The organism is Cryobacterium inferilacus (assembly GCF_019599185.1).
GTDB classification, from domain to species: domain Bacteria; phylum Actinomycetota; class Actinomycetes; order Actinomycetales; family Microbacteriaceae; genus Cryobacterium; species Cryobacterium inferilacus.
In genome coordinates this window covers 1-112,302 of the sequence record NZ_JAIEUL010000003.1, presented here as the reverse complement: position 1 = coordinate 112,302, position 112,302 = coordinate 1, and the positions used below count along the sequence as shown (strand labels likewise).

Sequence of the window (112,302 nt, the reverse complement as noted above, 5' to 3'; positions counted from 1 at the left end):
CGGCGGCGAGGGGCTCGGTGGCGAACACGTCGAGCGCGGCGAAACCGACCTGGCCGTTCTGCAGGGCAAGGGTGAGGGCAGCCTCGTCGATGACGGTGCCGCGGCCCACGTTCACGACCGTGACACCGGGCCGGGCGGCGGCGAAGACCGCCGCGCCCACGATGCCCTCGGTGGCGGCGGTGCCGGGCAGCGAGACGACGATCGCGTCGGCCCGGCCGACGTGCTCGGTGAGGTCGTCGATCGACACGTACTCGTCGACGTGGTCAACGGTGCTGCTGCTGCCCGCGCGGCGGGCGCCGATCACGTGCATGCCGAGGGCGTGGGTGAGCCGGGCGATCTCGCGGCCGATGCCGCCCAGGCCCACGAGGAGCACGGTCTGGTCGCGCACCTGGCCGAGCGGCCGGCGGGCCGGCCACTCGTGCTCGCGTTGCTGCTGCTGCAGCCGGGGCAGCTGCTTGGCACCGGCCAGGATGCCGAACAGGGCGAACTCCGCCAGCGGGCCGCCGTGCACCCCCGCCGAGGTGGTGAAGGTCACCCGCGCCAGGTCGTCGCCGCCGAGACCGGCCGCCTTCACCTGGGCGCCACCGCCGGCGGCCATGAGCTGCACCCAGCGCAGCCTGGGGTTGGCCTGCGTCGTGCGCCGGAGCGCGTCAGGGTCCACGTCGGGGATGCCGTAGAGCACGTCGGCGGAGTCGACGAGCGCCTCGAACGCCGTCTGCTGGGCGGGGGTGCGCGTGAAGGCCGGGTCGCCGCGGTAGTCGGCGGGGTGCCGCATGGGCGGGAGCAGGGTCTGGTCCCGGACCAGGTCGAGGCGCGGTTCGGTGCGCTCGATGAGGCGGCAGAGCTCCTCCGAGAGCGGGGAGGCCACGACGACGCGGAGCGTGGACGGGCGGAGCGTGGACGGGCGGGTGGTGGTGGTCATGCGAAGGCCCTTTCTGCGGGCGTGGAGGCGTGGTCAAGAGTCTGGTGTGTCGCGGCCTCGAGGAAGGCCTCGAGACCGGCGCGGTCGGGCAGGCCCTCCTGGTCGCCGTGGCTGGTGGTGGCGATGGCGCCCACCGCGGCGGCTCGGCTGAGCCACTCGTGCACGGGGCGGCCGTCGAGGGCGGCGCTGATGAACCCGGCCGCGAAGCCGTCGCCGGCGCCGACGGTGTCGACCGGGGACACCCGGAACGGCGGGCAGACGACGTGCAGGCCGTCGCGGGTGAAGAGTTCGGCGCCCGCCGAACCGGTCTTGACGGCGACGACCTTCACGCCGCGGTCGAGGTACCAGCCGGCGACGCCCTCCGGGGTGCCGTGCCCGGTGAGGATGCGCCCCTCGGGCAGACCGGGCAGCACCCAGTCGGCCTGCACGGCCAGATCGTTGACCGTGCGAACCATGGTCGCGGTGTCCGGCCAGAGCGCGGGCCGCAGATTGGGGTCGACGCTCACCGTGGCGCCGCTTCGCCGGGCGGCGGCCATCGCCTGGGCGGCGAGGGCGCGCGGGCCCTCGCCGAGGGCGAGCGGGATGCCGGTGAGGTGCAGGTGCCTGGCGCGGCGCAGGTAGGCATCCGTCGCCGCGGTCGGTGCCAGCCGGCGGGCGGCGGAATGCGCCCTGAAGTACACCACGGTGGGGTCGTCGCCGGGGTCGGTCCGGTTCTTCAACTGGAATCCGGTCGGGGCGTCCGGGTCGATGCTGACCTCCCCGGCGTCGATGCCGAGGTCGGCCAGCCGGGCGAGCGCGAACTCGCCGAACGGGTCGGCGCCCAGCCGGGTGAGGTAGCCCACCCGGTGGCCGAGCCGGGTCAGGCCCACCGCCACGTTGAATTCGGCCCCGGCCAGCCGGCGGGTGAAGTGATCGACGCCCGCCAGGATGCCGGCGTCGTCGGCCACGAACATCGCCATGATCTCGCCGAGGGTGACGACGTCCAGACGGGCGCTCTGGCGGGTGGTGGGGGTCATGCGATGGCCTTCCGATAGTGCTCGAGCAGGCCGTCGGGTGCCGCGGCGCCGACGACGGGGTTCACCAGGGTGAGCCCGCCAACGGTGACGGCCACCCGGCCGCCGGGCAGCAGCTCGGCGTCGGCGCCCGGGGCGCCGGTGAGGATGACGTCCCCCGGCTGCAGGGTGGTGATGCTGCTGAGGTAGACGATGATCTCGGCGAACCCGCGGGCCAGCCCGGTGGTCGCCGAGTGCGAGACCGTCGTGCCGTCCACGGCCAGGTGGATGTCGGCCTCGATGGGCAGCTCGGTGTTGATCACCGGGCCGAGCGGGGTGAACCCGTCGAAGCCCTTGCCGGCCAGCCACAGCGAATCCTGGGCCTGCAGCGCGCGGGCGGTGACATCGTTCGCGGCGGTGTAGCCGAGCACCACCTCGAGAGCGTCGGCCAGGCTGCGGTGCCGGGCCGGGCTGCCGATCACCAGGGCCAGCTCGGCCTCGGCGACGACAGGGCCGATGCCGTGCGGCACCGGGATGGGGTCGCCGGGGCCGATGGCGCCGTGCCGCGGTTTGAGGAACGCCTGCGGCGCCAGCGCCCGGTCGGCGGGACCGGTGTTGTGGGCCATCCCGTAGATGGTGCCCGGCTGGATGGGCGCAAGCAGGGTGTGCGGCGTGAACGGCACCCGCTCGCCCGTGCGGCGCAGATCGGCCAGGCTGCACACCAGTCGCACCTGGTCGCCGTCCACGATGCCGTGCCGGGGTCCGCTGTCGGTGGCCACCCGCGCGATCAGCACGGTGCGCCCGTCCGAGCGGATGCCGGTACGATCGACGCGTGAGAACCGGGGACACCGAAACGGTGGGCAAGGACATGGTGGGCAAGGCGCTGAGCCTGCTGACCGTGCTCGGCCCGCATCCCGACGGGGCCACTCTGTCGGACCTGGCGCGTTGGACCGGGTACCCGGTGACCACGACGCACCGGCTGCTCGGTTCGCTGGTGCGTGACGACTTCGTGAGCTTCAATCCGGAGACCAAGCTCTACAGCCTGGGGTTGCGCCTGTTCCAGCTCGGCGCCGCCGTGTCCAGCGCGCACGGCTTCCAGGGTGTGGCCCTGCCCGTGCTGCGCACGCTGTCGCGCGCCACCGGTGAGGCCAGCCTGATGTCGGTCCTCGACGGCGAGCATCAGCTCTACATCCACCACATCGAGGCGCGCCACCACGTGGGCGTGCGCGGCGAGACCGGCAAGCTCGGCCCGCTGCACTGCACGTCGATGGGCAAGGTGCTCGTGGCCTTCGCCGACTGGGAGACCCGCGATCACCTGGTGACGACGCTGCCGCTGGAGCGGTTCACGAGCCGCACGATCACCGACCGGGCCGCGTTCGCGGCCGAGATCGCCCGGGTGCGCTCGCAGGGCTTCGCGGTCTCGAACGAGGAGCACGAGGAGGGCATCGTCACCGTCGGCGTTCCCGTGCTGGACGCCATGGGCATCGCGGTGGCCGCCCTCTCTGTTCCGTCGCCGGCCTACCGCACCACGGTGGAGCAGGCCCTGCAATTCCTCGGTCCGTTGCGCGAGGCCGCCGCCGAGCTGGCCGTGCTGCTGCCCCGGCGCTGAGGTCGGCGCTCCGGCCGCAGCCAGGTCAGGCACGGGGGGTTCCCACCGCGACGGCGACCGGAGCGGTTGCGGGTGCCGCCGCCGGCACGGGGACGTCGTCGAGCGCATCCGTCTCGAGATCGAGGTCGCGGCCCCTGGTCTCCGGTGTGATGAAGGTGACGGCGATCGTGATGCCGGTCAGCAGGAGCAGGTAGAGCGCCAGCGGCACCCAGCTGTCGGCGAACCAGGCCAGCAGCAGCGCGCCGACCAGCGGCACCAGGCCGCCGGCGATGACGGCGGAGAATTCGCGGGCCACCGACACGCCGGTGTAGCGGTGCCGGGAGCCGAACAGCTCGGGCATCAGGGCGCCCTGGGCGCCGAACATGCCCCAGGTGCCGATGCCGAGAGCCACCGAGATGGCCGCGACGGTCGCCACGACGTTGCCGGTGCTGAGGATCCACCAGACCGGCACGGCGATGACGAACTGGAAGATCGCGAACCCGCGGTAGACCCGCACCCGACCGAACCTGTCGCTGAGCAGCCCGGCGACGGGCACCGTGATGGCGCCGACGGCGGCCGCGAAGACCAGGGAGATCGCGCCGATCGGGCCGGCGGTGACCGACGAGCCCAGCGCGACGGTGACGACGTAGCTGATGGCCAGCACCTGGTAGATCGAGGAGCCGCCGTTTTCGGCCATGCGCAGGCCCATGCCGATCAGCACGGTCTTGCGCGAGGTGCGCAGGAGGCTGCGCAGCGGCTTCTCCTGCACCTGCTCGTGGGCCTCGAGCTTCACGAACGAGGGCGATTCCTTGAGCTTGAGCCGAATGTACACGGCCACGCCGATGAGCACGGCGCTGGCCAGGAACGGGATGCGCCACAGGCCGTCCAGGACGACCTGCTGGCTCGGGATGAGCAGCAGGAAGAAGACCAGGGCCGCGATCACGGTGCCGATCTGGATGCCCATGAACGGCAGCGACGCGAAGAACCCGCGGCGGTGGCGGGGCGCGTACTCGGTCATCAGGGTGGCGGCGCCCGCCTGCTCGGCGCCGGCGCCGAAGCCCTGCAGGATGCGGAGCACGATGAGCAGGATCGGTGCCAGGATGCCGACCTGGTCGTAGGTGGGCAGCAGGCCCATCGCGGTGCTGGCGCCGCCCATCAGGAGCACGGTGAGCAGCAGCACCGACTTGCGGCCGATGCGGTCGCCGAGCGACCCGAAGAACAGGCCGCCGAGGGGGCGCACCGCGAATCCGATGAAGTAGGTGGCGAAGGCCAGGATGCGCCCGGTGGTGGGGTCGCTGTCGGTGAAGAACAGTTCGCTGAAGATGAGCGCCGACGCCAGGCTGTAGAGCGCGAAGTCGTAGTACTCCAGTGCGCTGCCGAGCGAGCTGGCCCAGCCGGCCCGGCGCAGGTCCGCCTCGGAGATGCTCGAGTCTGCGGTGCGGGGCGGCGCGGCCGGTGCGGGGGTTGACGATGACATGGAGACCTCTCTGTCTTTTGTCTGTATCCAGTGTGCGTGAGCGTGCGACCGGTAACGGCGCGGGATCAGAATTCCACAGTGTTTCCACTATGTGGGTGCCCTTTCCGCGATGCGGAAAGCAACATCTCGCGAACCGTGAGATAAGCCCCAGATACCTCGGGTTTTGGGTGCTTTACTCACGGTTCGCGGAAGGTCGGTAGCCTGGGAAAATGGCGAGCGTGGGCAAGTACCCGAAGGGCGTCGCGAAGCGCGCCGAGATCCTCGAGACCGCGCTGGCGCTCGTGGCTCGGCAGGGCTTCCACCAGACCTCGGTGCGGGACATCGCCGTCGCGGTGGGACTCACCCAGGCCGGCCTGTTGCACTACTTCGAGTCCAAGGACGACCTCTGGGTGGCGATCCTGCGCACCCGGGACGAGATCGACGCGGCGAAGGATCCCGAGGACCCGGACCCGGCAGCCACCTTCGCGGCGTTGATCCGGCACAATGCCGAGGTGCCCGGCCTCGTGCAGATGTTCGCGAACCTGTCCGCCGCCGCGGCGACCGACCCCGAGCATCCCGCGCACGACTACTTCCGGGAACGCTATGCGCACTCGCGGAGCACCATCGCGGCTGGGGTGGCCCGGATGCAGGCATCCGGCCGGCTGGACGCCTCGGTCGACCCGGAGATGCTGGCGTCGATCCTGATGGCGGTCAGCGACGGCATGCAGGTGCAGTGGATGTTCGACGGCAGCCGAGACATGGCCGCCCACGTCGAGGCCGTGATAGCCCTGGCCCGCCCGCGAACTGTGAGGTAAGCCCGAAAACCCAGCGTTTCTGGGGCTTAGGTCACAGTTCGCGGGCCGGAGCGCGCTAGAGGGTGGGCGCCGCGGGATCCCAGTCCTCGGCCAGCGGCGTCGGCTGGGCGATGCTCGACGCCACATCGACCGTGGTGCCGGTCTCGGCGGCCTCGGCCACGGCCAGCAGCACATCGAGCACGTGCGCCGCGACCGCGCCGCTGGCGCGCTCGGGCACCCCGGCCCGGATCGACCTGGCCAGGTCGAGCACGCCGGAGCCGCGACCATAAGTGGACCCGGCCGCGGCGATCGTGGTCGGCTCCTCGTGGCCGAACCGCCACAGCGTGGAATCACCCTCGAAGGTGTTCGGGTCCGGCAGCACCAGGGTGCCCTCGGTGCCGCTGATCTCCACGAAGCCCATCCGGGGCAGGGCGTTCTGGAAGCTGAACGTGGACTGCGCCGACGCTCCGCCCTCGAACGCGATGACGGCGGCGTGGTGGGTGGGCACCTGCACCGGGAACTCGGTGCCCGCCCGGGGCCCGCTGCCGATGGTGCGCACCGCGCTGGAGGTGGACGACACCGCGCCGACCCGGCTGGCGGAGCCGAAGGCGTGCACCAGCGTCGTGACGTAGTACGGCCCCATGTCGAAGAGCGGGCCGGCGCCGAGCGCGAACAGGAACTCGGGGTTCGGGTGCCAGGCATCGGGGCCCGGAACGTGGAACATCGTGGTGGCCGTGAGCGGTTCGCCGATCTCGCCGCGCGCTATCGCCCGCATGGCCGTCTGGATGCCTGCGCCCAGCACGGTGTCGGGTGCGCAGGCGACCCGCAGGCCCGCATCCTGTGCCGCGGCGAGCAGCGCCGCGCCGGAGTCGTGATCCAGGGCCAGCGGCTTTTCGCTCCAGACGTGTTTGCCTGCGGCGATGATGCGCTCACCCACCGCGGTGTGCACGGCGGGGATGGTGAGGTTCACGACGATCTCGATGTCGTCCCTGGCCAGCAGATCCTCGACGGAGCCGTGGCCGGGAACCCCGTAGGCCTCGGCCTGTGCCCGGGCGCGATCGAGGTCGAGATCCGCGACGAAGAGCACGTCGAGGTCGGCGAAGGCCGTCATGTTCTCCAGGTAGGTGCCGCTGATGACGCCGGCGCCGATGACGCCGACGCCGACACGTCCGGTACGGCTCACTTGTCGTTCTCCAGAAGCCAGGCGAACGACGCCGCGATGCCCTCGAAGACGTCGCCGGCGTAGCCGTCGAACTCCACCACCCGCAGGGCATGCGGGGCGGCCGCCAGGATGGCGGCGACACCGACCTCACCGCTGCCGGCCGGCAGCTGGTTCTTGAACGCCTGGGTGAGTTCCTCCGGAACCTCCAGTGCGCTCTCGTTGCTGGGCAGCGTCGTGGCGATGGCGCCGGCGATCGGGCCGTCCTTCACGTGCAGGAACTGCACGCGGTCGCCCAGGCGGCGCAGCAGCTCTGGGGTGTCCGCGCCGCCGACGGTCGACCAGTAGGTGTCGAGTTCGAGCGCGACGTCGGGGGAGAGTCGCTCGACGAACAGCTCGTAGATGCTGCGGCCGTCCACGTGGTTCGCGAACTCCCACTGGTGGTTGTGGTAGCCGAAACGCAGGCCCTGGGCGGCGGCGATCGTCTGGAGTTCGTTCACCCGGTCGGCGATGCGCGCGGCGTCGTCGGCCGTCTGCCAGCGGTCGCTCGGGATGAACGGGTCGATGACGGTGCCGATGCCCAGCTGCGCAGCGGCGTCAAAGGTGCGGCCGGGGTCGGCGGAGTCGATGACCGGGGCGTGCCCGGACGGCGCCGTGACGCCGGATGCCGCGAACGCCTTCGCGAACTCGTCGGCGCGCTCGACGAACGCGTAGGGCTCGACCTGGGTGAAGCCGATGTCGGCGATGCGGGCGATGGCGCCCTGAAGGTCTGCGGAGACCGCATCCCTCACGGTGTACAGCTGGACCGAGGGTGTGCTGGGCATACTTGCTCCTTTGGAAGTGATGGCGGACAGGATTCTGCCGCGCAACAAACCTAACGGTGCAAGGTTTTATCCGCCACACCCGACCGGCGAGTCCGGGCTTCCGCACACTCGAATCGAGAACTCGATAGCGTCGCAGATGTGACCCAGACCTACGAGGTGCCCGCGGATTGGCTGACCGGCTCCGCATCCCGCAAGCCGTTGCAACTCGTCAACGCGTTCGCGTTCGCCTCATCGTCGACCCCGCCGCCGGACCAGTGGAGCTACTTCGCCAAGCTCCGGCCCGTGCCGTGGCGGCCGGTGGCCGGCTGCGCCGCCATCACCCTGGTCTGCATCTGGGGGTTCTTCGGCACCCTCGAACTGGCCGGGGGCGAGATCGTGCATGTCCTCATCCCGCTGGCGGGGTTGCTTCTGGGCGCACTGTACTTCGGCTGGATCGCCATCATGTCGGTTCTCTCCTACAGCAAACGAACCGGCTGGCCGCACCTGCACGGGGCGGGCATCGGGGAGTCCGGCATCGCGTTCCGCTTCGCCGGGGGTGATGCCGATGTGCCGTGGGAATCGGTCACGTCGATCGGGGCCGTGTTCACGAACGCGGACCATCCCCGCAAGGTACACATCCCGGTTCTGCGGGTCACCTTCGCCGATTCCACGGTCGATCTGAACACCCAGATCCTCGGCGCCTCACCGCGCCTGCTCTACTCCGCGCTGACCTACTACTGGAAGAACCCCGCGAGCCGAAGCGAATTGGGCACGACCCTGGCGCAGAAGCGGATGGAGGGCTGGCGGTGACCTGACCCTGTGCGTTCGTACAGGAAGCGCCGCTAAGCTCGACCCACAATGGATGACCCTCCCACGCATAAACCCACGCTCCCTGCCCGCCCCGAACGAATCCGGGCGCACCGCCTCCGGGCACAGGGAGCCACCTCGTGAACGAATGGATCATGCTGGGCCTCGGGCTGATTCTGACCTTCGGTACCGGCGTGTTCGTCGCCGCCGAGTTCGCCCTCGTCACGCTCGACCGCAACGAGCTCGAGGCCCGGCAGGCCCGCGGTGAAAAACGCCTCGGCCCCACCATCAAGGCGCTGCGGATCACCTCCACGCACCTCTCCAGCGCGCAGCTGGGCATCACGCTGACGACCCTGCTCACCGGATACACCTTCGAGCCGGCCATCAGCTCGCTGCTGCGCGGCCCGATGCTCGACCTCGGCGTGCCCGCGGGTGTCGTGCCGGTGCTCGGCACCGTGATCGGTATCTTGCTGGCCACCCTGTTCTCCATGGTGATCGGCGAGCTCGTTCCCAAAAACTTCGCGCTGGCGGTTCCGCTGGCCACCGCGAAATTCGTGGTGCCGATGCAGGCCGCGTTCACCGCCGTGTTCAAGCCCGTGATCCTGCTCTTCAACAACACCGCCAACGCCCTCATCCGCCTGGTCGGCATCGAACCCAAGGAAGAGCTCTCCGGCGCGCGCAGCGCCGAGGAACTCGGTTTCCTGGTGCGCCGCTCGGCCATGGAAGGCCTGCTCGACGCCGACCACGCCGAGATGCTCAACCGCACCCTGCGGTTCTCCGACCACTCGGCCGCCGACGTGATGACCCCTCGGGTGCAGATGGCGTCGGTGCACGCCGCCGACACCGCCGAGAGCATCGTCACCCTGGCCAGCGCCACCGGCTACTCCCGGTTCCCGGTGATCGGCCGGGACACCGACGACATCCTGGGCGTGCTGCACGTCAAGCAGGCCTTCGCGGTGGCGCTCGGCCGCCGCACCCTGGTGCGCGCCGACGAGCTGATGCTGCCCGCCCTGCGGGTGCCGGAGTCAATGGGCGTCGACCGATTGCTGGGGACCCTCCGCCAACAGGGGCTGCAGATCGCCGTGGTCTCCGACGAGTACGGCGGCACCGCCGGCATCGTCACCCTCGAGGACCTCGTGGAGGAACTCGTCGGTGAACTCGAGGACGAGCACGACAGGGCCAAGGCCGGCATCGTGCGCACCGGCCGCTCCATCGTCTTCGACGCGGGCCTCCGCCCCGACGAACTGCTCGAGCGGATCGGCGTCACCGTGCCAGACGACGGCGACTACGACACCATCGCCGGCTTCGTGACCGACCGGCTCGACCGGATGCCCGAGCTGGGCGACACCGTGCCCATCGACGTGGGCACCCTGCGGGTCGAGCGGATGGACGGCGCGCGCGTCACGCGCATCCGGCTCACCCCCACCGCAACCGAGGCCGACCTCGACCCGGTCACGGCCGTCATTGAAGGGAGGCTGACCCATGAGTGAGTACCTACCCGGGCTGCTCTGGCTCGTTGTGCTGCTGGCCGTGAACGCCTTCTTCGTCGGCGCCGAATTCGCCGTGATCTCGGCCCGCCGCTCGCAGATCGAGCCCCTGGCCGCTCAGGGCAACAAAGCCGCCAAGACCACCCTGTGGGCGATGGAACACGCCACCCTGATGCTGGCCACCTCACAGCTGGGCATCACGGTGTGTTCCCTGGTGATCCTGAACGTGTCCGAACCCGCGATCCACCACCTGCTCGAGATCCCGCTGGGCCTCACGGCGCTCTCCGCGGAGGCCATCAGCGTGATCGCGTTCGCGGTCGCGCTGGGCCTGGTCACCTTCCTGCACGTGGTGCTCGGCGAGATGGTGCCCAAGAACATCTCGTTCTCGGTGCCCGACCGGGCCGCGCTGATTCTCGCGCCGCCGCTGGTGTTCGTGGCCACCGTCTTCAAACCGGTGATCTTCAGCCTCAACTGGCTGGCGAACGGCGTGCTGCGGCTGTTCAGGGTGACGCCCAAGGACGAAGCCACCAGCGCGTTCACCCTCGACGAGGTCGCCGGCATCGTGCGGCAGTCCACCAGGGAAGGCATGCTGCTGGATGCCTCCGGCACCCTGTCGGCGGCGTTCGAGTTCACCACCAAACGGGTCTCCGATGTGGAGGTGCCGCTGTCGGGCATCGTATTCCTGCCCGAGCATGCGTCGCCGGCCGACCTGCAGCGTGCGGTGGCCGAGCACGGCTTCTCCCGGTACATCCTCACCGATGACGCCGGAATGCCCGCCGGGTACCTGCACCTCAAGGACGTGATGGACCTCACCGGACCGGCGGCCTTCGCGCAGCCGGTGCCCGCCAAGCGGGTGCGTAAGCTCGCGACGGTGCTGCGCGACAGCGACCTCGAAGACGCCCTCGCGGCCATGCGCCGCACCGGCTCGCACGTGGCCACGTCGTTCGATTCGAGCGGGGTCGCCACCGGGGTGCTGTTCCTCGAGGACATCATCGAGGAGCTCGTGGGTGAGGTCGAGGACGTCACCAGCGTGTAGGGCCCGTCGCTCAGCCCGCGGGCGAGGTGGTCGGGCGGCGCAGCAGTGACCAGGCCACGACCACCGCGACGAGGGCCATCGCCGCGACGCCGAGGCCCGAGTAGCCCACCAGCAGCAGGACCGGGCCGGCCAGGGCCCCGCCAAGGGCGCCCGCGGCGTTCATCGACAGGTCGGAGAAGCCCTGCAGCGCCGACCTGTCGTGCACCCCGACGGCGTCCGTGATCAGCGTCGAGGCGGCCACGACGGATGCCGACCAGCCGAGCCCGAGCAGGATCAGCCCCACGGTCATGGCCGTGGCGTTGTCGCCGGCGACCCAGAACAGCACCAGCGCGGCCAGCAGCAGCGCCTGCCCGGCCAGGATCACCGGCATCCGCCCCACCCTGTCGGCCAGGGCGCCGAACACCGGCGAGAGCGCGTACATGCCGGCCACGTGCAGGCTGATGGTCAGGCCCACGATGGTGAGCGAGGCGCCGTGCTCGGTGAGGTGCACCGGCGCCATCGACATGAGCGCGACCATGGTGGCGTGGCTGAGGGCGATGACTGCGACGGCGTAGCGGGCCAGCCGGTTGCTGCGCACGATGGCCAGCCCGCCGTGCTGGCGGGTGTTGGCCGGCCGGGCCTCGCGCGCCGACAGGGCCGTGAGCAGCGGGTCGGGCCGCAGCCCGATCGTGTAGACCAGGGCGGCGCCCACCTGCGCGGCCAGGGAGAAGGCGAACGCCCCGGTGAGCGGCGGCAGGCCGAGTTGAGCGCCGACGACCTCGCCGGGGCCGAACAGGTTGGGGCCGAGGACCGCACCGATGGTGGTCGACCACACGACGATCGACAGGTCGCGGGCACGGGTGGTGGGGCCGGCCAGGTCGGTGGCGGCGAACCGGGCCTGCAGGTTGGTGGCCGAGCCGGCGCCGAGCAGCATCAGGGCGAGCAGCAGCAGCGGGAAGGTGTCGAGCGCGACCGAGGTGATGGCCAGGATGGCGCCGACCCCGGCGATGCCGGCTCCGGTGGCGAGGGACCGGCGCCGGCCGTTGGCCTGAGCCAGGCGGGCCAGCGGCACGGCCACCAGGGCAGCGCCCAGGGTGCTCATGGTGGCGGCCATGCCCGACCAGGCGTTCGACCCGGAGAGCTGGGCGGCGAGCAGCGCGCCCAGCGAGAGCGTGGCGCCCATGCCGATGCCGCCGAGGATCTGGCCCAGGATCAGCACCCGCACCACCCTGCGTTGCAGGCGTGGGTGCAGGCTGGTGTCCGTGCCGGAGGCGGGACGGCGGGGTGCGGTCATCGGGATCCCTGGGTCTCTGTGCGGACGGATGTGGGCGGTATCGATCAGCCTACGGCGCGGTTGTTCGTACAGGGTCCGACCAGCGGGGCACGCTCGCCCGGCGAGGGTGGGAGTATCTTCGCGCCAAGGGCGACGGCGGGAGAGGCGCGGATGACGTTCGAGGAAGTGGTCGAGGCGGCCGTGCGGGTGGTCGAGGTGGTCGGCGCGGCCATCATGGTGTTCGGCGGGCTGGCGGCGCTGGTGGCCGGCATCCCGCGGATGCTCCGCCCGGACACCAGGACGATGGCGTACCAGAGCATGCGGCGGGAGCTGGGCCGGGCCATCCTGCTGGGCCTTGAGGTGCTGATCGTGGCCGACATCATCCGCACGATCGTGGTGGAACCGACGGTCGAGAGCGTGCTGGTGCTCGGCGCGATCGTGATCATCAGGGTGCTGCTGAGCTTCTCGCTCGAGGTGGAGATGGACGGCGTGTGGCCGTGGGCGCGGTGGCGGATGACGGGCACGACCGGGGCCTCGCAGCCCCCGGAGTGAATGCTCCACGTGCCACCCAGGCCGGCGACCGTCCAACTCCCCGGGCACCGTCTCTGGTCAGGCCCGGCGCAACCGCCAGAGCGAGGTGACCTCGGCCGCCCGCGCCGCATGCAGCGGGTCGGACGTGTCGGCGACCTTGCGGTGGGTGGGCCGGGTGTCGAGGCGCGCGACCACCGTGAGGCCCGCGTCGTCGATGAGGTCGAGCAGCGTACCGCGAGAGCGCAGCCCGAGCAGCTCGGCCAGGTTGGAAAGGATCAGCCAGCCCTCGCCGGCGTCGGTGAGGTGCCCGGCGAGCCCGGCCAGGAAGCCGCGGAGCATGCGGCTGTCGGGGTCGTAGACGGCCGCGTCGGTGCTCGTCGCGGCCGGGGCCGGCAGCCAGGGCGGGTTGCAGACCACGAGGTCGGCGCGCTCCGGCGGGAACAGGTCGGTCAGGGCGACGTCGACCCTGTCGGCAAGGCCCAGACGCGCCAGGTTCTCGCGGGCGCAGGCCAACGCGCGCGGCGAGGTGTCGGTGGCCACCACACGGGCGATGCCGCGGCGGGCCAGGATCGCGGCGATCACACCGGAGCCGGTGCCGATGTCGTACGCCAGCCCGGTCGCGGGCAGGGGAGCGGTGGCGACGAGGTCGAGGTACTCGCCGCGCACCGGCGAGAAGACGCCGTAGTGCGGGTGGATGTTGTCGCCGAGCGCCGCGACCGGCACGCCCTTGACACGCCACTCATGGGCGCCGATCACGCCGAGCAGCTCGCGGAGGGACAGAACCGTCGCGTCGGTGCCCGGGCCGTATGCCTCGTCGCAGGCCTGCCGCACGTCGGGGGCGCGGCGGAGGCCCAGGGTGTGGTCGGCGTCGAGCTGCACGAGCACCAGGCCCAGCAGCCGGGCGCGGCGCAGGGCGTCGGTGCGGCTCACCTCGAACGCGGCCGACAACCCGGTGGCGGGGGCGCGCCGGCGCCGGTCCACGCGCCGGGCCATCGCCGTGAGCAACTGCCGGGCGTTCTGGAAGTCGCCCTGCCAGAGCAGGCCGGTGCCGGACTTCGCCAGCCGGTACGCGGCATCCGCGGTGAGGGTGTCGTCGACGACCACCACCCGCTTGGGTGCCGGCCAGCCGCCCTCTGAATGCCAGCGGGCGGTGTGCTCGGTGTCGCCGTCACGCCAGTGGATGTCGGCGGCCGCGTCCGGCTCGGGCGCGACGGTGATGCCCGATTCGGGGGCGTCGGCGTGGCCGGGGGTGTTCGTGCTGGACATGGTGTCCGATCTTGTGCCGCTGGGGTTCGGTCCGCCCGGGTTCATGCACGCGGGCCGCTCGGTCGGAACCGCAGGGGCTGTCCGACCTGTTCGATTATCGCATCCGGCGCCGCCCCTGCCGCGGCCCCGTCGACCGTGACTGTTCCCGAAGCGGACAGGTGCGCCCGGTGCGCCGGGCGCAGATGTCCGGACGGGGAACAGTTGGGCGAGCTGCCGGCGCTACAGCAGCGCCGGCATGACCTCGCGCTCGAACAGCTCGAGGCCCGACCTGTCGTAGGCGGCCTCGGGGAAGTAGTGGATCGCGTAGCCGAGGCCGCGCGCCTTCATGCCGTTCAGCCGTTCCACGACCTGCTCCGGCGTGCCGACGCCCTGCGCCTCGCCGCTGCGGTACTCGGCCATGAAGCTCGCCGCGCCCTCCACACCGAGGTACGGGGTGACCCGCGCCTCAATGGCGTCCAGCCGCTCGGCGACCTCGGCCTCGTCACGGCCGATCACGGTGTTGTAGTTGGCCGAGCGCACGATGGCGTCGAAGTCGGTGCCGAGGGTGGTGCAGTGTTCACGCAGCAGGTCGCTCTTGTGCGTGAAGCCCTCTGGCGTGCCGTCGAAGTTGGTGTAGTTCGCGTACTGCGCGGCGATCCGCAGGGTGACCTTCTCGCCGCCGCCGGCGATCCAGATCGGGATGCCGCCCTCCTGCAGCGGCAACGGCCGCACGATGGCGCCATCCACCTGGTAGTGCTCGCCGGCCAGGGTGGCGGTGCCGGTGGTCCAGGCCTGCTGCATGATCTGCACACCCTCGTCGAGGCGGGCGAGGCGCTCGCCGGCGCGCGGAAAGCCGTAGCCGTAGGCCCGCCACTCGTTTTCGTACCAGCCGGCGCCGATGCCCATCTCGACGCGGCCGCCCGAGATGATGTCGATCGTGGAGGCCACCTTGGCCAGGTAGGCGGGGTTGCGGTAGCTCATGCAGGTGCACATCTGGCCGAGCCGCACCCTGCTGGTGGTGGCGGCGAAGGCGCTCATCAGGGTCCACGCCTCATGCGTGGCTTGCTCGCTGGGCACCGGAACCGTGTGGAAGTGGTCGTACACCCAGATCGATTCCCAGGCGCCGGCATCCGCGTGCGCGGCGAGGCCGCTCATGGTGGCCCACTGCCGGGCGGGGTCGATGCCGACGAGGTCGTGACGCCAGCCCTGGGGAATGAAGAGTCCGAATCGCATGAGGCCCAGCCTAGGGCCGGGCGACGGCGGGCTCCGGGGAGCTCAGCTCGGAGTGTCGGCGGAGCCGCGGGGGTGGGCGGGCGGCAGGGTGTCGGCCTGGTCCGTCGTGTCGGCGGATGCATCCGCGGCGGCGGGCAGGTCGTCGGCCGGATCGGGGCGGCGCAGGTGCACACCCATCACGGTGAGCACGGCGAGCATGATCGCACCGGCGAAGATGGCGATGTCGGCGATATTGCCCACGAAGAGGTTGCCGTAGCCGATGAAGTCCACCACGTGGCCGCGGGCGAAGCCGGGGTCGCGGAAGAGCCGGTCGCCGAGGTGGGTGGTGGCGCCGCCGAGCAGCAGGCCGAGCGCGACCATCCAGCCGCGCGATTCGACCCGCCAGGTGAGCACGGTGATCCAGACGACCGCGGCGGCGGCGGCGACCGCGAAGATCCAGGTGAAGTCGGAGCCGATCGAGAACGCGGCACCCGGGTTGTAGACCAGCACGAACCGGATGAGGTCGCCGATCACCGGAATGACCTGGCCGTCGCCGAGTTCGGCCTCTGCCCACCACTTGCTGGCCTGGTCGAGCAGGATCACCACCGCGGCGATTCCGAAGGCGGGCCAGGCCAGCCGGGAGACCCGGAAAGAACGGGCGGGCGTCGGCTGTGGGGTCTTTCCGGCAGAAGTCACCTGAATATCGTCTCAGGGTTTGGCCGGTCCACGCACCGGATTGGGTGTGGGTGACCTGGGAATGGAGTTGGGAAAGCCCGGGTTACTCGCGGCCCAGCCGTGTAGCGTGGGTGCACCCGTACGCTGCCGGCCGCAGCGGGATCAATCGAGCGGACCATCCGCTGACCTGCCTGAGGAGACCGTGCATGACGTCACCGACTGACGCCGCCACCAGCCCCACCGACAACGCCGCGGCCACCGATGTGGCCGCCGTGGTCTACAACCCGATCAAGGTGGACCTCGACGCCATCAAGAAGGTTGTCGCCGCCGCGGAAGCGAAGGCGGGCTGGGGCGAGACGCTCTGGTTCGAAACCTCGAAGGAAGACCCTGGCCAGGGTGCCGCGCAGGATGCACTCGACGCCGGCGCCAGCGTGGTGATCGCGGCCGGCGGCGACGGTACCGTTCGGGCCGTGGCCGAGGTGGTGCACGGCAGCGATGCCGCGCTGGCCCTGCTGCCCTCCGGCACCGGCAACCTGCTGGCCCGCAACCTCAACCTCTCCCTGGACAACCTGGACCACTCGATCAACACGGCCTTCACCGGAACCGAGCGCAAGGTCGACATCGGCCGGATCGAGATTCGGCACGACGACGAGAGCATCACCAAGCACGCCTTCCTGGTGATGGCCGGCCTGGGCCTGGACGCCAAGATGCTCGCCAGCACCAACGACGAACTCAAGGCGAAGATCGGCTGGCTCGCCTACGTGGGCGCGATCATCACGGCCCTGCGCGACCGCAACCAGCTGCGCCTGAAGTACAGCCTCGACGGCGGCCCCACCAAGTCGGTGCGCGCGCACACCGTGATCGTGGGCAATACCGGCACACTCACCGCGAACGTGCTGCTGCTGCCGGACGCGGTCATCGACGACGGCCAGTTCCAGATGCTCATGCTGCGCCCCGAGGGGTTTGTGCACTGGCTGCAGATCATCGTCAAGGTGTTCTGGGAGAACGGCGTGCTGCGCCGCACCCCGCTCGGCCGGCGCATGATGACCAAGGAGGTCGAGGCGCTCAACTACGTCAAGGGCAGCCAGATCACGGTCAAGCTCAGCCGGCCCGAGGAGATCGAGCTCGACGGCGACGGCTTCGGCACCGCCACCGCGTTCAAGGCCCGGGTGCTGCCAGGCGGCCTGCGCGTGCGGGTTCCGCAGGAGTGACGGCTGTGAGTGCCGGTGGGCGGATGCACCGCGGTGCGTGAGCTGCGGCTGCCACTGACCGGGGTCACGGTCACCGTGCGATCCACGGCCGGCCCCGGTACGACGGATGCGCCGGTGTTCGTGCTCGTGCACGGCATCGGCATGTCGCACCGCTACCTCGACCGGCTGCACGAGGAGCTCGCGGCCACGGGCGCCGTGCACTCGGTGGACCTGCCCGGGTTCGGCCGGTCGCCGAAGCCGCCGCACGGGGTGTCGATCGCCCAGTACGCCGACTACCTCGGCGAGTTGCTCCCGATGCTCAGCCCGTCCCCGGTCGTGCTGGTCGGTCATTCCATGGGCGCCCAGTTCGTGACAGAGACGGCCGTGCGGCATCCGGCGGTCGTGGCGCGCCTCGTGCTCATCGGCGGGGTCACCGACCCCGCCCGCGCCTCGGTGCTGCGTCAGGCCCTCGACCTGGGCCGGGACACGGTGAAGGAACCGTTCGCCGGCATGATGATCGTGCTGCGTGACTACCTGCGCTGCGGCCCGCGCTGGTACGTCGCCACGCTGCGGCCGATGCTGGCCTACCGCACCGACCTCGGGCTGCGGGACGTCGTGGCGCCCACCCTGGTGATCCGTGGGCAGGACGACCCGGTGTCACGGCACGACTGGGGGGTGCACCTCGCCGCGCAGGCGCCGCTGGGCCGGTTGCTCGAACTGCCCGGCCGGCATCTGGTGCAGTTCAGCGCCGCCACCGCGACGGCGGCGGGCATCCGCGAACACGCCGGAAGACCGGCGACCCCGCTGGACGAGGCTGTCGCGACGTGATCCGGCTCGGCGCTGATTCGGTGTGGCGGCGGCCGCGGCAGGCGCTGCGGAACGCCGGCTCCTGGCTGCTCGACTACCGGTACGCCGTGCTCGCGCAGCTACGCGGAGCCCTCGCCCGCGATGACCCAGACGACTTCGCCACGGGCGAGGCGGCTCCGGTGCTGATCATCCCGGGGATCTACGAAAGCTGGCACTTCATGCGCCCGCTGATCCGGGTGTTGCACGAGGCGGGGCATCCGGTGCACGTGGTGACGCCGCTGCACACCAACCGGCGGCCGGTGGTGCCGTCGGCCGAGATCGTGGCCGAGTACCTGCGCGACCGTGAGCTGCATGATCTGGTGATCGTGGCGCACAGCAAGGGCGGCCTGATCGGCAAATACCTGATGACCCAGCTGGATCCCGAGCACAGGGTGGCGCGTCTGATCGCGATCAGCACCCCGTTCTCCGGCTCGCGGTACGCCCGGTACATGCTCGTGCCCAGCCTGCGCGCGTTCGCCGGCACCAACCCGCAGCTGGCCGCGCTCGGGGCGGATGCCCGCCTCAACGACAGGGTCGTGTCGGTGTTCGGCCGCTTCGACCCGCACATCCCCGAGGGCAGCGTGTTGCCCGGCGCCGAGAACGTGCTGATCAACACCGGCGGACACTTCCGCATCCTCAGCCACCCCGAGACGCACCGCCGGGTGCTGGCCGCGGCCGCCCGGCACTAACCTGCCCCAACTGTTGCCCGTGCGGACATTTGCGTCCGGCGCACCGGGCGCACTTGTCCGCTTCGGGAACAGTTCGACCGTGGGTGCGGGCGGCGGGTCAGGGGCGGGCGGCGCGCACGAGTGACTGGATGCGGGCGGGCACGGTGTCGTCCTGCAGCGAGGTGACGTCGCCCAATGGGCGGCCGTCGACGATGTCGCCGAGCAAGCGGCGCATGATCTTGCCCGAGCGGGTCTTGGGCAGGTCGGGCACCAGGAACACGTCGCGGGGCTTGGCCACCGCGCCGATCTCGTGGGTGATGTGCGCCCGCAGTTGCGGGGCCAGCTCGGCCGACAGCGCCAGCCAGGCGGCCGGGTCATCCGTGTGCGGGGCCACCGCGGGGATCACGAAAGCCGCGATGCCCTCGCCGGTGGTGGCGTCGGCGACGCCGACCACGCCGGACTCGCCGACGGCCGGGTGTGACACCAGCGCCGACTCGATCTCGATGGTGGAGAGCCGGTGGCCGGACACGTTGATGACGTCGTCGACCCGGCCGAGCAGCCAGATGTCGCCGTCGTCGTCGTACTTGGCGCCGTCGCCGCTGAAGAAGTAGCCCTGCTCACTGAATCGTGCCCAGTAGGAGTCGCGGTAGCGCTCGGGGTTGCCCCAGACCGTGCGGGCCATGCCCGGCCAGGTGCCGGCCAGCACCAGGTAGCCGCCGGTGCCGTGCGGAACCGGCTCACCCGCGTCATCCACCACCAGGGTGGTCAGCCCCGGCAGGGCGCGCAGGGCCGAGCCGGGCTTGAGCGTGCTCACCCCGGGCAGCGGCGCCATCACGGCCGCGCCGGTCTCGGACTGCCACCAGGTGTCCACGATCGGGGCGGTGCCGGCGCCGATGTTCTCCCGGAACCACACCCAGGCCTCGGGGTTGATCGCCTCGCCGACCGAGCCGAGCAGGCGGATGCTGGACAGGTCGTGTTCGGCGGGCAGTCCAGCGGGGAACCAGGTCATGAACGTGCGGATCAGGGTGGGCGCCGTGTAGTACGTGGTGACGCCGTAGCGCTGGATGATCTCGAAGTGCCTGCCGGGGTGCGGGGTGTTCGGGGTGCCCTCGTAGATCACCGAGGTGGTGCCGTTGGAGAGCGGCCCGTAGTGCACGTAGCTGTGCGCGGTGACCCAGGCGAGGTCGGCGGTGCACCAGTGCACGTCGTCCTCCTTGACGTCGAACACGGCCCAGTGGCTCCACGACGCGTGGGTGAGGTAGCCACCGCTGGTGTGTACCAGGCCCTTGGGCTTACCGGTGGTGCCCGAGGTGTAGATGATGAACAGCGGCGTCTCGGCGTCGAAGAACTCCGGCTCATGCGTGTCGGATGCCGTGTCGACGCTGTCGTGCCACCACACGTCGCGCCCGGCGGTCCAGGGGATGTCCGGGGTCAGGTCGCCGGTGCGGCGCACCACGAGCACGTGCTCGATCGAGTCCACGCCGGCCACGGCCTCGTCGGCGGCGGACTTCACCGGCACGGCCTTGCCGCGGCGGAACTGGCCGTCGGTGGTGACGAGCAGCTTGGCACCGGTGTCCTCCACCCGGAAGCGCAGCGCCTCGGCGGAGAAACCGCCGAACACCAGCGAGTGGATGGCGCCGAGGCGGGCGACCGCGAGGGTGATGATGATCGTCTCGGGGATCACCGGCAGGTAGATGACGACCCGGTCGCCCTGCACGATGCCGAGCTCGGTGAGCGCGTTCGCGGCGCGGGCCACCTCTTTCTCGAGCTCGGCGTAGGTGAGGGTACGCCGGTCGCCTGGCTCGCCCTCGAAGTGGAAGGCGACCTTGTCGCCGCGGCCGGCGGCCACGTGGCGGTCGACGCAGTTCACCGCCACGTTGAGCTTGCCGCCGGCGAACCACTCCGCTCGCGGCACGCTCAGCACGCCGTCGGCATCCGGTGCGGCGGGCTGCCAGCTGTGGTCGGTGTGCCAGGGTTCGGCCCAGTGCAGGCGCCTGGCCTGCTCGGTCCAGAACGCGACGGGGTCGGCGGCGGCTCTCTCGTACCAGGAGGCGTCGACGTTGGCCTGGGCGGCGAAGGCGGCCGGCGCCGGGTAGCGGCGGTGCTCGGTGGAGAGATTGCGGATGGTGGCGCTGGTGTCGGTCCAGTCAGCGGTGGCGGCGCGGGTGGCCGGCGTGTGCGTGGTGCTGGTGTCGGTGCTGGTGTCGGTGTTCGGCATGGGCACACTCCGCGGCTGGTTCTGGTGGTGGGACTGACTGGCACGTTCGACGCTACGCAGGGCGGGCATCCGGTGCAGGGAGCCGCGCAACGCGGCGTAACGTGCGCCCCGCCGGTGTCACGGCACGAGTTGTGCCCGGCGGCACGTGTACGAACGCGTGCCGCCGGGACGAACGCGTGCCGCGGGGACGAACGCGTGCCGCGGGGATGAACTCGTGCCGCGGGGATGAACTCGTGCCGCGGGGACTACCGCGAGCAGCGGGTCAGGCCCACTTGGCGATGGCCCACTTCTCGAACACACCCAGGATGGCGTCGGTGAGCTTGCCGAGCAGGGCGAGCAGGATGATGGCGAGCAGGATGCGGTCGACCCGGCCGTTGTTCCCCGAGTCGGACAACAGGAAGCCGAGGCCCATCGACGCGGCGATCAGCTCAGCGGCGACGAGGAACAGCCAGGCCTGGGCGAGGGCCAGACGCAGCCCGGAGATGACCGACGGGATGACCGCCGGCAGCTGCACGGCACCGAAGAGCGGCACGCCGCGCAGTCCGAAGGCGCGTCCGGCCTCCACCAGTTGCTTGTCCACGTGCCGGAGGGCCTGCGCGACGGTCGTGTACACCGGGAAGAACGCGCCGATGGCGATCAGGGTGATCTTCGACTCCTCGCCGATCTTCAGCCAGATGATCAGCAGCGGCACCCAGGCCAGCGACGGCACCGCGCGGATTGCGCCGAGCGTGGGGGCGAAGAAGATGTCGGCGGCGCGCGAGAGACCCACGAGAGCACCGGTCGCCAGGCCCAGGGCGGCGCCGATGGCGAAGCCGATGAGCACCCGCTGGGTGGAGATGGCCACGTAGAGGGTGAGCTGGCCGCGCTCGAACAGGTCGACGGCGGCGATCCAGACGGATGCCGGCGGCGGCAGCTGGGCGATCGTCACGAGGCCAAGCGTGCTGCTCAGCTGCCACGCCACGAGGATCAGCAGCGGCAACAGCAGCCCGCCGGCGACCCGCACGCCGGGACGGGAGGTGAGCGGGCGCCGCACGGCGGGCGCCGTCTTCGATGAGAGGGTGTCGGTCATCGGTGGTCCTTCCGTTCGGTGCGGGTGCGGGTCGGTCGAGCCTGTCGAGTCTTGGCGACGGATGTGGGTGTCGCGTCGGCGAGATCGGCCTGCGGGGTCTACTTCGACAAGCTCAGCACGGCGTCGACAGGCTCGACCAACGGGTGGTGGGGCTACTCGACGATCGAGGGGTCGGCGTTCGTCGCGAAGGTGTCGTTGATGATGGTGTCGAGGGCGTCGTCGACCTGGCTCTGGTCGAGTACGTCGCCGGTTTCGACGAAGACCGGGCCGATGGTGGTGAGCACGTCGAGCTGCGCGTCGCCAGGCACGTTGTCGACGTCGAGGTTGGAGCGCTCGGTGATGACCGTGGCGGCAACGGCGGGGTCGAGGGCGGCGACCTCGGCGAGGATCGCGACGGTCTCCTCCTCGTTCTCGAGCGCCCAGGCGCGGGCGTGCTCGTAGACGTCGACGACGGTCTGGGCCACATCGGGCTTCTCGGCGATGAACGACTCGGTGGCGTTGAGGAAGCCGTAGCTGTTGAAGTCGACGTTGCGGTAGACGAGTTCGGCGCCGGCCGCTTCCGCGCCGCCCATGATCGGGTCCAGGCCCGCCCAGGCGTCGACGGAGCCGTTCTGCAGGGCGGCCCAGCCGTCGGCGTGCTGCAGGTTCTGCACGGTGATATCCGTCTCGCTGAGGCCGGCCTCCTCGAGCGCCTGCAGCAGGAAGAAGTAGGGGTCGGTGCCCTTGGTGGCGGCGACCTGCTTGCCCTTGAGGTCCTCGACCGAGCCGATTGCCGAGCCCTCAGGCACGACCAGCGCTGACCATTCTGGCTGCGAGTAGATGTCGATCACCTGGATGGGTGAGCCGTTCGAGCGGGCGAGCAGGGCGGCCGATCCGGCGGTGGAACCCACGTCGATGGCATCGGCCAGGAGGGCCTGGTTGGCCTTGTTCGATCCGGCGGACTGGACCCAGTTCACGGTGATGTCCTGGTCGGCGAGGGCGTCTTCGAGCCAGCCCTGGTCCTTGATCACCAGGCTGAGCGGGTTGTAGGTGGCGAAGTCGATGTTGAGTTCGCCGCCCTGGGTGAGCGCGGCGGTGTCGCCGGAGTCGGTGGTGTCTGCGGCGGCCTCGGCGGCCGGCTGGTTCTCGCCGGCGACGCAGCCCGTGAGCAGCAGGGCGGCGGCCGCGGCGGACGCGATGAGGGCGGAGGCGGTGAAGCGATTCGTCATGACGGTCTCTCGTTGGGTGCGGGTGCGGGGAGGGGGCATCCGTGCTGTGGATGTGGTGCGGTGGAACGGCGTGGGGGGCCAGGTCGGCCGGGAGATGGGTCAGTAGGGGAAATGCGGGATGCTGGCGCTCGTGGCCACGCCGCGGGCGTCGCCGTGCCGGTCGATTCCGAGGCCCGCGAGCAGGCGCCCGCGCAACTCGGCCAGCTCCGCCGACCCGCGGTCGCGGGGGCGGTTGCCCGGCACGGTGAGCTCCTGCACGATCGTGGCGCCTGGCGTCGTGCCTGGCGTCGTACCCGCCCCGGTGGCCGTGGCCGGCTCCTGACCGAGCAGGATGATGCGGTCGGCCAACTGCAGCGCCTCGTCGACGTCGTGGGTGACGAGCAGCACCGTGGTGGGCGCGGCCGCGTGCACGTCGAGCAGCAGATCCTGCATCTTCAGCCGGGTGAGGGCATCCAGGGCACCGAAGGGTTCGTCGAGCAGCAGCACGCCGGGGTTGCGGGCGAGTGCCCTGGCCAGCGATGCTCGCTGCGCCATGCCGCCGGAGATCGCTGCCGGGCGGTGGTCGGCGAAGGCGGTGAGGCCGACCAGGTCGAGCAGCTCGGCGACGCGGGCTCTGCCGGTGTCGCGGGCGGTGCCGCGCGGCAGCCCGAGGGCCACGTTGGCGGCGACGGTGCGCCAGGGCAGCAGCCGGGGTTCCTGAAAACCGACGGCGCAGCGGGTGTCGAAGTCGGTGACCGGGGAGCCGTCGATCTGCACCGAGCCGGCGCTGGGGGAGTCGAGGCCGCCGGCGATGCGCAGCAGGGTGGATTTGCCGCAACCGCTGGTGCCGAGGATGGCCAGGACCTCGCCGGGGCGAACGGTGAGTGACACGTCGCGCAGCACGGGGCGCACGACATCCACGCTGGCGGTGGTGGGGGCTGCGCTTGCGGCGCGGCCCTGGCGGCGACCGGGAGCCCGGCCGAAGGTGCGGCCGAGGCCGGCGAATTCCACGGCATAGGCCGCGTCGGTGCCGGACGGTCCGTCGGCGCGCGCGGCCCGGGCAGCGCTGCCACCGGCCGCGGACGGGCGGGCCGTGGTGCGCGATGCGGTGCTGGCGGACATGGGTGCCGATCGGGTAGCCGGGTGATGTGTTCTCGACGCTACCCAGCGGGCCCCGAGGGCGCACCCCGCCGTGAAACGTAACGTAGCAATTGGCCGGCGGCGCTCGCGGGCGGGCGCGGGCCAGCGGTGCGCGCGCCGCGGCATCCGCCCGTGCCGGTGCCGCGAGCACAACCTGCCCACAGTTGCGATGATTGACCCATGACTCGAACCGTTTCCGGAGCCCGCGTGCTGATTACCGGCGCCGCCATGGGCATGGGCCGCCTGTACGCCGAGCGTGCCGTCGCCGAGGGTGCGGCGGCCGTGATTCTCTGGGATCGCGACGCCGCGAGCCTCTCCTCCACAGCCGCCATTCTCACCGAGCGTGCACAGGGAGCCACCCAGATCGCGCCGTATGTGCTGGACATCGCCGACCTGGGCGCCATCGCCCAGACCGCCCAGCGGGTGCGCACCGAGGTGGGCAACCCCGACATCGTGATCAACAACGCCGGCATCGTGCGCGGGTCGTTCTTCTGGGAGCACGACAACGGCGACGACACCCGGTCGACCATGCAGGTGAACGCGCTCGCGCCGATGTACATCACCAGGGAGTTCCTGCCCGCCATGATGCGCAACCCCGACCGGGAGTCGCGCATCGTGAACATCGCGTCTGCGGCCGGCATGCTCTCCAACCCACGGATGAGCGTCTACGCCGCGTCGAAGGCCGCCCTGATCACCTGGAGCGATTCGCTGCGGCTCGAACTCGAGCAGCAGGGTTTCGACCAGGTGCGGGTGAGCACCATCGCCCCCAGCTACATCTCCACCGGCATGTTCGACGGCGCCCGTGGCCCGTTACTCACCCCGGTGATGACCCCGGAATACGTGGTGAAGAAGGTCTGGCGGGCCATGCTCGCCGGATCGCCCCAGCTGCTGATGCCGTGGACCGTCGGGTTCTCGAAGAAGCTGCGCGGCGTGCTGCCGCTGGCCGCGTGGGACGTCGTGGCCGGCCGGGTGTTCGGGGTCTACCGGTCGATGGACACCTTCGTCGGGCGTCGCTGAGCGGCTCGATCTCCCGCGTCACCCCGGCGCAAACTCAGCAGTTTAGGTTAGCCTTTCCATGCCCTGATCAGGCAGATTAGGCAAGGCTGTCCACGCTGGCGGGGTCGGCGAGAGCTGCCTAGGGTGGCTCTATGGCCATCCTCTCGCCCCCGCTCTTCCGGCCCTTCCACGCCTCCCCGGATGCCGCGCCGCGCGCCGAGACGACCAGCACGACCCAGGGCGGCAGCCTGGCCAGCCGGCTCAACTGGCTGCGCGCCGGGGTGCTCGGCGCCAACGACGGCATCGTCTCCGTGGCCGCGATCGTGGTGGGCGTTGCCGGTGCCGGTGGCAGCACGCCCGCAATCGTCGCCGCCGGAGCGGCCGGCCTCGTCGGCGGCGCCATCTCGATGGCGCTCGGCGAGTACGTCTCGGTGAGCAGCCAGAGCGACAGTCAGCGCGCGATGATCGAGAAGCAGAAGCGTGAGCTGCGGGACGACCCCGCCGGTGAGCTCGAGGTGCTCACCGGTCTCTACGAGGAGCGCGGGCTCGCCCCCGCCACGGCTCGGCAGGTGGCCATCGAACTGACCGAGAAGGATGCGCTCAAGGCACACCTCTCCGTCGAGCTCAACATCGTCGAAGAGGACGTCGCCAGCGCCTGGCACGCCGCCGGCGCCTCCGCCCTGGCGTTCACGCTCGGGGCCATCCTGCCGCTGCTGGCGATTCTGCTGCCGCCTGAGGGCATCCGGGTACCGGTGACCTTCTTCGCCGTGCTGGTGGCGCTCGCCCTCACCGGTGCGCTCGGGGCCAGGCTGGGCGGCAGCCGCCTCGCCCGCGCCACCGTGCGCGTGGTCACCGGCGGTGCCGCAGCGCTCTTCGTGACCTGGCTGGTGGGCACCCTGCTCGGCGTCACGGTCTTCTAGCCCGCCGAGGTGCGAGGCGGCGCAGCCGGCAGCTAGAGCGGGGCGAGCAGCCCGGCCGCGAACACCAGGCAGGCGCCGGCGACGGCGAAGAACACCAGCACCCAGAACAGGCCGGGCAGATGGCTGAGTCTGGCCAGCTGGTCGGCGTCGGAGGCGGTGCCGCCGCGACGCGACCGGGTGGCCTGCAGCTCCACCACGGTGCGCACCGCCCCGAGCAGCAGGAACGCGGTGACCAGCAGCGCGAACACGCTCTGCACGGTGGCGGAACCGAACCAGGTGACGCCGAAGACCAGCGCGGCCGTCACGGCCACCGACCAGAGCCCGAACCAGTTGCGGATCTGCACCAGCAGCAGAGCCAGCGCCGCGAGCAGCGCCCAGAGCAGGCCGGTGGCAAGCCCGAGGCTGAGCATCCACGCCGCGCCGAGCCCGAGCAGCGCCGGCGCGGTGTACCCGGCGAGCAGGGTGAACACCATGCCCAGGCCGCGCGGTTTGCCGCGGCTGACGGTGAGGCCCGACGTGTCCGAGTGCAACCGGATGCCCTGCAACCGGCGCCCGCCGAGCGCCGCGACGAGTCCGTGCCCACCCTCGTGCACGATCGTGATCCCGTGCCGGGTGAGCTTCCAGGCCTGCGGCACCAGCACCAGCACGGCGGCGACGGCCACGGTCAGCCACACGGTGAGCGCAGGCAGCGGAGCGTTGACCGCCGACACCGTGGCCCAGAATTCGAGCAGCAGGTCCATCTCAGCGGGCCGTGGCGAGGGCCATCTCGCGGTGGCGCTCCGAGGGCCGGCGCGGGTCGCTGATGTATTCTCCGGTGCTCACGGCGCCGTTCTTCTCGTAGAAGCGGATGGCGCGGTGATTGCTCTCGTGCACGTGCAGGTAGAGGGCGTCGAGCTGGTGCTCGCTGCGTGCCCAGGCGCAGACGGCATCCACCAGCCGGGCCGCTACCCCGGTGCGGCCGCGAAAGGAGGGGTCGACCCAGACGCCCACCAGGTTGGCGCGGGGCGGGCCGGCCGGTGCCGGCTGGTCCGGCTCGTAGCTGGGCGGTCCGGCGGAGATGAACGAGGCCATGGTGCCCACCCACTGTTCTTCGTGCGGGGTGCGCGCGACCACCTGGAAACTGGTCGGTTCGGTGTTGCGGCTGCCGCGCAGGCGCCAGTCGGTTTCGGTGAGGGCGAGTGCGGCGGCGAAGGATTCGAAGAAGCCGAGGGGGAAGTTGGCGATGGATCGCAGGCGGATGTCGCGGAGGCCGGCCCAGTCGTCGGCGAACGGACGATAGAGCTCCACAGCGCGGGGTGCGGCGGGTGTTCGTATTTCGACCATCCCTGGAGGCTAGTCGTGTTGCCTGACCAACGGGTGCGTTTTCGGGTCGACGCTGCTCTCGCGCCCGAGCAGCCGGGCGGCGCTCACCTCCGGCCGCAGGTCGAGGCGGCGCAGCAGCTGGGCGTTCACGGCCACCACCACGGTCGACGCGCTCATCAGCAGGGCGCCGAGCTCCATCGGCAACACGAAGCCGATCGGGGCGAGCACCCCGGCGGCCAGCGGCACGGCGAGCAGGTTGTACCCGGCCGCCCACCACAGGTTCTGCGTCATCTTGCGGTAGCTGGCGCGGGAGAGCTCGATCACGGAGAGCACCGAACGCGGGTCGTCGCTGGCCAGGATCACGCCGGCGGACGCGATCGCGACATCCGTGCCGGCCCCGATCGCGATGCCCACGTCGGCCTGGGCCAGCGCCGGGGCATCGTTGACGCCGTCGCCCACCATGGCCACCCGGTGGCCCTCCTGCTGCAGCGTCAGCACCGTCGCCGCCTTGCGGTCGGGGTGCACGCCGGCGAAGACCCGGTCGATGCCGAGCTCGGCGGCCACCGTGTGCGCCACGGCTGCGGCGTCCCCGGTGATCATCACTACCTGGATGTTCAGGGCGTGCAGGGCGTCCACGGCCTCTCTCGATTCGGGGCGCACCTCGTCGGCGAGGCCGATGGCGCCGACCGTTCGGTCGCCCTGCAACACGTGCAGCACGATGGCGCCCTCGGCGGCCCACGCTGCGGCGGTGTCGAGTGGCTCGGCCCGGTGGCGCGTCAGCAGGCTCGGGCCGCCGACGGAGACCTCGTGGCCGGCGACCGTGGCGGTCACGCCGACGGCGGTGGACGCCTCGAACGCGGTGGCCGCGGGCACGGCAAGGTCGCGGCCGCGGGCGGCGGTGATGATGGCCCTGGCCAGCGGATGCTCGCTGTCGCCCTCGACCGCGGCCGCCTGCGCGAGCACCTCGTTTTCGGTCACACCGGCGACGGCGTGCAGATGGGTGACGACGGGCTCACCCCGCGTGAGGGTGCCGGTCTTGTCGAACAGCACGGTATCGACGGTGCGCATGCTCTCGAGCGCGAGCCGGTCGGTCACCAGCACCCCACCGCGGGCGGCCCGCTCGGTGGCGATCGAGACCACCAGCGGAATCGCCAGGCCCAGCGCGTGCGGGCAGGCGATCACGAGAACGGTGATGGTGCGCATCACGGCGTCCTCCGGGCTGCCGAGCAGGGTCCAGGCCAGCGCGGTGAGCACGCCAGTGCCGAGCGCGAACCAGAACAGCCAGCCGGCGGCCCGGTCGGCCAGACGTTGCGCCCGTGACGACGAGGCCTGCGCGTCGGCGACGAGACGACGGATGCCCGCGAGTGCGGTGTCGTCACCGACCGCGGTCACCCGTAGCCGCAGGGCGGTATCGGTGGCGACGGTGCCGGCCACCACGGGGTCGCCAGGTCCGCGGCTGACCGGCCGGGACTCGCCCGTGATCATGGACTCGTCCACCTCGGCGGTGCCCTCGGCGACCTGCCCGTCGGCGGGGATCCGGCCGCCGGGCCGCACGATCACCAGGTCACCCATCACGAGGTCGGCTGGCGCGACGAGGGTGATCTCGCCGGCATCCACCCGCTCGGCCGTGTCGGGCAGCAGCGCCGCGAGGGATTCGAGGGCCGACGAGGACTGTGCCAGCGAGCGCATCTCGATCCAGTGGCCGAGCAGCATGATCACGATGAGCAGGGCGAGCTCCCACCAGAAATCGAGCTCCATCGCCAGGATGCCCAGGCTCGCGCCCCAGGACGAGAGGAACGCCACGGAGATCGCCAGGGCGATCAGCAGCATCATGCCGGGGGAGCGTTGCCGTAGCTCGGCCAGGGCTCCGGTGAGGAACGGGCGGCCTCCCCAGACGTACATCACGGTGCCGAGCAGCGGGGAGATCCAGGAGACCCAGGCGGAGTCGGGCAGCTGATAACCGAGCAGCATGGCGAACATGCCGCTGAAGACCACTACCGGCACGGCCAGCACCAGCATCAGCCAGAACAGTCGGCGGAACTGGGCGACGTGACCGGAGTGATCGGAGTGGCTGTTGTGGCCGGAGTTGCTCGCGTGGGTCGTGTGATCGGTGTGACCGGCCGTCGTGGCGTCGTGGCTGTCCAGGTCGTGTGCGGACTGCGGGGCGTGCTGCTCCTGGGGGTCTGATGGGGAAGCCATGCCCCCAACGTTATACCCCCTAGGGGTACCTTGCAACGGTCAGGGACTAGCGTGGACTGTGCGGCGCGACGGCCGTGCCGCGAGAAGGAGGACCGATGACGATGTGGGGCGACGGAATGAATCCGGCGTGGTTCTGGGTGTACGGACTGGTGTCGATGTTCGCTCTCGTGCTGGTCATCGTGTGGAGCGTTCGGGCCTTCAGAGACGACTCCGAGAGCCCGGTCGGCCCACGGCGCAGCGCCGCCCGCCGAGCCCTCGACGAGAGGTTCGAACGCGGCGAGATCAGCAGCGAGCAGTACAACCGTGAGGTGCGGGACCTCGACGAGAAGTCCTGAGCCAGACCCGGCTCAACCGAGACGGATGATGGCGGCCAGCAGGTCTGGGGCGAGCGGGCGGTCGGCGAAGACAACCCGGTCCAGTGCCGTGCTGGCCGGCCCGCTCCCGCTCCACAGCCGGGTGAGGCCGATGCGGTCGAGTACCCGCACCGACGCCGGGTTCGCGGCCAGGGCGCGGGCGGTCACGGGAAACGCCGACGGCGTGGCGGCGGCGAGAACCGCGGCGGCGGCCTCGCTGGCGAACCCCACACCCCAGCTGGCCGGGGTGAGACGGTAACCAAGGTTGCGGGCGCTCGGACTGTTCGAGCGTGTCGTGCCGGCCGGCGGGCAGGTGCCGCCAGGTGGCCGGATCGGCGTAGACGGCATGCAGCGCCGACAGGTCGGCGCGCGCGAGCGGCTCCAGGCGGAGACGGGCGGTTTCGAGGACCTCGGGGGCGGTGGTGGCGGGCACCCTGCCATGTTTCCATGCCCGGCCGGCTACCTCAGTGCGGAGATCCGCAGCGCCACGGTCTTCAGGTTCTGGATGCGCTGCTCGTAGCGAGCGGCGAGCGCGATCAGCAGCACGCCGCCGATGCCGAGCCACAGCCACCAGGGCACGGCGCCGTAGGCCAAGGAGATCCACGGCCACAGCTGAGCCAGCGCGTGCACGAGCAGCACCGTGGCCCCGATCAGGAAGGGGGCCTGCAGCCTCTGCACGGTGCCCAGCACCAGCACCGCGATCGCCAGCACACCCAGGCCCACCACCCGCCAGAGCGGGCTGAAGGTGAGGTCGAGCACCAGCGACGGCAGCAGCAGCACGAGCAGCCCGGGTGACAGGGTGCCCCAACTGCGGGCGGCGGGGGTGCGGTCCAGGTGCAGCAGTCCGCTCGCGATCAGGGCTAGGGCCAATGGAATCGTGACGATCTCGACGGGGTCGGGCACCTCGCGCGCCCAGCCGCCGACGATCATGGCGGCGGCACCGGAGACGCTCACCCAGGCGACCAGCCGGCCGGGCCGGCTGTCATCGGCCCAGAACACGCCCAGGTACAGCGCCGCGAACAACCACACCACCAACACCACCCGGATGGTGGCCAGCGGCGCGTAGGTCAGGGCCGCCAGTTCGACGGCGACGATGCCGGCCAGTGCCAGCAGGATCAGGCCGTAGCCGAGCATCCGGGCCGAGAGGGTGGCGGCGGAACCGACCGGCCCCTTGGGTGCGGAGGACGCGGCTGCGTCGACGCCGGGCAGTTCGCCCCGCGCCGGGGAGCCGACGATCAGAATGGCGCCGGCGGCGATGAGGAGCAGAGCGGTGGGCATCAGCCAGGCCTCCAGCCGCCCGTCCGGACCAGCCGCGACCGGGTCGAACAGAGGCTGGATGCGTCCGGCCGCGGTGAGCAGCACGGCCAGGGTGCCCACGAAGAGTCCCGGTCGGGCCAGCGCGCTCCAGACGGCGCGATCCGGCCCGGTCAGGGCCCACGCGCCGCCGAGAAGCAGCAGGCAGCCGGCGACGAGGGTGAGCACAGGCCGGAGCAGGTCGCCGTTGAAACCCGCGATGACGCTGGGCAGCAGGGCGAGAGCCAGGCCCACGCCGAGCCAGAGCTGCAGGGCGGCCGGGCGCGCCGGCGTCGGGGCGCCGATGCCCGGCGTGCCGAGGCGTCGGGCGACGAGAAGCTGGCCGACCACCAGGGAGAGTCCCAGCGGCACCGTGCCCCACTCGATCGGGCTGATCAGGTCGCGGCCGAGGCCGGCGGTCAGCGCGAGCACGCCGGCGGCCAGGCTGAACCAGGCCAGCAGGCTGCCCGCGCGGCTCCGGTCGGTCCAGCGCAGCACGATGTGCAGCGTGGCGAAGAGCCCGATCAGGGCCAGCGCCCGGCCGGCGGCGTACGGCGGATACGCCAGCGAGGCGGTTTCCGCCGCGAGAATGCCCAGCAGCGCCGCGGAGACCAGGGCGTAACCGAATACACGGGGCAGGGCGGTGACGGCATCCGTCGGCGTGGGCGGGGCGCCCGCAGCAGCGCCGGCCTGGTGGGCCCGAATGATCAGGGCACCCGTGACGACCAGCAGCAGGGCGGCCGGGAGCAGCCAGGCCTCAAGAAGCCCGTCCGGGCCGGTCGGGCCGGTGCCGAGCAACGACCGGATGCGTCCGGTCGCGGTGACCACGATCGTGACGCACCCGACCAGCACGCCGGGCCAGGCCACGAGGCTCCACCGCGGTCGGCCGACGACGGCCGCGCCCCCGAGCGCGAGCACACCGCCGAGGGCGAGCGTGAGGAGTTGGCGGAGGGCGTCGTCGGTGAGCCCTGCGGAGCCCAGGGTCGTGGCGCCGGCAGCGGCAGCGGCACCGACGGCGGCGCTGGGCAGCAGCGTGAGGGCCAGTCCACCGCCGACCCCGACGGGCGCGGCGCCTGCGGCCCGGCCCGTCCACGGCCGGTTGGACAGCAGCTGCCCGGCCACCAGGGCCAGGCCAACGGGCACCAGCACAACCTCGAACGGGTCCACGGCGTCCACGATCAGGGCGGCGCTCGCCGCGAGGCCGGCCAGGCCCAGGCTCGTCCATGCCGTGAGGGCGCCGAACGGAGGCCGGGGCCGGCTGAGCGCGAGCACATGCAGCAGGCTGAGCAGCAGCACCAGAGCCGTGGCGCGGCCGGCGCCCAGCCGCGACGTATCGAAGGCGCTGGTCTCCAGGGCGGTGAGGGTGACCAGGGCCACGAGCACCAGCACCAGGCTGCCGCGCCGCCGGAGCGAGGCGACGTCGGTGTGCTGCCGCCGCACCAGGAGCAGAGCCGCGACGATGAGGATCACGGTGGTGGGCAGCAGCCATGCCTCCAGCAGTGGGCCGGCATCGGTGCCGATGACCCGCACCGACCGGGCGACGGCGGTGACGAGCAGGCCCAGAGCGCCGGCGAGGCCGGCGGCGGCGAGGAACGCCCACCGTGGGGCGGTCCAGCGCGGCACGGTCGCCCCGAGCAGGAGCGCCGCCGAGACGGCGCCCACGATGATCGGTCGGAGCACCGAGCCGGTCTGCCCGGTGAGGGCGAGGGGCAGTAGGGCCAGGCTGAGCCCGGCCAGGGTGAGCAGGGCGGCGCCCGGGCTGGCGGCGACGGCGCGGTCGACCCGGCCGTACCGCCAGAGCAGTGCGGCCAGGGCCAGCACCGTGCCGGCGACGGGCAGCACGTAGGCCTCCACCGGGGTGGTGCCGCTGTCGCCCAGGCCCCACCACAGTGCGGCGGTGGCCAGCACGAGCGAGAGCCAGCCGAGGTGGCGTCGCCAGGAGGTGGAGGCGAACAGGCCGTCGGCGTCGACGGCCGTGATCAGCACGGCGACGGCGGTGTACAGCAGCACCAGCCAGCCCAGCTCGGTGCGGTCCAGCGGGAAGAACGCGCTGCCGAGCACGACGGCAGCGCCGACCTCGAGGCCGAGACCGGCGCGGGAGGACCGCCCGGTCACGCGCAGGGCGAGGGCGAGTGCGAGGGTGAGCAGGGCTGCGGTGGGCGCGGTGAGTCGCGTGAGGGTCGCAGGCGCATCCGTCACGAGCACCAGGTTGGTGGCCAGCCCGAGCAGCGCCGGCGCCACGAGAAGCGCCGCCACGAGCCGCTCGGCCCGCGCGCGGCCGGGCGGGGTGAGCGCCCAGAGCAGGGTCGCCGCCACGAGCAGGGCCGACGCGAGGATGCCCAGAACGGACGCGAGCGGTGTGACGCCGGCCCGCTCGGAGGGGGAGAGGCCCTCGATCAGGAGTCCGGTCGGCGCCGCGACAAGGTACAGGGTGGGGGCGAGCAGCGTCCAGAACGCCCACCGCCGCTCGGTGAGGGTGAGGCGCGCGAACCGGCCCTGGGCGACGAGGAGCTGCAGCACATCGGTGCTGACCGCAATCGACAGTGCGATGTAGAGCAGCAGCACGGCCGGAGTCGGCGGTGCGCCGAGGGTGAGCGCGGCCGGGCCCGCCGCGGCGCCGATCAGGGTGAACACGATCGCGCCGGCAAGCATGGCGCCGCGTGCCGCCGCGTGTCGCACGGCATTGAGGAGGTACCGGCCGACGATGAGGGTGAAGACCATCGAGAGGGTGCCGAGCCACCAGCTCGAGGTATCGGCCCAGCTGATCTGGTAACCGAAGGCCTCGGCGGCGACGACGAGCAGCACCAGCTGCGGCCGGAACCGGGCGAGCTGCGGTCGGCCGGACCGGGCCAGGAACAGGGCGGCGAGGGCGCCGGCGCCGACCAGTAGGTAGAGCGGCAGGATCAGCCACAACCACTGCGTGAACGGCACGGCGAGCAGCAGCACGATGGCGCCGAACCAGGCCAGCAACCGCATCCGGGTCACCAGCACCCCGCCGATTTTCCAGAAGCCCGTCACCAGCACGCCCACCCCGACCAGTGCGGCGAGCGCGGCAACGGACTCGGCGGGTATCCGGGCGAGCGGGTCGGTGATCGGGTCGGCGTCGCCGCCGATCAGGGCGCGCACGAGCGGGATGCCCGCGACGATCAGCGTCACAATGCCCGGGAGCACCATCAGGCCGAACCCGGTCAGGGTGGCGGTGAGCACGATCTGACGCACGGGGCCGGCCGCACGGCGGCGCCAGGCCTGTTCCAACCCGAGCGCGATCAGGGTGGCCACCAGCAGTGGCACCGCCACGTCCAGGCCGACGTTCTCGCTGCGAGAGGTGGTCACGGTCACGCCGGCGACACCGGCGAGCACGGCCAGCACCACGGATGCGTGGCTCCCGACCCGCAGGGACAGCTCCGATCGGACCGGCAACAGCAGCGTGAACGTGTGGGCGAGGGCCACGAGAGCGACCACGCCGAAGCTGACCAGGGGAGCCCAGGCGGTGGCCGGCTGCACAAACCCGGCCAGGCCGGTGGCGGTGAGCAGGGCGACGCCGGCGATGCCGAGCAGACCGACCCGCTCGGCGCGGCGGTCGAGCGACGGCCAGACCCCGGCCGTACCCGGCACGGTGAACCTGTGCAGCAGCGCCCCCACGGCGGCACCGGTCGAGGCCACGAACAGTCGGGTGAGCGGCGCGGCGTCGGCCGCGATGCCGGCGGCGAGCAGACCCACGGCGGGGGCCGCGGCGGCGAACCCGGCCACGCTGGCCACCCGCAGCGACGACCAGGTGTGCCAGCCGAGGAAGAGAACCGTGCAGACGAGAAGCGCGGCACCCCAGTAGAGCAGGCCGTCGGCGCCGGCCAGGCCGAACAGGTTGAGCTGCCGCATCGCCCAGACATCCAGCAGCACGAGCACCACGGCGAGCGCGCCGATGCCCTCCGCCGTGGCCACCAGGCCCTTGCGGCGCAGCACCGCGGCCGTCACCAGGGTTCCGACGGTGAGCGCGGCCACCACCGTCGCCCGGAAGGCCAGTCCGGTGACGATGAACGCCACGGTGAGGAAGAAGATCGCCGCGACCGACACCAGGGTGACGCCTACAAGCAGCAGCACGATCTGCACGCTCGACCGCTTGTGCGCAGGCGGGCCGGAGGGCGCATCCTGGCTCGGCGGCAGCGGTGTGCTGGGTGGGGCAGTGAGCCCGGGCTCGATGGGGTGCGGCGGCGTGGGTGCGGTGCCCGTGGGTGCGGTGCTGCGTGCGGCGCTGGGGATGGCGGGGGCTGAGGCCACGGGCTCGGCCGGGGACGAAGCGAACGTGGGGGACGCCGGCGGGGCCGATGCCAGTGCGGCGCTGGTGTGGGTCGGCCCGGCCGGCCCGGCCAACTCGGCCTGCGTGGCGAGTGCCGCCTGCGCTGCCTGCGCTGCCTGCGCGGCCAGTGCCGCCTGTGCAGCCTGTGCCGCCTGCGCGGCCTCGGCGGCGCGCTGGGCCGTGGCCGCCGCGTCGACCCGCGCCGCGACCTCGTCGAGCACCCGACGTTGGGCGGCCTGCGCGGCGTCGGCGTGGGACTGGGCCACCTGGGCGGCATGCGCCTCGGCCACCTCGTAGCGAATCTGGCCGATCAGCTGCACCCGCTTGTCCAGGGCGGTGGCGGCATCCGTCGACGCGGTCAGCAGGTCGCGGGCGGCCGGATGACGCAGGTCGAGGCCGCAGGACGGGCACACGGCCGAGGGCAGCAGGGTGCGGCACGCGGGGCAGAGGGTGGTGTCGGTGAGGTCCGCGCTCGTGCGCGGCCAGAGAAAACGCCCGGCGTACTGCGCAAAGTCGCGAATGGAGCTGCTCGGTGACATCAATCCCCCTGATGAATGGTGCGGCCACCACAGGCTAGTGGTTTGCACGCGCGGCCGAGCGAGTTACGCACAGGGGGCACCCCAGTTCGGGGCGATTGACATGGTGTCATTGACGCGGCGTCAACCGCGGGAGTAGCGTGCGAGCATGAGCACCACGGCCGCGTCGCCACGACAGAGTAAGCAGCCCGACGAGCGTCACGACGAGATCGTCGCCGCCACCAGGCAGCTGTTCACCGAGCGCGGTGTGGCCACGGTCACCGTCACCGAAATCGCCAAGCGGGTCGGTGTCACGCGGGGCCTGATCTACCACTACTTTCCCGACCGGGATGCCCTGATCGACCTGATCATCCAGGACCACATCGCCGAGTTCGTCGATGCGGTCTCCCGCTGGGATGCCGACCGGGAACCGGGCAACGTGCAGAAGGCCCTGCTGGACTGCGTCGTGCTGTTCCGCCACCACCTGCGCGCGAAGGACATGTTCCGCCAGGACCTCGGCCACCCCGAGAACGCCGGGCTGTACAACCGGTTCGTGGACCGCGCCGTGCGCGCCATCGTGGAACGCCTGCGGGTGACCACGGTCGAGGCGTACGCCCGGGCGCACCACATCGAGATCGACCACGTCGGCGAGGTCTTCTACGTTCTCGTCTACGGCCTGATCGGTCTCGTGCGGTCATCGCCAGACGTGGACGACGCGGTTCTCGTTGCCATCGTGCGTCAGACGCTGCACCTGGACCTGGGCACCCCGCCCGCCAGCAGTGCGGCGGCCGCCTCCGCCTGAATCGGGCGGCAGCATCCGCACCACCTCGCACCACCCGCACCACCCCGCACCACCCCATAAAGACAAGTGAATAAGGAGTAACAACGATGTTCCTGTACGAGTCAATTCCCTGGTACTCCACGCTGATGTGGGTGGCGGTGGTGGCGGGCCTCATGCTTGCCAATGAGATCGCCCGGGCCAGCAAGTGGGCCGCGCTCGTACTGTTCATCGGCCTGCCGGTGCTGCTCACCATCTTCGTCTGGCCGCACACCGCCGGTGCGGACTCCAGCACCGGCACCTGGTTCCACTGGGTCAAGGTCTACTCCGCGCTCGCCGGCTGCCTGGGCTTCATGGCCATCCGGTTCATCCCGAGGCTGCAGAAGAACAAGTACTGGCTGATGTTCCCGGCGGCGATCCTCGCGCTGAATATCTTCGAGGCCGTCATCCGCGACTTCGAGGTCTACGGCATGCAGGGCATGGTCGACGGCGTGTTCATGGTCGGCGGCCCGTGGAACATCATGAACGGCATCGCCGGTCTGCTCAACCTCGTCACCATCTGCGGCTGGGCGGGCATCATCATCAGCCGCGGCAAGAAGAAGGACATGATCTGGCCGGACATGCTCTGGTTCTGGATCATCGCCTACGACCTGTGGAACTTCGCCTACGTCTACAACGCCGTCGGTGACCACTCCTTCTACGCCGGCGCCGCCCTGCTGATCTCCTGCACCATCCCCGCGTTCTTCATCAAGCGCGGCGCCTGGCTGCAGCACCGGGCGCAGACCCTGGCGTTCTGGATGATGTTCACGATGGCCGTGCCCACGTTCGTGACCAGCTCGAAGTTCGCGGTCGAATCCTCGCACAACCCCACCGCGCTGTTCATCGTCAGCGCGATCTCCCTGGCCGCGAACATCGCCGTGGTGATCTACCAGGTGCGGGTGATCGTGCGCACCAAGCGCAACCCGCTCAAGGACGAGCTGTTCGTGGAGCTACCCGCTTACCAGAAGGTGCTGGCCGACAACCAGCCGCTGGATGCCGCGCCCGGCACGAGCGCCCCCGCGGCGCCGGTCGGCAGTCGCGTCTAACTCCGCCCCGCGCCCCGTCCCGTCCCGTCCAAGCGGTCCTGTGGTCACCTCGTTTCCGTGAGGTGACCGCACGGCCGCTTTCGCGGGCTTGTGGGAGCTTCAGAGTTGGTTCTCGGTGAGCCAGTCCAGCAGCACCCGCTGCACATCGGCGGGGCGTTCCACGTTGGGCAGGTGTGCGGTGTCGCGGAACACGCATCCGCTCGCGTTCGGCAGCGCCGTGACCAGGTATTCGTAGGCGGCGAGCACCTCGGACATGTCGAACTCGCCCACCGTCACCAGGGCGGGCACGTCGATGTCGACGACCCGATCGAACGCTGGCGGCTCCAACGGAATCGAGATGGGGTTCTCCTCGGCGTGGATCACATTGACCCGGTTGAGCGCGTACGCGGTCGACACGAACTCCGGGTCCAGGTCCTCCTCGCGGCGTAGTGGGCCGAAGTCCCAGATGGCGGCCTCGAGCCGGGCCAGCTTGTGCCAGTCCTGAGCCTCGAAGGCCGCGTCGATCTCGTCGAAGCGGGCATCCTCCAGCTCGGTCAGCTCGGTGTCGGGAAACCCGCTCGGTCCCGCCCCGATGGTGACCAGCCCGGCCACCCGGTCCGGGCTCTCCACGGCGAGGTCGATGGCGATGGTGCCGCCGCGCGAGCAGCCGATCAGGGTCGCGCGGGCCACGCCGAGGTGGTCGAGCACGGCGCGGGCATCCGCTCGGTTGGAGAATTCGACGTCGTCGGTGCTGGTCTGGCCGAAGCCGCGGGTGTCGAAGCGGATGACGTAGTGGTCGACGGCCAACGCGTCGATCTGCGGATCCCACATGCGCAGGTTCGCGATACCCGCGTGGATCAGCAGCAGCGCCGGCTTCGAGACGTGTCCATCGGTTTCGTAGTACAGGCTCGCGCCCGGCACGGTGAGGTGAGGCATGCAAAGAGCGTACGACGCGGCGGCCGCCGGCGGGGTTAATTCTGTCGGCCAGGCGCCGCCGCGGTGACCCCGTAGGCTCGACGGGTGGGCGGTGTACTGGTCGGGTTCTCGATCATCGGGTTCGTGATCCTGGTGGGCTACATCGTCGAGCGCACCGGCGTGGTCGGCGCGGACGCCGGCCGGGTGCTCAACCGCATCGCCTTCTTCGTGGCCACCCCGGCGCTGCTGTTCACCGTTCTCGCGCAGGCGGATGTGCGGGTGCTGTTCTCCGCCTTCCTCGCCACCGTGCTGTGCAGCGTGGTCGTCGGCATGCTGTTGTATATCGTTCTGGCCAGGATTTTCTTCAGAAACCCGGTGCCGGAGACGGTGCTCGGCGCCACCAGCGCCACCTACGTGAACGCCAACAACATCGGCCTGCCGGTGGCCATCTACGTGCTCGGCAGCGCCCAGTACGTGGCGCCGGTTCTGCTGCTGCAGCTGCTCGTGCTCGCGCCGATCACCCTGAGCATCCTCGACGCCTCCACCCGCGGCCGGGTGTCGGTGGGCAGCATCCTCACCCAGCCGCTGCGGAACCCGATGATCATCGCGTCGGTGCTCGGCGTGCTCGTGGCCGCGTTCGGGGTGCCGGTGCCGGCCGCCGTGATCGCCCCGCTGGACATCATCGGCGGTGCCGCGATCCCGTTGGTGCTGATCTCGTTCGGCATGTCGCTGCACGGCCAGCGGCTGCTGCAGGCCGGCACCGGCCGCAAGCAGGTGGTCGCGGCGTCGGTGATCAAGGTGGTGCTGATGCCCGTGATCGCCTATCTGTTCGGCCGGTTCGTCTTCGCGCTCGAGGGCGCCGAGCTGTTCGCCGTGGTGACGGTGAGCGCGTTGCCGACCGCGCAGAACATCTTCAACTTCGCCTCCCGGTACGACCGGGGCGTGGTGGTGGCGCGCGACACTGTGCTGGTCACCACGATCGGTGCGGTGCCGGCCCTGGTGATCGTGGCGGCGCTGCTCGCCTGAGCGCGCCCAGCCACCGAGACCGGCGGCGGACCGGTCAGGCGCGCTTCTTCCTCGGCGGTTTCTGCAGCCAGGGCCGTAGCCGGCGGGTGATGAACGGCATCACCAGGTAGGTCATCGTCGGCGCCATCACGAAGGTGGTCAGCAGGATGCGCAGCACGGTCGGGATGTCGTTCCAGTGCGGGTCCACCCCGGTGACGAGGTAGGTGAAGACCACGTTCAGCGGGAAGAAGCCCAGCCCGATCGCCACGGCCTGCTTCCAGCGCGGTGGTTGGATCGGTGCGGACGGCCCCGCGTTCTCCTGGGACTCGTCGAACCAGCCCTCGATGCCGGTGCGCTTGACCACGTGCGCCTCGAGCACGAGACCCTCACCCTCGTGCAGCCAGCTGGTGCGGGCGATCGAGTTCTCCCAGGCCTCCAGCGACGCGGCATCCTGGAACTTGTACAGCATGTGCCAGTGGCCGCTGCCGGCGTGCGCGCGCACCCAGCCGGAGCCGAGGAAGCCGGGGTACTCGTTGGCGAGGTCCATGCCGGTCTGCACCCAGTGGGTGGCCTCGTCGAACCGGGCGGGGTCGACCTTGCGGCGGATGGACACGGTGACGGGAACGGCGGCTGCTTGTGGCGTGCTCTCGTTTCCGGATGCAGCGGGAGACATGCATCCAGTATGCGTGAGCCCTAGAAAATCATCGGCCGGTCGTCGTCCTCGTCGTCGGTCTCGATGTCCACCAGCACCGGCACATGGTCGCTCGGGGCGTCGCCCTTGCGCTCGTTGCGGTGGATGCTCGCATCCGTCACCAGCTCGCTGAAAGCCGGGGAGCCGAGGATGAAGTCGATACGCAGGCCCTCGTTACGCGGGAACCGCAGCTGCTTGTAGTCCCAGTAGGTGAAGCCCTCCGGAACGAGCGGGCGCACCACGTCGGTGAATCCGGCCGCCTCGAACGCCTCGAAGGCGGCGCGTTCCGGCTCGGAGATGTGGGTGCTCACGCCCGGCACCAGGGTGGGGTCGCCCACATCGGAGTCCAGCGGGGCCACATTCCAGTCGCCCATCAGCGCCATCGCCAGCCGGGGGTTGCGCGCCAGCTCGTCGACGGCGTGGGTCTTCAACCGGGTCAGCCAGTCCAGCTTGTAGACGTAGTGCGGGTCGTCGAGCGAGCGGCCGTTGGGCACGTAGAGGCTCCACAGCCGCATGTCGTTCACGGTCACACCGAGCGCGCGGGCCTCCAGTGGCAGGCCTGGACCCTCTTCGCCCTTGAGGAAGCCGGGCATCTCGGGGAACGCGGTGGCCACATCCGTCATCTCGTGGCGGCTGGCGAACGCGACGCCGTTCCACTGGCTGAGGCCGTGGATGGCCAGCTCGTAGCCGGCGTCTTCGAACGCCTGGGTGGGGAACTGCTCCGGCTTGCACTTGATCTCCTGCATGGCGAGCACGTCGATGTCCTCCCGCACCATCCAGTCGACCGTGCGGTCGACGCGGGCACGGATGGAGTTGACGTTCCAGGTGGCAATGCGCATGCGCCTAAGCCTATTTGCCGTCGAGGCCTCAGAAACCTCGCTGACACACGTGAGTGGCAGGATGGCTGTATGTCGGAATTGCAGATCGGTTACGCGGCCATGTTGGAGCAGTTCGCCCCCGCCGAGGCGGTGGCCTTGTCGGCGTACGCGGAGGAACACGGTTTCTCCGGTGTGATGGCGGCCGACCACTTCCAACCGTGGGTGCCAGCCCAGGGTGAATCCTCGTTCGTGTGGAGCGTGCTGGCCGCGATCGGGGAGCGCACCAAGGGCGACATGGGCCCCGGCGTCACGGCGCCCACCTTCCGCTGGCATCCCGCCATGGTGGCGCAGGCCTCCGCCACGCTCGCCTCGATGTACCCCGGCCGGCACTGGCTGGGCCTGGGCTCAGGCGAGGCCCTGAACGAGCACATCGTCGGCGGTTACTGGCCGGAGGCGCCCGAGCGCATCAACCGCATGTTCGAGGCCATCGAGATCATCTCCAAGCTGTTCACCGCGTCCATCGCCGGCAAGGACGTCAAGCACTCCGGCCAGTTCTTCAAGCTCGAGTCCACCCGCCTGTGGACCATGCCGGAGGTCGCGCCCGAGATCCTCGTGGCCACCGCCGGACCGGTCACCGCCAAGCGCGCCGGCCGGCACGCCGACGGCCTCATCACCGTCGGTGCTCCGCTGGAGAAGATCTCGATGCTGTTCGGCAAGTTCGACGACGGCGCCCGCGAAGCCGGCAAGGACCCGTCGACCATGCCCAAGGTGCTGCAGCTGCACATGAGCTGGGCCGAGACCGACGAAGAGGCCATGACGAACGCGCTGCACGAGTGGCCCAACGGCGGCATGAAGTTCCCCAAGGGCGACATCCGCTCACCGTTCGAGTTCGAACAGATGGCCAAGCTCGTGCGCCCAGAGGACTTCGAGGGCCGCATGATCATCTCCGCCGACCCCGACGATCACCGCGCGTACATCCAGAAGTTCGTCGACCTCGGCTTCGACAAGATCTACCTGCACAACGTGGGTCGCAACCAGCGCCAGTGGATCGACGTCTTCGGTCGCGACGTGCTGCCCAAGCTCGTGCGGTAGCGATGACCCCCTCGATGGATGGAGCGCGCCCCAGGCTCGAGGCATTCGTTCTGCCAGGGATCGGCGAGATCCGTTCCGGCGACGACCTGGCCGCGATCATCCTCTCGGTGGCCGGGCCCGCCGCGGCTCGACTGGCCGACGGTGACATTCTCGCTGTGACCAGCAAGATCGTCTCCAAGGCCGAGGGCCGTCAGGTCGCGGCGACCGATCGGGAGCAGGCGATCACCGACGAGACCGTGCGGGTCGTCGCGACCCGCGCGCATCCGGGCGGCGTCACCCGCATTGTGCAGAACCGGCAGGGTCTGGTGATGGCCGCCGCCGGCGTCGACGCCAGCAATGTTGCCGAGGGCACCGTGCTGCTGTTGCCGGTCGACCCGGATGCGTCCGCTCGCGCCCTCTGCGCCGGTCTGCGAGCCGTCACCGGGTTGCGGCTCGGAGTGCTGATCACCGACACCGTCGGTCGCCCGTGGCGCGACGGCCAGACCGACATCGCCATCGGCGCCGCCGGCGTGGCCGTGCTCGACGACCTGCGCGGCACGACGGATGCGCACGGTCGCCGCCTCGACGTCACGGTCGCGGCGGTCGCGGACGAGATCGCCGGCGCCGCCGACCTGATCAAGGGGAAGACGAGTGGCAATCCGGTGGCGGTGGTTCGCGGGCTCGGCCACCTGGTGGGCGACGTCGACGCGGGGGATCGCGGCGCGCGACGGCTGCTGCGCGACAGCGCGAATGACATGTTCCGCGTCGGCAGCGCCGAGGCGTACGCGGAGGGGTATGCGGCCGGGGTGGCGGCGGCTGCCGCTGCGGCTGGGGCTGGGGAGGCTGCTGGCGTTGGTGCGGCTGCGGCAACTGCGTCAACTCGCGAGAATCGTGCCGCCGAGTTGCCAGTTGGGGCCCCTTCCGGGCGCGGCAATGGGCCGGAAGTGTCATCTCGCGAGATCCTTGCTGCCGAGTTGCCAGTTGGCGCCCTTTCCCGGCGCGGCAATGGGCCGGAAGTGGCAACTCGCGGAACCGCATCCGCGTGAGGTGGGTGTGCGTGGTGCCCGTCAAGGGCAGCGCCGGGGCGAAGAGTCGGCTGGGCGCGCTGCCGGAGACGTTTCCGGCTCGGGGTGAGCTCGCGGAGGCGTTCGCGCTCGACACGGTGGCCGCGCTGCTCGCCGCCGCCCTGGTGGAGCGGGTGCTCGTGGTGACCGCCGACCCGGCCGCCGCAGCGCCGCTGGCCGCCCTGGGCGCGCAGATCGTGCCCGAGTTGCCGCAAACCTCCGCTTCGGATGCCCGGACGGGCGCATTCGCGGCAACTCGCGAGGTAGCGTCTGGGGCGCCGCGCGACCCACTCAATGCGGCGATCATCGAGGGCATCCGGGTGGCGCACGAGTTCTACCCGCACTGCAACGTGGCGGTTCTCACAGGAGACCTGCCCGCGCTCACCGTCGCCGACGTCGAAACGACCCTCACCGCCGCATCCGCCCATGTCCTGGCCATGGTCGCCGACGAGGAGGGCACCGGCACGACCGTGCTACTCGCCCGGGCCGGTGTGCACGTCATGCCGAGCTTCGGTCCCGGCTCCCGCGCCGCCCATGAGGCATCCGGCCACGTGCCGCTCGACCTGCCCGCCACGGCGTCCATCCGCCGGGATGTGGACACCGTCGACAATCTCGCCGAGGTGTTGCGCCGCGGCGTCGGCGTGCACACCAGCGCGCTGATCGCGAGGTCGCAGCCGATGCCCGGCACGCCAACGCCCTGATCGCCCGCTCGCCGCGGCCAAGAAACTGCAGCCGGTATGAGAACTGTTCAGCCCCTCATCAGGAATTTTCCTGCCTAGCGGGCGGCAGGGCCGCTCGGCCGCACCGACGCGGCTAAAGCCGCGAGCACGTCGGCAGCCGTGGGGGCGCGCTCGATCTCGTCGCGGAAGGACGGTGTCATGAGGCTGCGGGAGAGGTGGGCGAGCACCTTGAGGTGTTCGGTGCCCACGCCGGTCTCCGGCACGGCGATCATGAAGATCAGGGTGGCCGGCGCGCCGTCGAGGGAGTTCCAGTCGACCCCGGACCGGCTGCGCGCGAACCCGAGCAGGGGCGCGGTGCAGCTGGGCGTGGCCGCGTGGGGGATCGCGATGCCCTCGCCGATTCCGGTGGTGCTGATCTCCTCGCGGTCCAGGGCCGCCTGCACCACGGCATCCACGTCGAGCACGATGCCCGTGGTCGCCATCATCGTGGCGAGGCGACGGATGACGGAATCGCGGTCGGTCTCGTCGATGTCGAGTGCGATGGTGCGCTCGTCGATGTAGTCGAGCACTGTCGCGTGTGGTGCCTCCGTCGGCGGCGCGGTCGGTGCGGGCTCCGGTGCGCGTGCGACGGCCGGCTTGCGAGCGCGGCGCAGCCTGGCGGCCCAGCGCCGAGCGAGTCCCGCCCGGGGTGGCGGCTCGCCTGCGGACGGAGTGTCAGGCATAACGAGGTCCTTCCAAAGCAGCATCGGCGGCGGAACACCGGCCGAGCCTGGTTCACCTGGCCATCGCCGAGACGGATAGCGCAGGCTGCCCAGCGTACCCTCCGCCCACGCCGCCGCCGAGGGGCGTTGGACCCTGTCAGTGCCCGACCGGATGCAAGTGAAGCTCACGCCAGGGCGACGGTGCGAAAACCCACGTTGGCCGCGGCCGAGTCGGGCGTGTTCGAGGCCCGAGCTGAGTTGCGGTACCGGTTGCAGTAGGAGTCGTGGCAGAGGTATGAGCCGCCGCGCATCGAGCGCTGCGCTCCGGTGGCCGGGCCGGTGGGATTCTCGACGGACGAGCTCGCGTAGTAACCCTCGGACCACCAGTCGGAGCACCACTCCCAGACATTGCCCACGCTCTGCCAGAGGCCGTAGCCGTTCGGTGCGAACGCGTGCACCGGCGCCGTGGCGAGCCAGCCGTCGGCGAGTGTGTTCACCGAGGGAAATCGGCCCTGCCAGATATTGCAGCGCTGACCATCGGTCCACTCGTCGCCCCACGGATACCGCCGGCCGGCGAGCCCGCCGCGCGCCGAGCACTCCCACTCCGCCTCGGTGGGCAGCCGGCGGCCGGCCCAGGCGCAGTACGCCAGCGCGTCGTTCCAACTCACCTGCACCACCGGATGCTCGGCCAACTCCGCGATCGACGACAGCGCCCCGGCCGGATGCGCCCAGTCGGCCCCGCGCACCCCCAACCACCAGGGCGTCTGCGGCGGTTGGCCGACCACATCGTCGAGTTCGGCCTCGAGCGCCAGGTGGAACACCGCCGAGTAGCCGAACCGCTCCGACTCGGTGCGGTAGCCGGTCGCGGCCACGAATCGGGCGAAGGCGGCGTTGGTGACCGTCGTCGCGTCGATGGAGAACGCCTCCACCCGCACGTCGTGCACGGGCGTCTCGCCGTCGCCGGGATTGCCCGCGCCGTCAGCGTCGCCCATGCTGAACACCTGCGTCGGAATGAGTGCCTGCGCGAGGGCGTGCCGCGGGGTCGGAGTGGCCGCGGGGGTGCCTGCTGGGGTGCCAGAGCTATGGGCGGCCGCGCTGTACGGTGCCGAGATCCCGCCCGGTGCCGACGCCCCGCCCGGCTGAGCCCGTGTGTCGTCGTGCGCACCATGGGCCGACCCGGCTCCGGCCATCACCTCGTGGCTGGGCGCGCAGCAGCCGTGGTCATCCGTCGTCACGCGCAGACCCTAGCGCGCGGCCCGCGAACTGCCCACCCCATCTGGCCGTCACCAGGGTCGATCAGCGTGTGGTCGCGCCGGGTGTCGATTCGCGGGATCTCGACAGGCTCGATCAGCGTGTGGTCGCGTCCCTGCGGCGGTCGAGCGTGTCGAGGCCTCGCGGGATGTCTGCGGATGGTTCCCCCAGCGTTGGTCGAGCTCGTCGAGACCTGCTGACACGGTGCGCGAGCGCACACCGTCTCGCGGGATCTGGACCGGCCCGTTCGGCGAGGGCTGGCCTAGGTGAGCCGTGGCCGGTTGCGGCTGGGCATTTCGATGAGTGTCTGGCCGGGGTCGATGCTGGCGGGTGGGCGGAGCCAGTATCGGCCGGCGTTCTCGAAGATCTGCCAGCGTTGGTTGTGGAGCAGGAGGTGGTGGGCGCGGCAGAGCAGGATGCCCTGGTTGATATCGGTGGTGCCGTGATCTCGGAGCCAGTGGTTGATGTGGTGGGCTTCGGTGAACGCGGGCGGCCGGTCGCAGCCGGGCCAGCGGCAGCCGCCGTCGCGGGCGGCGAGGGCTCGGCGTTGGGCCCGGCTGAAGAGGCGTTCGTCCCGCCCCACGTCGAGGGGCCGGCCGAGGTCGTCGAAGCTGATGTCGACGGATCCGGAGTCGCAGATCAGCCGTTCGATGGTCTCGGCCGATATGGGTGCGGTGTTGCCTTCGAGGTAGCCGTGGCCGCCCTGGCCGGGTTCGCAGATCAGGATGTCGTCGGCGGTGCGGAGAAACTCCACCGGGAACAGGCCGTCCAGGCGGCACGGTGCGTCGGTTCGGTCGGGTGGATGCTCCGCCGGTGCCCGAGGTGGACGAACTTCAGCATCGTTGGCAGGTTCGGGTGCGTCGACCGGTCTCCCGGCTTTGCCGCGACCGCTGCTGGCGCTGCCACTGCTGCCACTGTTATTTCCGCCGCCGCCATTCCCGCTACTGCTACCGCTGCTGCCACTGCTACTGCCGCCCCCGCCCCAGCTTTCGCGGTTTGGTCTGTGCGCTTCGGTCGAAGTGTCGGTTGCGGGTCGGGTGTGTGGTCCGTTTTCAGGTGCTGTGCCGCGTTCGGTACTGGGTGCGGTTTCGGCTGTGGGTGCGGCGCCAGCCTTTACGGCTGGTCGGGTGGGCCGCGTGGCCGGGCTGGTGGTGATGATCTGCACGGCGGGGCGGCGGCCGCCGAGCATCTCGTGGGGGTTGACGGTGGTGCCGGCGGTGAGGAGGTCGATGAAGCCGTCGCAGGTGATCTGGGTGGTGGTGCGGGGGTCGTTCTGCACGCTGCGGGCCCAGTTGGCGCGGTCGGTGTCGACGAAGCGCACGCCGCCGCGGCGGGGGCTGGTGAGGCTGTCGAAGGTGGCCTTGATGAACTCGCCCTGTTCGGGCGGGAAGAGGCCGTCGATGCGGACCTGGCCGGTGTTCAGGGTCCAGATGCGCAGGTATCGATCGTCCCAGGCTTTCTGTTCGCGCACGCGGATGCCGGCTTCGTCGAGGCTGTCTCGCACCTGCCGGGCGCGTCTGAGGAGTTGGTCGGCGTTCAGTCGCGGGGCCTCGGCGAGCAGGTCGGCCAGGGCGTCGGCGAGGGTCGGGCCGGTGACGACGGTGTCGATATCGCCCAGGCCGGTGCGGAGGGCATGGGCGGCGTCGATGGAGAGGGTGCCCTCGGACACGGCGCGGGAGATCGGCGCGTGCCAGGGCAGCGGTACCGGCGCGGGCAGGGTGGCGGCGGCGGGATCGCCGGCGTCGCCAGCGTCAGGGGAGTCAGGGGCGAGTGCTTCGTCGAGGAGTCGGCGGGCGGCCTCGGCGTCGGCCTCGGCCTGGCGGGCGTCGGCGGCTTCGGCCTCGCCGAGCATCTGGCCCACGCCGACGAGTTTGCGGGACTCGGCCCTGGTGGTGCCGGTGAGGTTTTGGATCAGGTCTTCGGGGGAGAGGAAGCCGCGTTGTTTGGCCAGGCCGGCCTGGCCGAGTTCCCAGCGGGAGCGGTGGGCGAGGGTTTTGGCCATCCAGGCTTTGCGGGTGTCGAGTTCGTGTTGGGCCTGGGCGATGGTTTTCTGGCCGGTCAGGGCGTCGGCATCCGAGAGGGCGTCGTAGTCGGCACTGGATGCGCCCAGCCGGGCCACCGCACGGGCTGCCTCCTGCAGCGCATCGCCCCGCACCGCCGCAACGGCCGCCGCGCCCCCAGCCTCAGCGGCGCCACCCGCAGCATCACCCGCCGCACCACCCGCAGTACCGTCGGGGGCTGCCCCGACGGGGAACGTTTCTGCGATGGATGACTGGGTTGTCATGCCACGAATATAGCCCGATTACGAAGCTTTGTGTGAGGATATCTCACTCTGTGGAGAACTTTTTTGGCGTACAGCCAGGGCCTTCGACGCGCACCGACAACTGTTGCCGAAACGGACAATTGCGCCCGGCGTACCGGGCGCAATTGTCCGCACGGGCAACAGTTCTGGCTGCCAGGGTGCCGAGGCACCCGAGGCTAGCTGAGGACCGTGACGCCCACCGTGGCCAGCACACCGAAGAGCACGCCCCAGATGATGATCGAGATGGTCTGCCAGAGGATGACGGCGTTGCGGGAGGCCCCGAACGACACCATCGCGGCCGAGGTGATCTGGCTCGGCAGCAGCGTCTGGCCGAGCAGGCTCACGCCGGCCACACCGTACCGGTCGAAGCGTTCGCGCAGCTTGGCCCGGCGGGCCGTCTCGGGCTTGGGCGTCTGGCCGGAGCGCACCGTGGTGCGCACCCGGTGGGCGACGAGCACGAAGATCAGCATCGAGATCACATTGCCCACGACGGCGGCGGCGATGGCGACGACCGGGTTGAGGCCGGCCACGACGCCGATGACGGCTCCGAAGTAGGACTCGACGAACGGGATGGCGGCGGCGAGAACGATGCCCACCCACTGCAGCAGTTCGGGAAGGGAAGCGGTGAAGTCGCGCAGTGCGTCCTGCATGATCGGGCCTTTCGTTGTGCGTCTGGGTTTCGGTGCTGATCCCACCCTCGCAGCCCACCCGGCAAGGCCGCAGTGTCGCCGTGTCACCGCATCCCGGGCGCTTTCGCACCGCGAACCGTGACAAATGTCACTGCTCTACGCTGGCAGCATGACTGCCGAGCCGACCCGCGAGCCCTCCCGCGAGTTTGCGAGCCTGGCCGGGCCGGCACGTAGCGTGCAGACCACCTGGACCTACACCCTCGGCTCGATCGTCTTCTTCTTCGTGGTGCTCGACGCGGTTCTGCTCGGCGTCGTGTCGACGAACTTCGCGGCCACCGAAGACGGACGCGACGCCGCGCTCGTGGTGCTCGTCCTGCTCTCCTCTGCCCTGCACGTGCGCTACTGCTGGTTCCTGCGCGTCGGCCGGGGCGGGGGGATGCCGCGCCCGGCCTGGACGGTCGCTCTGCTCGTTCCCGCGGTCGCGGTGTGGCTGCTCGGCCTCGTCACCCCCGGAGCCGGCCTCTTCGCCGCCGTCTCGTTGTGGATGAGCGTCAACGCGTTCGCACCCCTGCTGCCCAAGCCCCGCCGCCGGCTGGTGCTCCTGGCCGCCATCGTCGCAACGGTGGTGCATCCGCTGCTGGCGTCGTCGCTGGGCAACCCGGTCGACGCCGAGAGCACCTCTGGCGGCTGGGTGCTGCTCATCTACGGTGCGTTCCTGCCTCTGATGGTGATCTCCAGCCTGTGGTGGTGGGAGATCGTGGTGACCCTCGACCGGCACCGGTCGGTCGCCGCCGACCTCGCCGTGGCGCAGGAGCGACTCAGATTCGCCGCCGACCTGCACGACATCCAGGGCCACCACCTGCAGGTGATCGCGCTCAAGTCCGAGCTGGCCGAACGGCTGCTGGCCGTCGACCCGGATGCCGCGCGCGAGAACCTGCACGAGACCCGACTCATCGCCAAGCAGGCGCTCGAGGAGACCCGCTCTCTGGTCGCCGGTCTGCGCGAGGTGGACCTGGCGTCGGAGCTCGAGAACGCCAGGGAGGTGCTGACCGCGTCCGGCGCCGACTGCTCGCTCACGGTCGGTGCGCTGCCCGGCGACATCGAGGTGCGCCGGGTGCTCGCGCTCGTGGTGCGTGAGGCGACGACCAATATCCTGCGGCACAGCGACGCGAACGAGGCCACGATCACCCTCACCACGACCACCGACGGCAGCACCCTCGAGATCGGTAACAACGAGGCCACGGGGCCCACGGATGCGCGGGCGCGCACCTTGAGCAGCGGCCTGGACGGACTGCGGGACCGGGTCGCGGCGCTCGGCGGACGGCTGGACACCGACAGGGACGGCACCCGGTTCGTGCTGCGGGTGACCGTGCCCGTGCGTACGGCGGCCCGCGCGTGACCGCGCAGCGACCGGTCATCCGGCTGCTCATCGCCGACGACGAGCACCTCATTCGCGGGGCGCTCAGCGCTCTGCTCGGCCTGGAGGACGACATCGAGGTGGTCGCGAGCGTCGACAACGGCGTCGCGGCGGCCGAGCTCGCGCTGCAGACCAGACCGGACGTGTGCCTGCTCGACCTGGAGATGCCCCAGGCCGACGGCATCGAGGCGGCGACCCGCATCCTCTCGACGGTGGCGACGAAGGTCGTGATCGTCACCCGGCACGCCCGCCCTGGCGTGCTGCGCCGGGCCCTGGCGGCCAGGGTCTCGGGGTTCGTGCCCAAGTCGACCCCGGCCGAGGACCTCGCCAACGTGATCCGCGAGGTGGTGGCCGGAAGGCGCTACATCGACCCCGAGATCGCGGCGACGGCGCTGATGGCCGAACGCTGCCCGCTCACCGACCGCGAGCTCGACGCCCTGCGGCACAGCCGGTCGACCATGAGCGTGCAGGACATCGCCGACCGGCTGCACCTCGCGGCCGGTACCGTGCGCAACTACCTCTCCTCGGCGATGACCAAGCTCAACGCCAGATCCAGGCACGAGGCGGCGGAGATCGCCTGGCAGCAGGGCTGGATCTAGCGTCGCCCACCCCGCGCATCCGGCCCCGCGCATCCGGTCTCGCGGGGATATTAGGCGTTCGGGGTTAGGGTCGGTATATGTCCGGTGCACCGCTCCCAGTGCCCTTCGTCAGGCCTCGGGCCGGCGAAGCACCGGTCTCGCCTGCCCCGCGGCCGGCGGATGCGCCGCTCGTGGACACCCTCAATCGTCCGCTGCACGACCTGCGCCTGTCCGTCACCGACCGGTGCAACTTCCGCTGCGTGTACTGCATGCCCAAGGAGGTCTTCGGCAAGGACTTCGCGTTCATGCCCAGGGACGACATGCTCTCCTTCGAGGAGATGACCAGGCTGGCCCGCATCTCGGTGGCGCACGGGGTGGAGAAGATCCGCCTCACCGGCGGCGAACCGCTGCTGCGGAAGGGCCTGGAAGAGCTCATCGCGATGCTCTCCGCCCTACGCACCCCGGCGGGCAAGCCGGTCGACATCGCCCTCACCACCAACGGCTCCGCCCTGGCGATGAAGGCGCAGGCGCTCAAGGACGCCGGCCTCAAACGCGTGACCGTGTCGCTCGACTCCCTCGACGACGCCACCTTCCGGGCCATGAACGACGTCAACTTCCCGGTGTCCCGTATTCTGGCCGGCCTCGACGCCGCGCACGCCGTGGGACTGGGCCCGATCAAGATCAACATGGTGGTCAAGCGCGGCCAGAACGACCACGACATCGTCAACATGGCCAGGCACTTCAAGGGCACCCCGTACATCCTGCGCTTCATCGAGTTCATGGACGTGGGTACGAGCAACGGCTGGGACATGGCCGCCGTGCTGCCCTCCAGCGAGGTGCGTGACCGCATCCACGCCGAACTGCCGCTGGAGGAGGTGGCGCCCAACTACACCGGCGAGACCAGCCGGCGCTGGCGCTACCTCGACGGCGAGGGCGAGATCGGGCTGATCTCCAGCGTCACCCAGTCGTTCTGCCACACCTGTTCCCGTGCCCGCGTCAGCACCGACGGCAAGCTGTTCACCTGTCTGTTCGCCAGCGAGGGCCATGACCTGCGCGAGCTGCTCCGCAACGGCAGCACCGACGAGCAGCTCTCGGCCGCGATGGGCTCCATCTGGCGGCAGCGCACCGACAGGGCCTCCCAGCTGCGCAGCGCCCAGACCGGCGCGGTGCGCTCGTCTGGCACCAAGATCGAGATGTCCTACATCGGCGGATGATCGCCGCCTCGCCGGTTAAACCGGGCGCTGCTACCCTCAACTCATGGTTCCGACCACGCAGACCGATGCCAGGCACACCGCCCTCGCCAGTGAGCCTCGTCGTCGTGCGCTGGCCCTGATCAGCAACTCCGCGTTGCCACTGGGCGTCGCGGCCGTTGCTGAGGCCCTCGGCCTGCACCTCACCACCGCCCGCTTCCACCTCGAGCACCTGGAGGCGGCCGGCCTCATCGAACGCCGGGTGGCCAGGGCCGGCCAGCGTGGCCGCCCGAACGTACTGTTCAGCGCGGTCTCTGCACCCCTGCCGGTCGAGACGGCCCAGCAGCAGCTCACCCAGGCCCTCGCCGCGGTGCTCGCCGAAGACGCCGACGGGGGCCGCGCCCGCTCTGTGCGGGCCGGCGAGCGCTGGTCGGCGCAGTACCAGGCCGTGGCGGATGCGGCGGCCGCCGGCACGCCTCCGGCCGACCTGGCGACCCCGCTGCTGCGGGTGCTCACCGAGATCGGCTTCGAGCCGGAGTTGTGGGCCGACGGGGCCCAGATCGCACTCGCCGCCTGCCCGTTCCGGACCGAGGCCAGGGCCAATCCCGACGTGGTCTGCTCGGTGCACCTCGGCCTGATCCGGAGCCTGGTTCGCTCCCTGGGCGCCTCCGCCGACGGCATCCGCCTCGAGCCCTTCGTGCAGCCGCAACTGTGTCTCGTGCACCTGCCCACCCGTTCCAGCGGTCAGGGTCAGGCCACGTAGGCGGACACGTCGATCTGGCTGGACACGTCGACGTAGACATCGCCGTCGACGATGGTGAGCTATCCCTTCGTGAGTCACGTGATGTCGGATGCCGAGAAGGGTGCTCGCGGCATCCTCGAGGTGTCACCCTGAGCGGGGCCTGGCCGCCGGGGGAGCGGGCTCGTCAGCGCGTGATGTCATCGCGCCCGGCGCCAGGCTCGGCCCTGGCGGCATCCGAGTTGCGGTCGTCACCGGGCGGGTCGAGGAAGGCCAACACGTCCGGTAGGAACCGGGGGTCCATGGTGGTACTCAGATGCCCCCGGCCCTCGTACAGGGCGAGGCTGCCCCTGCTGATACCCGCCGCGGTCTCGCGGAACAACTCGGCGGAGAAGAATGCGTCTTTCTCCCCGCCGACCACCAGCGTGGGTGCCACGATGTCGGCCAGCCGGGTCCGCAGATCGAAGGCGTCCTCGGCCCGGATCATGGTGATCAGGTCGGCCGTGGCGTGCGCGAAATAGGCTCGACCGAGCAGCCAGCCGAGGGCGGCCAGGAGTTTCTGCGATGCCGGCCCCGACCCGGCCATCCGCATCTGCTCTGCGCCCGCCGCACGGGCCCGGCCGTCGAGCACGTCGTCGGCGACCCGCAGCTGGGTGTCCCGGCCGTCCTCGCTGAGTGTGTAGGCCGCCGAGACGATCACGAGTCGCTTCACCACCGTCGGATGATCGGCGGCGAGCTGCAACGCCACACTCCCGCCGGTGGATTCGCCGAGCACGTCGACGGGTTCGTCGAAGCGGCGCAGCATGGCGTTGGCGTAGTCGGCGGCGATATCGGCCATGGTGGCGTCGGGGTTCAGGCCCGGCCGGCGGTTGACCCACCACACCCGGCGGGACGCCGCGTACGGCGCCAGCTGCCGGGCCTGGAAGCGGCGGTCGGCTCCCGTGGGTGGCTCGTGGTTGGGGGTGATGCCGGGCAGGAAGACCAGCGGCGGCCCCGATCCCACCGCGAGGAAGGGCATCCCGCGCGGCCAGGTGCCGTACATGCGCGGAGGTGACGGGGTGCTGTTCATGCGGCTGGTCCTTCGCTCGAGGGGCGTCGACCTAGGCGAGAGTAGCCCGGCGGTGGGTTTGCCGTCAGGCCCGGGCGCTGGGGGTTGTGACCGTGGGCTCAGTCGGTGTCGTCGTCGCGGCGGTGGCGGCCCGCGGGTGGCGGTTGCCCGGTGTCGGCTGCCGGGGTGCCGGCGTTGTGGCGGCCGCCGCGGGTAGCTCCGTCACTGACGGCGCCCGCGGTGTCGCCACCGGCATCGACGGCAGGGTCGACAGCGGGGTCGAAGGCGGGGTCGAGTTCATCCGCGACCCGCCGGGTGTCGTCTGGGCTGCGCCCCGTCGCCTGGCGCTTGAGTTCGCGCTGCTCCGCCACCCGGCGCCCGGCGACGGAGAAGATCACCCCGATCAGGGCGAGCAGCACCACAATGCCGACGATGATCCAGAGCACGGCAACGGTGTCCACGATGGTCCCACCCTTCGGTTCTCGGTGCGTTCTCCGCCGATGATAGGCCGCTCCACCGGGATTCGCGCGGGCGGGTACCGCGGCCGCTCCGTCGGGCTCAGCTGCCGGGCAGCGTGCGCACCACGCGCAGCCGTTCGAGAACGACCTCGGTCTCGTCGGAGACCTCGAAGGCGGGATCCGCCAGCTGCGCACGCATGGCCGGGCTGTGCCAGAACCCCTCGTGGCCGGCCCGCCAGGCCGCCACGGAGTCGAAGCCCTCGCCCTCGTCACGGGCGTGCTCGAGATCGACCTCGCCGAGCCGCACCACCCGAACCCCGGTGGTCTCGATGATCGCCACCGGCCGCTCGGCCGAGTCGAGCAACAGCTGCCGGCTGCCCGCGACCGGCAACGGCTCGTTCTCGATCTCGTACTCGCGCAGGATCGACGTGGTCGAGGTCTTCGAGCCGTCCAGGATCGCGGCGACCAGCCTGTCCCGCAGCGGCCCGGGGAAGGCGAACTCCGCCACCGGCAGGGTCGGCTCTGCGGTGTGATCCGCGGCGGGCTCTACGGTGTGTTCTCCGGCGGAGGCGAGCCGCAGCGCGTCGGCGGCGATGCGCGCGGTCGCGGCCACATCGGTCATCCAGAGCGGCACGGCGGCCGAGCGGATGCCGGCGGCTTCGAGCGCGGGCACGGCCGCGGCATCCGTCTCGTCGACCAGCCAGGCATCGAGCACGCCGCCCTGCTGGCGGGAGCCGTAGTGCAGCCCCACCGCGAGCGCCGTGGTCTGCACGCCGATGGTGCTGAGGCAGGCGTCGGCCATGCCGCGCACCGCGGCGCCGGCGATGATCGGCGCGATGCCCACGACCCGGGCGGGGGTGGCCTGGAGGGCGTCACGGATGCCGGGGATGGCCAGAATGGTGCCGACCGAGACGACCGGGTTGGACGGCGGCAGGATCACGATGTCGGCGGTGAGGATGGCGTCGATCACGCCGGGCGCGGCGACCGCGTCGGCCAGGCCCTGCTGCACGAACTCGGTGACGGGCTTGGTGGCGCGGTAACGCACCCACCACTCCTCGAAGTGGATGAGGTCGCCCGCGCGGTGCTCGTCGGCGTCGGCGGCGAGGCGCACGTGCGTCTCGACGAACTGGTCGCTCATCGGCAGCAGCCTGGCGCCGGGCTGCCAGCGGCGGCAGAGGAACTCGGTGGCGGCGCTGAGCGTGGCGCCGTTTCGGAGCAGGTCGGTGCGCACGATGTGGGTGGCCAGGTCGAGGTCGCCGAGGGTGAACCACGACCAGCCGCGACCGTAGGCGGCGATCTCGGTGGAGGTGCGCCGGGACTCGTCCGGGCGGCCCCAGCCCTGTTCCTCGCTGATGCCGCCGCCCAGGGTGTACATCACCGTGTCGAGGTCGGGGCAGATGCGCAGCCCGTCGAGCCACATGTCGTCGCCGGTGTTGACGATGACGGTGACCTCGCTGGCGCTGGCGCTGCGGGCGTCTTCGGCCGCCAACTGCTGCAGCAGCCCGCGGGTGAAGCGGGCGCCACCGACGCCGCCGGCGAGCACGGTGACTCGGGTCATGAGGTTCCTTCGATCAGGGTGTGCTGTGCGGCGTTCGTGGGCGGGGCGGATGCGGCGTGCCCGGCCGGCCCGGCCGGTGCGAGCTGGTCGTCGGGGCCGGAGAACACGATCACCGGGCGCCCGGTGCGGGGGTGCGGCACGATGTCGCAGTCGACACCGTAGACCGCGCTGATGATCTCGGGCCGCAGCACCTCGGCGGGGGTGCCGAACGCGGCGACCCGGCCGCCCTGCAGCAGCACGATGCGGTCGCAGTAGGCGGCGGCGAGGTTGAGGTCGTGCAGGGCCAGCACCGAGGTGAGGCCGAGCCCGCGCACCTGGTGCAGCAACGACAACTGGGCGCTCACGTCGAGGTGGTTGGTGGGTTCGTCGAGCAGCAGCAGGCTGGGCCGTTGCGCCAGCGCCCGGGCGATCTGCACCCGCTGCTGCTGGCCGCCGCTGAGGGTGTGCCAGCGGCGGTCGATCAGCTCGCCTGCGCCCACCATCGCCAGCGCCTCGAGGGCCACGCCGAGGTCGTCCTCACCGCCGAAGCTGCCCAGCAGCCGGCTGCGGTGCGGGATCCGGCCGAGCAACACCACTTCGCGCACGGAGAGGTCCACGCTGGGCGCCACGCTCTGCTCGAGCAGAGCGATGCGCCGGGCGGCTTCGCGCCGCCGCAGCTGCCCCACGACCGTGCCGTCCAGGGTGACGGTGCCCGCATCCGCCCGGTCGATGCCCGCGATGATGCGCAACAGGCTCGACTTGCCGGCCCCGTTGGGCCCGAGCAGCCCGGTGACGGTGCCGGGCGGCAGGGTCGCCGACACCTCCTGCAGGATGCGGGTGCCCTCGAGGCTGAGCGACACCCCGTCGAGCACGACCCCCGCCATGGACTGCGCCGTACTGTCTTCTCGCGAGCTCTGGGGCGCTCGCGCGGCCGTGCCGCGCTCCACGCTCATGCCCAGGCCGCGCTTCGCTTGCGCTTGATCAGCAGAATGAACACGGGCACCCCGATGAACGCCGTGATGATGCCCACCGGCAGCTCGCGCGGGTCGAAGACCGTGCGGGCGAGGGTGTCGGCCAGCACCAGGAACAACGCCCCGACCACCGCGACCAGCGGCAGCAGACGCCGGTGTCCTGGCCCGCTGAGCCCGCGCACCAGGTGCGGCAGGATCAGCCCGACGAAGCCGATCGCCCCGCTCACCGCCACCATCGCGCCGGTGAGCAGCGCCACGGCCACGAGGAACCCCCAGCGGGTGGCGTTCACGTTGATGCCCAGCGACGCGGCGTTCGTGTCGCCGAAGGTGAACGCATCCAGCCGGCTGGCGGCGAGCAGGATGCCGGTGCCCACCACGACCAGCGCCACAGAGGAGATCAGCACGCTGCTCCACGAGCTGCCCGCCAGCGAGCCGAGCAGCCAGTTGAGGATCTCCCGGTAGGAGTCGCCTTTGGCCGCCCAGAAGATGATGAACGAGGTGCCCGCCGAGCCCAGCTGGGCGATCGCCAGCCCGGCCAGCACGGCCCGGCCGGGGGTGATGCTGCCGCCGACGCGGGCGATGTTGAGGGTGGCGAACAGGGCGATCAGCGCCCCGGCGAACGCGGCCGCCGGCAGCGCGAAGCCGATGCCGAGGACGACCACGCAGACCGCGCCGAGCGACGCCCCGGACGACAGGCCGAGCAGGTAGGGGTCGGCCAGCGGGTTGCGGGTGACGCTCTGCATGACCGCACCGCTGAGCGCCAGGCCCGCGCCCACCATCGCGGCGGTGAGCACCCGCGGCATCCGCAGCTGCCAGACGATCGCGTCGGTCAGCGGCGGCACCGGGGTGTCGCCGGCGAGCCCGGGCAGGCCGAGATGGCCGGCGACGCTGGCCCACACCTGCGCCAGGCTCACGTCGGCCGGGCCGATCGTCACGGCCACGGCGCTGCCGAGCACCAGCGCCAGCACCGCCGCGACCAGCCAGGCCAGGTACCGGCCCGGCCCGTCGCGCCGGGCGCGAGCGGATGCCGCGGTGCCCGCCGCACCGGGCGCACCGTGCACCGCGGACCCGCGGGGCGCGGCGGTGCCGGGGCCCTGCCTGCTCGGGGTGACGGTCATCCGCGGTCCTTCGAATCGATGTTGGTGTGAGGCGTGACTGCCCGCCCCTGGCCTACTCGGCCTCGAGGGCGGCGAGCTGGTCGATGATCGAACCGGCGGCCTCCACGTTGCGGATGCCCGCCTCGGTGGCCGCGAACGGCACCACGATATAGCGGTCGTTCAGCACCGCGTCGAGTCCGGCGGTCGCCGCGTTGGCCTTGAGGTTGGCGATCTTCGAGTCCGCGGTGTTCCAGGTGGCGTCGACGAGCACGATCACGCTCGGGTTCGCCTCCACGACCGACTCCCAGCCGACCGAGGTCCAGGTGTCCTGCACATCGGCGAAGATGTTGGTCAGGCCCGCCGCATCCATGATCATCTGCGGTGAGCCGATGCCGGCGCCCACATACGGGGTGTCGGTGCCGCTGGAGTACCAGAGCGCGGTGGTCTCGCCGGTGGCGGGTTCAAGGCCGGCCAGTTCCGCCTCCTGCTCGGCGACGAGCGCGTCGGCGGCATCCGGCACGCCGAACACGGCGCCGGCCTCGTCGATCTCGGCGAACACAGTGTCGAACGTGAGCGGATCCGGCATGGCGTCGCCCTTGCACGCGGCCGGCGACACGTAGCTGCCGATGCCCAGGTCGGCCAGCGCGCTGCGCTCGCCAACGCCCTCTGCGGAGAAGTTCGACTCCCAGCCGCCGTAGACGAAGTCGGGGTTCAGCGCCAGCACGGCCTCCTGGCCGGGCACGAAGTCGCTGATCACGGTGAGATCGGCGCCGGCGAGGGATGCCGGCAGCGGCCCGTCGAGGAACGCCGAGCCGACGATGCGCTCGCCGAGTCCCAGCGCGAGCAACAGCTCGGTGGTGTTCGACTTGATCGTGACGATGCGTTCGGGGGCGGCCTCGAGGGTGATGGTGGTGTCGCAGTTCTCGAACGACACCGGGAACGCGTTCGACCCGCCGGCCGAGGCGGTGGGGGCGGGCGCGGCGGCCGTCGATCCGGAGGCGCAGCCGGCGAGCAGGAGCACGGCCGCGGTGGCGGCGATGGCGGGGTAGCGAGTCTTCATGGGGACCAATCTGAGCGGCGGGAGCTCCGAGCATCCGTTTGCGTGGTCGCCAGGCAACGGACCGAAACACGGTGTCGCGGCCGACACCGGCACCGACCGGCGCCGCAGGCGTAACGCGTGGGAGCAGGGCTCGAACGAGGTGGGGATGAAACTAAAGGCAAAGCCCCGACCTGCCGCCCAAATCCGGGCCGGCGCAACCGGTCAGATCGAACCGGGGGTCACATCCAGCCTAAACCCCCGGCGTCCGCGGCGGATGCCCGTGGCCGGTACCCGCGGTGCCGCCCTAACTGTTGCCCGTGCGGACAAATGCGCCCGGTGCGCCGGTAACACGTGTCCGCACGGGGAACAGTTACTCCGCGGGAGCCCCGACCGGCGACCCACAGGATGTTTCGTAAACGTTTGCGCAGCCCGCCGACGGTTGTTTAGCCTCAATAAGCGCAACAACGCAAACGATTGCGGCCACCGAGGCCGCTCGGCGTGACCCGCACGAACGACCCAACGGAGGGCTGGATGGTGACGATCAGAGACGTGGCGCGCTACGCCGGTGTGTCGCCTGCGACGGTGTCGCGCGTGGTGAACGGACTGACCGGCTACTCCAAGACCACCCAGCTGCGCGTGGAAGAGGCCGTCCTGGCCCTCAACTACGAGCCGGACTCGCTCGCCCGGGGCCTGAAGACCAAGCAGTCCGCGGTCATGGGCGTACTGGCGCCATTGGTGTCCGACGCGCTGGCCTCCGAGATCATGGGCGGGGTCGAGAGCGCGGCCCGCTCGCGCGGCTACTCGGTCATGCTCGGCCGCACCGGACTCGGCTCCGAGCACGCCGCCGGCTACCTGCGCACCCTGCGCACCTACCGGGCAGCGGGCGTCATTCTCATCTCCGCGGCCATCACCGCCGACATGCGCCGCGCCCTCGGTTCGGGCATCCCCCTCGTTTCGGTCGCCATCCGTGACGGGCTCCGGTTTCCCAGCCTGTCCATCGACGACGAACGAGCGGCCTACGACGGCACCCGGTACCTGATCGGCCTGGGCCACCGGCACATCGGCCTCCTGGCCGGCGACCCCCGGTCGGTGCTGGTCAACACGGTCAGGGAACGGGGCTACCTGCGCGCCATGGCCGAAGCCGGGTTGCCCGCCGTGCTCGAACAGGGCAACTCGCTCTACGACAGCGCCCCGCCCGCCCTCGGCCGCCTGCTCCGACGCGACCCGCTCCTGACCGCGGTCTTCGCGCTGAGCGACGAGATGGCGGCGGCCGTGGTGAACGACCTGCAGCGCCTGGGCCGCCGGGTGCCCGAAGACGTATCGGTGCTCGGCTTCGACAACACCCGCACCGCCCGGCACGTGCACCCGGCGCTCAGCACGATCGCGCAACCGCTCGAGAAGATGGGCGAGCTGGCGGTCGAGAGGCTGCTCGCCGGAACCGACCTGCGGCCGCGCATCCTGCCCCACCGCCTGGTCGAACGCGGCTCGACCACCCAGGTGCCGCCCGGTTGAGCACCGGCGGCCCAGTCGCACCGCACCCCGTCACCGAACAGACACCCCAGCACCCCCTGTCCTTCCGCCATGCCCATTTTCAACCGAACCCATCTAGAAGGAGACATCATGAAGCAACGAAGCCATGATCGGCGCGGAGTCCTCAGCGCCGCACTGGTAACCGTCGGAGTCCTCGCGCTCACGTCCTGCGCGAGCGGCGCCGGCACCCCGGCGGCGCCCCGCGACGCGGCCGAGCTCACCGGCCGCGGCCCGATCACCTACGTCAGCAGCCCCGACGCCTCCGGCGCCGCCCAGCAGACCATCGATGCCTGGAACGCCGAGCATCCCGACGAGCTCGTCGACTGGATCGAGCTGCCGTTGGATGCCGACCAGCAGCGCCAGCAGATGGTGCAGAACGCCCAGGTCAAGGGCGAGGCGTACACAGTGCTCAACCTCGACGTGGTGTGGACCTCGGAGTTCGCCGCCAACCGGTGGATCACCGCCCTGCCAGAGGACGCCCTGCCGCTCGACGCCGAGATCCCCGCCACCGTCGAGGCCGCCCGCTACCGCGACACCCTCTACGCGGCCCCGTACTACACGGATGCCGCGCTGCTGTACTCGCGCACCGACTTGATGGAGGCCGCCGGCGTCACCGAGCCGCCCGAGACCTGGGCCGAGATGCAGAAGGCCTGCGACGCCGTCCTGGCCCTGCCCGAGGCTGCCGAGATGTCCTGCTACGCCGGCCAGTTCGACAAGAACGAGGGCCTCACCGTCAACTTCAGCGAGGCGGTGAACTCCGCCGGCGGTTCCCTGTTCAACGCCGATGGTGAACCCACCGTCGACACCCCGGAGGCCCTGACCGCCCTGAACTTCCTCGTCGACGGCTTCGAAAGCGGCATGATCCCCGAGGAGGCCATCACCTTCCAGGAGGAACAGGGCCGGCAGTCCTTCCTCGACGGCAACCTGGTGTTCCTCCGCAACTGGCCCTACGTCTACGCCTCCTTCAGCGCCACGGATGGCTCCAGCGCCGTGCAGGACAAGTTCGGCACCAGCCCCATCCCCGGCGAAACCGGCCCGGGCGTCTCCACCCTGGGCGGCCGCAACATCGCGATCTCGAGCTACGCCGAGAACCAGGCCACGGCGCTGGACTTCATCGCCTTCTTCACCGGTCAGGAGCAGCAGGGCGAACGTCTCGCGGTGAGCTCGAGGGCGCCGGTGTTCTCGGAGTTCTTCGCCGATGACGCTGTCACCGCACGTCTGCCGTACCTGCCCGACCTGCTCACCTCTCTCGAGAAGGCCCAGCCGCGACCCAAGGTCGTGCAGTACGGCGCCACCACTGCCGCGATCCAGGATGCGATCTACCCGGCACTGACCGGCGACACGAGCCCGGAGGCGGCCCTGGCCGACCTGCAGCAGGCCCTCGCCGACATCGTCGCCGAGTAACCGAACACCCCACCCGTTTCACCGGCGGTCGCCGGGCACCTTCCGGCGACCGCCCTTCCCACTGACCAGAAGGACCCCCATGTCGACATCCACGACACAGCGCCCCGGGCAGCGCACGACGCCCGCGCGAAAGACCGGCCGCCTCGACCTGGGCGAGGGGCGCAGGGCCGCGCTGCTGCTCTCGCCGACCTTCCTCGTGCTCGCCCTGGTGGTGCTCTACCCGCTCCTCTCGGCCTTCCACCAGTCCCTGTTCAGCTCTCAGTCCGGGCTCGACGCCGACGGCTTCGTGGTCGAGGGTGACGCGTTCGTTGGCCTGGGCAACTACGTGCAGATCTTCGCCGGCGCCGACGCCGCACGCTTCTACAATGCGCTCTGGAACACCACCTTCTTCACCTTCACCACGGTCACCCTCGAGGTCATCATCGGCATCGCGATGGCCGTGGCCATGAACCGTGCCTTCCGCGGCCGGGCGCTGCTGCGCGCCAGCATCCTGGTGCCGTGGGCGATCCCCACGGCAGTGTCCGGACTGCTCTGGCGCTGGATGTTCCAGGCCGACGGCATCGTCAACACCCTGACCAACCAGCAGGTGCTCTGGACGGCCGAAGGGTTCGCCGCCCAGGCTGCCGTCATCGTCGCGGAGGTCTGGAAGACAGCACCGTTCATCGGCCTGCTCGTGCTGGCCGGCATGCAGATCATCCCCGAGGAGGTCTACGAGGCGGCCAAGCTCGACGGTGCGAACGCGTGGCGGCAGTTCGTCGCCATCACGCTGCCGCTCGTGCGGCCCGCCCTGCTCGTGGCCGTGCTGTTCCGGCTGCTCGACTCGCTGCGCATGTTCGACCTGCCCTTCGTGCTGATCGGCCCACGAAAGAGCTCGGTGGAGACGCTGTCCATCCTGGCCTGGGACGAATCCAACCAGCTGCAGTACGGCACCGCATCCGCGTTCTCGATCATCCTGCTGCTCTACGTGGCGGTGATCGCCTACGTCTTCATCACCATCCTGGGCGCCGACGTGGTGGGGGAGAAGAAGCCCAAGGCCGTACGCGCACGCCGGCGGTCCCAGGAACCGCCTGCCGCAGACGTGACCCGATCCGAACCGACCCAGACGAAGGTGACCCGATGACGACAACGGCCACGCGCCCCCTCACCGACCGGCCGGCCGTGACGCGGCCCGGCACCCGTACCGCCCCGACCAAGGGCTGGTTCCGCGGCATCGGCCCGATCGGGCGCACCGTCGCGATCATCCTCATCGCGGTCTACTGCCTGGCCCCGTTCTACTGGATGATCGTGTCGAGTTTCCGCCGCTCCACCGACATCTTCCAAAACACCCTGCTGCCCACGACCTGGTCCCTGGAGAGCTACCGGCAGGTCTTCGACGGGTCGACGATGTTCGGCCAGGCGATGCTCAACAGCCTCATCGTGGCGAGCACCACCACGGCGTTCGCCCTGGTACTCGGCATTTTCGCCGCCTACGCCATCGCCCGGCTCAACTTCAGGTTCAAGACCGTCGTGCTCGCCGTGATCATCGGAACGTCCATGTTCCCGGGCATCTCCGTGGTGGTCCCGCTCCTGCGGCTCTTCTCGGACATCGGCTGGATCAACACCTACCAGGCCATGATCGTGCCGAGCCTCTCGTTCGCCATCCCGTTGGCGGTCTGGAACCTCACCACCTTCATGAAACAACTGCCCTACGAGCTGGAACAGGCCGCCATGATCGACGGCTGCACCAAGTGGCAGGCGTTCCGGCTGGTGCTGCTGCCGCTGGCGGCTCCCGGCATCTTCACGACGGCCATCCTCACCTTCATCCACAGCTGGAACGAGTTCATCATCGCCCTGTCCATGGTCAACGACCCCGCCATCCAGACCGCCACCGTGGCGATCTCCAAGTTCACCGGCGCCAGCGACTTCCAGGCGCCATACGGTGCCCAGATGGCGGCGGGTGTGCTCGTCACGATCCCGCTGGTGATCGTGGTGCTGATCTTCCAGCGCCGAATCGTGGAAGGCCTCACCTCGGGGGCGAACAAGTGACCGGCACCGCCTGGTGGCAGACCGCCGTCATCTACGAGGTCTACCCGCGCTCGTTCGCGGATGCCGACGGCGACGGCGTCGGCGACCTCCGCGGGCTCCGCCAGCGCCTGCCGTACATCGCCTCCCTCGGCGTGCAGGGAATCTGGCTCACCCCGTTCCAGACCTCACCCCAGGTCGACCAGGGCTACGACATCAGCGACTACTGCGACGTCGACCCGCTGTTCGGCACCCTCGCCGACTTCGACGCCCTGCTTTCGGATGCGCACGCCCTCGGCATCCGCCTCCTCGTCGACCTCGTGCCCAACCACACCAGCACCCAGAACGTGCTCTTCCAGGCGGCCCTGCAGTCGGCGCCGGGCTCCGACGCCCGGGCGATGTTCCACTTCGTCGACGGCCCGGATGCGGCCGGGGCCACCCCGCCCAACAACTGGATCAGCGTCTTCGGCGGCAGCGTCTGGGACCGGGCGCACCCCGGTTCCGCCCAGGACCGGCAGTGGTACCTGCACCTGTTCTCCGCCGCTCAACCCGACTGGAACTGGCAGAACCCCAAGGTAGCCGACTACTTCGACGGCGTGCTGCGGTTCTGGTTCGACCGCGGGGTCGACGGCATCCGGGTGGATGTGGCGCACGGTCTGTTCAAGGCCGAGGGGCTGCCCGACGCGCCGACGGTGCCGACGGTGATCGACGGCCTGCGCTCCAACCCGATGGCCATGGATCAGGAACCCGTCCACGACGTGTACCGCCGGTGGCGCCGCATCGCCGACGAGTACGACCCGCCGCGGCTGCTCGTGGGTGAGGTGAACCTCGAGCCCGATCGCGCCGGCCGGTACACCCGGCCCGACGAGTTGCACCAGACCTTCGCCTTCGCGTTCGCCCGCCTCGGCTGGCAGCCCGAGGAATGGGTGGCCGTGGGGCAGCAACTGGAGGCGGCCCGCCGCCGCTACGGCGCCGACCCGAGCTGGGCGTTGGAGAACCACGATCTCGTGCGCACGGTGACCCGCTTCGGCGGCGGCGGCGCGCGCGGCGCTGCCCGCGCCAGGGCGGCCCTGCTGGCGCTGCTCGGCCTGCCCGGAGCGATGTACGTCTACCAGGGCCAGGAGCTCGGCCTGCCCGAGGTGGATGTGCCCGTGGAAACCCGGGTCGACCCGATGTGGAGCCGGGGCGGGGTCAGCCGCGACGGTGCGCGCATCCCGCTGCCATGGACGTCCGCTGCGGCAGGCACACACGGTTTCTCGCCGGATGGCGCCCAGCCGGCCTGGCTGCCGGCGCCGGAAGGCTGGGGTGCATGGGGCATCGACGCCCAGCAGCTCACCGAGGAATCGGCGTATTCCGCCTTCACCGCCGCCATCAAGCTGCGCGGTGAGCTGCTGGCGTCCGGGGTGTTCCAGGCCAGCGAATCGACGCGTTGGCGGCTGGCGGGTGACGGCCTGGTGCTCTGCGAGCGCGAGGGCGGCGTCACCGTCGCGGTGGCGATGGGCGACACCCCGGTGAGGTTGCCGGCCGGCCGGGTGCTCGCCAGCTCCGCGCCCCTGCTGCCGGACGGCCGGCTCCCGGCCGACTCAGCGGCCTGGGTCCTCCGCGCCGCCTGACGCGCCCCGCCCCGCCTCACGGCAGCGCCCGACTGTTGCCCGTGCGGACAAACGCACCCGGTGTGCCGGCAACGATTGTCCGCACGGGGAACAGTTACTCCGCGGGAGCCCGCGGCCGCCCCCGGCTCAGGGCACGATGTTGTGGTTGAAAGCGAGCACGTTCTCGGGGTCGTAGCGCCGCTTCGCCGCCCGCAGCCGCTCCACGGTGGCCGGCGGATAGATCCGGGTGATCGTCGTCGCATCCGGGTGCATGCTGAAATTGCCGTACTCGCCGGTCACATCGCCGGCCAGAGCGGCCCAACCGTCGTGGATGCGGCGCTCGGCGTCGGCCGGAGCATCCGGCGGCAGAAACGCCGCCGACACGACGAAGGCCTCGGCGTCCCGGTAGGCCAGCGCCGTGGCATCCGCCGGCACCCGGTTGAACGCCCCACGCAGATAGCGCACCATGAGCACGGCCGCTCCGAACGCGGCGTGCGCGGTGGTGAGCCGGCTGATCAGCCCGTCGTCGACGTTGCGGGCAAAACCGTTGTGGTCGACCAGCCGGATCTGGGCCGGAGGCAGCTCGGGCTCCTCGAGAACGTCCACATAGGCCTTGGCTGCCACATCGTGTCCGGTCACCCCGGGCAGGGTCAGCAACGGCTGGATGGCCGTCATCGCCTCATCGACGTCATTGCCGCCGAAGCAGACCAGAACTTGGGTTGCGGCCGGCATCTCGGGGCCGAAGGCGGGCATCGCGATCACGGTGGAGTTGAGCTCCTCCGGGGAGTGCCGCATCACGTCGCGCCAGCCGCGCAGGGTGTCGGCCAGCCGCGCCGGATCCACGGTGATCGAACCGGCCACCACACCGGGCAGCGGATGCGCCTGGAAGGTGAACCGGGTCACCACGCCGAAATTGCCGCCGCCGCCGCGCAGCGCCCAGAACAGCTCCGGCTCACGGGTGCCGCTGGCCGTCACGACGGCGCCGCTGGGCAGCACCACCTCGGCCTCGCGCAGGCTGTCGAGGGCGAGGCCCTGCTGCCGAACCATCCAACCGATGCCGCCGCCGAGGGTGAGGCCGCCCACGCCCACCGAGTAGGTGTCGCCGCTCGAGATGGCCAGCCCGTGTGGTTGCAGTGCTCGGGCCACGTCGCCCCAGACGGCGCCGCCGCCCACCCGCACCAGTCCGTCGCCCAGCACCTCCACGTCGCTGATGCCGGCCAGATCCAGCACCATCCCGCCGTCGTTGGTGCTGAACAGAGTGTGCCCGCCGCTCCTCACCGACAGTGGCAAACCGTGCGCCCTGGCATAGCCGATCGCCGCCGCGACATCCGCCGCGGACGACGGCCGGGCAACCAGCGCCGGGCTGCCGAGCACGCCGTAGGCGGTGGCGGCCGCCGGGTATTCTGCCGAGTCGGGCAGGAGAATGCTGCCCGCGAATCCGTCGATCATCGTTCCTCCCACGCCTGTCGCGTGCGGCGCCGACACCCCCTGTCGCAGTCGCCGGCCCGCACGGGCTGAGTAGCCGTCGACGCCCAGCATGCCCCTCGTGCACCCGCACCGCGACCCCCGTCATCCGGGCTCAGGGCACGATGTTGAGGTTGTGGGCCAGCACGTTGTCGGGGTCGTAGCGACGTTTCGCCGCCCGCAGCCGTTCCATGGTGGCCGGCGGGTACATCAGATCGAGCACGTCGGGATACGCGCGCAGATTGAAGTTGCCGTAGGTGCCCGTCAACCTCTCGGCCACGGGCGCCCACCCGTCCAGGATGCGCCGCTCGTCCTCGTCGGGGGCATCCGGCGGCAGGAACGCCGCCGACATCACGAAGGCCTCCACATCCCGGTGCGGGAATGCCGTGGCATCGGTGGGCACCCGGTTCAACGCCCCGCGCAGGTACCGCACCATCAGCACCGCCGAATCGAGGGCGGCGTTCACGGTGGTGACCCGTTCGATGAGCGTGTCGTCGAGGTCGCAGGCGAAGCCATTGCGGTCGACGATCCGTATCGACCCCGGCGGCGCCGACGGTTCGTCGAAGACCTCCACGAAGAGTTTGAGCTCAACGTCGTTGCCGATGCCGATAACCCCCGGCAGAGCGAGCAGGGGCCGGATGGCCGACCAGGCTTCGTCCTCGTCGGCGCTGCCGTAACAGACCAGTACCTTCGTCGTCGCGGGCATCTCGGGACCGAACTCCGGTGTGGCGTACACCGTCGAATTGAGCTTCTCCGGCGCGGCGCGCATCACGTCCCGCCAGCCGGGCAGAGTCTCGGCCAGGCGCGCCGGCTGCACGTCGATGGTGCCGAAGACCACACCCCGCAGCGGATGCGCCTGGAAGGTGAACCTCGTCACGACGCCGAAGTTGCCGCCGCCGCCGCGCAGCGCCCAGAACAGCTCCGGCTCACTGCTCTCGTTGGCCGTCACGATGGCGCCGCTGGGCAGCACCACCTCGGCCTCGCGCAGGCTGTCGATCGCCAGGCCGTGTTGTCGCACCAGCCAGCCGATGCCGCCGCCCAGGGTGAGACCGCCGACGCCCACCGAGTAGGTGTCGCCGCTGGAGACCGCCAGGTCGTACTCGAGCAGCTCCTGGGCCACACTGCCCCAGGTGGCGCCGCTGCCCAGGCGCACCAGGTTGCCGCCCTGCACCTCGACGTCACGGATGCGGGAGAGGTCGAGCACCATGCCGCCGTCGTTGGTGTTCAGCGGGCTGTGCCCGCCGCTCCGCACCGACAGCACGAGGCCCTCGGCCCTGGCATAGGCGATCGCCGCCGCGACGTCCGCCGCAGTGGTCGGTCGGGCCGCCAGCACGGGCCTGCCGACCTTGCCGTATGCGGTGGCCGCCAAGAGGTATTCGTCTGAATCGGGCCCGAGGATCGTGCCCGCAAAGCCGTCGATCATGATGCCTCCACACCTGTCGCGTGCGGCATCGATCGTCCCCGAGTCGCATCCGCCGGACCGCACTGGTGAGTCACTGTCAGCGCCCAGCATGCCCCTCGGCAGCGCGGCCCGCGACCCCGCCCCGAGAAGGCTGGCTACGCCAGCGCTCCGGCCGCCGCCGCGATCGCCCGGGCGACGGGCGCCACATCGTCGACCAGCGCCCCGGCGGTCACCCGGATGAAAGCCTCCGGCCGCTCCGATGCGAGGAACGGGCTGCCGCCGGCCACCCGGATGCCCGATGCCGCCAGCCGCACGATGGCGTCGCGCTCGTCGGCCACCGGCACCCAGGCGTTGATGCCGTCGGCCCGGGCCAGCGGCAGGCCGAACCCGGTGAGGGCATCCGCCAACGCCTTCTGCCGGGCGAAGTACACGTGCCGGGCCTCGAACACCAGCGCCATGCTGGTGCTGTCGGTGAGCAGCTCGTGCAGGATGGTCTGCAGCATCCGGCTGGTCCAACCCGGGCCGAGCATCCGCCGGGCCACGATCCGGTCCACCAGCGCGGCCGGCCCGCCGAGCGCGGCGATCCGCAGGTCGGGGCCGTGCGATTTGGAGTAGCTGCGCACGTGCAGCACCCGCTCGGGCAGCCAGCGGCCGAGGGACACATCGGGGGAGGTGCTGATCGCACCGGAGTGGTCGTCCTCGATCACCACGGTGTGCGCGGCCCGTTTGCCGGCGGTCAGCAGCCGGGCCAGCTCGGCAGCCCGGTCCGGCGACATCGACGCCCCGGTGGGGTTGTGCGCCCGCGGCTGCAGGATGACCGCGGCCGGCGACTGCGCCAGCGCCGCCTGGAAAGCGGCCGGCTCGATACCCTCCGCATCCACCGCAACGGGCAGTCGCTCGATGCCCATCTGCTCGAGCAGGTCGAAGAACGGGGGGAAGCCCGGGTCTTCGACGATGACCCTGTCACCGAACCTGGCCACCTGCTCGAGGCTGCGCGAGATCGCGTCGAGGGCCCCGTCGACCACCGTGATCGACTCGCACGGGTACGGCCAGGAGCCGGTCAGCACGGTGAGCAGCTCCGGGATCACCGGTGGCGCCTGGTAGCTGGGCGTCATCGCGCGCTGGGAGACCCTGGAGAGTGCGGGGCCCAGCGCGGGCAACAGGAGCGGATCCGGCGTGCCCCGGGACAGGTCGATGCGGGTCTCGCTCAGATGGCCGGCCAGCGATTGGGTGCGGGCCGGCAGCCAGTTCGTGGGCTGCTCCCGAACGAAGGTGCCGCTGCGGCCGCGCGAGACGATCAGCCCCGCCGCGGAGAGCGCCTGCCAGGCGTGGCTGACCGTCGCGGGGCTCACCCCGAGCACCCCGGCGAGGTCCCGCACTGTGGGCAGGCGCTCGCCGGGGGCGATCCGGCCGGTGCTGATCAGCCGGCCGAGGGCGGCCGCGATTCCGGCCGGCGTGGCCTCTTCGATCTCGTTCAGATACAGCTGCACGGGGTCCTTCCTGGGCAAATGCTTGCCAGCAGCATCCGCTAACGACAGGATGATGATTTACGCATGCGTCATGTGAAGAAACAGAACAGAAATGTTTACGTCGAATAATAACAAAACCGGACACCGTAACGTGGCTCGATCTCGACAAGCACTCTCACCGTTCAGCTCGCAGAACACCGCGTTGCCGTCCGACCCCCGCTGACGAGGTTCCACAGTGTGAGACCCAGTGGAGGCAGACAGTATGAGCGTTGACACAACCAGCACCGGCACAGCCAACATCGTGCGAGCGGCGATCACCCAGACCACGTGGACGGGGGATATCGAATCGATGATCGTCAAGCACGAGCAGTTCGCCCGCGACGCAGCGGCCGACGGCGCGCAGGTGATCTGCTTCCAGGAGCTGTTCTACGGCCCCTACTTCGGCATCACCGAAGACGCCAAGTATTACGACTACGCCGAGCCCGCCGACGGCCCGATCGTGCAGCGCTTCGCAGCGCTGGCCCAGGAACTGAACCTGGTCATGGTGCTCCCCATCTACGAGGAGGAGCAGCCCGGCGTGTATTACAACACCGCGGTGGTAGTGGATGCCGACGGCACGATCCTCGGCAAGTACCGCAAGCACCACATCCCCCACCTCGACAAGTTCTGGGAGAAGTTCTACTTCCGCCCAGGCAACCTCGGCTACCCCGTCTTCACCACCGCCGTCGGGCCGATCGGCGTGTACATCTGCTACGACAGGCACTTCCCGGAGGGCTGGCGGGAGCTGGGCCTGAACGGCGCCCAGATCGTGTTCAACCCCAACGCCACCAAGCCGGGGCTGTCGAACCGGCTCTGGGAGATCGAGCAGCCGGCCGCCGCCGCCGCGAACGGATACTTCGTGGCCGCGCCCAACCGGGTGGGCCGGGAGGACAACGAGTACGGCGAGGACGCCGTGACGTTCTACGGCACCAGCCAGTTCGTCGACCCGCAGGGCAACTACGTGGGCGAGCTGGGCAGCAGCGAGAACGAGGAGGTCGTGATCCGCGACCTCGACCTCGGCATGATCCGCCAGGTGCGCAACAACTGGCAGTTCTACCGCGACCGCCGCCCGGAGTCGTACACCTCGATCCCCAAGCCGTAGCCACTGTCCGTTGGTCGAGCTTGTCGAGGCCAGGTAACGAGGTCTCGACAAGCTCGACCAGCGATACCCAACGAACAGGAGAACGTCATGAAGACCCTGATCAAGAACGGCACCGTGGTCAATTCCACGGGCACGGCCACAGCGGATGTGCTCATCGACGGCGAGAAAATCGCCGCGGTGCTCGCCCCCGGTTCCACCCTGCTCGGCTTCGACATCGAGCGAAACGTCGACACCGTCATCGACGCGGCCGGCAAGTACGTCATCCCCGGCGGCATCGACGCGCACACCCACATGCAGATGCCGTTCGGTGGCACCGAGGCCAGCGACACCTTCGAGACCGGAACCCGGGCCGCGGCCTGGGGCGGCACCACGAGCATCGTCGACTTCGTGGTGCAGTACGCGGGCGAGAACGTGCTCGACCAGTATCACCTCTGGCAGGAGAAGGCCCGTGGCGAGTGCGCCATCGACTACGGCTTCCACCAGATCCTCTCCGACGTGCAGGACTCCTCCCTCGTCGCCATGGACGAGCTGGTCAACGAGGGCGTCTCCAGCTTCAAACTGTTCATGGCCTACAAGGGGGTGTTCCTCTCCGACGACGGCCAGATCGTCAAGGCCATGCAGAAGGCATCCAGCAACGGCAGCATGATCATGATGCACGCCGAGAACGGCAGCGTCATCGACCTGCTCGTGCAGCAGGCCGTCGCCGCCGGCAACACCACGCCGTACTATCACGGCCTCACCCGGCCGTGGCAGGCCGAGGAGGAGGCCACCCACCGGGCCATCATGCTCGCCAACCTCACCGGGGCGCCGCTGTACGTGGTGCACGTGAGCGCCAAACAAGCGGTGGAGCAGATCGCCACCGCCCGCGACCGCGGCCAGAACGTGTTCGGCGAGACCTGCCCGCAGTACCTCTATCTGTCGCTGGAAGACCAGCTCGGCGCCGAGAGCGAGGAGTGGGGCCGCTTCGAGGGCGCCAAGTGGGTGTGCAGCACACCCTTGCGGTCCAAGGCCGAGGGCCACCAGCACCACATGTGGCAGAGCCTGCGCACGAACGACATCCAGATGGTCTCCACCGACCACTGCCCGTTCTGCATGAAGGGCCAAAAGGATATGGGCCTGACCGACTTCTCCAAGATCCCCAACGGCATCGGCTCGGTCGAACACCGGATGGACCTGCTCTACCAGGGCGTGGTCGACAAGCAGATCTCCCTCGAACGCTGGGTGGAGGTCACCTCCACCACCCCGGCGCGCATGTTCGGCATGTACGGCCAGAAGGGTGTCATCCAGCCAGGCGCCGACGGCGACGTGGTGATCTACGACCCGAACGGGCACACCTCGATCGGCCTGCCAGAGACCGGGCGCGACAAGACCCACCACATGAACATGGACTACTCGGCCTGGGAGGGCTTCGAGATCGACGGCCACGTCGACACCGTGCTCTCCCGCGGCAAGGTCGTCATCGACCACAACCAGTACCTCGGCGCCAAGGGCGATGGCAAGTACATCAAACGCGGCCTCAGCCAGTACCTGATCTAGGGGACACCATGGACTTCGGCGCAGTACTCCAGACCAACCCGCCCTCGGCTCGCACCGTGCAACTGGCCGTGTTGGCCGAGAACCACGGCTTCAGCCACGTGTGGACCTTCGACTCGCACCTGCTCTGGCAGGAGCCCTACGTGATCTACAGCAAGATTCTCAATGAGACCCGCAAGGTGATCGTGGGCCCGATGGTCACCAACCCGGCCACCAGGGACTGGACCGTCACGGCCTCCACCTACGCCACCCTCAACGAGATGTACGGCAACCGCACCATCTGCGGCATCGGCCGCGGCGACTCCGCGGTGCGGGTGACCAACGGCCGGCCCAGCACGCTGAAGACCCTGCGCGAATCGATCCACGTCATCCGCGAGCTCGCCAACTCCCGCCCGGTGGAATACAACGGCGCGACCCTGCAGTTCCCCTGGAGCACGGGTTCCACCCTGGACGTGTGGGTGGCCGCGTACGGTCCGCTGGCGCTCAAGCTCACCGGTGAGGTCGGCGACGGTTTCATCCTGCAGATGGCCGACCTCGACGTGGCCGAGTGGATGATCACGACCGTGCGTGCCGCCGCCAAGAACGCGGGCCGTGACCCCGACGCGATCAAGTTCTGCGTGGCCGCGCCCATGCACATCGGCGACGATATGCCGCACCTGCGTGATCAGAACCGCTGGTTCGGCGGCATGGTGGGCAACCACGTGGCCGACATCGTGGCCAAGTACGGAGACCCTTCGACAGGCTCAGGGCAAGGGGCGGTGCCGAAGGCTCTCACCGATTACATCAAGGGCCGTGAGGGCTACGACTACAACGAGCACGGCCGCGCCGGCAACACCCACGCCGACTTCGTGCCAGACGAGATCGTCGACAGGTTCTGCCTGCTCGGCCCCGCAGAGGCGCACATCGAGAAGCTCAAGGCGCTCAAGGAGATGGGCGTCGACCAGTTCGCCGGCTATCTGCAGCACGACAACAAAGAGGAGACCCTGCGCGTCTACGGCGAAACCGTGATCCCCGCCCTGGCCAACCACATCACGGCCAAGGCATGACCCAGCGGATGCCGCGGCGCATCCTGGTGGGCGCCCTCGGTGTGCTCGCGCTCGCGCTTCTGTGGGAGCTGTACATCTTTCTCGGACCCGCGGACGGCGTGGTCGTGGGCGGTCTCACCGTGCTGCCGCGGGCCAGCGAGATGGCCATGCCGCACCTCTGGGTGATGCTGGAGCGAGCTCTCGACCCCGTCACCGGCAGCGCGAGTGCTGTGCCGATGTGGCAGGCCGTGCTGGCTGCGTCGCTGTTCACCCTCGGTATCTCCGCGGTCGGCTGGATCGTGGGCGTCACGGTGGGACTGGCGCTGGCGCTGCTCATGCAGCGGTTCACGCTGGCCGAATCGGCCATCCTGCCCTGGATCATCCTCAGCCAGACCGTGCCGCTGATCGCCCTCGCCCCGCTCGTGCGGCGCTGGGGTGCGCAGATCGAGTTCGGCGCCTTCAGCTGGGAGAACTGGATGTCGGTGGCGCTGATCGCGTCCTACCTCGCCTTCTTCCCGGTCTCCATCGGCGCCCTCAAGGGCCTCGGCTCACCCGACGCCAACCACGTGGACCTCATGCGCTGCTACGCGGTGGGCTGGTGGAAGACCCTCTGGCGACTGCGGCTGCCGGCCAGCGTGGGCTACCTGCTGCCGGCCCTCCGCCTCGCCGCGGCCAGCGCCGTGATCGGCAGCGTCGTCGCTGAGGTCTCCATCGGGCTGCGCGGCGGCATCGGGCGGCTCATCGTCGAATACGCCGGCGCCGCCGGCAGCGACCCGGGCAAGCCCTGGGCCCCCATCTTCGGGTCGATCCTGGTTGGCCTCGTCGCCGCCGGGTTCGTCGGCCTGATCTCACTGTTCCTACGTCGATTCCGCAGGGGAGAGGTGGCCGCATGACCACGGCAGCAACACCGGTACAGCACGCCGTGGAGGTGAACGACATCAGCCGGGTCTTCACCGGCCGCAAGGGCGCATCCGTCACGGCCCTGGATGCGGTGAACCTCACCGTCGCCCCCGGCGAATTCGTCTCGCTGATCGGGCCGAGCGGCTGCGGCAAGAGCACCCTGCTGCGGCTGATCGCCGACCTCGACACCCCCACCAGCGGGTCGATCGAGGTGTTCGGCAAGACCGCCAGGCAGGCGCGCATCGACCAGGACTACGGCATCGCCTTTCAGCAGGCCGGCCTGCTGCCCTGGCGCACGGTGGCCGGCAACATCGAACTGCCGCTGGAGCTGCACGGCGCCGACAAGGCCGCCAGGCGCGAGCGCGCCGCCGAACTGATCGAGCTGGTGGGCCTGACCGACTTCGCCGCGCACTACCCCGACCAGCTCTCCGGCGGCATGCAGCAGCGGGTGGCGATCGCCCGGTCCCTGGCCGAGAGCCCCAGCCTGCTGCTGATGGACGAACCGTTCGGCGCCCTGGACGAGATGACCCGTGAGCGCATGCAGAACGAGCTCGTGCGCATCTGCGCCGAGACCGGTGCGGCCGTGGTCTTCGTCACCCACTCCATCCCCGAGGCGGTGTTCCTGTCCAACCGGGTGGTGGTGATGTCGCCGCGGCCCGGCCGCATCCGTGACGTGCTCAGCGTGAACCTCGGCCGGATGAGCGACCGCGGCGAGAACCTGCGCGAGGAGGAGGGCTTCTTCCACTCGGTCAGCCGGGTGCGGGAGCTGCTGCACGGCGCCGCCCCCACCGGGGCGCGCGGGGTCGAGACGCGATGAGCGCCGGGGCGAGCACGCGGGTGGTGGCCCCATCCGGCCCGGCCCGCTCGGGTGCGGCGGGGTCCGGCCTGGCCCGCACCGTGCTGCCGCCGGTGCTGCTCGGGGCGGCGGCCATTCTGCTCTGGCAGGGTTTCGTCACCGTGCTGGCGGTGGAACCGTTCATCCTGCCCGGCCCGTTCCTCATCGGCGAGGAGTTCGCCGGCAACCTGCAGAACGTGCTGGCCGGCTCCATCGTCACCGGCCGCAACGCCCTGATCGGGCTGGTGCTCGGCGCGATCGTCGGCGTGCTGCTGGCCATCCTCTCGGCCCTGGTGCGGGTTCTCGACGAGATGGCGGCCCCGATCGTCGCGGCCGTCGCGGTGGTGCCGATCGTGGCGTTGGCGCCCGTGTTGTACACGATGTTCGGCGCCAACGCCGAGACCGCCCGGCAGCTCGTGGCCGCTCTGGCGGTGTTCGTGCCGGTCTACTTCAACACCCTCAAGGGCCTGCGGATGGTGCGCCCGGTGCACCGGGACCTGATGCGGTCCTACGCCGCGTCGAGCTGGCAGGCCACCAGGACGGTGACCCTGCCCACCGCGGTGCCGTTCGTGTTCACTGGTCTGCGCATAGCCGCGTCCCTCGCCGTGATCTCTGCCCTCATCGCCGAGTACTTCGGCGGCCCGGTCGGCGGCCTCGGCAAGTCGATCACCTCGGCGGCGTCCAGCAGCAACTACGGCCTGGCCTGGGCGTACGTACTCGGCTCCATCATCCTCGGGCTCCTCTTCTACTGCGCAGCCCTCGGCCTGGAGAAACTGGTCAGCCGCCGCGCCCCCACCGCTTGAACCTCTCCCGCACAGCCAACCCGCACCGCAGCATCCGCACCCACCCCCACAGCACCACCCCCACAGCACCACCCCCACAGCACCACCCCCGCAGCAGTACCTATCAGGAGGCAGACATGACACACAGCACTCGATGGCTGGGCACGGCCGGCGCTCTCGCGGCGGCCAGCGCCCTGGTTCTCACCGGATGCTCCGCCGCCGGCGACACCGAACCCTCGGAGGACTCCGCCGGTCTCACCCCCGTCACCCTGCAGTTGCAGTGGGTGGCCCAGGCCCAGTTCGCCGGCTACTACGCCGCCGTCGACCAGGGCTTCTACGAAGACGAGGGCCTGGACGTGACCATCGCCGAGGGCGGCGCCGACATCGTGCCGCAGGACGTGCTCGCGTCCGGCGACGTGGACTACGCCATCTCCTGGGTGCCCAAGGTGCTCGGCTCGATCGAACAGGGCGCCAACATCACCAACGTGGCCCAGATCTTCGAACGCAGCGCCACCACCCAGATCTCGTTCAAGGAGGCGGGCATCACCAGCCCGGCCGACCTGGCCGGTAAGGACGTGGGCAGCTGGGGCTACGGCAACGAGTGGGAACTCTTCGCCGGCATGCAGCAGGCCGGTGTCGAGGTGGGCGACATCAGCCTCGTGCAGCAGGCCTTCGACATGAACGCGTTCCTGGCCGGCGACATCGACGCGGCCCAGGCGATGACCTACAACGAGTACGCGCAGGTGCTGGAAACCATCAACCCCGACACCGGTGAGCTGTACCAGCCCGACGACATCAACGTCATCGACTGGAACGACGAGGGCACGGCGATGCTCCAGGACGCCATCTGGGCCAACGCCGACATGCTCGCCGACGACGAGGCCTACGCCGACCAGACCGTCGCCTTCATCAAGGCCTCGATCAAGGGCTGGATCTACGCCGCCGAGAACCCCGAAGACGCCGCCACCATTGTCGCCGACGCAGGCTCGGCCCTGCCCGCCGGACACCAGCTGTGGATGACCAACGAGGCCAGCAAGCTGATCTTCCCGTCCTCGAACGGTGTGGGCCTGATCGACGAGGACGCCTGGGCGAACACCGTCGACATCGCAATGAACACGGAGAACGAAACCGGTGGCACCATCATCACCACAGACCCGCCCGAGACCGCGTACTCCAACGAGTACGTGCAGCAGGCGCTGGATGAGCTGACCGAGGAGGACGTCGACGTGATGGGCGCCGAGTGGGCACCGATCGAGGTCACCCTGCAGGAGGGCGGCGAGTAGAACAACCCCGACCGGGCGGTCGCCCCGCGGCCGCCCGGTCACCACCTTCCCGCCTCGAGCGGGCAGAACCGAAGGAACGAACATCGTGACCGACATCGACACCGACACCGGAACAGCCGCTCCCGCCGCTGCCGGCCTGAACGAAGTCACCACCGAGCTCGACCGGGCCCACGTCTTCCACTCCTGGTCCGCCCAGGGGGCACTGAAGCCCCTCGTCATCGCCGGCGGCCTCGGCTGCCGGGTCTGGGACCACGACGGGCGCAGCTACCTCGATTTCTCCAGCCAGCTGGTGAACGTCAACATCGGCCACCAGCATCCGGCCGTGATCAGGGGCATCATCGAGCAGGCGAAACTGCTCACCACCATCGCGCCGTCCACCGCCAACCTGGCCCGCGGCGAGGCAGCTCGGCGTATCGTCGACCGTGCTCCGGCCGGCTTCAACAAGATCTTCTTCACCAACGGCGGTGCGGATGCCAACGAGAACGCCATCCGGATGGCCCGCCTGCACACCGGCCGCGACACCGTGCTCTCCACCTACCGCTCGTACCACGGCAACACCGGCGCGGCCATCGTCGCCACCGGCGACTGGCGCCGGATCCCCAACGAATACGCTCGCGGGCACGTGCATTTCTTCGGCCCCTACCTCTACCGATCCGAGTTCTGGGCGACGACGCCCGAGCAGGAAACCGAGCGGGCCCTGCACCACCTCGAGCGGGTCATCCAGAGCGAGGGTGCCACCTCGATCGCCGCCGTGCTGCTGGAGTCCATCCCTGGCACCGCCGGGGTGCTGATGCCACCGCCCGGCTACCTCGCCGGAGTGCGGGCGCTCTGCGACCGGTACGGCATCATGCTCATCCTCGACGAGGTGATGGCGGGCTTCGGCCGCACCGGGCGCTGGTTCGCGTTCGAGGGCAGCGGGGTGGTGCCCGACCTGATCACCTTCGCCAAGGGGGTCAACTCCGGCTACGTGCCCGTCGGCGGGGTGATCATCTCCGACCCGATCGCCGCCGACTTCGACGAGACCGTGTTCCCCGGCGGGCTCACCTACAGCGGGCATCCGTTGGCGATGGCCTCGATCGTCGCGGCGCTGGACGCCATGGCCGAGGAGGGCATCGTGGAGAACGCCGCCCGGATCGGCACCGAGGCGATCGGCCCTGGCCTCGCGGCGCTGGCGGCGAAACACCCGATCATCGGGGAGGTGCGCGGCGAGGGCGTCTTCTGGGCGATCGAGCTCGTGGCCGACCCCGTGACCCGTGAGCCGGTGTCGCCGGCCGTGATGGGCCGGATCAAGACCGAGCTGCTGGCCCGCAACCTGCTGCCCTTCATCATGGAGAACCGCATCCACGTGGTGCCGCCTTGCGTCGTCACCGACTCCGAGGTGGCCGAGGCCCTCGCCATCTACGACGAGGTCCTCTCCCTCGACCTCGCTGGTTGAGCTTGTCGAAACCCGCCCCCGATCGCTGGTCGAGCTTGTCGAGACCCGTCCCCATACGTTGGTCGAGCTTGTCGAGACCCGGTGACCGTGCCTACGTTCAGAGGACGGCTAACCAGATCTCGACAAGCTCGATCAACCGCTCTCACCCCCAACAGAATCGACTGACATGACCGACCTCCCCGTCCTCACCCACTGGATCGACGGCGCCCCCGGAACCGGCGCCTCCACTCGTACCGCCCCCGTCTACAACCCGGCCACCGGCGCAGTGCAGCGCCTGGTGTCCCTGGCCTCCGCCGCCGATGTCGACACCGTCGTCGCCTCGGCCCAGGCCGCCTACCCGGCCTGGCGTGACGCCTCCATCGCCAAACGCCAGGGCGTCATGTTCTCCTTCCGTGAACTGCTCAACGCCCGCAAGGGTGAGCTGGCCGACATCCTCACCAATGAACACGGCAAGGTCACCTCAGACGCCCTCGGCGAGATCGCCCGCGGCCTCGAGGTCGTCGAGTTCGCACTCGGCCTGCCGCACCTGGCCAAAGGCGAGTTCTCCGAGAACGTCTCCACCGGCGTCGACGTCTACACCCTGCGGCAGCCGCTCGGTGTGGTCGGCATCATCAGCCCGTTCAACTTCCCGGCCATGGTGCCGCTCTGGTTCTTTCCCATCGCCATCGCCGCGGGCAACACCGTCGTGCTCAAGCCCAGCGAAAAGGACCCGTCCGCCGCCAACTGGCTCGCCGCCCTGCTCACCGAGGCCGGCCTGCCCGACGGGGTCTTCAACGTCGTGCACGGCGACAAGGAGGCCGTCGACGCCCTGCTGGTCAACCCCGACGTGCAGGCCATCTCCTTCGTCGGCTCCACCCCGATCGCCAAGTACATCTACGAGACCGCCGCGCACCACGGCAAGCGGGTGCAGGCGCTCGGCGGCGCGAAGAACCACATGCTGGTGCTGCCGGATGCCGACCTCGACCTGGCCGCGGATGCCGCGGTCAACGCCGGCTTCGGGTCGGCGGGGGAGCGCTGCATGGCCATCAGCGTGATCGTGGCCGTCGAGCCCGTCGCCGACGAGCTCATCGCCAAGATCGCCGAGCGCGTGAGGGGCCTCACGGTGGGCGACGGCATGCGCGGCTGCGACATGGGCCCGCTGATCACCGAGGCGCACCGCGACAAGGTCGCCGGTTACATCGACATCGCCCTGGCGGACGGCGCGGACGTCGTGATCGACGGGCGCGGCATCGAGGTCGACGGCGACGCATCCGGTTTCTGGCTCGGCCCCACCCTGTTCGACAGGGTCAGCCTCGACTCCGCCGTCTACCAGGACGAGATCTTCGGCCCGGTGCTCAGCGTCGTTCGGGTGGCCAGCTACACCGATGGGGTGGCCGTGATCAACGCCAGCAGATACGGCAACGGCACCGCCATCTTCACCAATGACGGTGGCGCCGCCCGGCGGTTCCAGCACGAGGTGCAGGTGGGCATGGTCGGCATCAACGTGCCGATCCCGGTGCCGGTGGCGTACCACTCGTTCGGCGGCTGGAAGGACTCCCTGTTCGGCGACGCCAAGGCCTACGGCCCCGCCGGCATCAGCTTCTACACCCGGGAGAAGGCCGTCACCGCCCGCTGGCTCGACCCCAGCCACGGCGGCATCAACCTGGGCTTCCCGCAGAACACCTAGCTGGCGACGTAAAGGCGGAGTTTTTGCCGACACGCCGTGTTTCCGCACGTGCCCGGAACGGCGATTCACGAAGATCTCCGCCTGTACGTGCCCGCCTTACCTGTCGGCAGCATCCTGGGCATCATGGGGGCATGACGCAGTCGGATGTGGCCTGGCGCGGGCACGATGACCCTGGTCGCATCGATCGAGCGTTGATCGAGATCGGCCAGAGCGGCATGGAGGCTCAGGGCGCCTCGATCACGGCCGCGTACGCCACCGCCTGGTCGCTGGATGCCTCCGATGCCTGGCGCACCCGCACGGTCGACATCAGCGCTCACGGCGCCGGCTGGATGCGCTCGCTGGCCCTCATCCGGGACGAGAACGACCACTGGACCGCGGTGACCCAGATGCACGGCGACGCGGATCTTCCGCCCGCCGGACTCGCTGACCCCGGCAGCGTGGACGGTGCACTCGACTGCGACATCGCCCTGTGCCCGGCGACGAACACCATGCCGATCCGCCGCCTGGGGCTGCTGAACGGGAACGTCCAGGAGACCTCCCTGGTGATGGCCTGGATCGAGGTGCCCTCCCTGCGGGTGTTCCGGAGCGACCAGGTGTATGCCGCATCGATGCCCGGCCGGGTGCGGTTCCGTAGCGCCAGCGGCGACTTCCACGCCGAGTTGACCGTCGATTCCGACGGCATCGTGATCGACTACCCGGGATTGGCGACCCGGTTCGGCCGGCCCTGACGCTGCGGGGGAGGCGGGCAGCCGGCCTAGTCCTCGGTCCAGACCAGAATGTCGCCGGGCTGGCACTCGAGCACCCGGCAGATCGCGTCGAGGGTGGAGAACCGGATCGCGCGGGCACGACCGTTCTTCAGCACGGCCACATTCGCCGGGGTGATGCCGACCCTGGCGGCGAACTCGCCCACCGACATCCGTCGTTCGGCCAGCAGCCGGTCGATCAGAACCTGGACCGCCATCACACCACCTCGTCCAGCTCCACCCGCATCGACACCGCGCTGCGGAGGAGGGAGCGGAGAACGAGGAGAACCAGCGCGAAGGCGGCCCCGACGGCCGCACCGCCGAGCAGCAGCAGCGCCAATGCGGGTGGGCCCGGAATCGCCACCAGCACGGCCACCACGATGATCGTGGCCACGGCGATCGCGCTGGTCAGGGAGTCCACCAGTCTCAGCGCGGCCGGCTCGAAAATGCGGCGATCGCGGGTGTAGCCCACCAGCACGGCGGTGACGACCAGGGCCACCTCCACGCAGACGCCGAACGCGAGCGCCGCGATGACGAAGGGCACCTGCAGGTAGGCGAATTCCGGGTAGAGCTCGGCGGAGGACGAGGCGGAGATGATGACCACCACCTCACCGAGAACGACCAGAACGACGAGAACGCCGAGGGCCACCCGTGTCAGCGCGATCATGGCGGGATGGGATGTGGTCGGCGTCGTCAGGGTCATCTATCGATTATCAATACGTTGCCTATCGATTGTCAATAGGCATCCGTCAGGGTAGAACAGTGCCCACGGCGCCGGCGCCGAGGGCGAACCGAGCCGGTCAGCGCACGCGCTGGTCGTGGCCGAGCTTGGCGCGCAGCCCCGAGTGGATGGTGAGACAGGTTGCGGGGGCGTCACCGACGACCCGGGCGAGGTTGTCGATCAGCCGGTCGGCTTCCTCCACGATGAGTCGGGGCGAGACGCCCTGCCGCGGTGTGATGCCCAGGTGCAGCACGGGCCGGCGCTTCACCGTGAACGCGCCGACGGTGCTGCCGACCAGGTCTGGGCGTTTGTCGAGGGAGTGCTTGAGCGCCTCCGCCGCGAACGAGGTGTCGATCAGCAGCCGGTCCGAGGCGGCATCCTGCTCGCTGATCCGTTTGCGATAGATCTCCCGGCTGCCCCCGCCACCGACGTTGGCGATGATGACCACCATCAGAATGACGAGGAGCAGCAACACCGCGGCGGCGGCGAGCAGCCACCAGCTGAAGTCGGTGCCAGGCACAGGGGAGGCCTCGAGGGCATCGGTCACGGCGGCGTCGGCGGTTCTGCCTGCCTCCTCCCACCGGTTCGCCCACCATGGCCACACCAGCAGAGCGGCGGCCGCCGCGCCCACAACGAGGAGGATCAGCCCGACGACGAAGATGAAGAGGCGGTTCAACGCCCGGTTGGTGTCGTTCATGGGCCGATCGCTCCTGTCGTGTTCACCCGCACGGTGTGGCGCAGGGTTGGCTTGAGGTTGTACGAGGCGATCTCCTCCGCGACGGCGGTACGGATGGCCGCCTCGTCGACCGGGATCCCGGACGTGGGGGTGACGTCCACGACCGCGCGGCGGTGCGACACCGATACCTCGGCCTGCCCCTGCGGAATGCGGGCGACGGTTTCGACGCGTCGGGCGATGCTCGACGCGAGAACCCCGTTGTCCACGATCACGGCCCGGCCCTCATGCAGCATCTGGTGCCTGGCCAGCCGTCCGGACCGCACCGCGTGCACCATGAGCAGCAGGCCGATCAGGCCCAGCACGGCGCCGCCGAGGCCGATCGCCCAGATCGGTTGCAGGGTGGGCAGCGCGGCCAGCCAGCTGAGTGCATCCTCCGGGGTGACCAGAAGCGCCGGTTGCCCGAGCATCCGCAGCACCAGTTCGGTGCCCAGGTAGACGCAGCCGAGTGCGATCATGCTGGCGAGCACGATCGTCGTGACGGTTCGAGGGGAGTGGGTCTCCCGGCGCACAATGCGGGCGTATGGAGTCTTCATCGGGGTATCCGCCGTTCCCCGGCGATGTGTGCGCCGCGCACACGGATGTCCACGCGCCCCACCTGGTTGCCGGTGATGCGGGTGGTCATGGTGCGGATGGCCAGCTGCGCGTCGGACAGCCGCTGCAGCAGGGTGGGTCCGGCGTAGTCTGGCCCCACGGTGTCGAGGTCTGGCATGCTGATCGGGGTCGTGACCTCCAGTGCGAGCAGGCCGTGGTCGTCCCGCAACGTCACGGTGACCTGCCCGGGATTCACGCCGAGCGTCTCCGCGGAGACCGCCCTGGCGACGGTGTTCAAGGCGTTCTGTCGCACCGTGATGTGGCCGGGTAAGCCGGCCGCACCAGCCGGGAGGGTGACCTTCCGGCCGGTGGAGCCGAGGCTGGCGGTCGACATCAGGACGTACGTCTTCCGGTCAGGGCGTTGGCGAGGCCACGCCCGTCGAGCTTGCCCTCGACAATGCGCCCGACCAGGAGCCCGACCGCCATGAACACGGCGACCAGGAGGAATCCCCAGAAGCCGAAGACGAGCGCCGCGAATGCGAGGACCGCGCCGACGGCCATGCCACTGACGGTTGCACTCATGAGACGCGTGCCTCCGTCTGGTCATCCTGGTCGTCGGTCGGCAGGTGCACATCGTTCACGGCGACGTTGACCTCCACGACCTCCAGGCCCACCAGGTTCGTCGGAAATCGGTGTGGTGGCCTCGTCCGGCACTATCGTGGCTCCCGTGAGCAGTCCCCGCAATCCCGGGTCGCAGTCATCTCTGCGTGAGGCGAATCGCGCTCGCATCGTCGACGCGATCACCCATCACGGCGCCCTCACCCAGGTGGAGCTGGCCGCGGTCACCGGGCTGTCACCCGCCACGGTGTCCAACATCGTCAAGGAGCAGGCCGCCGCGGGGGTTCTGGCCACCACTCCCACTTCACGGAGCGGCCGGAGGGCCGTGCGGGTCACCCTGGCCCGCGAGATGGGCCTGGTGGTGGGCCTGCACGTGTCGAACCGGCAGCTGCGGGTGGCCCTGGCCGACGCCGGGCATCAGGTGCTGGTCGAGCGGATGCTGCCGCTCGCCCGCGACCACCGCGCCGACAGCGAGCTCGACCGGGTGGTGCTGCTCATCCAGGACATGGCCGAGTCGGTCGGCACCGGCCTCGACGAGGTTCTCGCGGTGGGCGTGGGTCTCGCCGCACCCATCGACCCTGGCACCGGCCTCATCGCGACTCGGGGCCTGATGCGCGGCTGGGACGGAGTACCCGTCGCTGACGAACTCGAAACGCGATTGCGCAGGCCGGTGTTCGTCGACAACGAGGCCAATCTCGGCGCCCTCGGCGAGTATCGGATGGGGGCAGCGCAGGGTGTCCGGCAGGCAGCCTACCTCCGCGTTTCGCACGGAGTCGGCGCCGGGCTGATCATCGACGGCCGGGTATACCGCGGCGGCAGTGGAAAGGCCGGCGAGATCGGCCATCTCACCCTCGACGAGCAGGGCCAGGTCTGCCGCTGCGGCAACCGGGGGTGTCTGGAAACCCTGGTGGGGGCCGCGGCGCTCGCCGCGAAGTTCCCCGGCAGCCACACCCAGGTGAAACTGCGCGATATCGTGCTGCGGGCCAACGCCGGCGACGCCGCGGCGCGGCGCGTGATCGCCGATGCCGGCCGGCACCTGGGCGTGGCGCTCGCCGGCCTGAGCAATCTCGTCGACCCGCACCGCATCGTGGTCGGCGGTGAGCTGGCCGAGGCTGACGAGATGCTGCTCAGCCCTCTGCGGCACGCGCTGGAGCGGTCCACTCTGGCCACGGCATCCGGGGTGCCCGACGTGGTGAAGGGCGAGTTGGGCGAGCGGGCAGAGGTGCTCGGGGCGGTCCTCTACGCCATCGACCTGGCTCACATCACGGCGGGCCGGCCATCGGACGCCGCTCGGACGACAGGGCCGTATCCGATGGGCATTGCCGGGCCGCGGATCAGTGGGATCGTGCCCGATCTGGCGCCGGAGAACGCGCCGGACAGGGGCGGCCTGGCCTCTTGAGTTCAAGCCTTGACGGCATTTGGCCCCGGGGCCATGCTCGTTACGCCGCCAACGAGGGTGGTCACAGTAGGAGGCACATCATGAGAAAACCCAGGAAGAGTGTCGCGCTCCTGTCGGTCGCATTGATCATGACCGCAGGCGCCCTGACCGCGTGCACCAGCAACGGCGGCGACGCCGGCACCGATGGCGGCGGTGGCTCCGGCGAAGCCGTGAAGATCGGCCTGCTCCTTCCCGAATCCCAGACCACCCGGTACGAAAGCTTCGACCGGCCGCTGTTCGAAGAACACCTGGCCACGCTCGGCGACTACGAAGTCGTCTACGCCAACGCCGACCAGGACGCCGCAAAACAGCAGCAACAGGCGGAGTCGGCACTCACGGAGGGAATCGAGGTGATGGTGCTCGATCCCGTCGACGGTGCTGCCGCAGCGAGCATCGTGGCCAACGCCGCCGCTCAGGACGTGCCCGTGATCGCCTACGACAGATTCATCGAGAGCGACGAGGTCGCCTACTACATCTCCTTCGACAACGAGCAGGTCGGCGTCCTCCAGGGCGAGGCCCTGGTCGAACGGCTGCAGGCCGACGGAACGACAACCGGAATCATCATGATCAACGGGTCACCCACGGACGGCAACGCCACGCTGTTCAAGGAAGGCGCACACTCGGTCATCGACGAGAGCGGTATCCCTGTCCTGGCCGAATTCGACACCCCTGACTGGAGCCCCGAAGAGGCCCAGACCTTCGCCGCCGGGCAGATCGGCCAGTTCGGCGACCAGATCTCGGGTGTCTACGCAGCCAACGACGGCACCGCCGGCGGCGCCATCGCGGCCCTGCGGGCTGCCGGGGTCGACCCGATCCCGCCGGTCACCGGTCAGGACGCCGAGCTCACCGGCATCCAGCGCATCGTCGCCGGGGACCAGTACATGACCGTCTACAAGGCGATCCGTGAGGAGGCCCAGCTGGCTGCGGAAATCGCAGACCAACTCGCCCGTGGGGAAACCCCTGAGGGCGACACCGAGGTCGATGGCATCCCCGCGACGCTGCTCACCCCGGTTGTGGTGACCGTCGACAACATCCAAGACACCGTGATCGCGGATGAGTTCTACACTGTCGACGAGATCTGCACCGCTGAGTACGCCGAGGCGTGCGCCGCGGCCGGCCTGCAGTAGCGCCGTCCGCTCGCACTCCGTCACACGTCGGCCGGGAGCCCCTCCCACGATGGGCGCCCGGCCGGCCCCCAGTTGATTCCCGCACCCGCCGTCGCACAACGGAGGAACCGAAATGACCGTGCTGAATCAGGACCAGGTGCGCAGCGCACCGACCGGCGAACTCGTGCTCTCGATGCGCGGGATCGACAAGAACTTCGGCGCCGTTCAAGCGCTCACCGCCATCGATCTGGACATTTATTCCGGTGAGGTGGTCGCCCTGGTCGGCGACAACGGTGCCGGCAAGTCCACCCTGATCAAGATCCTCGCCGGAGTGCACCCCAAAGACGGCGGCACGATCACCTACGGTGACCGGCCGGTGTCGATCAACAACCCCGCCGAATCCAACGAGCTGGGCATCGCTACGGTGTACCAGGACCTGGCCCTGTGCGACAACCTCGACGTCGTCGCCAATCTGTTCCTCGGTCACGAACTCGGCCGCGCCACTATCGACGAGGTCGAGATGGAGAAACGGTCCTGGGATCTCCTCCGACAGCTCTCCGCACGGATCCCGTCGGTGCGCATCCCGGTGGCGTCGTTGTCGGGCGGCCAGCGTCAGACCGTGGCAATCGCCAGATCCCTCATCGGCGACCCGCGCATCGTGATCCTCGACGAGCCCACCGCTGCACTGGGCGTGGCCCAGACCGCAGAAGTGCTCAACCTCATCGAGCGGCTCCGAGAACGCGGCCTCGCCGTCGTGCTGATCAGCCACAACATGGCGGATGTGCAGGCCGTCGCCGACCGGATCGTGGTGTTGCGCCTCGGTCGCAACAACGGCGAGTTCACGGTGGCCGAGGTCACCTACGAAGACATCATCGCGGCCATCACCGGCGCCACCGACAACGCCGTCACCAGGCGTGCCCAGGCGAGGGTCGATGCCGCAGGGGACGCGGCTGTGGCCGCCGGTGCATCCCCAGACGCTGCACCACCAGAGGAGGACCGGCCATGACAACCCCGACAACTCCCTCACCGTCGAGTTCCTCCGAGTCGGCGGCGCCGCCCACTGAGACCGTTCGGCTCGCCGCCGTCGCTGCGGACCTGCAAGACGAGCGACTCATCCAGCAGCACGGCATCGGCGGCGCCATCAGCTCCTTCCGCCGCCGGGTGCGCGCGGGTGACATCGGTTCGCTGCCCGTCATCATTGGGCTGCTGGTCATTTGGGTGGCGTTCTCCCTGCTCAATCCAAACTTCCTCTCCAGCACCAACCTGGTCAACCTCACCCTGCAGTGCGCGGCCGTCGGCACCATCTCCATCGGAATAGTGCTGGTGCTGCTCCTGGGCGAAATCGACCTGTCGGTGGGCTCGGTCAGCGGGCTGTCGGCCGCCATCCTTGCCGTTGGCTTCGTCAACCTCGAGTGGCCGCTGGTTCTGGCGATCCTCGCCGCCCTCGCCGCCGGCGTCGTGGTCGGTCTCCTGTACGGGTTCCTGTACACCCGGTTCGGGGTGCCGAGCTTCGTGATCACGCTCGCCGGGCTGCTGGGGTTCCTCGGCCTGCAACTCTGGGTGCTCGGTAGCACCGGGTCGATCAATATCCCCTTCGACTCGTGGATCGTGCAGTTCGCCCAACAGACCTTCCTGCCCGACTGGCTGTCGTACCTGCTCGTGGTGCTCACGGTTCTCGCGTATGCGGCCCTGCGCTATGGCACCTCCCGCCGCCGCACCGCCGCCGGGCTCTCCGCGCTCCCGGTTTCCTCAATCGTGATCCGCAGTGCGGCCCTGCTGGTGGTGCTCACCGTGCCGACCTGGTACCTCAATCAGACCCGCGGGGTCGGCGCCATGTTCGTCCTGTTCCTGGCACTCGTGGTGATCATGAATTTCTTTCTCACCCGCACCCGCTGGGGCCGTGCCGTCTACGCGGTCGGCGGCAATGTCGAGGCCGCCCGTCGAGCCGGTATCAATGTCACCCAGATCTACGTCACGGTGTTCGTGCTCTGCTCCACATTCGCGGCGCTCGGCGGCCTCCTCGCGGCCGGTCGTCTGGCGGCAGCCAATCAGGGGTCCGGTGGCGGTGACACCAACCTGAACGCCATCGCCGCCGCCGTGATCGGGGGCGCCAGCCTCTTCGGCGGCCGCGGCAGCGCGTTCTCGGCGTTGCTGGGCATCCTGGTGATCCAGTCGATCTCCAGCGGCCTCACCCTGCTCAACCTGGACTCGTCGATCCGGTACATGATCACCGGCGCGGTGCTGCTACTCGCGGTCATCGTCGACTCGCTGTCGCGCCGAAGCCGGGTGTCACACGGTAGAGCCTGACCGCCTCCCGCCCGGGGCCGGGCGGAGGCGGCAGAGAAGGCGGTGATTCTGCTGCCTCATCGGCAGCGAGCCGGCCGGCGGCGGGATCACCGTCTGTGCCCGTTCGGGTGCACAACTCCTGCAGATTTTCCTCAGATGGGCGCGCATCCGCGTGTTTCCGGCATCCGCTGCCCGTCGAACCGGAAAAATGCAGGAGTTGTGCGCGAGGCCCGGGCGCACCGGCACCGCGTCACCGCCCGAGGCGTTCACCCGGGCGGATGCGACGGAGGAGGTGGCCGAGAGCGGCTGGGGGCGGATGGTGGCAGGGCGGCTAGCCGGCCAGCTCCGCGGCCTCGCGCAGCAGGGCGGCGGCGGCGTCATCGCCGTGCGAGGCCAGGCTCACGACCTCGCCGATCACCACGACGGCGGGCGAGCGCACGCCCGCGCCGGCCGCGAGACCGGCGATGGTGTCCAGCCGGCCGAGGGTGGTGCGTTGGTCGTGGGCGAACCCGCGTTCCACGATCGCCACGGGCATGTCGGTACGCATCCCCAGCCTGCTCAGGCCGGCGACCAGCTGCTGCAGGGTGCCGATGCCCATCAGCACCACAATGGTGCCGTTCAGGCCCACCAGGTGGGTCAGTTCGGTGTCGCTGATCGGCGCGTGTCCGGAGATCACCGTGAACAGCCGGGTGATGTCGCGGTGGGTGACGGGGATGCCGGCGGCGGCCGGCACGGCGATGGCGCTGGTCACACCCGAGATCACGGTCACGGGCACGTCGGCGGCGCGGCAGGCGAGCACCTCTTCGCCGCCCCGGCCGAACACGAACGGGTCGCCGCCCTTGAGGCGCACCACCGTGAGGCCGGCCAGGGCGGATGCCACCAGCATCCGTTCGGCATCACGCTGGGGGATCGCGTGGTGACCCGGCGCCTTGCCCACGTCGATGTGCTCGGCGCCTGGCGCCCACGCGTCGAGGCGGTCGGTGGGGCCCAGTCGGTCGTAATAGACGATGTCGGCCGCGCCGAGGGCCGCCAGGGCGCCCTGGGTGAGCAGTCCCTCCACGCCGGGGCCGCCGCCGACGAGGGTGACCGAGCCGACGGGGGCAGTGGCCGCTGCGCTCTCCCTGGTCAGCCAGGTGCGGTGCCTGGCGCAGGCCGCCGCGATGGTGACGTCGGTGCCCGGGCTGGTTTCCACGATGGCCACCAGGTCCACGGCGGCGATGAGCGTGTCCCACGCGCCCAGCGACCGGGGGTATACCGGGGTGGTCACCCCGGCAACAGCGGGTGCACCGGGAGAAACGGGGCCGGCCAGGTGGTACACGCTGGCCCCGGAGGCCAGGTAGCGGGCGAGCACCCGGCGCGCCGCCCTGGCACCGCCGATCACCAGCACCCGTTTTCCGGCGAAGTCGAGGCCGAGGCTCACTGGGTCACTCCGCGCCCATTGCCGAGGCGACCTGGGTGTCGACGCCGTCGCGGCGAACCGGGATGGTGAGTCCGGCCAGGTGCACGGGGCCGGCGGCGCTGGTGCCGTCACGTTCGTCCGGTCGGGCCGGGCGCGGCTGGCCGCGCTCGATGACCTGCAGCAGCGACGGGTCGGGGGTGTCGGCGTTCACGAACGGCCGGAACCGGCGCAGGCGCTCCGGATCGGCCAGCGTGGCCGCCCACTCGTCTTCGTACACGTCGATGTGCGCGGCCATGGCCGCTTCGAGGTCGGCGGCGATGCCCAGGGAATCAGTGCAGACGACATCGCGAACGTGGTCGATGCCGCCCGCGATCTCTTCCTGCCAGCGGGCGGTGCGCTGCACGCGGTCTGCGGTACGGATGTAGTACATCAGGTACCGGTCGATGTACGTGATCAGGGTGTCCTCGTCGAGGTCCTTCGCCAGAAGAACGGCGTGCACGGGCTGGAAGCCACCGTTGCCCCCGACGTAGAGGTTCCAGCCGAGCTCGGTGGCGATGACGCCGATGTCCTTGGCGCGGGCCTCTGCACACTCGCGGGCGCAGCCGGACACCCCGATCTTGAACTTGTGCGGCGAGCGCAAACCGCGGTAGCGGTTCTCCAGCGTGATCGCCAGCGCCACGGAATCCTGCACTCCGAAGCGGCACCAGGCCGATCCGACGCAGGACTTCGCCGTGCGCAGGCTCTTGCCGTAGGCCTGGCCGGATTCGAAGCCGGCGTCCACAAGTACCCGCCAGATGTCGGGCAGTTGGTCGAGCCGGGCGCCGAACAGGGCGATTCGCTGGCCACCGGTGATCTTGGTGTACAGGTTGAATTCCGCGGCGACCTCGCCGATCGCGATGAGCTTCTCCGGGGTGATTTCGCCACCGGGGATGCGGGGGATGACCGAGTAGCTGCCGTCCTTCTGCATGTTGCCGAGGGCACGGTCGTTGGTGTCCTGCAGGCCGCCCCGGCCGGCATCCAGGATGTAGGCGGAGGACTGCGAGGCCAGGATCGACGCGATGGTGGGCTTGCAGACGTCGCAGCCGAGACCGGTGCCGAAACGCTCCATGATCTGGTCGAACGAGCTGAGCTGCAGCACCCGCACCGATTCGAACAGTTCGCTGCGGCTGATCGAGATGTGCTCGCAGAGCGCCGTGGAGATCTCGAGGCCGGCGGCGGTCAGTTCGGTTTCGAGCACCTTCTTGAGCAGCGGCACGCACGAGCCGCACTGGGTGCCGGCTCTGGTGCAGGCCTTGAGGGCGCCGAGCTCGGTGACCGGGTCGCCGTGATCGCCACGGATGGCCGCGCGCACGGTTCCGAAGGAGACGTCGTTGCACGAGCACAGCTGGGCGTCGTCCGGCATGTCAGAACTGGACGGCAGCTCGGCGCCGGAGGCGGACAGGTACGCGCCGGGCTCGGTGGGCAGTTCACGGCCGAGCAGGGGTCGCAGCGACAGGTAGGGCGAGGCATCGCCGACGAAGATGCCGCCGAGCAGGGTCTTGGCATCGCTGGAGACGACGACCTTCTGGTACAGGCCCCGGGCGGGGTCGGCGTAGACGACCTCGAGGGCGCGGTCGCCGGTGCCGAAGGCGTCACCGAAGCTGGCCACCTCCACCCCGGAGAGTTTGAGCTTGGTGGCGTCGTCGATGCCGGGGAACAGGGCCTGGCCGCCGTTCAGCCGGTCGGCGACGACCTCGGCCATCGCGTTCGCCGGGGCGACGAGGCCGATGCACCGGCCGTCGTAGCTGGCGACCTCGCCGATGGCCCAGATGCCGGGCACCGAGCTGGCGCAGTCGTCGCCGATCACGATCCCGCCGCGCGGGCCGATCTCCAGGCCCGCCGCGCGGGCGAGTTCGTCCCTGGCCCGGATGCCGATGGACCAGACGATCAGGTCGGCGTTCAGCTGGCGGCCGTCGTCGAGGGTGAGCCCGAGAACCTGGCCGGTCTCGGCGGCGAGGATCTCGGTGGGCCGGTGGCCGAGTTCGAGGCGGATGCCCTGCTGGTCGATCAGGCGGCCCAGCGCCATGCCGGCGCCCTGGTCGAGCTGGGTGGGCATCAGCCAGGTGGCGCCATCCACGATGGTGGTGTTCGCGCCGAGGCGCTGCACCCCGCCGGCGGCCTCGAGGCCGAGCAGGCCACCGCCGATCACGGTGACGTTCGCCGGCCGGCCGAACTTGGCCTTCAGCCGGGCGGTCTCGCTGACAAGGAAGTCGACGTCTTCGATGGTCCGGTAGACGACGCCGCTGTCGCCGCCCGGCACAGGGGGCACGAATGCGCTGGAGCCGGTGGCGAAGACCAGGTCGTCGTAGGTCAGGACGTCCCCGTTGTCGAGGGTGACGGTGCGGGCCGTGGCATCCACCGCGGTGACCCGGCTGCCGCCGCGGTAGTGGGTGTGCTCTGACTGCCAGAACACCGGGTCGCCCAGGGTGAGGTCCTCTGGGCCGTTCAGCCGGTGCGACAGCGAGACCCGGTCGTATGGCAGGTGGATCTCCTCGCCGATGACGGTGACGTCACTGCGGCGGGCAGAGTCGCCGGCGGCCTCTGCGCGGGCCACCATGGCCTCGGCGAACCGGTGTGCGGCCGGGCCGCCGCCGATCACGATGACGCGACGTACGCCGTTCGATTCGCTCGCGTCTGAAAGGGGAATGTTCAATGTCATTTCGGCATCTCTCGGGGTAGATCAGGCCGCATAATCCCAACGGCGTCGTCCGCCGCCGCGCTGCCTCATGGCGTCTCTCAAGTAAGCCAGACCCGCGCGCTCTTTAAAAGGTATTTAGTCCCGAGAAACCCACCGGGGCGATGGGTACCCTGAAGGTGCACCGCACGCATCCACTGGCCCGGCGCCGGAATAGAGGAACACCATGCTGACCGAAAACGGCACCACCGCGACCCGGGTCGACGCCACCGGCTGGGCGACCGTGTGCGAACTGTCGCAGCTCGAACCGCTCTGGGCCGAAGCGGCCATGGTCGACGGCCTGCAGCTCGCCCTGGTGCTCATGGCCAACGGCACGGTCTACGCGGTCTCCAACCAGGACCCCGCCACGGGATCCTTCGTGATGTGCCGCGGCATCGTGGGCTCGCACGGCGACCGCGACACCCTGGCATCGCCGTTGCACAAGCAAGTCTACGACCTGGCCACGGGGGAGTGCTTCAGCTCGGCCGACCTGACCCTGCCCACCTACGAGACCAGGATCGAATCCGGCTCTGTACGGGTGCGGGTCGCCGCGGAGACTTCGGCGTCCGCAGCCTGATGACCGCCGCGTCAGCGCCGGCCGCCTCGCCGCTGCTCCTGCTCGCCTCGCACGGCTCCCGCGATCCGGCTGCCCAGCGCGCCGTGCTGGCGCTCGTGGCCGCGGTCACCCGGGCGCTCGCCGCGAGCAGCCCGACCACGCCGGTCGTGGCCGGCTTCATCGACGTGCAGCAGCCGGATGTTCCGCGCTGCCTCGCCGAGGCGGAGCCCGGCCGCGACGCCGTGATCGTGCCGCTGCTGGTGTCCGCCGGCTATCACGTCAAGTTCGACCTCGCCAACGCGGTGGCCGAGGCCCTGCCGCGCCGGGTCACGGTCACCGCTGCCCTCGGCCCAGACAGCCGGCTGACGGGCATCCTGGCCGACCGGCTGGCGGTGAGCGGCCTGCGCGAGGGCGACAGCGTCATCCTCGCCGCCGCGGGCTCGAGTGACGCGGATGCCGTGGCCGACTGCCGCGCCGCCGGTGAGGAGCTCGCCGCCGTGCTCGGCCGCCCGGTCACCGTGGCCTTCATCGCCGCAGCCCAGCCGAGCCTGGTCGACGCGGTGGCCGCCGCACGCATCGCGTCGCCGACCGCCCGAGTGGTGGTCGCCAACTACCTTCTCGCGCCGGGCACCTTCGCCAGGTGGGCGCGCGATGCCGGGGCGGATGTGCTCAGCGCCACCCTGCTCGTCGAGTCCGAGGAGCCCCCACCCGCCCTCGTCGACCTGATCCTGGACCGCTACCTGGCCGCCGCCACCCGCGGTCCGTGGGCATAACTCCTGCAGAATTTTGCCGCCGCGGCAGAGTTCCGCGTCGTTCCGGCAGCTGTTGCCCGCGGCTGCGGTGAATTGCAGGAGTTATGCACCGCGGGGCGGGCACCGGGCCGGTGGGCGGGGCGGATGCTGCTGCGGCCGGCTGCGCTAGACCTCGAGGCCGTCGCGGATGACCGTCTGCCCGGTGGGCCAGTCGGCGAATGACGCCGTCACCGGCAGCACCAGGGCCGGGCCGGTGAACGTCTCCGGTCGGTGCTCGGTGTCGATCATGCGGGTGACCTGGCCCTCGGCCTGCCGCCACCCGCCGGTGGCGTAGAAGCCCACCACGCCGGGGGCGCAGGTGAGAAACCCGTACGGCAGGCGCAGTCGGTTCAGGGCCGCTCCGGCCTCCGCGAGCAGCCGGCCGCCGAGTCCGGTGCCCTGATAGTCGGGATCGACGCCGACCAGGCCCACGTCGCCGACCAGCTGCGACCCGCCGTCGTCCAGGCGCAGCATCCGGCGCACGAAGCCGAGGTGGGCCACGGGGCGGTCGCCGTCGTAGCCGATCACCCGGGCCTCCGGCCGGGCGCCCATCCAGCTGCGGGTCCCGGTGAAGGTGGCGTGGTCGCGGGGGTAGTAGCGCGCGAACAGGGCCGCCAGGGCGGTGTGGTCCTCGGCAGCGAGATCGGCTTCCCAGCGCAGGGTCCAGACGATGTCAGCCATCCGGCCAGCCTAACCGCAGGCCACCGCCGGCTACGAGAACCGCACCAGGTGCATAGCAGGGAGGGGAGACGCTAAGGTGGCTGGTTGAAAGCTGGCGCGGCAACATCGGGTGAACTTCACCCGGCTCCAACACGCCAGACGAGCTCCATCGATGAAGATCTCCCTCGCCCACGCAGTCCTCGACGTCGACGCCGACGTTGATATCACCCGCGCCGTCGAGATCCGGGTGGCCGACCGCCGGGTGCTCACGCTCACCGCGGAGGCCCGCTCGGGCCAGGGGATCCCCGCCGATCAGCCCGTCGAACCGCACGCAGAGCCGGATGTCGAACCGGCCGCCGAGCCCGACTCGGTGCCCGGCGCGGAGCATCCCGCCGCATCGGTGAGCTACCGGCTGCCGCCGGCCTTCGGCGCCACCCTCTCCGGCAGCGGCGAGCTGGCGTTGCACTACGCGGACACCGGCGAGCTGATCGACCGCACCCAGGTGGCGGCCCACGTCGACCCAGACTCCGGGGCGCTGCGATTCGTCGACGGCGACGGCAACCCGGTGGTGCTCAACAAGTGGGGGCACCGGTCGATCACCTTCGCCGATGCCTCGCCGGCCATGGTCGACGGCCTCCTGCGCCACACCCGCCAGGTGATCGCCCAGATCACCGAGTTCGGCCTCAGGCCGTGGCTGATGGGCGGCACCCTGCTGGGCGCCGTGCGCACCGGCGAGCTGCTTCCGCACGACGACGACGCCGACCTCGGCTACGTCAGCGCGCACACCAACCCGGTGGATGCGGCGCTGGAGAGTTTTGCCCTGCAGCGTTTCCTCGAAGCCGCCGGCCACACCGTCATCAGGTACAGCGCCACTCAGATGCAGATCCTGTTCCACACCGGCCCTGGGGCGGGATTCCACGTCGACGTCTTCGGCGGTTTCTACCGCGACGACATGTTCATGCAGCCGTTCCATGTGCGCGCCGCCCTGCCGAAGGCGATCTTCACCGACCTGGCGCCGATCACCCTGGCCGACTGGGAGTTCCCCGCACCGAACCCGCCAGAGCCCTGGCTCGAGGCGAACTACGGCACCGGCTGGCGGGTCCCGGACACCGGCCACAGGTTCGTCACTCCGGCCTCGGCGGCCGACCGCTTCATCAACTGGTTCGGCAACCTCAACCAGCACCTCGACTTCTGGGACGAGTACTACGCCGATCGGGTCACCGCGGCGGATGCGCCGTCGACCCTGGCCGTCGACCTCCTGGCCGCGGCCCCGGCCGGCGCCACCATCTTCGAACTCGGCCACGGCAACGGCACCGACCTCGCGCACCTCGCCGGCCGTGGGCACCGGGTGGTGGGCATCGACTTCGCCCGCTCGGCCGCTGTCGCCGCCTCTGCCCGGCTGGGCACGGCCTACCCGGCCGTGGAACTCCTGCAGCTCGACCTCGGTGACCGCCGTCAGACCCTCGCCCTCGCCCGGCGGGAGGTGCACTCGAGCGAACCGGTGCGCATCCTGGCCGTGAACCTGCTGCAGGTGCTCACCATCGAGGCCCGCCCGGGTGTGCTCACCCTGGTGCGCCACCTGCTCGGCGCCGACGGCGAGTGGCATGTGAGCTTCCCCACCGTGCTGGGTGACCGGTTCAGCGTCGACGACCCCACCACCTGGCACCTCACCGAGAGCCAGTTCCGCGATCTGATCGCCACCGAACCTGACCTGCGGATCGTCTCGATCCGGGTCGACCCCCTCGCGGACCGGCACCCCGCCACCGCCATTGTGATGAGAACAGGAGACTCGCTGTGATCGTGAAAAGACGTGCCGCCGACATAATCCGGCGCCTCGCGCCGGAGACCATGCGGTCGCTGGAAGACCTGGCCACCCTCCGCCGCACCGGTCAGACCCTGCCGGGCTTGATCGAGCGCGCCGACCGGCTGGAGGAGCGGATGAATGAACTGGCCGAGCGGGAGCAGGCCATGCAGACCGCCGTGAACGAGTTGCGGCAGGACTCCCTCCGGATCGCCGAACTCGCCGACCTCGTGGTCACCGGCGTCGCCGCCAACGAATCGACCCACTCCCGCTAGGCGGTCGCCGCCGCGTGCTCCGCCTGCACCTGGGTGGCGCGGGCGCGGAGGGCCTCCACCACGGTGCGCACGGCCAGCCGCTCCGCCCGGTCGGGGCGCATCAGGGCCACGATCTGCCGTTCGGCGTCGAGACCGCGCAGCGGCTTGAGCACCATCCGGCCGGTCGGGTCGGCGCTCGAGGTGTAGCGGGGCACCAGGGCGATACCGAGGCCGGCCATGATGAATGATTCGATCAGCCGCATGTCGGCGAACCGCTGGGTCACCAGGGCGCGGCTGCCGGTCTGCAGTTCGATGTCGTGCAGGATGCGCCCGAACGGGTAGCCCAGCGGCACCCCGATCCAGGTCTCCCCGACCACGTCGGCGGCGCCGAGGGACGCACGAGTCGCCAGCCGGTGGCCGGTCGGCAGGCCGACATCCAGCGGCTCGGTCATCAGCGGTACCGAGGTGAGGCCACGGCCACCCCAGGTGTGCTGGCCGCGCATGCTGTGGGCGAGCACGATGTCGTACTCGCTCGTGAGCGCGGGAAAGTCGCTGAGCTCCGGGTCCATGTCGGTGCAGTGCACCGCGAGGCCGTCGTGGTCGGCGAGATCCTGCAGCGCGCCCGGCAGCAACATCTGACCGGCGGTGGGGAACGTCACCAGGCTGACGTCACCGGTGGCCCGGTTGCGGAAGGTGTCCCAGACCGCCGTGGCGCGCTCCAGGGCCACGGCGATATCGGTCGCGCTCGCGGCCAGCGCCCGGCCGGCATCCGTGAGTACGAGCCCGCGCCCGCTGCGCTCGGTGAGGGGCAGGCCGGCCTCACGTTCGAGCACCTTGAGCTGCTGCGAGACCGCGGACGGGGTGCGGTGGGTGGCCCGCGCCACCGCCGTGACACTGCCGCGCACGGCCAGTTCGCGGAGCAGCTCGAGGCGTTGCACGTCCATGTAGCCAGACTACATAGTTCTTGCTAAACAATGAGATTGTGCTGAAAGGTTGTTAGTGGTCTGATGAAGACGTCGGTTCCCGGGCATTCGCCCCTTTTGACCGGCCATTCACTTCATTCGAAAGGCACGCCCGTGTTCGTTTTCCTGCTCATCCTCTCCCTCGTCGCCGTTGCCTCCATCGTCGGTACCGTCGTCTCCGTGAGCACGGATGGTTACAGCCGCGTGCCCGAGCGCAAGTTCGTTCGCAGCTTCTAGTCAGCCCCGTCGCGGGAGCCCCGGTATGACTCGCGGGACTCCCGGCGGGCATGTGGCCTAAAGTGGGTCTGTGACGGATACACGCAAGCAGCTCATCGACTTCATCTCGGCCGACGCCGTCTTCCACGGTGACTTCACCCTCACCAGCGGCAAGAAGGCCACGTATTACGTCGACCTCCGCAAGGTCAGCCTCGACCACAGGGTCGCCCCGCTGATCGGTCAGGTCATGATCGACCTCATCAAGGACATCCCGGATGTCGTCGCCGTCGGCGGCATGACCATGGGCGCAGACCCCGTCGCCACCGCGATCCTGCACCAGGGCGCTGCCCGAGGCCTGGCCTACGACGCCTTCGTGGTGCGCAAGGAGCCCAAGGACCACGGCCGCGGCCGCCAGGTCGAAGGCCCGGACCTGGCCGGCAAGCGCGTCATCGTGCTCGAAGACACCTCCACCACCGGCGGCTCCCCGCTGGCCGCCATTGAGGCACTGCTCAAGGTGGGCGCCGTCATCGCCGGCGTCGCCGTGGTGGTGGACCGCAACACCGGCGCCCGCGAGGTCATCGAGGCCGCCGGATACCCGTACTACGCCGCCATCGGACTCGAGGACCTGGGTCTGAGCTGATGCGTGAACCGCGGGACGTATACGGCGACGACGAACGCAACGAGGACGAACTCGGTATCGAGTGGCTCACCTCGCAGCTGAGCGATGACGAGAATGCCATCGACGTCGACGAAGACGCCCCGGCGGACGACGCCGGTGACGCTGTGGCGCAACCGAATTCCTCGGCTGACTCGGCCTCCACGGTCGTCATGCCCGTCGTACCGCCCGCTGCGCCCGCCGCGTCCTCCCGCGAACTGCACTTCTCCAGCACCCCGCCCACACCGCCCGCCGACGAGTCCGCTGAGTCCTCAGTCGAGCCGATGGCGGTGGATGCCTACCCCACCCGGGCCGAACGGGTGGAAGCCGAGCGGGCCGAGGCCGATCGTATCGAGGCCGAACGGGTCGACGCCGAGCGCGTCATCGCCATCCGCGCCGCCGCCGAACGTGCCGCTGCCGAACGCGTGGCCGACGAACGCGCCGCGGTTCAGCGCGCTGAGGCCGGTCGTGCCGAGGTGGAGCGGGTCGCGGCCGAACGTGCCGCCGCCGAGCAGGCCGAGGCCGACCGCCTCGCCGCCGCCACGGCCGCGGCAGCGCTGGCCGAGGCCGACCGCATCGACGCCGAACTCGCGGAGGCCGAACGGGTCGCCGCCGAACGAAACAGCGCAGAACGAACCAGCGCAGAACGAACCAGCGCAGAACGAACCAGCGCCGCCAGGGCCGAATCCGAACGCGCCGTCGCTCACCCGTCAGCGTCCGATGACGACCAGGAGTTCGACGAGACCGGGGAGATCGATCCCAACGCCTACCGGTGGGGCCTGACCCCCACGACCGAGGCCGACCCCCTGGTCGCGGCCCGGCAGGCGAAGGAGAGGACCGCTGCTGCTGCCGCCGCGGCCGCAACTGCGGCGTCCGCTTCGGCAGCTGCGAAGGCTGCCGCCGCTTCCCAGCCGGCCGCCGCTGCGCCCGCGCCCCAGCCGGCCGCCGCTAACCCCGCCACCGGGGAGTCCTCCGCCGAGTCCGCGGGTGCCGAGGCCGAGCCCGCCGTGCCCGCCGCCGCCGAGTCTGCGAGTGCTCAGCCCGTCGCCGGTACGCAGTCCACACCACCGACGACGGCCGCGACCGGCGCCGCCGCATCCGACCTGCCCGACCCGACGCCGGCGGCCGGCGCGAGCGTGCCGCCGGCACCCGTGTCCGCGGCAACGGTGCCGCCCGCCGACCCCAGCCAACCCCTCACCAAGCCGCCGTTCTCCGCCCGACGCGCCCCGCTTGACCCCGAAGCCGCACCCTGGTGGACCACGCCGGCCCAGGCCAGGCTCGTGCCCACCGCCGACGACGAAGCCGCGGGCGCCATCCGCCGCACGCCGCCGATGCCGCTGGGAACCACGCCGGTGCCCGCCGTCGCCACGCCCCCGGTCGGCGCCACCACACCGACCCCGCCCGCCAGCACCGCTGCGCCCGCCGTTTCCGGCCCGCCGGTCTCGGCTGCTGCCGCGCAGCCGCTGCTGCCGGCCGACGCCACGGCGGAGACGGCCCCAGCGTTCGCCCGAACCTCTGCGCCCACCCCGGTCGCCGCCCAGGGCGGAGCAGAACGCCCCACCCCCACGGCCGGCTCGACCACCGCTTCGACGGCCGGCTCCGGCTCCACGAGCGGCACGCCTCCGCGCGGCCCCGCCAAGCGCACCCTGGTCTGGGCCGGAGCGGCGGTGCTCGCGGTCATCGTGATCATCGGACTCTTCTTCCTCGGCCAGAGCCTGGCCGGGCCAGAGGCGACGGCGCCCGTTCCCACCGAGTCGGCCGCGGAAAGCGCCGCCGAGTCCGCCACTCCCACGCCCACCGCAGAGGCCGTGCCGGAGCCCACCGCGCCGCAGCCCGTCGGTGTGCACGCCTGGGACACCATGTTCGGCTCCGAATGCCTCGAGCCGTACACGTCACCGTGGGACGAAGAGTTCACCGTGGTCGACTGCGCCACCCCGCACACCGGCCAGCTGGTCTACCGCGGCATCCTCGAGGGCGAGAGCGGTTCGGAATTCCCCGGCGAGCAGGCCTTCGCCGACCAGATCAACGTGCTCTGCAGCGCGCCAGGCGTGATCGACTTCACGGCCGCCGGGGCCTACGACGACCTGCAGCTGCAGGGCAGCTACCCGGTCACCGCCGAGCAGTGGGACGCCGGCGACCGGTACTTCTACTGCTTCGCCAGCCGATCCTCCGGCGAGCCACTCACCTCGAGTCTGGCCCCGGTCGCCTGACAAGCCGGCGCATCCGCCCCGACAACGACAACAGGCCGGGCCAGAGGGCCCGGCCTGTCTGGTGTGACCAGATCAGATCTGGTCGGACTCCAGCGGCTCGGTGGCCAGCAGCTGGTGCACACCCTCGAGGATCTCATCCGGGCGGAACGGGTACCGGGCGATCTCGGCGGGGTCGCTGATGCCGGTGAGCACCAGCACGGTGTGCAGGCCGGCCTCGATGCCCGCGACGATGTCGGTGTCCATCCGGTCGCCGATCATGCCGGTGTTCTCCGAGTGCGCGCCGATGCGGTTCATGGCCGAGCGGAACATCATCGGGTTGGGCTTGCCCACCACGTACGGTTCCATGCCGGTGGCCTTGGTGATCAGCGCGGCGATCGCACCGGTGGCCGGCATCGGCCCCTCAGCGCTGGGCCCGGTGGCGTCCGGGTTGGTCACGATGAACCTGGCACCCTTGAGCAGCAGCCGGATGGCCTTGGTGATGGCCTCGAACGAGTAGTTGCGGGTCTCACCCACCACCACGTAGTCGGGGTTGGTCTCGGTCATGATGAAACCGGCCTCGTGCAGCGCGGTGGTGAGCCCGACCTCGCCGATCACGAACGCCGTGCCGCCGGGGCTCTGCTGCTTGAGAAAGTCGGCCGTGGCCAGGGCGGAGGTCCAGATGCGTTCCTCGGGAACGTTCAGCCCCGACGAGCGCAGCCGGGCGGACAGGTCGCGCGGGGTGAAGATCGAGTTGTTCGTCAGCACCAGGAACGGGGTGCCCGCGTCTGTCCACTGCTGCAGCAGTTCGGCGGCGCCGGGCAGGGCCTGGTTCTCGTGCACCAGCACGCCATCCATGTCGGTGAGCCAGCATTCGATCTCATCACGGGTTCTCATGGCTCGCTCCTTCGTGGGTGACGCGGTTGGAAGCAGCCCGGGAACACGCTGCCGCGTCCAGACTATCGGGGCAGGGTTTGTCACCGTCACCCGCTGGCCACACGCGGTCGGGCCGCCGACTCAGCCGGTGAGCCAGACGGCCGCGGCCACATCGGCCGAGAACGGATGGGCCTGGCCGGCGTCCAGCCGCAAGGTGGCGGAGTCGACCACGGTGACATTGCTGCCCGGCCCGATGCCCGCGTCGGCGAGCAGGCGCAGGATGGCCGGGTCGCGGTCGCTCACCCGCAGTACGGTACCGGAGTGGCCGGCCGGCGCATCCGCCAGCAGAACGGCCCGAACGCGGGCGGTGGAACCGTCTGCGGCGGGGATGAGGTCGCCGTGCGGGTCGGCTCGCGGGTGGCCGAGGTGCGTGCTGATCGCCTCGAGCAACCGGTCGGAGATGGAGTGTTCGAGCACCTCGGCCTCGTCGTGCACCTCGTCCCAGGTGTAGCCGAGCTCCCGCACCAGCCAGGTCTCGATCAGGCGGTGCCTGCGCACCACGGCGGTGGCGCGCAGCCGGCCCTCATCGGTGAGGGTGAGCGGCCCGTACGGCACGTGCGCGATCAGCCCCGCCGCGGCGAGCTTCTTCACCATCTCGGTCACCGACGACGGCGCGATGCCCAGCCGCGTGGCCAGCACCTTGGGGGTGATCGGCTCTGGCTGCCACTCGGTGTGGGCGTAGATCGTCTTGAGGTAGTCCTCGGCGGCGGGTGTGGTGGGTTTCATGGCCCCTTCAGGGTAGCTGGCCGGGTCAGGGTGCGCTGAAGACGAGCACCAGCAGCACGGCGTTCAGGGTGACCAGCAGCACCGCGGCGATGCCGCCGGCGACCGTGGTGAACCAGCGGTTGGCGAAGTCGCCGAGCAGGCCCTTCTGGGCGGTGAGCCAGACCAGGGGGATGAGGGCGAACGGGATGCCGAACGACAGCACCACCTGGCTGAGCACGAGTGCCTGGGTGGGGTCGAAACCCACCCCCAGAATCAGCAGCGCCGGGATGAGGGTGACCAGACGGCGCAGCAACAGCGGTACCCGGATCTTGAGCAGGCCGTGCATGATCTCCGCGCCGGCGTATGCGCCCACCGAGGTGGAGGCCAGGCCGGAGGCCAGCAGGCCCACGGCGAAGATCGTCGCCACCACCGGTCCCAGGCCGTCCTGCAGGGCCCGGTACGCGCCGTCGAGGGAGTCGGTGCCCGGCACGCCCTGCAGCGCAGACGCGGCCAGCAACAGGATGGCCAGGTTGACCGTGCCGGCGATGGCCATGGCGATCGTGACATCCCACTTGGTGGCCCAGAGCAGCCGTTTGGTCGCGGCGGGGCCCTCCTGCATCGGGAAGCGGTCGCGGGTGAGGGCCGAGTGCGCGTAGATGGCGTGCGGCATGATCGTGGCGCCCAGGATCGACGCCGCCAGCAGCACGGAGTCGGTGCCCTCGAACCGGGGCACGAGCCCGTCGACGACCGAACCGGCATCCGGTGGCGCGAAGAAGACCCCGGCGGCGAAGCCCACGGTGATGATCAGCAGCAGCGCCACGATCACCCGTTCGAACACCTTCGGGCCGCGCCGGGTCTGCACGGTGAGCACGAGCATCGAGATGACGCCGGTGATCACACCGCCGGCCAGCAGCGGCAGGCCGAAGAGCAGGTTGAGGGCCACGGCGCCGCCGATGATCTCGGCCAGGTCGGTGGCCATGGCCACGAGCTCGGCTTGCACCCAGTACAACCGGCGGGAGGTGCGCCGGCGCAGCCGCACGCCGAGCACCTCGGGCAGGCTGGTGCCGGTGACGATGCCGAGCTTGGCGGAGAGGTACTGGATCAGCCAGGCCATCAGGTTGCCGGCCACGACCACCCAGACCAGCAGGTAGCCGTAACGGGCGCCCGCGGTCATGTTGCTCGCCACGTTGCCAGGATCGAGGTACGCCACCCCGGCCACCAGGGCAGGGCCGAGCAGCCAGAGCAGGCGGGTGGAGGCCACCGAGTTCAGTGCGGGTGGTGAGGCCGGCGCATCGGTCGTGGCCGCATCGGCGGATGGAGATTGAGGCATACCGAAATCTTACAGATTATTTAGGCAACCCGAAACTTTGCCGTGGTTCCGCTTTTCTCCGCGTACTGTCTCCGCGCACCCGGGGTCAGGCATCGAGGTGCAGCACCAGCCCGCCGGGGCTGTTCGCCTGCGCGAAGAGGGTGTCGATCCGATCGCGGTCGAGCACCGGGGCGCGTGCGCTGCGATAACGGAACAGCAGCGAGGTGCTGGGTGTCACCCAGATGGTGCTGCGGCAGCCGCCGGCATTGTCGGGGTCGCCCCAACTGAGGTGGAAGGACTGCTGCAGGCGCAGTTTGGCCCCGATCACCGCCTGGAGGTGGGCGAGGGTGTCGTCGTCCAGCAGTACGGTCAGGCCGGAGGCATAGATCAACCGCCCCACGGTCAGGCGTCCGCTCCCGGCCGGCGCGGCCCGGCTGGCCTCGGCGTGTGTGTACTCCAGTGCATCAAGACGTCCCCCCGGCCGTGTGATTCACCTCACGGTACCCGGCCGGGTGGTGTTGGATCAGCCCCAGTGCGGGGCGCACGCTACTCGCGAGCGTCTTCGCGCACGTCCTCCGGCAGCTCGACGGCGGGCACGGGGGCCTTGCCACGGTTGCGCATGGCTTCCCGGCCGGCCTTGTAGAGCTCGGTGAGGATCGGGATTCCTGAGAGCAGCACGATGCCGATGATGAAGTACTCGGAGTAGTCGGCGACGAACTGAATCTGGCCGAGCAGGTAGCCCACCAGGGTGAGGCCGACTCCCCAGGCGAACGCGCCGATGAGGTTGAAGGTCACGAAGGTGCGGTAGCTCATCTTGCCGACACCGGCCGCGAGCGGCACGAACGCGCGGAACACCGGCAGGAAGCGGGCGATGATGACGGCCTTGCCGCCGTGCTTGGCGAAGAAGGCGTTGGTGCGTTCGACGTTCTTGGGGTTGAAGAACCGGTTCTGTTCGCGGGCGAACACGGCCGGGCCGGCCTTGCGGCCGATGCCGTAGGCCAGCTGGTCACCCGCGAACGCGGCGACGAAGATGATGGCGCAGGTCACCCAGATGGGCACGGGCACGTCACCGGTTGCGGTGAGCAGTCCCACCGTGAAAAGCAGCGAGTCACCCGGCAGGAAGGACAGCACGATGAAGCCGGTCTCGACGAAGACCACGGCGGCCACGCCGATCAGCACGAACGAGCCGAACCAACCGATCAGCCACTCGGAGTCGAGAAAGTCGATGCCGAAGAGTAGGGGTTGCATGCGGATGCCTTCCGGTCGGGGTCATGATTACGGTCTCGATCGGATGGTGCCGGCTGGGCGGCGACCGAGGCCGCGCGGGTGCCGGCGAAAACGCACCCTGCCCTTAGGGTAGCGAACCCCGTATGAACGGAAGCTGGGTAAATCGCAGACGCATCCTGCTGCTCGTCGCTCACCCTCGTGCTCGTCGCGGACCCTGCAGCGAGCACAAGCCTGCGCTGGCGAGATACGGTGGTGCAGTGCCAGAACCGCTGAACCCCACGCCAGAACTGTCCACCAACGGGGTCGGCCCGTGGGTCGGCGAGTGGCCGGACGAGCCGTACTACGACCGCGAGCTGCTCGAACGCGGTGACACCCGCAACGTGATCGACCGCTACCGGTACTGGACCATGGCCGCGATCGTCGCCGACCTCGACGAGACCCGCAACCCGTTCCACGTGGCTATCGAGAACTGGCAGCACGACATGAACATCGGCTCGATCGTGCGCAGCGCCAACGCATTCGGCGCCGACACCGTGCACATCATCGGCCGCAAGCGCTGGAACAAGCGCGGCGCCATGGTGACCGACCGCTACCAGCACGTCATGCACCACCCGGATGTGGCGACGTTCGTTCAGTGGGCTCGCTCCGAGAGCCTCCCGATTATCGCCATCGACAACCTGCCTGGCAGCGTGATCATGGAGACCTTTACCTTCCCGCAGCGCTGCGTGCTGCTCTTCGGCCAGGAGGGGCCGGGGCTCTCCCCGGAGGCCGTCGCCGCCGGCGACGCCCTCGTCGAGATCAGCCAGTACGGCTCCACCCGCTCGATGAACGCCTCGGCCGCGGCCGCGGTGACCATGCACGCCTGGATCCTGCAGCACCGATTCTGACCGGGATGGCCCGCTGGGGTCTACCGTGGAGTCATGACTGTGATCACCGACGATCTCCCTGCCAGACTCCTGCACGAAGCCCACGAGGGTTGGCGCGCCATCCTCGCCGGCAAGGGCGGTGACTACTACCAGCGCACCATGACCGGGGATGCCCTGCTCATCCTGCCTGGCCAGGTGGTCGGGCGCGACCAGGTGCGCGCCGCCTTCAAGGCCGCGCCGCCGCTGGACCGCTACGAGCTGCACGAACCGGCCGTCATCCGCCTGGGCGAGCACGCCGGTGTGCTGGTCTACCGCTCACTGGCCTGGCGGGGCGACGCGCTCACCGAGCTGCAGATGTCCACCACCTACCTCTTCGACGAGAACAACGGCGGCTGGTCGATCGCGGCCCACCAGGAGTCGCCCGTCTAGGCTCACGCTCGCTGCACCCCGTATGGCCCGGTGCACCCGCTCTAGCGGGCGCACTGGGCCATAACCGGTGCAGCCACCGACGCACCGCTCGATAACTTGCACTACCTAGCATAAAGTGCAAAGCTGCACTCTATGTCTGAGAGTGCAACGCCGACGCGCGTCGAACAACGGATGCGGCGCACGGCCGCCAGCCTCACCTCCGTCACGCGCCGACTCACCGCAGAGCGCGGCCTGGCCGGGTTCACGATCGAAGAGGTCTGCAGCACCGTGGACGTCTCCCGGCGCACCTTCTTCAACTACTTCGCCAGCAAGGAAGACGCCGTCCTCGGCGCCAACCCCGACGACGACTACCGGTACTTCGCGGACCGGTTCCTGGCCCTCGGCACGGGGGAGTGGCCTCGAGTGCTCAGCGACCTCGTCGAATTGGCCATCGCGCACATCGAATCCGATGGAATGGATCCCCGCGAGCACAGCGACCTCATGGCGGCTCTCGAGCGCGAGCCCCGGCTGCTCACCCGGTTCATCGGCCTCTCCCGCGACCGTGACCGCCAGCTGCGGGCACTCATTGCCAAGCGGCAGGGCGTCGACGCCGACGACCCGCGCGCGATCGCGATCGTGAGCATCGTCGGATCCCTGATGCAGTCATCCGCCGACACCTTCGTCGACCCGGCCAACGATCGCGACTTCGCCACCATTCTCACCTCCTCGCTCGAGGCCATGCGCACCGTCCTGGCCGCACCCGCATCCGCTCCCTTGAAAGGCACCAACCCGTGACCACCACCGCCTCCGCGGAGCCGTTGCTCCTCACCAAACGAAGAATCTGGATCATCTTCGGCGCCCTCATCGCCGGCATGCTCCTCTCCAGCCTCGACCAGACCATCGTCTCCACCGCCATGCCCACCATCGTGGGCCAGCTCGGCGGGGTGGAACACCAGGTCTGGCTGACCACCGCCTACCTGCTGGCGACGACCATCGTGATGCCGGTCTACGGCAAGTTCGGTGACGTGCTCGGCCGCCGCAACCTGTTCCTGATCGCGATCGCCCTGTTCACCATCGCCTCGGTGGGCTGCGCCTTCGCCGGCGACTTCACCCAGCTGGTGGTCTGGCGCGCGGTGCAGGGCCTCGGCGGCGGCGGCATGATGATCCTCTCCCAGGCGATCATCGCCGACATCGTGCCCGCCTCGGAGCGCGGCAAGTACCTCGGCCCGCTCGGCGCGGTCTTCGGCCTCTCCGCCGTCGGCGGCCCCCTGCTCGGCGGCTTCTTCGTGGACCACCTCACCTGGCAGTGGGCGTTCTACATCAACATCCCGGTCGGTATCGCTGCGTTCGCGATCGCCTGGTTCGCCCTGCGGCTGCCGAGCAAGAAGGCCACCCAGCCGATCGACATCCTCGGCGTGATCTTCCTGTCGGCCTTCACCACCTGCCTGATCTTCTTCACCGACTTCGGCGGCAACGCCAGCCACGGCTGGGAAGCCATCGAGACCTGGCTCTTCGGTGCCGGCATGGTGCTCGCGGCCATCCTGTTCGTGATCACGGAGGCACGGGCGAAGGACCCGATCATCCCGCTGTCGCTGTTCAAGAACCCCACCTTCGTCAACGCCACCCTGATCGGCCTCACCCTGGGCCTGGGCATGTTCTCCGCGATCGGGTTCGTCCCCACCTTCCTGCAGATGTCCTCGGGTACCTCGGCGGCCGCCTCCGGCCTGCTGATGCTACCGATGATGGCCGGCCTGATCGGCACCTCGATCATCTCCGGTATCGCCATCACCAAGACCGGCCGCTACAAGATGTTCCCGGTGCTCGGCACCATCCTCACCGCCCTCGCGATGGTGCTGATGACCAGCCTCACCGCCGAGACGCCGATCTGGCTGATCTGCGTGTTCCTGTTCATCTTCGGCGCCGGGCTCGGCCTGATCATGCAGGTCGTCGTGCTGGTGGCGCAGAACTCGGTCAACCCGTCCATGGTGGGCACCGCGACGAGCACGAACAACTACTTCCGCGAGGTGGGTGCTGCGCTCGGCGTGGCCGTGTTCGGCACGATCTTCACCAACCGGCTCACCGAGAACCTGCGCGGTGTGTTCACCGACGCCGGCGCCAGCGCCACGGATGCCGATGCGGCGACCTCGTCGATCGACCCGCAGACCCTCAACGCGCTGCCGGACGCCGTGCGTGACGGCATCGTCGTGGCCTACGCGGATGCCCTGGCCCCGGTGTTCTGGTACCTCCTGCCGTTCATCGGGCTGGCCTTCCTGCTCTCCCTGTTCCTCAAGCAGATTCCGCTCTCGGATGTGGCCGGCATGGTCGCCAGGGGCGAGGCCGTGGGCGGGGACGAGGCCGAAACGCTGGAGGCCGCGCACCGTTCGCACCGGGACCCGGCGGTCGGTGACGGTGTCATCGGTGCAACCGGCGCCGACGAGAGCGACGACGTTCTCGAGGAGCGCCAGCCGCGCTGAGTGCACCGCCGGCCGGGTGCGAGCCCGGCCGGACTCACCGGCGGGGGAGCACCCCGTGCAGAAACCGGATCGCCGCGGTCTGCATCTCGCTGTCGAAGCAGTGCGGAACGGGTGCGAAACGGCCCTGGTAGGCAGCCGTACCGGCGTATCGCCGGGTGAGAGCGTCGTGGGCGGCCCGCATGCCGGCCGGTGGAAACAGCGGGTCGGTCTCGCCGTATCCCACGAACAGCGGGCGCGGCGCCCGGGCGCCCGCGATGCCCGGCAGGTCGGCGATCGTGCCGAGGCCCGGGCTCATCAGGGTCCAGCTGTGCTCGTGCAGGTGGGCCTCGACCAGTTCGGCCAGGGTCGACATCATGCCGACCACCACCGTGGCACCCACCCGGTCACTGAGCGCGGAGGTCACCTGCGCCCTGGCACCGCCACCGGAGAACCCGACCAACGCAGGAGCGGCAGCCAGGGTCTCCGGCCGGGCGGCCAGCACATCGAGGGCCAACAGGTCCTCGCGGGCGATCAGGCCCGCCCACGACGTGCCGAGCACACCGAGCGCCTTGGCCAGGTCGTGTTCGACGGCGCCGGCGTGCAGGTCGTAGACCTCGGGCTCCGTCAGCGGCTCATTCGGCGGCTCGTTCGCTGTGGCGCGCAGGGCCGCCGCGACGCGCTCGCTCGACGCCGGCATATCGGCCACCGGGAAGCGCCGGCTGCCCCAGCCGAAGACATCGTGCGCGAGCACCGCGAAGCCGGCCCGGGCGAACTCGTCGGCCAGCGCCCGGCCGGAGTAGCACCGCTCCCGGAACGCATTGATGGCCGCTGGCACCGGGCCGGTGGGCCCGTTGGCGATCTTCTCCTTGCCGAAGAACTTCATGCCGCCGTGGCAGTGCAGCGCGAGCACCCCGGGCAGGGCGCCGGTCTCCCCGGCCGGCCGCAGCAGCCAGCCCCTGGCACGCGGCCCGAAACCGGTCTCCCACGACAGCTCCACGCCGTCGATGCCGTCCCTCGACCAGCGGATGTGTTCGGTCACGTCGACCACCGTCGGTGCCGGAAGCACCCCCAGGGTGTCGCGCAACCGGCGTTCGATCTCCGCGGGCGACGGGTCATCCGTGCCGAACAACGGGCGCACTGACCGTGCCAGGTCGACCAGGCCGGCGAAGGCGCCGAGCCCGGCGGTGGTGGGCGTTTCGGTCACGGTGCTCCGTCTCATCGTCGAGGGCCGCTCCCCGTTCGGCGGCGATGGCCGGTGCGGTGGGCGCGGCACCAGCCTAGGTGGCCGTCGGTCGGCGCGGTCAGCCCAAGCGCCCGGCGCGCACGATCACGTCGTGCAGTGGCAGACCCTGGCCGCCGGGTCGCTCGCGGGTCTGTTCCTCGGCGGTATCGATGCGCCACACCCCGGGGTCGAGCAGCGCGGTGATGTTCGCGAGGGTCACCGTCGCCTCGGCGGGCGGCTCCTCGCCGTGCGGGGCCTCGCGCTCTCCGTGCGCCTCGCCATGCCCGCCGCCGTGTGCCTCGTGATACCCGTGCCCGCCTCCGTGCGCCTGTCCGCCGGCATCGTGCAGGTGCCCCACGATCAGCAGGGTGCCGCCGGGTGCGACCCAGCGCGCGATGCGGTCGTAGAAGGCCAACTGCGGAATGGCTGGGTGGGCGTAGTTGGTGACCACGAGGTCGAACACGTTCCCTGGCTCCCAGGTGGTGAGGTCGGCCTCGACCCAGGTCACCCGCTCGACTCCCTCGGCCAGCTCCCTGGCTCGGGCCAAGGCGGCCGCGGAGATGTCCGCGGCGGTGACCTGCCAGCCCTGCCCGGCCAGCCAGAGCGCTTCCGCGCCGGTGCCGCAGCCGGCGTCCAGGGCGGTACCCGGCGTCAGGCCCGCCACCTCGCGCACGAGGTGCGGGTTCGGCGCACCTCGTTCGGCGACCGGCGCGGCAGGGCCTCCCGCCTGCTCCCAGTGCTGTTCCCAGTAGTCCTTGTCGAAGCTGTGCGTGGTCATGCCGGCCCTTCGGTTCGTCTGCTTCCCCCGATCGTGCCGCCCACGCAGCACGCCCGCAAGTCGGCTTGCCAGACCGGCAAGCGCCTCGGACTCAGCCGATCAGGCTGGGCTTGAGGTCGCGCAGGGTGCGGAAGTGCGTCATCCGCACCACGCCGACGGCGGCCAGGACGAGCGCCCCGGTGAGCCAGAGCAGCAGCACGCCGGCGTCGTTGAGGGCGGTGGCCGGGTTGCCGCCGTACATCAGCTGGCGGATGCCGTCGACGGCGTAGCTCATCGGCACCACGTGGTGCAGGAACGCCAGCGGTGCCGGCAGGGTCTGCCACGGGAAGGTGCCGCCGGCGGTGACCAACTGCAGCACCATCAGCACGAGGCCGACGAACTGGCCCACACTGCCCAGCCACACGTTCAGCGCCAGGATGATCGCGGCGAAGGTGAGCGCGGCCAGGCCCATCATGGCGTAGGTGCCGAGCGGGTTGTGCACTTCGAAGTGCAGCACCGCGGTGAGGATGCCGAACAGGGCGGCCATCTGCGCCAGCCCCAGGATGCCAGGGGTGAGCCAGCCGGCCAGGGTGATCTTCAGCGGCGAGTGCAGCGCCGTGATGGCGCGGCGGGAGACCGGCTTGACGATCAGGAACAGGGCGTAGATGCCGATCCAGCCCGCCAGGCTCGCGAAGAACGGCGCCAGCCCGGCGCCGTAGGTGCCTGCGGAGGTCACCGCGGCGGTCTGCAGGTCGACCGGGTCGGCAATGGTGGAGCCCTGCAGGTCGCGGGTTGCCGCATCCGTGTTCGGGATGCTGTCGACCCCCTCGGTGAGGCCGTCGCGCAGGGTGCCCGCGCCGTCTTCGAGGCCGACGAGCCCGTCGCTGAGCGACGAGGCGCCGGTGGCCAGCGTCTCTGCGCCCGACTTGGCGGAGTCCGCGCCGCTGCTGAGGGCGGCGGCGCCGTCGGCGGCAGAGGCCGCGCCGGTGCTCAGTGACGCCGCCCCTGCGGCGGTCTGGCCGGCCCCGGCGGCCAGGGTGCCTGCGCCGGTGTCGGCATCGGTGGCGCCGGCGGCGAGGGCGGATGCCCCTGTGGCGGTCTGGCTCGCGCCGGCGGCTACCGCAGCGGCCCCGGTGGCGGCGCCGCTCGCGCCCTCGGCGAGGGTCTGGCTGCCCGCGGCGGCCGTGGCCAGCGACTCGGCCAGGGTGTCGGCCCCCGCGGCGGTCTGGCTCGCGCCGTCGGCGAGGGTGGCGGCGCCGGTGGCTGCCGTGGCCGCGCCCTCGGCCGCGCCGGCGGCTCCGGTGGCCAGGGCGGCGGCCCCGTCGGCGGCCGAGGCGGGGCCCTCGGCCCGCGCGGTGGCGCCGGGGGGGAGCGCGGCGCTGCCCTCGGCGGG

General features: G+C 70.4%; 104 protein-coding genes and 1 pseudogene (1 of these 105 only partly in view). 52 read left to right on the top strand and 53 right to left on the bottom strand.

Annotation, left to right across the window (positions count from 1 at the left end; all coding sequences use genetic code 11):
• The 3 genes in view from K2F54_RS03870 to K2F54_RS03860 are tightly spaced (each overlapping or abutting the next) and all read right to left on the bottom strand, a layout consistent with a single transcriptional unit that may run on beyond the window.
• On the bottom strand, positions 1 to 922 hold the 5' portion of the coding sequence (locus tag K2F54_RS03870) for a D-2-hydroxyacid dehydrogenase (RefSeq protein WP_220604536.1). Its footprint begins 164 nt before the window's first position; only the first 922 of its 1,086 coding nucleotides appear in the window; it begins with the start codon at positions 920 to 922; the stop codon falls past the left edge of the window.
• Positions 919 to 1,938, bottom strand: coding sequence for a sugar kinase (locus K2F54_RS03865; RefSeq protein WP_220604535.1), 1,020 nt, complete (start codon positions 1,936 to 1,938; stop codon positions 919 to 921). Before K2F54_RS03865 ends, K2F54_RS03870 begins: the two co-directional genes overlap by 4 nt.
• The gene (locus K2F54_RS03860; protein ID WP_220604534.1) at positions 1,935 to 2,708 is read right to left on the bottom strand and encodes a fumarylacetoacetate hydrolase family protein; all 774 of its coding nucleotides are present in this window, start codon (positions 2,706 to 2,708) and stop codon (positions 1,935 to 1,937) included. Before K2F54_RS03860 ends, K2F54_RS03865 begins: the two co-directional genes overlap by 4 nt.
• Positions 2,709 to 2,746: 38 nt before the next feature.
• On the opposite strand from K2F54_RS03860, the gene K2F54_RS03855 reads away from it, so the two are divergent.
• Positions 2,747 to 3,523 (top strand): IclR family transcriptional regulator, encoded by a 777-nt coding sequence (locus K2F54_RS03855; RefSeq protein WP_308287503.1) that lies wholly within the window; start codon positions 2,747 to 2,749, stop codon positions 3,521 to 3,523.
• Positions 3,524 to 3,548: 25 nt separating this feature from the next.
• Here K2F54_RS03855 and K2F54_RS03850 read toward each other — a convergent pair whose 3' ends face one another.
• Entirely contained in the window at positions 3,549 to 4,979 is a 1,431-nt protein-coding gene (locus K2F54_RS03850) for an MFS transporter (protein WP_220604533.1), read from the bottom strand.
• Between the two features lie 209 nt (positions 4,980 to 5,188).
• Between K2F54_RS03850 and K2F54_RS03845 the strand changes: the two genes are divergently transcribed.
• Complete coding sequence (locus K2F54_RS03845) at positions 5,189 to 5,773, top strand: TetR/AcrR family transcriptional regulator (RefSeq protein ID WP_220604532.1); 585 nt, start codon at positions 5,189 to 5,191, stop codon at positions 5,771 to 5,773.
• A gap of 55 nt (positions 5,774 to 5,828) precedes the next feature.
• On the opposite strand, the gene K2F54_RS03840 is transcribed toward K2F54_RS03845, so the two are convergent.
• Complete coding sequence (locus tag K2F54_RS03840; protein ID WP_220604531.1) at positions 5,829 to 6,935, bottom strand: Gfo/Idh/MocA family protein; 1,107 nt, start codon at positions 6,933 to 6,935, stop codon at positions 5,829 to 5,831.
• On the bottom strand, positions 6,932 to 7,735 hold the full coding sequence (locus K2F54_RS03835; RefSeq protein ID WP_220604530.1) for a sugar phosphate isomerase/epimerase family protein: 804 nt from the start codon (positions 7,733 to 7,735) through the stop codon (positions 6,932 to 6,934). The genes K2F54_RS03840 and K2F54_RS03835 overlap by 4 nt, the downstream gene beginning before the upstream one ends.
• Before the next feature lie 138 nt (positions 7,736 to 7,873).
• Here K2F54_RS03835 and K2F54_RS03830 point away from each other — a divergent pair, with 138 nt between their 5' ends.
• The 3 genes from K2F54_RS03830 (at position 7,874) to K2F54_RS03820 (ending at position 11,044) form a co-directional block, all read left to right on the top strand.
• A complete protein-coding gene (locus tag K2F54_RS03830) occupies positions 7,874 to 8,524 on the top strand; it encodes a hypothetical protein (RefSeq protein ID WP_220604529.1) in 651 nt (216 codons plus the stop codon).
• A 137-nt stretch (positions 8,525 to 8,661) separates the two neighbouring features.
• Positions 8,662 to 10,011 carry a hemolysin family protein gene (locus K2F54_RS03825; protein ID WP_220604528.1) on the top strand — a complete coding sequence of 450 codons (1,350 nt, stop codon included), beginning with the start codon at positions 8,662 to 8,664 and terminating at the stop codon, positions 10,009 to 10,011.
• Positions 10,004 to 11,044 (top strand): hemolysin family protein, encoded by a 1,041-nt coding sequence (locus K2F54_RS03820; RefSeq protein WP_220604527.1) that lies wholly within the window; start codon positions 10,004 to 10,006, stop codon positions 11,042 to 11,044. Before K2F54_RS03825 ends, K2F54_RS03820 begins: the two co-directional genes overlap by 8 nt.
• A 10-nt stretch (positions 11,045 to 11,054) precedes the next feature.
• Here K2F54_RS03820 and K2F54_RS03815 read toward each other — a convergent pair whose 3' ends face one another.
• Positions 11,055 to 12,317 carry an MFS transporter gene (locus K2F54_RS03815; protein ID WP_220604526.1) on the bottom strand — a complete coding sequence of 421 codons (1,263 nt, stop codon included), beginning with the start codon at positions 12,315 to 12,317 and terminating at the stop codon, positions 11,055 to 11,057.
• Between the two features lie 150 nt (positions 12,318 to 12,467).
• On the opposite strand from K2F54_RS03815, the gene K2F54_RS03810 reads away from it, so the two are divergent.
• A complete protein-coding gene (locus K2F54_RS03810) occupies positions 12,468 to 12,848 on the top strand; it encodes a DUF1622 domain-containing protein (RefSeq protein WP_220604525.1) in 381 nt (126 codons plus the stop codon).
• A gap of 57 nt (positions 12,849 to 12,905) precedes the next feature.
• Here K2F54_RS03810 and K2F54_RS03805 read toward each other — a convergent pair whose 3' ends face one another.
• The 3 genes from K2F54_RS03805 to K2F54_RS03795 form a co-directional block, all read right to left on the bottom strand.
• Complete coding sequence (locus K2F54_RS03805; RefSeq protein WP_220604524.1) at positions 12,906 to 14,093, bottom strand: methyltransferase; 1,188 nt, start codon at positions 14,091 to 14,093, stop codon at positions 12,906 to 12,908.
• A gap of 219 nt (positions 14,094 to 14,312) precedes the next feature.
• Positions 14,313 to 15,305 carry an LLM class F420-dependent oxidoreductase gene (locus tag K2F54_RS03800; RefSeq protein WP_220604523.1) on the bottom strand — a complete coding sequence of 331 codons (993 nt, stop codon included), beginning with the start codon at positions 15,303 to 15,305 and terminating at the stop codon, positions 14,313 to 14,315.
• A gap of 42 nt (positions 15,306 to 15,347) precedes the next feature.
• A complete protein-coding gene (locus K2F54_RS03795) occupies positions 15,348 to 15,980 on the bottom strand; it encodes a signal peptidase II (RefSeq protein ID WP_308287502.1) in 633 nt (210 codons plus the stop codon).
• 185 nt (positions 15,981 to 16,165) lie between these two features.
• On the opposite strand from K2F54_RS03795, the gene K2F54_RS03790 reads away from it, so the two are divergent.
• The 3 genes from K2F54_RS03790 to K2F54_RS03780 are packed head-to-tail and all read left to right on the top strand — an operon-like array spanning position 16,166 to position 18,684.
• Complete coding sequence (locus K2F54_RS03790) at positions 16,166 to 17,170, top strand: diacylglycerol/lipid kinase family protein (RefSeq protein WP_220604522.1); 1,005 nt, start codon at positions 16,166 to 16,168, stop codon at positions 17,168 to 17,170.
• 15 nt (positions 17,171 to 17,185) lie between these two features.
• Positions 17,186 to 17,977, top strand: coding sequence for an alpha/beta fold hydrolase (locus K2F54_RS03785; protein ID WP_220604521.1), 792 nt, complete (start codon positions 17,186 to 17,188; stop codon positions 17,975 to 17,977).
• Complete coding sequence (locus K2F54_RS03780; RefSeq protein WP_308287501.1) at positions 17,974 to 18,684, top strand: esterase/lipase family protein; 711 nt, start codon at positions 17,974 to 17,976, stop codon at positions 18,682 to 18,684. The genes K2F54_RS03785 and K2F54_RS03780 overlap by 4 nt, the downstream gene beginning before the upstream one ends.
• A gap of 97 nt (positions 18,685 to 18,781) precedes the next feature.
• On the opposite strand, the gene acs is transcribed toward K2F54_RS03780, so the two are convergent.
• From acs to K2F54_RS03760, 4 genes are all read right to left on the bottom strand, one after another.
• The gene (acs, locus tag K2F54_RS03775) at positions 18,782 to 20,881 is read right to left on the bottom strand and encodes an acetate--CoA ligase (protein ID WP_220604520.1); all 2,100 of its coding nucleotides are present in this window, start codon (positions 20,879 to 20,881) and stop codon (positions 18,782 to 18,784) included.
• A 262-nt stretch (positions 20,882 to 21,143) separates the two neighbouring features.
• The gene (locus K2F54_RS03770) at positions 21,144 to 21,950 is read right to left on the bottom strand and encodes an ABC transporter permease (protein ID WP_220604519.1); all 807 of its coding nucleotides are present in this window, start codon (positions 21,948 to 21,950) and stop codon (positions 21,144 to 21,146) included.
• Between the two features lie 152 nt (positions 21,951 to 22,102).
• Positions 22,103 to 23,158, bottom strand: a complete 1,056-nt coding sequence (locus K2F54_RS03765; RefSeq protein WP_220604518.1) for an aliphatic sulfonate ABC transporter substrate-binding protein — start codon at positions 23,156 to 23,158, stop codon at positions 22,103 to 22,105.
• Between the two features lie 99 nt (positions 23,159 to 23,257).
• Positions 23,258 to 24,259 carry an ABC transporter ATP-binding protein gene (locus K2F54_RS03760; RefSeq protein WP_220604517.1) on the bottom strand — a complete coding sequence of 334 codons (1,002 nt, stop codon included), beginning with the start codon at positions 24,257 to 24,259 and terminating at the stop codon, positions 23,258 to 23,260.
• A gap of 198 nt (positions 24,260 to 24,457) precedes the next feature.
• On the opposite strand from K2F54_RS03760, the gene K2F54_RS03755 reads away from it, so the two are divergent.
• Both K2F54_RS03755 and K2F54_RS03750 read left to right on the top strand, forming a co-directional pair.
• The gene (locus K2F54_RS03755) at positions 24,458 to 25,294 is read left to right on the top strand and encodes an SDR family oxidoreductase (RefSeq protein WP_220604516.1); all 837 of its coding nucleotides are present in this window, start codon (positions 24,458 to 24,460) and stop codon (positions 25,292 to 25,294) included.
• Between the two features lie 131 nt (positions 25,295 to 25,425).
• Positions 25,426 to 26,193: a VIT1/CCC1 transporter family protein gene (locus tag K2F54_RS03750; protein WP_220604515.1), complete on the top strand. Its 768-nt coding sequence runs from the start codon at positions 25,426 to 25,428 to the stop codon at positions 26,191 to 26,193.
• A 32-nt stretch (positions 26,194 to 26,225) separates the two neighbouring features.
• Here the strand turns inward: K2F54_RS03750 and K2F54_RS03745 are convergent, their stop codons facing one another.
• From K2F54_RS03745 to K2F54_RS03735, 3 genes are read right to left on the bottom strand one after another with little or no spacing between them, the layout of a single operon-like run.
• Entirely contained in the window at positions 26,226 to 26,933 is a 708-nt protein-coding gene (locus K2F54_RS03745) for a M50 family metallopeptidase (RefSeq protein ID WP_220604514.1), read from the bottom strand.
• 1 nt (position 26,934) lies between these two features.
• A complete protein-coding gene (locus tag K2F54_RS03740; RefSeq protein WP_220604513.1) occupies positions 26,935 to 27,516 on the bottom strand; it encodes a GNAT family N-acetyltransferase in 582 nt (193 codons plus the stop codon).
• Positions 27,517 to 27,525: 9 nt separating this feature from the next.
• A complete protein-coding gene (locus K2F54_RS03735; RefSeq protein WP_220604512.1) occupies positions 27,526 to 29,694 on the bottom strand; it encodes a copper-translocating P-type ATPase in 2,169 nt (722 codons plus the stop codon).
• A gap of 95 nt (positions 29,695 to 29,789) precedes the next feature.
• Between K2F54_RS03735 and K2F54_RS03730 the strand changes: the two genes are divergently transcribed.
• Positions 29,790 to 30,029, top strand: coding sequence for an SHOCT domain-containing protein (locus K2F54_RS03730; protein ID WP_220604511.1), 240 nt, complete (start codon positions 29,790 to 29,792; stop codon positions 30,027 to 30,029).
• Positions 30,030 to 30,041: 12 nt separating this feature from the next.
• Here K2F54_RS03730 and K2F54_RS03725 read toward each other — a convergent pair whose 3' ends face one another.
• Together K2F54_RS03725 and K2F54_RS03720 are read right to left on the bottom strand one after the other, a co-directional pair.
• Positions 30,042 to 30,395: a GNAT family N-acetyltransferase gene (locus K2F54_RS03725; protein WP_220604510.1), complete on the bottom strand. Its 354-nt coding sequence runs from the start codon at positions 30,393 to 30,395 to the stop codon at positions 30,042 to 30,044.
• A gap of 111 nt (positions 30,396 to 30,506) precedes the next feature.
• Positions 30,507 to 36,173: an SCO7613 C-terminal domain-containing membrane protein gene (locus K2F54_RS03720; protein ID WP_220604509.1), complete on the bottom strand. Its 5,667-nt coding sequence runs from the start codon at positions 36,171 to 36,173 to the stop codon at positions 30,507 to 30,509.
• Positions 36,174 to 36,318: 145 nt separating this feature from the next.
• Here K2F54_RS03720 and K2F54_RS03715 point away from each other — a divergent pair, with 145 nt between their 5' ends.
• Together K2F54_RS03715 and K2F54_RS03710 are read left to right on the top strand one after the other, a co-directional pair.
• Entirely contained in the window at positions 36,319 to 36,951 is a 633-nt protein-coding gene (locus tag K2F54_RS03715) for a TetR/AcrR family transcriptional regulator (protein WP_220604508.1), read from the top strand.
• Between the two features lie 86 nt (positions 36,952 to 37,037).
• The gene (locus K2F54_RS03710) at positions 37,038 to 38,012 is read left to right on the top strand and encodes a DUF5692 family protein (RefSeq protein WP_220604507.1); all 975 of its coding nucleotides are present in this window, start codon (positions 37,038 to 37,040) and stop codon (positions 38,010 to 38,012) included.
• Positions 38,013 to 38,111: 99 nt separating this feature from the next.
• Here the strand turns inward: K2F54_RS03710 and K2F54_RS03705 are convergent, their stop codons facing one another.
• Positions 38,112 to 38,927 (bottom strand): alpha/beta fold hydrolase, encoded by an 816-nt coding sequence (locus K2F54_RS03705; protein ID WP_220604506.1) that lies wholly within the window; start codon positions 38,925 to 38,927, stop codon positions 38,112 to 38,114.
• Positions 38,928 to 39,011: 84 nt separating this feature from the next.
• Between K2F54_RS03705 and K2F54_RS03700 the strand changes: the two genes are divergently transcribed.
• Positions 39,012 to 39,932, top strand: a complete 921-nt coding sequence (locus K2F54_RS03700; protein ID WP_220604505.1) for an AEC family transporter — start codon at positions 39,012 to 39,014, stop codon at positions 39,930 to 39,932.
• Positions 39,933 to 39,966: 34 nt separating this feature from the next.
• Here the strand turns inward: K2F54_RS03700 and K2F54_RS03695 are convergent, their stop codons facing one another.
• Together K2F54_RS03695 and K2F54_RS03690 are read right to left on the bottom strand one after the other, a co-directional pair.
• A complete protein-coding gene (locus tag K2F54_RS03695) occupies positions 39,967 to 40,584 on the bottom strand; it encodes an antibiotic biosynthesis monooxygenase (RefSeq protein ID WP_220604504.1) in 618 nt (205 codons plus the stop codon).
• A 20-nt stretch (positions 40,585 to 40,604) separates the two neighbouring features.
• Complete coding sequence (locus K2F54_RS03690; protein WP_220604503.1) at positions 40,605 to 41,441, bottom strand: exodeoxyribonuclease III; 837 nt, start codon at positions 41,439 to 41,441, stop codon at positions 40,605 to 40,607.
• A gap of 69 nt (positions 41,442 to 41,510) precedes the next feature.
• Here K2F54_RS03690 and K2F54_RS03685 point away from each other — a divergent pair, with 69 nt between their 5' ends.
• From K2F54_RS03685 to cofC, 3 genes and pseudogenes are all read left to right on the top strand, one after another.
• On the top strand, positions 41,511 to 42,512 hold the full coding sequence (locus tag K2F54_RS03685) for a TIGR03557 family F420-dependent LLM class oxidoreductase (protein ID WP_220604502.1): 1,002 nt from the start codon (positions 41,511 to 41,513) through the stop codon (positions 42,510 to 42,512).
• 2 nt (positions 42,513 to 42,514) lie between these two features.
• Positions 42,515 to 43,306, top strand: a pseudogene (gene cofE / locus K2F54_RS03680) (coenzyme F420-0:L-glutamate ligase); the annotation flags it as partial.
• 242 nt (positions 43,307 to 43,548) lie between these two features.
• Positions 43,549 to 44,256: a 2-phospho-L-lactate guanylyltransferase gene (gene cofC, locus K2F54_RS03675; protein WP_308287499.1), complete on the top strand. Its 708-nt coding sequence runs from the start codon at positions 43,549 to 43,551 to the stop codon at positions 44,254 to 44,256.
• 74 nt (positions 44,257 to 44,330) lie between these two features.
• On the opposite strand, the gene K2F54_RS03670 is transcribed toward cofC, so the two are convergent.
• The 4 genes from K2F54_RS03670 to K2F54_RS03655 all read right to left on the bottom strand — a co-directional run bounded on the left by K2F54_RS03670 (position 44,331) and on the right by K2F54_RS03655 (position 49,139).
• Entirely contained in the window at positions 44,331 to 44,957 is a 627-nt protein-coding gene (locus K2F54_RS03670; protein WP_220604501.1) for a PTS sugar transporter subunit IIA, read from the bottom strand.
• A 164-nt stretch (positions 44,958 to 45,121) separates the two neighbouring features.
• Positions 45,122 to 46,126, bottom strand: a complete 1,005-nt coding sequence (locus tag K2F54_RS03665) for a formylglycine-generating enzyme family protein (protein WP_220604726.1) — start codon at positions 46,124 to 46,126, stop codon at positions 45,122 to 45,124.
• 323 nt (positions 46,127 to 46,449) lie between these two features.
• The gene (locus K2F54_RS03660) at positions 46,450 to 48,471 is read right to left on the bottom strand and encodes an HNH endonuclease signature motif containing protein (protein ID WP_220604500.1); all 2,022 of its coding nucleotides are present in this window, start codon (positions 48,469 to 48,471) and stop codon (positions 46,450 to 46,452) included.
• Between the two features lie 194 nt (positions 48,472 to 48,665).
• Positions 48,666 to 49,139, bottom strand: a complete 474-nt coding sequence (locus K2F54_RS03655) for a small multi-drug export protein (protein WP_220604499.1) — start codon at positions 49,137 to 49,139, stop codon at positions 48,666 to 48,668.
• A gap of 148 nt (positions 49,140 to 49,287) precedes the next feature.
• On the opposite strand from K2F54_RS03655, the gene K2F54_RS03650 reads away from it, so the two are divergent.
• The 4 genes from K2F54_RS03650 (at position 49,288) to K2F54_RS03635 (ending at position 53,066) form a co-directional block, all read left to right on the top strand.
• Positions 49,288 to 50,517, top strand: a complete 1,230-nt coding sequence (locus K2F54_RS03650) for a sensor histidine kinase (RefSeq protein WP_220604498.1) — start codon at positions 49,288 to 49,290, stop codon at positions 50,515 to 50,517.
• Positions 50,514 to 51,134, top strand: a complete 621-nt coding sequence (locus K2F54_RS03645) for a response regulator transcription factor (RefSeq protein ID WP_220604497.1) — start codon at positions 50,514 to 50,516, stop codon at positions 51,132 to 51,134. The genes K2F54_RS03650 and K2F54_RS03645 overlap by 4 nt, the downstream gene beginning before the upstream one ends.
• 170 nt (positions 51,135 to 51,304) lie before the next feature.
• The gene (gene moaA / locus K2F54_RS03640) at positions 51,305 to 52,327 is read left to right on the top strand and encodes a GTP 3',8-cyclase MoaA (RefSeq protein WP_308287495.1); all 1,023 of its coding nucleotides are present in this window, start codon (positions 51,305 to 51,307) and stop codon (positions 52,325 to 52,327) included.
• Positions 52,328 to 52,370: 43 nt separating this feature from the next.
• The gene (locus K2F54_RS03635; RefSeq protein WP_220604495.1) at positions 52,371 to 53,066 is read left to right on the top strand and encodes a helix-turn-helix transcriptional regulator; all 696 of its coding nucleotides are present in this window, start codon (positions 52,371 to 52,373) and stop codon (positions 53,064 to 53,066) included.
• 163 nt (positions 53,067 to 53,229) lie between these two features.
• On the opposite strand, the gene K2F54_RS03630 is transcribed toward K2F54_RS03635, so the two are convergent.
• The 6 genes from K2F54_RS03630 to K2F54_RS03605 all read right to left on the bottom strand — a co-directional run bounded on the left by K2F54_RS03630 (position 53,230) and on the right by K2F54_RS03605 (position 59,213).
• Positions 53,230 to 54,111 (bottom strand): alpha/beta fold hydrolase, encoded by an 882-nt coding sequence (locus tag K2F54_RS03630; protein ID WP_255576674.1) that lies wholly within the window; start codon positions 54,109 to 54,111, stop codon positions 53,230 to 53,232.
• A gap of 98 nt (positions 54,112 to 54,209) precedes the next feature.
• Positions 54,210 to 54,551 (bottom strand): hypothetical protein, encoded by a 342-nt coding sequence (locus K2F54_RS03625; RefSeq protein ID WP_220604494.1) that lies wholly within the window; start codon positions 54,549 to 54,551, stop codon positions 54,210 to 54,212.
• Between the two features lie 97 nt (positions 54,552 to 54,648).
• Complete coding sequence (gene cofD, locus K2F54_RS03620; protein ID WP_308287494.1) at positions 54,649 to 56,106, bottom strand: 2-phospho-L-lactate transferase; 1,458 nt, start codon at positions 56,104 to 56,106, stop codon at positions 54,649 to 54,651.
• Positions 56,103 to 56,969: an ABC transporter ATP-binding protein gene (locus K2F54_RS03615; RefSeq protein ID WP_220604493.1), complete on the bottom strand. Its 867-nt coding sequence runs from the start codon at positions 56,967 to 56,969 to the stop codon at positions 56,103 to 56,105. Before K2F54_RS03615 ends, cofD begins: the two co-directional genes overlap by 4 nt.
• Before the next feature lie 65 nt (positions 56,970 to 57,034).
• A complete protein-coding gene (locus K2F54_RS03610) occupies positions 57,035 to 58,174 on the bottom strand; it encodes a putative F420-0 ABC transporter permease subunit (RefSeq protein ID WP_220604492.1) in 1,140 nt (379 codons plus the stop codon).
• A gap of 52 nt (positions 58,175 to 58,226) precedes the next feature.
• The gene (locus tag K2F54_RS03605) at positions 58,227 to 59,213 is read right to left on the bottom strand and encodes a putative F420-0 ABC transporter substrate-binding protein (protein WP_220604491.1); all 987 of its coding nucleotides are present in this window, start codon (positions 59,211 to 59,213) and stop codon (positions 58,227 to 58,229) included.
• A gap of 510 nt (positions 59,214 to 59,723) precedes the next feature.
• Between K2F54_RS03605 and K2F54_RS03600 the strand changes: the two genes are divergently transcribed.
• From K2F54_RS03600 to K2F54_RS03580, 5 genes are all read left to right on the top strand, one after another.
• Complete coding sequence (locus K2F54_RS03600) at positions 59,724 to 60,704, top strand: LacI family DNA-binding transcriptional regulator (protein WP_220604490.1); 981 nt, start codon at positions 59,724 to 59,726, stop codon at positions 60,702 to 60,704.
• Between the two features lie 108 nt (positions 60,705 to 60,812).
• A complete protein-coding gene (locus K2F54_RS03595) occupies positions 60,813 to 62,126 on the top strand; it encodes an ABC transporter substrate-binding protein (protein ID WP_220604489.1) in 1,314 nt (437 codons plus the stop codon).
• A 79-nt stretch (positions 62,127 to 62,205) separates the two neighbouring features.
• Positions 62,206 to 63,246 carry a carbohydrate ABC transporter permease gene (locus K2F54_RS03590; RefSeq protein WP_220604488.1) on the top strand — a complete coding sequence of 347 codons (1,041 nt, stop codon included), beginning with the start codon at positions 62,206 to 62,208 and terminating at the stop codon, positions 63,244 to 63,246.
• Complete coding sequence (locus tag K2F54_RS03585) at positions 63,243 to 64,151, top strand: carbohydrate ABC transporter permease (protein WP_220604487.1); 909 nt, start codon at positions 63,243 to 63,245, stop codon at positions 64,149 to 64,151. The genes K2F54_RS03590 and K2F54_RS03585 overlap by 4 nt, the downstream gene beginning before the upstream one ends.
• Positions 64,148 to 65,740 (top strand): alpha-amylase family glycosyl hydrolase, encoded by a 1,593-nt coding sequence (locus K2F54_RS03580; protein WP_220604486.1) that lies wholly within the window; start codon positions 64,148 to 64,150, stop codon positions 65,738 to 65,740. The genes K2F54_RS03585 and K2F54_RS03580 overlap by 4 nt, the downstream gene beginning before the upstream one ends.
• A gap of 126 nt (positions 65,741 to 65,866) precedes the next feature.
• On the opposite strand, the gene K2F54_RS03575 is transcribed toward K2F54_RS03580, so the two are convergent.
• The 3 genes from K2F54_RS03575 to K2F54_RS03565 form a co-directional block, all read right to left on the bottom strand.
• Complete coding sequence (locus K2F54_RS03575) at positions 65,867 to 67,168, bottom strand: FAD-binding oxidoreductase (RefSeq protein WP_220604485.1); 1,302 nt, start codon at positions 67,166 to 67,168, stop codon at positions 65,867 to 65,869.
• 130 nt (positions 67,169 to 67,298) lie between these two features.
• Positions 67,299 to 68,606, bottom strand: a complete 1,308-nt coding sequence (locus K2F54_RS03570; RefSeq protein ID WP_220604484.1) for an FAD-binding oxidoreductase — start codon at positions 68,604 to 68,606, stop codon at positions 67,299 to 67,301.
• A 134-nt stretch (positions 68,607 to 68,740) separates the two neighbouring features.
• Entirely contained in the window at positions 68,741 to 70,075 is a 1,335-nt protein-coding gene (locus tag K2F54_RS03565; RefSeq protein ID WP_308287493.1) for an aminotransferase class I/II-fold pyridoxal phosphate-dependent enzyme, read from the bottom strand.
• A gap of 241 nt (positions 70,076 to 70,316) precedes the next feature.
• Between K2F54_RS03565 and K2F54_RS03560 the strand changes: the two genes are divergently transcribed.
• From K2F54_RS03560 to K2F54_RS03515, 10 genes are all read left to right on the top strand, one after another.
• On the top strand, positions 70,317 to 71,195 hold the full coding sequence (locus tag K2F54_RS03560; protein ID WP_220604482.1) for a nitrilase-related carbon-nitrogen hydrolase: 879 nt from the start codon (positions 70,317 to 70,319) through the stop codon (positions 71,193 to 71,195).
• A gap of 87 nt (positions 71,196 to 71,282) precedes the next feature.
• Positions 71,283 to 72,731: a dihydropyrimidinase gene (gene hydA, locus K2F54_RS03555; RefSeq protein ID WP_220604481.1), complete on the top strand. Its 1,449-nt coding sequence runs from the start codon at positions 71,283 to 71,285 to the stop codon at positions 72,729 to 72,731.
• A gap of 8 nt (positions 72,732 to 72,739) precedes the next feature.
• Complete coding sequence (locus K2F54_RS03550) at positions 72,740 to 73,774, top strand: TIGR03842 family LLM class F420-dependent oxidoreductase (protein ID WP_220604480.1); 1,035 nt, start codon at positions 72,740 to 72,742, stop codon at positions 73,772 to 73,774.
• Positions 73,771 to 74,646, top strand: a complete 876-nt coding sequence (locus K2F54_RS03545) for an ABC transporter permease (RefSeq protein WP_220604479.1) — start codon at positions 73,771 to 73,773, stop codon at positions 74,644 to 74,646. The genes K2F54_RS03550 and K2F54_RS03545 overlap by 4 nt, the downstream gene beginning before the upstream one ends.
• Complete coding sequence (locus tag K2F54_RS03540) at positions 74,643 to 75,470, top strand: ABC transporter ATP-binding protein (RefSeq protein WP_220604478.1); 828 nt, start codon at positions 74,643 to 74,645, stop codon at positions 75,468 to 75,470. The genes K2F54_RS03545 and K2F54_RS03540 overlap by 4 nt, the downstream gene beginning before the upstream one ends.
• Complete coding sequence (locus K2F54_RS03535) at positions 75,467 to 76,291, top strand: ABC transporter permease (protein WP_220604477.1); 825 nt, start codon at positions 75,467 to 75,469, stop codon at positions 76,289 to 76,291. The genes K2F54_RS03540 and K2F54_RS03535 overlap by 4 nt, the downstream gene beginning before the upstream one ends.
• 116 nt (positions 76,292 to 76,407) lie before the next feature.
• Entirely contained in the window at positions 76,408 to 77,553 is a 1,146-nt protein-coding gene (locus K2F54_RS03530) for an ABC transporter substrate-binding protein (protein ID WP_220604476.1), read from the top strand.
• 94 nt (positions 77,554 to 77,647) lie between these two features.
• A complete protein-coding gene (locus K2F54_RS03525) occupies positions 77,648 to 78,988 on the top strand; it encodes an aspartate aminotransferase family protein (RefSeq protein WP_220604724.1) in 1,341 nt (446 codons plus the stop codon).
• Between the two features lie 166 nt (positions 78,989 to 79,154).
• Positions 79,155 to 80,654 (top strand): CoA-acylating methylmalonate-semialdehyde dehydrogenase, encoded by a 1,500-nt coding sequence (locus K2F54_RS03520; RefSeq protein ID WP_220604475.1) that lies wholly within the window; start codon positions 79,155 to 79,157, stop codon positions 80,652 to 80,654.
• A gap of 131 nt (positions 80,655 to 80,785) precedes the next feature.
• Positions 80,786 to 81,382 (top strand): putative glycolipid-binding domain-containing protein, encoded by a 597-nt coding sequence (locus K2F54_RS03515; protein ID WP_220604474.1) that lies wholly within the window; start codon positions 80,786 to 80,788, stop codon positions 81,380 to 81,382.
• A gap of 26 nt (positions 81,383 to 81,408) precedes the next feature.
• Here K2F54_RS03515 and K2F54_RS03510 read toward each other — a convergent pair whose 3' ends face one another.
• The 6 genes from K2F54_RS03510 to K2F54_RS03485 all read right to left on the bottom strand — a co-directional run bounded on the left by K2F54_RS03510 (position 81,409) and on the right by K2F54_RS03485 (position 83,967).
• Positions 81,409 to 81,615, bottom strand: coding sequence for a helix-turn-helix domain-containing protein (locus tag K2F54_RS03510; RefSeq protein WP_220604473.1), 207 nt, complete (start codon positions 81,613 to 81,615; stop codon positions 81,409 to 81,411).
• Positions 81,615 to 82,064 carry a DUF2975 domain-containing protein gene (locus K2F54_RS03505; protein WP_220604472.1) on the bottom strand — a complete coding sequence of 150 codons (450 nt, stop codon included), beginning with the start codon at positions 82,062 to 82,064 and terminating at the stop codon, positions 81,615 to 81,617. The genes K2F54_RS03510 and K2F54_RS03505 overlap by 1 nt, the downstream gene beginning before the upstream one ends.
• A 133-nt stretch (positions 82,065 to 82,197) precedes the next feature.
• A complete protein-coding gene (locus K2F54_RS03500; protein ID WP_220604471.1) occupies positions 82,198 to 82,815 on the bottom strand; it encodes a hypothetical protein in 618 nt (205 codons plus the stop codon).
• Positions 82,812 to 83,387 (bottom strand): Asp23/Gls24 family envelope stress response protein, encoded by a 576-nt coding sequence (locus K2F54_RS03495; protein WP_220604470.1) that lies wholly within the window; start codon positions 83,385 to 83,387, stop codon positions 82,812 to 82,814. The genes K2F54_RS03500 and K2F54_RS03495 overlap by 4 nt, the downstream gene beginning before the upstream one ends.
• Positions 83,384 to 83,779, bottom strand: coding sequence for a hypothetical protein (locus K2F54_RS03490; protein ID WP_220604469.1), 396 nt, complete (start codon positions 83,777 to 83,779; stop codon positions 83,384 to 83,386). Before K2F54_RS03490 ends, K2F54_RS03495 begins: the two co-directional genes overlap by 4 nt.
• On the bottom strand, positions 83,779 to 83,967 hold the full coding sequence (locus tag K2F54_RS03485) for a DUF2273 domain-containing protein (RefSeq protein WP_220604468.1): 189 nt from the start codon (positions 83,965 to 83,967) through the stop codon (positions 83,779 to 83,781). Before K2F54_RS03485 ends, K2F54_RS03490 begins: the two co-directional genes overlap by 1 nt.
• A gap of 145 nt (positions 83,968 to 84,112) precedes the next feature.
• Here K2F54_RS03485 and K2F54_RS03480 point away from each other — a divergent pair, with 145 nt between their 5' ends.
• The 4 genes from K2F54_RS03480 (at position 84,113) to K2F54_RS03465 (ending at position 88,854) form a co-directional block, all read left to right on the top strand.
• Complete coding sequence (locus K2F54_RS03480) at positions 84,113 to 85,402, top strand: ROK family transcriptional regulator (protein ID WP_220604467.1); 1,290 nt, start codon at positions 84,113 to 84,115, stop codon at positions 85,400 to 85,402.
• Positions 85,403 to 85,482: 80 nt separating this feature from the next.
• Positions 85,483 to 86,568, top strand: coding sequence for a sugar ABC transporter substrate-binding protein (locus tag K2F54_RS03475; protein ID WP_255576673.1), 1,086 nt, complete (start codon positions 85,483 to 85,485; stop codon positions 86,566 to 86,568).
• A 112-nt stretch (positions 86,569 to 86,680) separates the two neighbouring features.
• On the top strand, positions 86,681 to 87,553 hold the full coding sequence (locus K2F54_RS03470; RefSeq protein ID WP_220604466.1) for an ATP-binding cassette domain-containing protein: 873 nt from the start codon (positions 86,681 to 86,683) through the stop codon (positions 87,551 to 87,553).
• Positions 87,550 to 88,854, top strand: a complete 1,305-nt coding sequence (locus tag K2F54_RS03465) for a sugar ABC transporter permease (protein WP_220604465.1) — start codon at positions 87,550 to 87,552, stop codon at positions 88,852 to 88,854. Before K2F54_RS03470 ends, K2F54_RS03465 begins: the two co-directional genes overlap by 4 nt.
• 310 nt (positions 88,855 to 89,164) lie before the next feature.
• Here K2F54_RS03465 and cobA read toward each other — a convergent pair whose 3' ends face one another.
• Both cobA and nirB read right to left on the bottom strand, forming a co-directional pair.
• Positions 89,165 to 90,253: a uroporphyrinogen-III C-methyltransferase gene (gene cobA / locus K2F54_RS03460; RefSeq protein ID WP_220604464.1), complete on the bottom strand. Its 1,089-nt coding sequence runs from the start codon at positions 90,251 to 90,253 to the stop codon at positions 89,165 to 89,167.
• A gap of 4 nt (positions 90,254 to 90,257) precedes the next feature.
• Positions 90,258 to 92,930 (bottom strand): nitrite reductase large subunit NirB, encoded by a 2,673-nt coding sequence (nirB, locus tag K2F54_RS03455; RefSeq protein ID WP_220604463.1) that lies wholly within the window; start codon positions 92,928 to 92,930, stop codon positions 90,258 to 90,260.
• A 202-nt stretch (positions 92,931 to 93,132) separates the two neighbouring features.
• Between nirB and nirD the strand changes: the two genes are divergently transcribed.
• Complete coding sequence (gene nirD, locus K2F54_RS03450) at positions 93,133 to 93,522, top strand: nitrite reductase small subunit NirD (protein WP_220604462.1); 390 nt, start codon at positions 93,133 to 93,135, stop codon at positions 93,520 to 93,522.
• Positions 93,522 to 94,274, top strand: coding sequence for a sirohydrochlorin chelatase (locus K2F54_RS03445; RefSeq protein WP_220604461.1), 753 nt, complete (start codon positions 93,522 to 93,524; stop codon positions 94,272 to 94,274). Before nirD ends, K2F54_RS03445 begins: the two co-directional genes overlap by 1 nt.
• Before the next feature lie 144 nt (positions 94,275 to 94,418).
• Here the strand turns inward: K2F54_RS03445 and K2F54_RS03440 are convergent, their stop codons facing one another.
• Positions 94,419 to 94,973 (bottom strand): GNAT family N-acetyltransferase, encoded by a 555-nt coding sequence (locus K2F54_RS03440; protein ID WP_220604460.1) that lies wholly within the window; start codon positions 94,971 to 94,973, stop codon positions 94,419 to 94,421.
• A 151-nt stretch (positions 94,974 to 95,124) separates the two neighbouring features.
• Here K2F54_RS03440 and K2F54_RS03435 point away from each other — a divergent pair, with 151 nt between their 5' ends.
• Together K2F54_RS03435 and K2F54_RS03430 are read left to right on the top strand one after the other, a co-directional pair.
• Positions 95,125 to 96,750 carry a LicD family protein gene (locus K2F54_RS03435; RefSeq protein WP_220604459.1) on the top strand — a complete coding sequence of 542 codons (1,626 nt, stop codon included), beginning with the start codon at positions 95,125 to 95,127 and terminating at the stop codon, positions 96,748 to 96,750.
• Positions 96,747 to 97,028, top strand: coding sequence for a hypothetical protein (locus tag K2F54_RS03430; protein ID WP_220604458.1), 282 nt, complete (start codon positions 96,747 to 96,749; stop codon positions 97,026 to 97,028). The genes K2F54_RS03435 and K2F54_RS03430 overlap by 4 nt, the downstream gene beginning before the upstream one ends.
• On the opposite strand, the gene K2F54_RS03425 is transcribed toward K2F54_RS03430, so the two are convergent.
• A complete protein-coding gene (locus K2F54_RS03425) occupies positions 97,025 to 97,951 on the bottom strand; it encodes a LysR family transcriptional regulator (protein WP_220604457.1) in 927 nt (308 codons plus the stop codon). The two genes, K2F54_RS03430 and K2F54_RS03425, sit on opposite strands and share 4 nt — an antisense overlap.
• A gap of 132 nt (positions 97,952 to 98,083) precedes the next feature.
• Here K2F54_RS03425 and K2F54_RS18995 point away from each other — a divergent pair, with 132 nt between their 5' ends.
• From K2F54_RS18995 to K2F54_RS03415, 3 genes are all read left to right on the top strand, one after another.
• Positions 98,084 to 98,206, top strand: a complete 123-nt coding sequence (locus K2F54_RS18995; protein ID WP_255576672.1) for a hypothetical protein — start codon at positions 98,084 to 98,086, stop codon at positions 98,204 to 98,206.
• A gap of 70 nt (positions 98,207 to 98,276) precedes the next feature.
• Positions 98,277 to 98,825: an orotate phosphoribosyltransferase gene (gene pyrE, locus K2F54_RS03420; protein WP_220604456.1), complete on the top strand. Its 549-nt coding sequence runs from the start codon at positions 98,277 to 98,279 to the stop codon at positions 98,823 to 98,825.
• Positions 98,825 to 101,050 (top strand): hypothetical protein, encoded by a 2,226-nt coding sequence (locus tag K2F54_RS03415; protein WP_220604455.1) that lies wholly within the window; start codon positions 98,825 to 98,827, stop codon positions 101,048 to 101,050. Before pyrE ends, K2F54_RS03415 begins: the two co-directional genes overlap by 1 nt.
• A 72-nt stretch (positions 101,051 to 101,122) precedes the next feature.
• On the opposite strand, the gene K2F54_RS03410 is transcribed toward K2F54_RS03415, so the two are convergent.
• The 5 genes from K2F54_RS03410 to K2F54_RS03390 all read right to left on the bottom strand — a co-directional run bounded on the left by K2F54_RS03410 (position 101,123) and on the right by K2F54_RS03390 (position 105,224).
• Complete coding sequence (locus K2F54_RS03410; RefSeq protein ID WP_220604454.1) at positions 101,123 to 101,923, bottom strand: HAD-IIA family hydrolase; 801 nt, start codon at positions 101,921 to 101,923, stop codon at positions 101,123 to 101,125.
• Positions 101,924 to 102,043: 120 nt separating this feature from the next.
• Positions 102,044 to 102,688: a metal-dependent transcriptional regulator gene (locus K2F54_RS03405; protein ID WP_220604453.1), complete on the bottom strand. Its 645-nt coding sequence runs from the start codon at positions 102,686 to 102,688 to the stop codon at positions 102,044 to 102,046.
• A gap of 25 nt (positions 102,689 to 102,713) precedes the next feature.
• Entirely contained in the window at positions 102,714 to 103,997 is a 1,284-nt protein-coding gene (locus tag K2F54_RS03400) for an Nramp family divalent metal transporter (protein WP_220604452.1), read from the bottom strand.
• Between the two features lie 85 nt (positions 103,998 to 104,082).
• Positions 104,083 to 104,376, bottom strand: a complete 294-nt coding sequence (locus K2F54_RS03395; protein ID WP_220604451.1) for a DUF7882 family protein — start codon at positions 104,374 to 104,376, stop codon at positions 104,083 to 104,085.
• 146 nt (positions 104,377 to 104,522) lie between these two features.
• Positions 104,523 to 105,224, bottom strand: coding sequence for a DedA family protein (locus K2F54_RS03390; RefSeq protein ID WP_220604450.1), 702 nt, complete (start codon positions 105,222 to 105,224; stop codon positions 104,523 to 104,525).
• Between the two features lie 236 nt (positions 105,225 to 105,460).
• Between K2F54_RS03390 and K2F54_RS03385 the strand changes: the two genes are divergently transcribed.
• The 4 genes from K2F54_RS03385 (at position 105,461) to K2F54_RS03370 (ending at position 108,951) form a co-directional block, all read left to right on the top strand.
• On the top strand, positions 105,461 to 106,090 hold the full coding sequence (locus K2F54_RS03385; RefSeq protein ID WP_220604449.1) for a TrmH family RNA methyltransferase: 630 nt from the start codon (positions 105,461 to 105,463) through the stop codon (positions 106,088 to 106,090).
• Between the two features lie 33 nt (positions 106,091 to 106,123).
• Complete coding sequence (locus K2F54_RS03380) at positions 106,124 to 106,498, top strand: DUF4440 domain-containing protein (protein ID WP_220604448.1); 375 nt, start codon at positions 106,124 to 106,126, stop codon at positions 106,496 to 106,498.
• A gap of 132 nt (positions 106,499 to 106,630) precedes the next feature.
• Positions 106,631 to 107,272, top strand: a complete 642-nt coding sequence (locus tag K2F54_RS03375) for a TetR/AcrR family transcriptional regulator (protein WP_220604447.1) — start codon at positions 106,631 to 106,633, stop codon at positions 107,270 to 107,272.
• Positions 107,269 to 108,951, top strand: a complete 1,683-nt coding sequence (locus K2F54_RS03370) for an MDR family MFS transporter (RefSeq protein WP_220604446.1) — start codon at positions 107,269 to 107,271, stop codon at positions 108,949 to 108,951. The genes K2F54_RS03375 and K2F54_RS03370 overlap by 4 nt, the downstream gene beginning before the upstream one ends.
• Positions 108,952 to 108,985: 34 nt before the next feature.
• Here the strand turns inward: K2F54_RS03370 and K2F54_RS03365 are convergent, their stop codons facing one another.
• The 3 genes from K2F54_RS03365 to K2F54_RS03355 all read right to left on the bottom strand — a co-directional run.
• Positions 108,986 to 110,134 (bottom strand): dienelactone hydrolase family protein, encoded by a 1,149-nt coding sequence (locus K2F54_RS03365; protein ID WP_220604445.1) that lies wholly within the window; start codon positions 110,132 to 110,134, stop codon positions 108,986 to 108,988.
• Positions 110,135 to 110,231: 97 nt separating this feature from the next.
• On the bottom strand, positions 110,232 to 110,930 hold the full coding sequence (locus K2F54_RS03360; protein ID WP_220604444.1) for a class I SAM-dependent methyltransferase: 699 nt from the start codon (positions 110,928 to 110,930) through the stop codon (positions 110,232 to 110,234).
• Between the two features lie 91 nt (positions 110,931 to 111,021).
• On the bottom strand, positions 111,022 to 112,302 hold a 1,281-nt coding region (locus tag K2F54_RS03355; RefSeq protein ID WP_220604443.1), incomplete at its 5' end, for a YhgE/Pip family protein.

Excerpts from the sequence above, each read along its gene's own strand:
- K2F54_RS03865 (WP_220604535.1), bottom strand. The coding sequence starts at position 1,938 with ATGACCCCCACCACCCGCCAGAGCGCCCGTCTGGACGTCGTCACCCTC.
- K2F54_RS03850 (WP_220604533.1), bottom strand. The coding sequence starts at position 4,979 with ATGTCATCGTCAACCCCCGCACCGGCCGCGCCGCCCCGCACCGCAGAC.
- K2F54_RS03845 (WP_220604532.1), top strand. The coding sequence starts at position 5,189 with ATGGCGAGCGTGGGCAAGTACCCGAAGGGCGTCGCGAAGCGCGCCGAG.
- K2F54_RS03835 (WP_220604530.1), bottom strand. The coding sequence starts at position 7,735 with ATGCCCAGCACACCCTCGGTCCAGCTGTACACCGTGAGGGATGCGGTC.
- K2F54_RS03820 (WP_220604527.1), top strand. The coding sequence starts at position 10,004 with ATGAGTGAGTACCTACCCGGGCTGCTCTGGCTCGTTGTGCTGCTGGCC.
- K2F54_RS03815 (WP_220604526.1), bottom strand. The coding sequence starts at position 12,317 with ATGACCGCACCCCGCCGTCCCGCCTCCGGCACGGACACCAGCCTGCAC.
- K2F54_RS03810 (WP_220604525.1), top strand. The coding sequence starts at position 12,468 with ATGACGTTCGAGGAAGTGGTCGAGGCGGCCGTGCGGGTGGTCGAGGTG.
- K2F54_RS03805 (WP_220604524.1), bottom strand. The coding sequence starts at position 14,093 with ATGTCCAGCACGAACACCCCCGGCCACGCCGACGCCCCCGAATCGGGC.
- K2F54_RS03800 (WP_220604523.1), bottom strand. The coding sequence starts at position 15,305 with ATGCGATTCGGACTCTTCATTCCCCAGGGCTGGCGTCACGACCTCGTC.
- K2F54_RS03790 (WP_220604522.1), top strand. The coding sequence starts at position 16,166 with ATGACGTCACCGACTGACGCCGCCACCAGCCCCACCGACAACGCCGCG.
- acs (WP_220604520.1), bottom strand. The coding sequence starts at position 20,881 with ATGCCGAACACCGACACCAGCACCGACACCAGCACCACGCACACGCCG.
- K2F54_RS03770 (WP_220604519.1), bottom strand. The coding sequence starts at position 21,950 with ATGACCGACACCCTCTCATCGAAGACGGCGCCCGCCGTGCGGCGCCCG.
- K2F54_RS03765 (WP_220604518.1), bottom strand. The coding sequence starts at position 23,158 with ATGACGAATCGCTTCACCGCCTCCGCCCTCATCGCGTCCGCCGCGGCC.
- K2F54_RS03760 (WP_220604517.1), bottom strand. The coding sequence starts at position 24,259 with ATGTCCGCCAGCACCGCATCGCGCACCACGGCCCGCCCGTCCGCGGCC.
- K2F54_RS03755 (WP_220604516.1), top strand. The coding sequence starts at position 24,458 with ATGACTCGAACCGTTTCCGGAGCCCGCGTGCTGATTACCGGCGCCGCC.
- K2F54_RS03750 (WP_220604515.1), top strand. The coding sequence starts at position 25,426 with ATGGCCATCCTCTCGCCCCCGCTCTTCCGGCCCTTCCACGCCTCCCCG.
- K2F54_RS03745 (WP_220604514.1), bottom strand. The coding sequence starts at position 26,933 with ATGGACCTGCTGCTCGAATTCTGGGCCACGGTGTCGGCGGTCAACGCT.
- K2F54_RS03740 (WP_220604513.1), bottom strand. The coding sequence starts at position 27,516 with ATGGTCGAAATACGAACACCCGCCGCACCCCGCGCTGTGGAGCTCTAT.
- K2F54_RS03735 (WP_220604512.1), bottom strand. The coding sequence starts at position 29,694 with ATGGCTTCCCCATCAGACCCCCAGGAGCAGCACGCCCCGCAGTCCGCA.
- K2F54_RS03730 (WP_220604511.1), top strand. The coding sequence starts at position 29,790 with ATGACGATGTGGGGCGACGGAATGAATCCGGCGTGGTTCTGGGTGTAC.
- K2F54_RS03725 (WP_220604510.1), bottom strand. The coding sequence starts at position 30,395 with ATGCCGTCTACGCCGATCCGGCCACCTGGCGGCACCTGCCCGCCGGCC.
- K2F54_RS03720 (WP_220604509.1), bottom strand. The coding sequence starts at position 36,173 with ATGTCACCGAGCAGCTCCATTCGCGACTTTGCGCAGTACGCCGGGCGT.
- K2F54_RS03715 (WP_220604508.1), top strand. The coding sequence starts at position 36,319 with ATGAGCACCACGGCCGCGTCGCCACGACAGAGTAAGCAGCCCGACGAG.
- K2F54_RS03710 (WP_220604507.1), top strand. The coding sequence starts at position 37,038 with ATGTTCCTGTACGAGTCAATTCCCTGGTACTCCACGCTGATGTGGGTG.
- K2F54_RS03705 (WP_220604506.1), bottom strand. The coding sequence starts at position 38,927 with ATGCCTCACCTCACCGTGCCGGGCGCGAGCCTGTACTACGAAACCGAT.
- K2F54_RS03695 (WP_220604504.1), bottom strand. The coding sequence starts at position 40,584 with ATGTCTCCCGCTGCATCCGGAAACGAGAGCACGCCACAAGCAGCCGCC.
- K2F54_RS03690 (WP_220604503.1), bottom strand. The coding sequence starts at position 41,441 with ATGCGCATTGCCACCTGGAACGTCAACTCCATCCGTGCCCGCGTCGAC.
- K2F54_RS03685 (WP_220604502.1), top strand. The coding sequence starts at position 41,511 with ATGTCGGAATTGCAGATCGGTTACGCGGCCATGTTGGAGCAGTTCGCC.
- K2F54_RS03670 (WP_220604501.1), bottom strand. The coding sequence starts at position 44,957 with ATGCCTGACACTCCGTCCGCAGGCGAGCCGCCACCCCGGGCGGGACTC.
- K2F54_RS03665 (WP_220604726.1), bottom strand. The coding sequence starts at position 46,126 with ATGGCCGGAGCCGGGTCGGCCCATGGTGCGCACGACGACACACGGGCT.
- K2F54_RS03660 (WP_220604500.1), bottom strand. The coding sequence starts at position 48,471 with ATGACAACCCAGTCATCCATCGCAGAAACGTTCCCCGTCGGGGCAGCC.
- K2F54_RS03655 (WP_220604499.1), bottom strand. The coding sequence starts at position 49,139 with ATGCAGGACGCACTGCGCGACTTCACCGCTTCCCTTCCCGAACTGCTG.
- K2F54_RS03650 (WP_220604498.1), top strand. The coding sequence starts at position 49,288 with ATGACTGCCGAGCCGACCCGCGAGCCCTCCCGCGAGTTTGCGAGCCTG.
- K2F54_RS03635 (WP_220604495.1), top strand. The coding sequence starts at position 52,371 with ATGGTTCCGACCACGCAGACCGATGCCAGGCACACCGCCCTCGCCAGT.
- K2F54_RS03630 (WP_255576674.1), bottom strand. The coding sequence starts at position 54,111 with ATGAACAGCACCCCGTCACCTCCGCGCATGTACGGCACCTGGCCGCGC.
- cofD (WP_308287494.1), bottom strand. The coding sequence starts at position 56,106 with ATGACCCGAGTCACCGTGCTCGCCGGCGGCGTCGGTGGCGCCCGCTTC.
- K2F54_RS03615 (WP_220604493.1), bottom strand. The coding sequence starts at position 56,969 with ATGGCGGGGGTCGTGCTCGACGGGGTGTCGCTCAGCCTCGAGGGCACC.
- K2F54_RS03610 (WP_220604492.1), bottom strand. The coding sequence starts at position 58,174 with ATGACCGTCACCCCGAGCAGGCAGGGCCCCGGCACCGCCGCGCCCCGC.
- K2F54_RS03605 (WP_220604491.1), bottom strand. The coding sequence starts at position 59,213 with ATGAAGACTCGCTACCCCGCCATCGCCGCCACCGCGGCCGTGCTCCTG.
- K2F54_RS03600 (WP_220604490.1), top strand. The coding sequence starts at position 59,724 with ATGGTGACGATCAGAGACGTGGCGCGCTACGCCGGTGTGTCGCCTGCG.
- K2F54_RS03595 (WP_220604489.1), top strand. The coding sequence starts at position 60,813 with ATGAAGCAACGAAGCCATGATCGGCGCGGAGTCCTCAGCGCCGCACTG.
- K2F54_RS03590 (WP_220604488.1), top strand. The coding sequence starts at position 62,206 with ATGTCGACATCCACGACACAGCGCCCCGGGCAGCGCACGACGCCCGCG.
- K2F54_RS03585 (WP_220604487.1), top strand. The coding sequence starts at position 63,243 with ATGACGACAACGGCCACGCGCCCCCTCACCGACCGGCCGGCCGTGACG.
- K2F54_RS03575 (WP_220604485.1), bottom strand. The coding sequence starts at position 67,168 with ATGATCGACGGATTCGCGGGCAGCATTCTCCTGCCCGACTCGGCAGAA.
- K2F54_RS03570 (WP_220604484.1), bottom strand. The coding sequence starts at position 68,606 with ATGATCGACGGCTTTGCGGGCACGATCCTCGGGCCCGATTCAGACGAA.
- K2F54_RS03560 (WP_220604482.1), top strand. The coding sequence starts at position 70,317 with ATGAGCGTTGACACAACCAGCACCGGCACAGCCAACATCGTGCGAGCG.
- hydA (WP_220604481.1), top strand. The coding sequence starts at position 71,283 with ATGAAGACCCTGATCAAGAACGGCACCGTGGTCAATTCCACGGGCACG.
- K2F54_RS03550 (WP_220604480.1), top strand. The coding sequence starts at position 72,740 with ATGGACTTCGGCGCAGTACTCCAGACCAACCCGCCCTCGGCTCGCACC.
- K2F54_RS03545 (WP_220604479.1), top strand. The coding sequence starts at position 73,771 with ATGACCCAGCGGATGCCGCGGCGCATCCTGGTGGGCGCCCTCGGTGTG.
- K2F54_RS03540 (WP_220604478.1), top strand. The coding sequence starts at position 74,643 with ATGACCACGGCAGCAACACCGGTACAGCACGCCGTGGAGGTGAACGAC.
- K2F54_RS03535 (WP_220604477.1), top strand. The coding sequence starts at position 75,467 with ATGAGCGCCGGGGCGAGCACGCGGGTGGTGGCCCCATCCGGCCCGGCC.
- K2F54_RS03530 (WP_220604476.1), top strand. The coding sequence starts at position 76,408 with ATGACACACAGCACTCGATGGCTGGGCACGGCCGGCGCTCTCGCGGCG.
- K2F54_RS03520 (WP_220604475.1), top strand. The coding sequence starts at position 79,155 with ATGACCGACCTCCCCGTCCTCACCCACTGGATCGACGGCGCCCCCGGA.
- K2F54_RS03515 (WP_220604474.1), top strand. The coding sequence starts at position 80,786 with ATGACGCAGTCGGATGTGGCCTGGCGCGGGCACGATGACCCTGGTCGC.
- K2F54_RS03510 (WP_220604473.1), bottom strand. The coding sequence starts at position 81,615 with ATGGCGGTCCAGGTTCTGATCGACCGGCTGCTGGCCGAACGACGGATG.
- K2F54_RS03505 (WP_220604472.1), bottom strand. The coding sequence starts at position 82,064 with ATGATCGCGCTGACACGGGTGGCCCTCGGCGTTCTCGTCGTTCTGGTC.
- K2F54_RS03500 (WP_220604471.1), bottom strand. The coding sequence starts at position 82,815 with ATGAACGACACCAACCGGGCGTTGAACCGCCTCTTCATCTTCGTCGTC.
- K2F54_RS03495 (WP_220604470.1), bottom strand. The coding sequence starts at position 83,387 with ATGAAGACTCCATACGCCCGCATTGTGCGCCGGGAGACCCACTCCCCT.
- K2F54_RS03490 (WP_220604469.1), bottom strand. The coding sequence starts at position 83,779 with ATGTCGACCGCCAGCCTCGGCTCCACCGGCCGGAAGGTCACCCTCCCG.
- K2F54_RS03485 (WP_220604468.1), bottom strand. The coding sequence starts at position 83,967 with ATGAGTGCAACCGTCAGTGGCATGGCCGTCGGCGCGGTCCTCGCATTC.
- K2F54_RS03475 (WP_255576673.1), top strand. The coding sequence starts at position 85,483 with ATGAGAAAACCCAGGAAGAGTGTCGCGCTCCTGTCGGTCGCATTGATC.
- K2F54_RS03470 (WP_220604466.1), top strand. The coding sequence starts at position 86,681 with ATGACCGTGCTGAATCAGGACCAGGTGCGCAGCGCACCGACCGGCGAA.
- K2F54_RS03465 (WP_220604465.1), top strand. The coding sequence starts at position 87,550 with ATGACAACCCCGACAACTCCCTCACCGTCGAGTTCCTCCGAGTCGGCG.
- nirB (WP_220604463.1), bottom strand. The coding sequence starts at position 92,930 with ATGACATTGAACATTCCCCTTTCAGACGCGAGCGAATCGAACGGCGTA.
- nirD (WP_220604462.1), top strand. The coding sequence starts at position 93,133 with ATGCTGACCGAAAACGGCACCACCGCGACCCGGGTCGACGCCACCGGC.
- K2F54_RS03445 (WP_220604461.1), top strand. The coding sequence starts at position 93,522 with ATGACCGCCGCGTCAGCGCCGGCCGCCTCGCCGCTGCTCCTGCTCGCC.
- K2F54_RS03440 (WP_220604460.1), bottom strand. The coding sequence starts at position 94,973 with ATGGCTGACATCGTCTGGACCCTGCGCTGGGAAGCCGATCTCGCTGCC.
- K2F54_RS03435 (WP_220604459.1), top strand. The coding sequence starts at position 95,125 with ATGAAGATCTCCCTCGCCCACGCAGTCCTCGACGTCGACGCCGACGTT.
- K2F54_RS03425 (WP_220604457.1), bottom strand. The coding sequence starts at position 97,951 with ATGGACGTGCAACGCCTCGAGCTGCTCCGCGAACTGGCCGTGCGCGGC.
- K2F54_RS03415 (WP_220604455.1), top strand. The coding sequence starts at position 98,825 with ATGCGTGAACCGCGGGACGTATACGGCGACGACGAACGCAACGAGGAC.
- K2F54_RS03410 (WP_220604454.1), bottom strand. The coding sequence starts at position 101,923 with ATGAGAACCCGTGATGAGATCGAATGCTGGCTCACCGACATGGATGGC.
- K2F54_RS03405 (WP_220604453.1), bottom strand. The coding sequence starts at position 102,688 with ATGAAACCCACCACACCCGCCGCCGAGGACTACCTCAAGACGATCTAC.
- K2F54_RS03400 (WP_220604452.1), bottom strand. The coding sequence starts at position 103,997 with ATGCCTCAATCTCCATCCGCCGATGCGGCCACGACCGATGCGCCGGCC.
- K2F54_RS03390 (WP_220604450.1), bottom strand. The coding sequence starts at position 105,224 with ATGCAACCCCTACTCTTCGGCATCGACTTTCTCGACTCCGAGTGGCTG.
- K2F54_RS03380 (WP_220604448.1), top strand. The coding sequence starts at position 106,124 with ATGACTGTGATCACCGACGATCTCCCTGCCAGACTCCTGCACGAAGCC.
- K2F54_RS03375 (WP_220604447.1), top strand. The coding sequence starts at position 106,631 with ATGTCTGAGAGTGCAACGCCGACGCGCGTCGAACAACGGATGCGGCGC.
- K2F54_RS03360 (WP_220604444.1), bottom strand. The coding sequence starts at position 110,930 with ATGACCACGCACAGCTTCGACAAGGACTACTGGGAACAGCACTGGGAG.